Source organism: Paraniabella ginsengisoli, assembly GCF_022513635.1.
In the GTDB taxonomy this organism is placed as follows: Bacteria; Bacteroidota; Bacteroidia; order Chitinophagales; family Chitinophagaceae; genus Niabella; species Niabella ginsengisoli.
This window is the reverse complement of sequence record NZ_JAKWBL010000001.1, coordinates 459,464-574,806: the sequence shown is the minus strand read 5'-3', so window position 1 is coordinate 574,806 and position 115,343 is coordinate 459,464. Positions and strand designations below refer to the sequence as shown.

Sequence of the window (115,343 nt, the reverse complement as noted above, 5' to 3'; positions counted from 1 at the left end):
GAAACTGTTTCGTTTTTCCGTTGTCCCTGAGACAGGTAATCAATACTTAATAAACAGTCTCGTGTTATTTTTACCCAAACGGTTTTAGATTGTCCTGCTTCCATTTTCTCTATTTGTCCGCCGCCACACCCAATAATATTTACATCTGTCAATAATGTTTGAGTCGAATTTGTTAGCTCTATTCTCATTACGTTTAATAAAGTAAGCGTTGCCCCAAAATAAATAGCGACTACCGGAATATTAAGAAGCATTAGTCCGCAAGTACGTAACAATTGGTTTCTATTTATTTTATCGGAATAGGCTTTTAGTAAAATTCGAAAGAAAACAATAATATTTACAAGTGCTGCTAATGCAATGAAACCGTAGCCCACAAAAAGCAAAACAGAAAATGAAGTAATATAATAGAAGATAAATATCAAGGTTCCTACCAAAAAGAAACCATAGCTGTTCGCTTCCCCAATTGTATGTGTTGCTCCGCAGTCATTACTATGATGGTTTTAAATTTCTTGATTTTATCTAAAAACTGCAGTCGCCATATTTGCTGACTCGTAAGCCATCTTCATATTGTAATCCCAGGTCAGTTTTTTGATATTGATCAGATCAACAATAGTTCCGATAAAGCATAGTCCGAATGTGAAAACATATAATATACCAAGCCCAATATCACCTTTAACAAATCTGTGTATCCCTGCAATAAATACAAAGCCAATCAAGGCCAATACCAACATTAGGGTTTTATCTTTTCTTTTTCCTGAATAAACAGAAAGGAAAGTTTGTTGTTGTTGTTCGCTCATGCTCTGGCCTAGCTTTATAAGTGTGGCCATTTCATCATATTCCATATCAGGAAACATTCTTAATAGTTGTTGCTGATCCATAGTTGTTTGTTTTGTTGATTATATAAATTGACTTGCAGCTTTGATAAAATAATATCATCGTTGCCGGAATTCCTAAAATATGCGCCTGTGTTGCTTTTGCAAATTCAAAATGTAAAGTATGATGAATAGCATGCCCCAATCCACAACCCGGACACCAGCTTGCGCCCAGGTTTTTTAAGATACAAAATGAGTTGCTGCTACCCAGATCCATTATTCCCAGTAAGATCAATGCCCCGTTCCAGAGGATCACTTCGCTATACTTTTGTAAAAAACGGATCATTTACTTTGTTTGAATTATAAAGTAAAGTTAATCCAAACCAACGCTGATGAAATAATAGTAATCGGTAAAAGGTATTTTGGAAGCGGTGAAGGAAGCGAGTTTAAGGTTGAGAAGTTTGTAAGGGCGAACATTCCCTTAAACTTAGGGGTGTGAATTAAATAAATTAAGTACACTATGCTGTTCGAAGCGTTTCCCGCTCTAACGCTTATGTTATCAGCTCCAGACGATAAGTTGATCAATTTACATCGACACGACTCTTATCAACCTGTGAACTTGTCAACTAACCACCTATTTTCTCATCGCCCATTTGATCATCTCCTTCCAGGTTGGTTTTTTGCCATACATCAAAATACCTGTGCGATATATTTTCCCTGAAAACCAAACCATAAATAAGAAACTTAGAACTAAAGAAATCATACTTAGCGACAATTGCCAGTAAGGTACGGTGCCGGGTACGCCATAAGCAACCCGCGCCATCATTACAATGGGCGATGTGAATGGGATAATGCTTGTCCATACGGCAACCGGACTGGTAGGATCTTTCATGGCAATGGTGAGCATGAAGATGGCGAAAATGATGATCATAGTAATAGGAAAAGACAGGGATTGTGCTTCGCGAATATCTTCGTTCACGGCACTTCCTACTGCCGCATAAATAGACGAATAAAAGAAAAAACCACCTAAAAAGTAAAATGCAAACAGCGATAAAATCAATGGCATATTTACACTCGTAAACACTTTTTGCACACCACCCACCACTTCACTCATTGATGAGGAGTTCACGTCTACCGCGGCTTTGCTGGCATTGTAAATAATAAATACAAATGCAACCCATAATAGAAACTGAGTTAAAGCTACCAATGCGATGCCAACGATTTTGCCCAGCATTAATTGAAAAGGCTTTACGGAAGAAACCATCACTTCAGCAATGCGATTAGTTTTTTCTTCCATCACACCCATCATTACCTGCGAACCATAAATCAATAAAATAAAATAAACAAGAAACCCTGCCACATAACCAATGATCATTGCAAAACCGCCATCCGCATTTTTATCTTTCAGGTTTTCGGCAGATATCTCTAAATGGCTTTCAGAAAGGGTTTGGCGTTTTTGAACATCAATGTTCAGATCTTCATACTTAATATCATTCCATATTGAATTGAGTTTTGATCTCACTTCAGACACAGCACCCAACGTGCGGTTAGATTTTATAGAAATATTATTACCAGCCTCACTAACCATTGTATTTGCCGGAATCACAACATAAGCGTCATACCCACGTGATTCAAAGTTTTTTGAAAGTGCTTCCGGAGTTTCCTGCACCAGCGTAAGAATGTTCGATTGATCGCTTTCGTTTGCCTGGGCTATTTTTTCTGTAGTAAATTTTTTTGAAGAATCTATCACCGCAATTTTTAACTGGGTAGAAGATTTAGCGCCAATGTAAGAAGTACCAAATATCAGTCCCAGGTATAAAATAGGAAACAGCAATGTGGAAATAATAAAGGTTTTCTTTTTAACGCGTGTTGAATATTCTCGCTGTATAATTAAAAAGTCTTGTTCATTTGTATTTGAATTAATGCTATACTGAAATGATCTGTAAATAAAGGAGTCTGTCATCTACCATCAGTCAACCCCGCCCGTACCGAACGGGTACGTTCGGGCGGGTGTCATCTACTCAATTATCAATTTCCTGAAACCTGCGCGCCAGCGGCGTTCCATGCACTTGGCGGATAAAAATATCGTTAAGGCTCGGTAATATTTCATTGAACGATTCGATAGCGCTTCCGTTGGAAAGCAGGTATTGCAAAATGTCGTTATTGCTTTTCCCTTCTTTTTCTGAATAATAATATTGTCTGCCGATTGGGACTGAATCGTAAATATGTCATTATCCGCAATCACGCCATTATTATCGACAAAGGAGATTTTATACAAATGCTCTTTAAAATCTTGCTTCACCTGGTCAACCGTGCCGTCTAATATTTTTTGTCCTTTGTTCACCAACACAATATGATCACAAATTTCTTCTACCTGCTCCATTCGGTGTGTGCTGAAAATAATGGTGGCTCCGCTTTTAGCAAGATTAAAAATCTCATCCTTGATCAAATTACTGTTAACGGGATCCAACCCGCTGAAAGGCTCATCCAGTATAATGAGCTTGGGATTGTGCAACACTGTTGTTACAAACTGTAATTTCTGTTGCATACCTTTCGAAAGGTCTTCAACTTTTTTGTTCCACCAGCTTTCCATTTCAAAGCGTTCAAACCATTGTTTGATTTTTTCGGTAGCGTCTTTTTTGGCAAGTCCTTTTAAGCGCGCCAGGTAAAGCGTTTGTTCACCGATCTTCATCTTCTTATATAATCCACGCTCTTCAGGCATGTATCCAATTTTGGCAATATCGTTGGCAGGGTCAAACGGTTTTCCATCAAAAATGATAGATCCGCTATCCGGATAAAAAATGCCGGTTATCATTCTGATCAGCGTTGTTTTGCCTGCACCATTTGGTCCAAGCAACCCAAAAATCTGGCCCTGTTCAATACTGAGGCTAATATCATCAACAGCTTTTTGAGTGGCAAAATATTTTTTAGATTGTTTACTTCAAGTAGCGGCATATCTTATTGTTTGGTGATGTTGGTTTTGCGCAAAGATAGTTGGTAAGTTGATAGATTGACCGGGATAAATCAGGCCGGATATTTTTTTGAATCATCAGTCAATATGAATCATCGATTTTGCGACGCTCCCTTCAGCAGAAGGTATATATATGCTCCTGCATAAACGACAATAATAGTTGACAAGTTTACAAGTTAAAAAGTTTACAGGAACAGACAGAAATTTGAAGCCTGCAATTTTTAACATGTTAATTTTTCAACTCCTCAACTTTTCATTGCTTATTCCCCACCCACTTTATAGTTAATTTATCTTTATCATTTAACAGGCCATGAACCATCATCCATAAACTATGAACTTAATTCCCCAACTTTGCATTTTATTTTCCAAAATATATGAACAGAAAAAACGTTTCTCTCTTTACCGTTTTGATATTGGCGATCATTTTATGCTCCAGCTGGGGATTTTTAGTACATCGTACAATAGCACAATTAGCCATTTATGAATTACCAAAGCCCATGCAGGCTTTCTTTTTTACTAACAAAGATTCGTTGGTGTATGGCGCGCCACGGCCAGATTTGAGACGTACAAAAGATGAGTCTGAAGGAAGCAAACATTATATGGATATGGAAGCATTCGGGTCCGATGCATTTGAAGTTGTGCCACATGATTTTAAACCGGCGGTTGAAAAATACACATTAGATACGCTTCAGAAATATGGAACATTGCCCTATGTTGTTATCGAATATTTAGATAAGCTTACAGAAGCTTTTCGTTCTAAAAGTGCGGACAGCATTGTATTTTATGCGGCTGATTTAAGCCATTATGTTGCCGATGCTCATGTGCCACTTCATACATCTATTAATTATGACGGACAGCTTACGGGGCAAAATGGCATTCATGATCTTTGGGAAACTACGGTGCCTGAAGTTGAAATCATGAACTATCATTTAAGCAGCCGTCATAAAGCAAAATATCTTCAGTCCCCGTCTGATGAAATATGGAAGATCATCGAGCACACTTTTTCATTGTTGCCGGAAATGTTTGAAAAGGAAAAAGAAGTATCAAAAAATTTCACTGATGCTACCAAATATCGATGGGAAGTGCGTTGGGGAAAGAACAGACGATTTTATACAAGCGAATTTGCGAAGCAATATTCTAAGGCGTTACAATCATCCATCAACGATCAATTGATCGCCTCATCCGATGCATTAGCCGACTTTTGGTACACAGCCTGGGTAAATGCGGGCAAGCCAGATTTGAATAAATTATTATCCAAAAAATATAATAAGCAGGCTTTTAAAGCCGAGCAAAAAGCGTTTCGCAAAAATCAATTAATTAAAAAGAAGCTGTTGATCTCTACTCAAAAAATGACGAAGGATTAGGATGAAGTCAGTAAGACCGAAAAGTCGGTAAGTCCGGAAGATTTACTCCAATAGTTTTTAATGCATTCCCTGTCTTCCCGTCTTTCCGACTTCCTGTCTTTCCGACTTTCCAACTTTCCGACTATCTCCTCATGACCCGCATCGGCCTCATATCAGACACACATGGTTTTTTAGATGAAAACGTGTTTAAGCATTTTGATAAATGTGATGAGATCTGGCATGCCGGTGATTTTGGTAGTGCAGCCATTATCGATCAGTTAAAAGCTTTCAAACCGCTGCGCGGTGTTTATGGAAATATTGACGGCGCAAATATTCGTAGCGAGTTTGGCGAGGTTTTAACTTTCAATATTGAATCTGTCAAAATAATGATGAAACATATTGGCGGTTATCCACCAAAGTATAATACTGAAACCAAAAAACAGATCATTGCTGCAAAGCCACAGCTTTTTATCAGCGGCCATTCGCACATATTGAAAGTGATATATGATGATGCTTTACAATGCCTGCATATGAATCCTGGCGCAGCCGGAAAGCATGGCTGGCAAAAGGTCAGAACGCTTATCAGGTTTGCGATAGACGGAGCTAACTTTAAAGATTGTGAAGTTGTTGAGTTGGGGAAGAAAAGTTGACGGGTGATAGTTGACCGATGACAGAACTGTTATTTGATTGTATTTTAATTGTTGAATAGAGAACGGAACGCTGAAAGGAGCGTCGCAAGAAAGATCCCATAAGCACTACAGATTGGCTCATAAAAAATAGAACGTAAAAGTCAAGCTGTTTAATGACAGAGGAAAGTACGCACATTGTACTTTCCTCTGTCATCTGTCAACTATAGTCTGTCATCTCAACTTAAAACCAACCTCTGCCTTGCCCCACTTCTCTGAAAGGCCAAGGAATTGAAGCCAGCATTATAATAAACGAGATAACGTAAAATAAAACTGTTTTACGATGCTTGGTTGCATCAGGAATGTTCTTTTTAGAAAAGGATCGGCCAACGTGTACGAGTGCAATCGCTATGATCATACCAAGTATATGTTCCACAGCAAAGAATCTGTAAACAGGCGCTTTCATAATATCGCCCATTGGCATTTGTTGAAAAAGTTTTAAACCGAATGTCCCGGTAAACCATTGTACAAGGCCAATCAGAAAATTAATATCGCAGCAGATCATTAATAATAATCCGGCTGTAGCATGGCCTTTGGTAAAAGGTTTATTGCGCGCACCAAGGCTTTTAAAAATAGCTACTAAAAATAATAATACGATGGCCCAGCGCAAAAAACTGTGTAAATGTAACAATCCGGTTTGCATAGTTTCGAGATTTATGTATGCGAAAATAGGAAATTTAAGTTGGTAAAGTTTTACTTTGCAATACTAAAAACCTAATATTTATGACATTGATTGCTCCTTCTTTATTGGCCGCTGACTTTTTAAAACTACAATCTGAGTGTGAAATGATCAACAGTAGCGCAGCAGATTGGTTGCACCTTGATGTTATGGATGGAGCGTTCGTGCCTAACATCAGCTTTGGCCCAATGGTGATCGAGTTTGTACATAAAATTGTAAACAAGCCATGCGATGTTCATTTAATGATAGAGCAGCCCGGCCGCTATGCGCAGGAATTTAAAAATGCAGGAGCCGATCATTTAACTATACATATTGAAGCCTGCCCGATGCTGCATCAGGATATCAGTCAAATCAAATCGCTAGGTATGAAAGCCGGTGTGGCTGTGAATCCACATACGCCTGTTTCTTTTTTGAGCGATATTTTGCATGAGATTGATATTGTAAATCTGATGAGTGTCAATCCTGGCTTCGGCGGACAAAAATTTATTCCTTATACACTTGAAAAAATAAAGCAGCTGAAGCAAATGATCAGAGAACGTAATTTAAATGTGTTGATAGAAATTGATGGGGGCGTAACCATTGAAAACGCAAAAGAAATCATCGATGCAGGCGCGGATGTATTGATTGCCGGAAGCACGGTATTTAAAGCCGATGATCCGATTAGCGTTATCGAAAAATTAAAAGCTATCTGATTTTAAAGCCGCCAAATGATTTGGCGGCTTTGTAGAAAATATTTTTATTAATTAAAATTGTTGGAGTTGCTCAAATTCAAATTGACTTTTATCTCCATAAGCATCAAACGCATTTGAGTCTCCAAAAGGGCCTAAATACCTGGCATCACCAAAGGCAAGTATAGGAAAAAAATAAACCAAAGAAAGTATAACCCTGCTGTAAAACCTTCAGCCTTACCAAAACTTTTTGAAAGCATGTTTAGCCCCCATATTCCAAAAACTATATTTATATAAGGTATACATAATAGTATTACCCACCACCATGGTTTACCAATAATTTTTGTAAATATATATATGTTGTAAATAGGTATTATGGCCTCCCATCCTTCGTAATCTGCTTTTTGATAAATTTTCCAAAGACTGGCAATAAATAGTATAAAAATTGCCAAAAAAGGGATTAGAAATGCCATTTGAAGGAAAGAGTTGTCCATAAGTTTTGATTTTATTTTTTAAGATTACCAAATTTATGAAAAACAACCATTATTAAATCAACCAGTTATTTTTTTTATCTCCATCTATTCCCAAATGTATCCCAACTGGTAATACCTATTTTAAATTGCAATGGTGACTGGAATTGATTGGCAAATGCACTTGAAGCATAAACGCCGATTTTAACTTTCTGAAAGTTTTGAAAGGGTAATTTAAAAACTCGCTCAACTCCGGCAAAAGCTTCGGCGTATCTCAGATTTCGTTCAGGTGCTATTAAAAAGCCAGCGCCTGCTACTTCTCGCAAACCTATTTTTTTGAATAGAGGAATTTTATTGAGAATCGCCCCGTTAAATTCATGAAAATAATGCCCTTCGTAAAATCTTTTAAAAACAGCGAAAGTAGAATCCATCGATTGAAAAGCCTCATTAGGATTCATAAATAAAATAGGGTCACCGCGTCGTTGCCACTTATAGTCTATCAGCCTTACATCTTTTGTATTTAAAAAACTTCCGGTTTTTATAGTGTATTGTGCATTGCCAACAAGCCCCATTCTTAAATGCTGGCGAATACCAAACTCGTTATAATCAAAATTCACATCGCTGCCCAACAAACGCGGAATACCCTTACGCCATTGTGTATAAAAAGTTGGCCATTTAGGTTCTAAAATAATCTTTTCTAACGGCTCGCGTATATAAGGTTGAAAAGGAGTATAACTGATTTCGACATCCCCATACAAAGCGTTATATGGCTCAAAAGATGGGGCATTTCCCGTCGGTTCCTGTAATACTTCCTGGAATGCTGAGTCTACTATACTGTAAGTTTTATAATCAGCCAGACTTCTTCTCAGTGACATACTAAAATTAGCTTTAATAAATAACCCGTTAATGATCTCCCGGCTCCAGCCGCCGCCTATCGCATTATCCAGGTAATAATTACTTCTTTTTAACTGGTTAATCCAGGCATCACCCGAAAATATGGCGACAAAATCCCTTGTAAAGTTGATGCTGTAAGAGCCTTGGTTAAAAGGATTATACTTTCTTGTTAATCGTATGCTACCGTTGATGTCTCTGTTCAAATAGCCGTAGCTAATATTAGTATTTAGTGAAATCGTTTTTCTAAGGCTATCGGTTTTATAGAACATCAACGGAAGTTGTGTTCTGAATCCGCCGAAACTAAATGCAATAGTGGATGCCATTGAAGGAAGAATATATCGTATTCCTTTTTCATGGTAGCTCAGGGTTTGTCCCTTGTACAAAATATTTTTCCAGTTGGCTTTGTTGGTTACTTTATCAATAGAATCTTTGTAAGCTTTACTGTTTATAACGGCTCGTACACTATCTGTGTATTGTATAAGTTTTACTTCCTTTTCACTTAAAGGCTCTGTTCTTACCGATGACCAAAATGTACTGTCTCTAAGATAGGCTTCGCGTGTAGCAGCACTCACTTCAGGTCCGAAATATTTCTTATCGAATTTTTTGTTCAATTCAAAATCTTTGAATGTAACGCTTGTTGTGCCAAACGCTTTTCGCTTTTTAGTATTTGAATAATAGGTGAATACCTGTTTAGTAAGCATCCATGCTGCATTGTCTACAAAATCGTAGCTCTGTTCTACTTCAAAAAAATCATACTCCGGAAGATGATATTTAGGAAAAGACAATTTTGTTTTAAGTATCACCCACGCGCTATCATCAATAACAATTTCTCCGGTTACTGTTGCGTTGCTAAGACTGCCCGGCTTTATGCCAATTGTATAAATATGATGATTGCCCTTCTTTTCAATTTTCAAAGTTTTGTATTTATACGCGAGCAATCCGCTATAACTTATTGGCGACAGGAATGGGGTTACAGATAAAGCAGGAACTTTTACTAGGTTATCATAAAAGTTGAAACGCCCTTGTGTAGTTGATAAGTAAAAAAGGTTAGACGTATTGCCCCTTTTGGTTACGCCTGTTCGTTCTTCTTTAAATCTTGTTGCTGATTCATAGTCCAGCCGCAAATAAATTTCACTCATTGAAAGTGGCGGTGGAAGCGGCTTTCGGTTAATGCTATCTTTTATAATTTCTTTTTTCTTCCGTTTTTTTGAAGTTATAGAATCTTCTTGCACAGCTTTTATATAAACATTGCAGCTGAATGCACCAGATGCGGATTGTATCGCATCTTTATTTCTTATTACCTGCCTTATATATTCTTCGGCTTTATCTTTTGAACGACTTATTACAGTTACATTTGATAAATTATTATCCATCTCTTCCATAATAATGGAATGTTCTATACTCTGTTTATTAACTACAACCTTAATGCTTCTTGTTCTATAGCCGATCATCGAAACGATCACTTCATAAATACCACTGTTGACTTCAAAACTATAACTACCGTCCTCTTTAGTAAGAATGCCTGTTCGACTGCCTTTTAACTGCATGCTTGCAAATGCTAATGGTTCAAGCCTGGTATTAGTAATCTTGCCATGCAAGCGGTATTGTGCAGCTGCATATTGACAACAAGGCAGCAATAAACTAAACAGCAGAAGTTTCATCCGTATATTTTTTTGGCTTGCAGTTTACCTGCGATTCTCTGTAGATATAATAATTAGCGTATTACAATATATCCTTTTTACGAAAAACTATCACGTTCATTTGTGGATGCAAAAATGATTGGAAGATTCTTTCGCGAATTATAAGTATTTCCTAATTAAAAAACATTTAACACAATTCACATTTGTTAATAAGTTATATGCTGTTCTTTTGTTTTGAAAAAAGTATATTTGGATTAGAAGGGCAGGCATGCTGCGTAAATGTTCAGCGTGACGAGGTATAAGCCGGTTAGCCCTTTGCCGGTAGCCTTAATGATAAACTTTAATTGAATTGACAGAAACAATTATTAACCTGGAAACCGTTAACCCCCTTGATTTTTTTGGCGTTAACAATGCTAAGCTCGACATCCTCAAAAAGAAATTCCCATTACTTAAAATTCTTTCACGTGGCACGCAATTAAAACTGAGCGGCTCGCCCGAACAGATAAAAGCAGCTACTGAAAAAATAAATCTTGCTATTTCTTATCTCGAAAGAAATGGCAGCATGAGTAATAATTATTTCGATCAGATTTTGGGTGGTGACGATGCCGAAGTAATAGACAACTTCATGGAACGTAATCCCAATGAAGTATTAGTGTTTGGACCCAATGGTAAAAGTGTTCGCGCCAGAACGGCCAATCAAAAGCGACTGGTGCAGGAAGCTGAAAAGAATGACGTAGTGTTTGCTATAGGCCCTGCAGGAACTGGTAAAACTTACACGGCAGTAGCGCTAGCTGTGCGTGCTCTAAAGAACAAACAGGTAAAGAAAATTATTTTAACAAGGCCTGCGGTAGAAGCCGGCGAAAGCCTTGGTTTCTTACCTGGCGATTTAAAGGAAAAGATCGATCCTTATTTAAGACCGTTGTATGATGCGCTGGATGACATGATCCCAGCGGATAAGCTAGGCTATTTTATGACAACGCGTACCATTGAAATTGCGCCACTGGCCTACATGCGTGGGCGTACATTAGACAACGCCTTTATTATTTTGGATGAAGCGCAAAACGCTACCGACTTACAGTTGAAAATGTTCCTGACGCGTATTGGAGCCAATGCCAAGGCAATTATTACCGGTGATATGACGCAGGTAGACTTACCTAAAAATCAACGTAGTGGCTTAAAGACAGCAACTCGGATTCTGAGGAATATTTCCGGCATCGGATATATTGAACTGGATGAAGAAGATGTTGTAAGACACAGGCTTGTTAAAGCCATCATTAAGGCCTATAATGCCGAACATGAGCAGCAAAGCACAGAAAGAGAAGCTTCAAGATAAAAGAGGTAAAATCCATTTTACCTTTCAAGGTATCCGTCTAGGCGGATGCCTTTTTCTTTTTGCCTATTCTCGTCCTGTGATCATAGCGACAACAAAGAATTTTATGGAAAGATGGATCAGGCGAAAGCACTTTTGAAAAGCGGTGATATTATTGTGCGCGATGGAAACGATGAAGTAAGCGAAGCCGCCAGGAATTTTAACCGAAAGGATAAATCCTATTCTCATTGCGGCATTATCCAGATAGAACATGATACTGTTTTTGTCTATCATGCATTGGGCGGCAGTTTCAATCCATCTCAAAAATTATTAAGGCAGCCACTGAATATATTTTGCCACCCGAAAGAGGTGAACAAATTTGCTGTATTCAGATACGAGTTAGATATAGATGAAGATATAAGATTAAGCGATTGGATACATCGCAGCTACGTTGAAGGTTTGCCATTTGATCTGTTTTTTAATTTTTATACTGATGATAAAATGTATTGTAGCGAATTTGTATTTAAGGCCATAAACACCGCTACTAACGGCGCTTTGAATAAATATTTGCAGAAAGAAGGTGGAGTCTTGTATGTAACGATTGATGATTTGTATTTGAATGAAGGAGCGAAAGAAGTAGTTGAGGTTGGGTTTTAGAATAAACGCCGATTATTTTTTCAGTGTAAGCAGATCGCTTACTTATATTTTTTATCCAAAAAGTCAGTGTATTCTTTTGTCGCTCTTTTATTGTCAATATCAATAGGAATATTTTTACCGGTTGAAATACTTTTTACAAATGGCGAAATTTCAAACTCATCATTTTGTTCGAGCGTTACTAAATGAAGATAATTTTCAATTAATCTTGATAAACTTAGCTTTTTAGTAGCAGCGTATTTTTTCGCACGTTTAATTACAGTTTCTTTTAGTTTTAATGTAAGCTTTGTAACCATAATGTATTATTTTATGTAAATAGCAGTGTTGTTCGCCATTCTATTCTTTCATTTCTATAATGTAAGAGTCCTTTTTAGTTGTTTTTCCATTGGTCAAAGTTCTTGCATACCTAATTCTTTTTGGCCAACCAATTGAAGAAATAAATTTGTACTCGCTGTAATCTTTAATTTCAAAAGTATTCATGATATTTTTTGCTTCCACAATAGCTTTATCACTATCCATTTTCGTTTTTTTTAAAAATCCTTCAAAGAATTTTTGTGTCCCCACTTTATCTATGTCTTGCTTAATAACTAAAGTAAAATAATTTAGTTGAGGGTTTATCTCTGTTACTTTATATGTTTCCTGAGCAGGTAAAGGTTCTCCACCAAAAGGGTTTGGTAATTGAGTGGTTACGCTTACTGCATTTGTTGTGAATAACTGACCATAAGGACGATAAAACATTTGTATTTCCTTGATTAACGCAGATTCTACCATCTCTTTAGAATTGAAAAGTGCTTTAGATTGTTCTACTGCAACTTTTGCGGCACTATCCATTTTTTGAGGTAAAGAAATTTCCATCATTTTAGCATAAGAGTCTCTCACTTCCTGCCAGTTAATCAATTCGATAAACTCACCGGTTTGCGAGGTTTTAAAAATCATTTTCATCCCTTCATAAACAGGAAGCGAATCCGCTAATCCAGGACGTGCTTTTTTAATTTTATCAGGTAGATGGAAAGTCCATTCAACAGTATAATTATTTTTTGTAGAATCAAGAATGTTTGTATGGGCTTCATAGGAAAAACTAAACTCGGATTTGAGCGCGTTCGATTCATAACTTTCTGTATTATGGATAATATAGAAAATCTTCTTCTCACCCTTGCCCCAATTTGCAACATAGTTAGCTGACGAATCTTCGTGTATGTTTTGACTAAAAACAACAGAAGCGATAAGCAATGTAAAAATGGATAAAAAATATTTCATTTTGGTATGATTAAAATTAAAACTTCGTTCCCGTTGGCGTAGGCTCAAGTATACATTTTTCAATGCCCCCAAATGCACCACAGCACAAGAGCGCGACGCAATATCGTTGCCATATATTCTACAGCTCGTCAACAAATAAAAAGGGCCCTCATTGCTGACGGCCCTTTAAAAATATAATTACAGCTTAAAGAATCAATAAAGCATCTCCATAACTAAAGAAGCGGTATTTATCTTTGATCGCTTTTTTATAAGCCTCTACCGCAAGTTCATAGCCAGCGAAAGACGCCGTCATAATCATCAGGCTGGTTTAGGCAAATGAAAATTGGTAACCAGTGAATCGGCGATATTGAAATTGTAGGGAGGATGGATGAAAGTGTTGGTCCAGCCTTCTGAAGGTTTCAACATTTTTTGCGCTGTAAAAGAAGATTCCATGGCGCGCATGGTAGTGGTACCAATGGCGCAAATACGGTTGCCAGTTTCTTTTGCTTTGTTAACAATTTTACAAGCCGCCTCTTCAATATGGAAGTATTCCGCATCCATTTTATGTTTGCTCAGGTCTTCCACTTCAATAGGCCGGAAGGTACCCAACCCTGTGTGCAAAGTGATCTCAGCGAAACGGATACCTTTAATTTCAAGACGCTTAATCAACTCGCGACTGAAATGCAAACCTGCTGTTGGCGCAGCTACCGCACCTTCGTGCTTTGCATATACGGTTTGATAACGCTCTTTATCGTCTTCATCTGGCTTGCGTTTAATATATTTAGGTAAAGGAGTTTCTCCTAAAATTTCAAGCTGTGCACGGAACCCTTCTTCATCGCCTTCCCACAAAAATTTAATGGTGCGGCGCGGCTTGTAGTGTTGTCGATTACTTCGGCAACCAGCTCTTCGTTTTCACCAAAATATAATTTGTTGCCCACGCGGATTTTTCTGGCAGGGTCAACAATAACATCCCAAAGGCGATTCGGTTTGTTTAATTCACGCAGCAAGAACACTTCTATTTTTGCCCCGGTCTTTTCCTTGCGCCCATACATGCGGGCCGGAAACACTTTGGTGTTATTTACTACAAACGCGTCTTTATCATCAAAGTAATCCAGGATGTCGCGAAAATGCTTGTTTTCTATCTCTCCGGTGTGGCGATGCACCACCATCATACGGGCATCTTCTCTTTTTTTAGCCGGATGTTGTGCGATAAGGTTAAGCGGAAGGTCGAATTGAAATTGTGAAAGCTTCATGTAAGATAATTCTTTTCGTTTTTTAGTGATGCAAAATCAATAAAAACAAGTGCGTTGAAGCTGAGGTTGGTGTTAACGTGCCTGAAATGTCAGACATTTTTATCCCGCCGAGCCCCGGTCTTACGGCACCGGTTTTCGATTTTGTGGCTGCAAAGGTAGTGTTTTATGTACATATTCGCTACCTTTTTTTATGGGCTCTCAGCCATCAATATGTCTCAACTTTCGTACCGGCTGTCCGCTATACCTTCGCTTCGCTGCGGTGCCGCTTCCATCCGGCAGCCTCTCGGCGGTTGAATATGACCGGTCAGGCGCAGACATCCGAGAGTTTGAAAACTCGGAGGTCTGCAAAGTCGACTATTTTAAAAGCTCATACTTATCCGGCAGGTTGCTTTCGTATGCTCTAATATAATCGATGAAGGCTTCTTTACAACCAAACCAATCAATCACTTCATTTCGTAACAATAATGTGGTTTTATCCGATAATATCGCCTCATACGCTGAATATAAATATTCCGCAGAACTATTACAAAGGCCATGCCTTACAGGGTTAGTAATAATATATCCAATGATAGAAGTATAATAGCTTTCGTTAATAATTTCTTTTCGTTTAAAGCCTTTCTGAAACAAGCTTCCTGTTCTGTTATACGCTTTGTTAATTGCTTTTGAATATGCATTGAAGAAGTTTGAAAAGTGCTGTTCCTGGTTCGGTTGTGTTAAGACCTTCGAGGTTTTGAAAACCTCGAAGGTCTGTAGTTCACGCATCCGTATAAAAAAATGAAAGTGATTAGGTAAAAGACAATAGCAAAATGTTTCAGCTACGGGTTCAATATATTTATTCCAGAGTTTTAAGAAGTAAATATAATTTTCCGCTTCTTTAAAAATATTTTCTTTGTTATTGCCCCGGTTATAAACATGGTAGTAACACCCTGTTGCAAGTCGTTGTTTTTTCATATAGTTAGGTTAGAAGTTACTAGATTCCGGCTTTAGACCTCCGAGGTTTTGAAAACCTCGGAGGTCTAAAAAACTACACCGCTTTAGGTATTGCTTCAATCAACCTTTTAGTGTATTCAGTTTTTGGGTGCTCATAAATATCATCTGCCTGCCCCATTTCTTCTATTTGTCCTTTGTTCATCACAATAATACGATCGCTGAAATAACGTACCACGCTTAGGTCGTGGCTGATGAAAACGATCGTGAACCCAAATTCTTTTTTAAGATCATTCAATAGGTTAAGCACCTGTGCCTGCACACTTACATCCAGCGCCGAAACTGATTCATCACAAATGATAAAAGAAGGTTGCAAAGCCAACGCGCGCGCAATGACGATGCGCTGCCTTTGACCACCGCTAAACTCATGTGGATAACGGCTATAATGTTCCGGCAGTAAACCCACTTTTTCTAATAGCTCAATAGTTCGTTGCTTTCGGGCACTTGCAGTTTTAATAATACCATGAACTTTTAACGGCTCTTCTATAGCTGCGCCAATTTTTTTCTTGGGTTTAAAGAAGAATAAGGATCCTGGAAAACAATTTGAAGGTGCTGTCTTAGCTCACGCAATTGCGCGGATGTATACAGCAGTAAATTTTTCCCTTTATAAAATATATCACCTTTGGTTGCCGGGATAAGCTGTAGCAAGCTTCTCCCCAAAGTTGTTTTGCCGCAGCCGCTTTCGCCTACAATACCTAATGTTTCGTTTTCATATACTTCAAAGCTTACATCGTTTACTGCTTTTGTAAAGCTAATTGACTGGCCTAGCCAATTCTTTTTATTAGGAAACCAAACAGAAAGGTGTTCTATTTTTACCAATGATTTATTTATGTCGCCAGAGGCGACAGCATAATGGTTCGAGGCGAGGACGCCTCGAACAGCACCAACGCCGTCGGTATTATTACTTAAAAAATCACTCACAACAGGCAAACGGTCGCCACGCTTGTGGTTCACAGGCCGGCAGGCCATCAGCGCTTTTGTATAAGCTTGCTTGGGGTGATGGAACAAGTTTTCGGTTGCGCCTTCTTCTATTATTCCGCCTTTATACATTACAACAGCGCGATCGGCGATCTCCGCCACCACGCCTAAATCGTGCGTAATGAAAATAACACCCATTCCTGTTTCTTGCTGCAATTCTTTTATTAACTCTAAAACATTTTTTTGTACAGTAACATCAAGCGCGGTAGTGGGTTCATCGCAAATAAGCAGCGATGGTTTACAGCACATTGCCATCGCAATCATTACCCGTTGTTTTTGGCCACCGCTAAGCTGATGCGGATAACGATGAAACATCGCATCCGGATCAGGAAGTTTTACTTTTTCAAACCATTGTATGGCTTGTTTTTTAGCTTCCTGTTTGGAGATATTATTATGAATCAGTAAAACTTCGGCTACTTGCTGACCGCAACTAAAAACAGGGTTTAGTGAAGTCATAGGCTCCTGAAAGATCATGGAAATTTTATTGCCACGAATCTGCTGAAGTTCTTTACTGGTGAGCGTTAAAAGACTAATTGAAGTGTTTCCATCTTCACTAAAAAAATGGCTCCATTATCAATAATGGCCGGCGGTGAAGGCAACAGTTGAAGAATTGAAAGTGAGGTAACAGATTTGCCTGACCCACTTTCACCCACAAGCGCTACAATTTCACCTTGGTACACATCAAAAGAAATATGATTGATCGCTTTGTTTACCTGGCTGTTGGTAACAAAACTGATCGAAAGATCTTGTATAGAAATAAGCGGTTGTGGCATTTATTTTTTGATCACCTCCAATACTTTTATGTTTAATTTTTTTGTTGGCGTTGGATAATAAGCCATACATACCATACACCTGTTGGGACGATCGTTCTCTACTTCAAAATAAAATTCATCTCCAACTTTTAATCCTTCGGGAAGATCGCAGGGGTTTTTAACGCCAAATGCATTTGTATAAGTACTGTCGCTTTGTGGATTGGTCCATGTGGCTTCAACAAGAGAAGTATCTTTATTCCCTTCGATCAAGCTAAAAGTATAATTTGAACAGATGCCTGCAATTTCAAAACGTGCTTTCATTTTACTTGTGCTTGTACCGGAAGGGTTTGTTTTAGTTGCACGATATCGTGAAAAATGATATTGTAATTAGTAGTGTTAAGGCTAAAAAATTTTTCATTAATTATAATTTTGAGAGTTTAATGATTTAACGCATGCCATACGGCTAACGCAACAATGATGATTTATATTTTAGTACAACATCGCGATGCTTCGACCAGCTCAGCATAAACTGCCCCGAATGTGATGCCACATAATCGGGACGATAAACCGAGCGTGGCAAAACTGATGCCATATATACTGCTGTTGGGTTCAAAATTAAAATCGAAGATGTCGTATGGTTTGCCTGTTGTTGATGAGTTGCCGTAACGAACCAATACCTATTTTTAAATGGTTTTCCACATAATCTGATGTTACCTTTTTATCGCTTTCTTCGGTTTTTACGCCTTCGGGAATCATGGGCGAATCGCTAACTAATAACAACGCACCAGTGGGGATTTTGTTATAAAAACCAACGCTGAAAATAGTAGCAGTTTCCATATCAATTGCGTAGGCACGAATCTTTTTCAGGTATTCTTTAAAGGGTTCATCGTGCTCCCAAACCCTTCTGTTGGTGGTGTAAACGGTACCGGTCCAGTAATCTGTTTTAGCTTCGCGAATAGTTGTGCTAACTGCTTTTTGTAGTGCAAACGCAGGTAACGCGGGAACTTCTGGCGGAAAATAATCACCAGAGGTTCCTTCGCCGCGAATGGCAGCAATAGGAAGTATTAGATCACCGACTTTATTGCGTTTTTTGAGTCCGCCACATTTTCCTAAAAACAAAACTGCGTCTGGCTTTATCGCTGTGAGTAAATCCATAACTGTAGCCGCTGTTGGGCTCCCCATTCCAAAATTTATAATTGTAATATCTTCTGCGGTAGCGCATTGCATTGGTTTCCCTTCACCGATAACATCTACTTTATTCCATTCAGCAAACATTTTTACATAGTTACTGAAATTAGTAAGCAGGATATATTTTCCAAAATTTTTAAGATCTTCTCCGGTATAACGTGGAAGCCAGTTTTCTACAATGTCCTGTTTTGTTTTCATATAAATTACTTTAGCTAAATTAAACTTTTATTTTTGGACTAATGATTTCAATAGAATATCCTAAGCCGGATTTTAAAATAGAGCTCAGAAATAACCAGCCCCATATTTTTGATGCGATACGCCGGAAGTGGTTATTGCTTCAGGATGAAGAATGGGTGCGGCAGAATTTTGTGCAATATCTGTTGCAGGTAATGAAATATCCTAAATCTTTAATTGCGCTGGAAAAAGAGATTTACTTAGGCGATCTTAAAAAGCGTTTTGATATACTGGTTTATGATCATGATCATAAACCCTGGATGTTAGTTGAGTGCAAAGGAGACAAGATATCAGTTGGAGAAAGTGTATTGCATCAAATACTTAGATACAACATTTCAATGCCAGCAGAGTATTTAATTCTTACCAATGGTAATCATAATTATGGCTGGCAAAAAAGGATGGACAGTTAATAGAAATTGATTCACTTCCTGAATTTGTTGCTTATCACTAACTCCTTACTGCCTGAAGTATAAGTATAAAATCCCTCACCTGATTTTACACCCAGATTTCCTGCTATAACCATGTTCACCAACAAAGGGCAAGGTGCATATTTGGGATTGCCAAAGCCATTATATAACACCTGCAAAATTGAAAGACAAACATCCAGTCCAATAAAATCCGCCAACTGCAAAGGCCCCATTGGGTGCGCCATTCCCAGTTTCATGATGGCATCAATAGCTTCAACATCGGCCACGCCTTCATGTAAAGTATAAATAGCTTCGTTAATCATTGGCATTAAAATTCTGTTGGCTACAAAGCCTGGGTAATCATTGGCAAGTGCAGGTGTTTTGCCAAGTTGTTTTGCTAGTTCGACAATAGTCCCTGTAACATAATTGTCGGTTGTGTATCCGTTAATGATTTCAACCAGCTTCATTACTGGCACTGGGTTCATAAAATGCATGCCAATAACCTGTTGGGGACGTTTCGTTGCAGCAGCAATTTTCGTGATTGAAATGGAAGAAGTATTACTCGCCAGAATGCAGTCCTGTGGCGCAAATTCGTCAATCTGTTTAAAAATATTCAGCTTGAGTGTTTCGCTTTCAGAAGCTGCTTCTATAACTAATTGTGCGCTTGCAACGCCTTTCTCAATCTGGGTTTCAGTGGTTATGTTATTTAAATAATCTTTTTCTGATTTTCGTTGATCAATTCTTTTGCAATTTGTCTATCCAGGTTTTTTGAAATAGTGCTAATCGCTTTTTCCAGTTGCGCAGCAGAAATATCTATTAGTATAACATTGAAATGATGTTGCGCAAATACATGTGCTATACCATTGCCCATTGTGCCTGCACCAATAACAGATATATTTTTTATCATAACAAGAGTTTATGCATTGGTAAGATAATAAAAAAGTAAGAGGAAAATAGTGTCTCACAGAATGTACGGAAATACACAGAATAATCAGGCACTTGCTTATGTTTTTATTTCTGTGTCAGTCTGCGTTTTCTGTGAGAACCAAAATGTAGCATACAGTTGCTTTTGCTGATCTATTATTTACCTAAGTTTGTATGATGATGATAAATAACAAACGCATTGGTATTATTGTACTGATATTGCTAATTGTTGGTGGTGTTATTTTCTTTAGTAATAAGAATGGTGCCGCTGATAATGCCTTTGCAGCAGATACAGTAACAATGCGTATTGATGAACTTACAAGCGCGAAAGTTGTAGTTCCTTATGTGAAGAAAAACCATAAATTGCCCGATTATTATATAAAGAAAGGCGAAGCAAGGAGGCAGGGCTGGATTGCATCTGAACGCAATTTGTGCGATGTACTTCCTGGAAAGGCAATTGGTGGAGATGTATTTTCTAATCGAGAAGGAAATTTGCCAAAATCGGATGGAAGAAAATGGTTTGAAGCAGATCTGAATTATAACTGTGGCAGGCGCAATGCAGACCGGCTCTTATTTTCCAGCGATGGATTAATTTATGTTACATACGATCATTATAAAACATTTCAGCAAAAATGAATAAGGCAATATTTGATTTTGAGCGCATCGGAACAATGGACGATTTTTATATTGTTGCAAAACGGCAATTAAATTTGCCTGAACATTTTGGTAAAAATCTGGATGCTTTATGGGATTCTCTTACTGGCGATATTGAGCTGCCGCTTGCTGTTCGATTTGAAAATATGTCAATGTCGCAATTAGAGATTTTTGATAAGCTGATACAACTGTTTGAAGAAGCATCTGGTGAACTTGGCGAAGCATTTTCGTTTGAATATTATTTGAGGAAAGCTGTCTGAACCTGGATTTATTGGATTAGCAGATTTATATATCAACCATTCAACAGTTGTTACCATAGCAATCGTGACAAAACACATAGGCATATAGAATGTTATGCTAAAAGGAGACATAAAAACACATAATCGTTTTATCGCGTGGATACTATGTTCCGCCTTCGGCGGATTCTATACATCCTTATAAAGGGATAAAACTACATGCCTATGTGGTTAAGTTTTTTCACCGCCGTTGCATAATCTAAATGCATGATAAATTAAAAATTCATCTCCACCTAATCACAAAAATCAAATAAATCATGGTTCAAATATTCTTCAAAACCCTTGCTGGTCATCATTTATTTCCAACCAATATCCGTCGGGATCCTGTATCCATAGTTGTTTGATGCCGTCTGGTCTTGACGTAATAGCGCCTTTTTTCCTGCCGCATCTTCCCATTCTATTTTTTTCTCTTTTAAGATTTTAATAAATGCATCCAAAGAGGGAACACTAAAACAGATATGATGGTTTTTGTAATATTCTTTTTTAGCTTCAGCACCTTTTATCAAATGCAATGAAGTGTGTGGCCCCGTTTTCAACCAAATATGTTTGCCGATTTTAAAAGGTTCATCAATTTGCTCAAGCCCGATGATGTTCTTATAGAAATCACCGGCTTTTTGTAAATCTACCACATATAAAGCCTGATGATTGAGCACAGCCTTGGGCTTGATATTATCTTGAGCGCTTACTGACAGACATACAGAAAAACAGATAAGTAAAAGAACACTTCTTAACATGTTGAAATTATTTTAAAAGTGGAGTTATTTAGTTTTGAAAAGTTCATCTTTGGATACGACCTTAACCTTATCGCCATCTTTTAAAGTTTGACTTACCACACTATATGGACCTGTTACGATCATATCGCCTGCTTTGATACCGTTGGTTACTTCAATGTAATTAATATCCTGGATACCAGTTTTCACGACCCGTTTTTTCACGATACCGTCTTTCATTACCATAAATACAATTTCTTCCATATCGTCGCCACCCTGATCTTCGGCAGCGTCGGAAGTATTCGCTTTTTCATTTTCCTTTTTAGAGTCGGCCATACTCTTATCGCTACCTTTTACACGCGCATTTACTGAAGCAATAGGAACAGAAATTACATTATCTTTTTGCCTGGTTTTGATGTCGGCCCGCGCATTCATTCCTGGTCTAAACGGCATTTTTCTATTAGTGATCAAATCCTGATAAGAAGATTTGTCAAGTCGTATACGCACTTCGTAATTGGTTACTTCCGTACTCACTGAGGCAGCCGTTCCCAAATCGGATTTTACGCTGCTGGCAATCTTAGTCACAACACCTTTAAATTTTCTTTCATTGTAGGCATCCACTTCAACATCTGCAATATCTCCAATACTTACTTTTACAATGTCATTTTCGCCCACGTCTACGCGAACCTCAATTGTATTCATATCGGCTATCGTCATCATCTCAGTTCCGGCCATTTGTGCGGTCCCAACAACGCGTTCTCCTTTTTCTATTTTTAAAGAAGAAACAACGCCGTTCATTGGTGCTACAATTGTAGCCCTGCTGAGTGTAATATTCGCTGAGGTTAACCCCGTTTGAGAAGATTGAACACCAGCTTGCAAGCTGCGGATATTCTGAAGCGCAGCATCATAGTTAGCTTTTGCTGAAGAAAGGCTGGCTTCAAATTGTTCAAATTCCGCCTTTGATATCACCTTATCATTATAAAGCATTTTATTCCTGTCATACTGTTGTTGTGCCTGATCGAGTGAAGCTTTTAAAGCACCCAAAGCTGCTTTGTTGTTGGCTACTGTTGCCTGCGATTGTCCAACTCTTGCTGCCGCCTCATCTCTTTGCAAAGCGTAAACATCAGCATACACACGGGCCAACACCTGGCCTTTTGTAACGCTATCACCCTCTGCTACTGTTAAGTCCGTTACCTCCCCACTTATATCTGGGCTTATTTTCACTTCATACTCCGGATAGATTTGGCCGCTTGCAGTTACCGTTTCAGTTATAGATCGTGTGGCCGCTTTTTCTGCTGTAACCTGTATGCCCCCTTCCCTTTATTCATGTTCACTACAACAAGGAACACAGCAGCGAGAACCGCGCCTCCGATAATTAATATTTTTTGCCAACGTTTGCTCATCCTTAATTATTTCTGATTTGATATTTTAGTTTAGTCCATTGTTCATAGTCTTCTTGCCACTTACTAATTTCTTACTGCTAATGTACCATTCATTATTCATCATTCATGACTCACAACTTCAACCCCTGCCCTTTGTAGAACTCAAGTAATTTCATTTTAAAAACAAAATCATATTGAGCAGATAACAGGTTTATTTTAGCCCTGAATAAATTATTTTGATTTAAGATAAGGTCGATTGGTTGCAGCAAACCAACATCAAATCTTTTTTGGCAAAGTCGTATGCTTTTTGTGCAGAGGCTACCGCTATTTTAGTTGCGTTATATTTTTGTACTGCCGCTATTGCATTAGTATGTGCCTGGTAAATATCCTGCTTTAATGTGCGCGTATCCTGCTCTTTTAACAATTGTTGGTTCTCCACATCCAGCTTGGCTTTCTGCCAGTTGGTTCGCGCTACACCTCCATTAAAAATTGGGATATTAACGCCTACACCAACGTTTTGACTAAAGTTATTACTTAATTGCCGGAAATAAGTGTTTTTATCGAACCCAAGTGGTTGTGTTATTGGCGAAGTTACAGGATAAGCCACCCCATTAACATCAACTGTTCCAACCGGAACATTAATTGTCTGAAAACTATTAGGTATGGTTCTTTGCGCGTTTGAATAACGTGAATTCAATCCACCAAAAAATGAAAAGGAAGGATACAAACCTGCTTTAGCTACAGCTACATTTTTCTCACTTGCTTTTAAAGTGAGATTATTTATTTTTTGCTGAGGAAGGTTTTCCAATGCTGATTGATACACAATAACAGGATCTAAATCTGCCAGAGCCTCTACAGGTATAGCTTCTACTGGCGGTACTTCTATATCAAAAGGTGCATCTGCTTCCAGGTTGATCAATGCTTTAAGCTGCAAAAGTGATAAAGTATAATTGGTTTGCGCCGTGAGCAAATTAGAACTATCAGTTGCATATTGCGTTTCAGCTTCAGCCTCGTTCAGTTCTGGCAAGGCACCCGCTTCAACTTGCTTTTTTATGTTATCAAATTGTTCGCGGCTCTGTGCTACCTGTACTTTATTTACATTAATCTGCTCTCTGTTTAAAAGTGCCGCCAAATAAGCATTAGCGACGTTAAGGGCCACATCATTTTTTGCCTTCTCAAGCCTGGCAACGCTAGCCTGAGCCAGGTAATCATTTGCTTTGATCGTATTCTTTTTACTAAACCAATTAAACAGATCAAGTCCTACATCCAATCCATGATTGGAAAATAATATTTGGTTTGTAGTAAACTGATTAGAGGTAGGATCAATTGAACGTCCAAACTGAAAACCGGCACTGTGTTGGCTATTAATCCTGGGATATAAGGCTAATATACTTTGATCGTGCGTTAGCTTATCAAAACGCGCCTGCACATCTGCTTGTTTTACAGAAATGTTATTAGCAAGTGCATAATCAACACATCGCTTCAGATCCCATTTTTCCTGAGCAAATGCCGGGTTAAATACAAGAGCCAGTAATAACAAACAAATAAGACACCTCATAAGATACAAGCTAAATAAATGATTGGATAAAAATACGATAGAATGAAGATAAATTGCCTTTTCGTTTTTGACGACAATTTTTAATAAAAAAAATGATGTTTATGTTGAATTACTAACTTTTGTAATTGGAATATTTTTTAAGTGTTGAGTTTATTATTTCAGGTAACGAATTAATAACTATCCTGCAAAGCGTTTGAATGCGGATACAACTAATTCAGCTCACGCATAAATTCTTTTATATTGGCGCTCTTCATGCCCAACAAAAAAACTTTAAATAGATAAAATTTATCTTTTTAAATTAAGCTAACGCTTCTTTACAGCAGGCAGCAGCGAAAACGGTTTCGTAAATAAAATTAGGAGTTTCTCTATCCTACGCATCAAAAATTTATACTTTCGGGTTGTAATACGATTGCACACAAACAAAAACCTTGGAGCCATGGCCATGAATGAAAAAGTATTCACACCAAAAGAAGTAAATCCTTTGAACAGCCTTGATGAATGGGAAGATGCTGTATTAGAGCGTTATCCCGATCCTGATAGTATTGCATCGTCAAAAGCGACAGAAGAATATCGAAACTACGATGATCCAGCCAGAGATACTGTTAAAGAATTTTATCGGCTTAATCATACCTATCAAACCTACGATTTTGTACAGGAAAAGCGTAACAACTATCTGAAATTTGATAAGAGGGAAATGCCAATTTGGAGCGCTTTTGATTTTCTAAATCAATTGGTGGATGATTCTGATCCGGATACAGATCTGGACCAGTTTCAACATCTGTTACAGACCTCGGAAGCCATCCGGCGCGATGGACATCCCGACTGGATGGTTTTAACAGGATTGATGCATGACATGGGAAAGGTGTTATGTCTTTTTGGTGAACCACAGTGGGCAGTAGTGGGTGACACGTTTCCTGTAGGGTGCGCCTATTCAGATAAAATTGTGTATCCAGAATTTTTTAAACATAATCCTGATTACGCCAACCCGGAATATCAAACAAAAACCGGGATATATAAACAAGGGTGCGGCCTGCGAAATGTACACATGTCTTGGGGGCATGACGAATATATATACCAGATGTTGAAAGACTATTTACCTGAAAGTGGCCTGTATATGTTGCGCTATCATTCTTTTTACGCCTGGCATCGCGAAGGGGAATATCAATATTTGCTTGATGATCATGACAGGGAAATGCTGAAATGGGTCAAACTTTTTAATCCTTACGATCTATATTCAAAAAACCCCGAACCACCTGATTGGAATAAATTAAAGCCTTATTACCAGGAACTTGTTGCGAGATATTTACCTGTTACTTTAAAATTTTGATGATGGTATTTTCAGTTTAATAATTTCTTAATGGCGCTCCTTGCGGGCAAACATTTTTGAACATCTACATTTACAACCAAACTATTATGCTATGAACAAAACCTTGTTTTTAAAGGGGAAGGCAAAGCTATACCCCTTATTCATTATTTTCATCACTAGCTTCTTATGTACAAAAGCTATTGCAAAAGAAAGTTTTTCGTTTATTGAAGAACGTTTGATAACCGGAATAGTTTTAGACGCCAGCACCAAGGAGCCTCTCGAAGGAGCTACAATAAGCTTAAAGAAAGGAAGTACAAATACCATTTCTGATAAAGCAGGAAAGTTTTCGATTTCAGTTCTTGCTGAGGATGGCATTTTAGTTATAAGCCATGTTGCTTACGCAACACAGGAAGTAATTATAACTAGTACTACTTCAAATATTGAAGTATTATTGGAACCGGCTTCATCGGAGATGGGTGAAGTTGTTGTAGTAGGTTACGGAACTCAAAAACAGAAAGACGTTACGGGGGCTGTAACAACGCTTAAAAGCAGCGAATTTAATAAAGGCATTATTAATTCACCACAGCAACTGTTACAGGGAAAAGTATCTGGCGTCAACGTTACTTCTGCCACAGGCGAACCAGGAGGTGCGCTCAAGATCACTATCAGGGGACCAGGTAGTGTGCGCAGCGGAAGTAGTCCTTTATTTGTAATAGACGGTTTGCCGCTGGATAATGCAAGTACAGGCGGAGGCGACCCACTTAATGCCATAAATCCTGATGATATAGAGTCGTTTGATGTGTTGAAGGATGCATCAGCTACGGCTATTTATGGTTCCCGCGGTGCCAACGGGGTTGTTATAATAACGACTAAAAAAGGAAAAGCAGGTACGTCAATTTTAACGCTTAATGCAGGCCTTGGGGTATCAAAACTCGCAAACAAAATACCCGTTTTTACAGCCGATGAATTTCGCAGGGAAGTGCCGCGCGCAGGCGGAACTTTAGATGATAAAGGCGGCAACACAGATTGGCAGGATTTGGTAACCAGAACAGCGCTAACTCAGAATTATAATTTAACCCTGAGCGGTGGGTCTAAACAATTGGTTTATTATGCATCTTTTGGAGCGCAACGCCAGGAAGGTATTATACAAAACAATTCATTGGACAGATATACCGGCCGTTTTAATGCTACGCAAAAGTTATTAGACGACCGGTTGGTTGTAGAAGCTAATCTTAGCTTTGCCAATACAAAAAATGTTCGCCCACCTATTACAAGTATTATAGGCGAAGCTCTGGGCAATAATCCTACTTATCCTGCCTATGATGAAAATGGAAATCCTGCAGTGTATCAAAATGTCTTGAATAATCCGTTGATCTATTTTGATCTTGATAAAGAAGTAGGCACCATTAACAGAGTCATTGCCAGTATTTCTCCTTCTTTAACAATCATAAAAGGATTAGTTTATAAACTTAATTTTGGAGTTGACAATTCTAATGGTGTGCGCGACGTGCAGGCGTTGGGGAGCACTTCTCCTCCAAGAGATGGCAGGTATGAAAACTATCAGACTCACAACAGAAATACCCTGATCGAAAATTATCTAACTTATTCGAGAACCATCTCATCTCATACTTTTTCGGCTCTTGCAGGATACTCTTATCAGAAATTTTTTATTCAGGAAAAGAACTTTAGCATCAATAAAATTCCTATTGGTGGCGTGGAGCCAATTTATAACCCGGGAGTAGGAACAGAACTAACACTCGCAAACAACAGGCCTGGTGGAAAGGCCACGATCAATGAGCAGCAGTCCTTATTCGGAAGGGTAACTTATCAGTATGACAGCAGATACCTGGCTACTGTTAATTTCAGGGCTGATGGGTCAACCAAGTTTGGAGAAAACAATAAGTATGGTTATTTCCCATCCTTTTCATTAGGGTGGCGCATTTCGGAAGAAGCGTTTTTGAAAAATTCGTCAATTGTAAATAGCTTAAAATTGCGTGCTGGATGGGGCAGAACCGGCAACCAGGAAATAGAGCCGAAAATCACACAGGCTTTGTTTATATCAACAAGCGGAAGCTATCCACTTTACTCATCAGGCCCCTATCCGGTAAGTTATTCCTACGCAAGGTTTGCTAACCCTGATCTGCAATGGGAAGTATCGGAGCAAACAGATTTGGGGTTAGATTTCGGATTTCTAAACGGCGATCTGTCCGGAACTATAGATTATTTTAATAAAAAGTCTACTAATATTTTATTACAGGTTACGCCGGCTGATCCTGTTCAACCGGCCCTATATGTTTGGACCAACGAGAAAGATATGATTATCTCCAATAAAGGAATCGAATTGGATCTAAATTACCGTAAAAGAATAAATGAACATTTAGGTTTTGGGATTGGAGGTAATATAAGTTTTATTAAAAATGTTGTAAAAAATTCACCGTATACCATTATCCCGTCAGGTTCGGCGCAAGGTTCCGGCCTTACTTCTGCTACCATCAATGGTTATATTAACGGCCAGCCAATTGGCACTTTTTTCCTTCCACAATTTATAGGTATCGGTGCAGATAGCCTGAATAATTATTTGGATGCTGACGGGAACGGATCTTTCTCGAACGATAAAGACAGGGTTGTTTTAGGAACCGGTTTACCCTCACGCCTGTATAGCTTTTATGGAAATTTTAATTTCAAAGGCCTTGATTTGGCAGTAAATTTTAATGGCGTTTCCGGTAACAAAATTTATGACAATACGGCAAACAGTATTTTTTATAAAGCCAAAATTGCAAAAAATACGAATACTACGGCCGAAGCTACAAAATATCCAAACGAATCAAATAGCAATACCGCCCCAGTTAGTTCCCGGTTTTTAAAGAACGGCTCATATCTGCGCCTGAACAACGTTTCATTAGGTTATAATTTAAAAACGCAAAGTATGAGCTTTTTAAAATGGGCATCTTCCGTTCGGGTGTCAGTAACTGGCCAGAATCTCTTTGTGTTCACGGACTATGATGGTTATGATCCTGAGGTAAATATTGACAGGAATATTGAGAGCGCAGTATCTTATGGAATTGATTATTTAAGTTACCCTAAAGCACGCTCTGTAATCTTTGGTCTCAATGTGTCATTCTAAAAAACGATCAACATGAAAACAATTTATATATATATATTATTTACTGGCATTATAATAATATCAGGCTGTACAAAGCTTAATGAAGAGATATTGGACGAATCTTCTGTAACCGGGCTTACCGATAAACAACTTGCGGAAGGAACTCTTGCTCCTGTATATACAGCACTGCCTACCATTTTTCAGCATACCAATTACTTTGCTTTGCAGGAAATTTCTACTGATGAAGCCATCCTCCCTTATCGTGGTGGTACCGATTGGGGAGATAATGGCATTTATTTATCCTTACATAAGCATGAAACTACTAGTGGCGACCCTAACGTAAGAAATACCTGGAACAATATAGTGATAGGCCTGTCACGGTCGATAACAGCCATCACCACTTTAGCAACCAACACAGACCCTAACGCCAAAACATTCCTGGCTGAAGCAAGAGGGATGCGGGCCTATTATTCGATGCTCACGCTTGATCTTTTTGGACTGATATTTATAAAAGAAGATCCTAGAGACATATCAAAAGTAGTAAGGGGGCTGAGGCTGTAGAATATATCAAATCAGAACTGCTTGCTATTGAACCCCAACTCGATAATACCACGGGGCCAGGCCGAATTACTAAAGCTGCCGTTTGGGGATTATTGGCAAGATTACATCTGGGTGCTGCTGTATATAGCAATATTTATAGCACAAGTTTCAATTTTAAAAACGAGGATATGGATAAAGTAATTGAGTATTGCGATAAGATTATCAACTCGGGGCAGTATGCGTTAGCTAGTGAGTATTTCTCCATTTTTGATGACAACAACCATACAAATAAAGAATTGATTTTTGCAGTAGATCAGCGTGCCGATTTAAATGGTCACAACCGCATGGCTTATTTTTCACTTTCGGGAGATCAATTTCCGCTTCCCGCTTATACAGCAGCTAACGGAACTGATGGGCCGGCTATCACTCCTGATTTTTACCAAAGCTGGAAAAATGCATATACACCTGCGGATCCCGCTACAAAAGATCCCAGGTTTTATAAAGAGAATCTTTCCATATACAGCAACCCTGCGGATTCCTGTGTAGATGCTGCTTCCTTTAATATTAACCGGGGCATTTTAAGAGGCCAACAATACGGCCTTACAAAAGATGCATCGGGGGCTTTTAGAAAATGCTCCGACGGTAAGATGAAGGTTAGTCCTTTGTTCAATGCAACACGTAGCAAGCCTAATCTTCCTGTAAATTTCACCGAATTTATCGACTTTTCCGTAGCAGGCAGTGATTATAATACAGGTTATAGGGTGGAAAAATATGAGTTCAGCAGGGGATCGGTAAGCGGAAGAAATTTTGGCGAACATGATATTGTAATTCTTCGCTTAGCCGATGTATATTTAATGAGAGCTGAGGCTAAACTTAGAAAAGGAGGAGGCGAAGCAGCTGCGCTGGCTGATGTAAATGCTATAAGGGCTGCACGCACAGCACGTATAGCCCCACCTGCATTAATGACTATGAATCTTGATCTTTTATTTCGTGAAAGAGGATTTGAATTGTATTGGGAGCATTTGCGCCGTACCGATATGATTCGTTTTGGAAAATATGAAGGTGCATGGACTGAGAAAACAAACAACGATACCAGAAAAAGAGTATTCCCAATTCCACAAACTGCTATTGACGGCGCCTCAAGCCTTGAAGGTTACCTGGTGCAAAATGATGGATATTAGCAAAACCGTGTACTCACAATATAGGCTGTGATATTGACTCACAGCCTATATTATTATAGTGTCTGTATCATTAATATTACAAAATTGTAATAAAATTCTTTTTGTAGCATAAGTTCATATACACGGCGATTTGCGAACCGTGCATGATAATTCGTCAATTTTCAGGTTGCTGTAATCTTTAAAGTATATTATATACCCGTTCGGGTAAACACTTAATAAGAAATAGAAAATTTTACCATATACAAAATCAAATGCGATAATTCTACTTAATCAATTCTTAAGCGTCTATCCTATTCCAATGTAATTAATACTGATTGCAAAGGTCAGCACCCCTCTTTTCTACGCTCATAACATAAAAAAATTTAGGAGTTGCGTTTGGGGCAGAGGGCGGCAGTGTTTTGGCTCTTTTAAGGTTTAATGGTAGTTTTGTACTGGTTATATTAAATAGGTGTGGTCGAGGTTAGCAACGGTCCTGTCAGATGATCAGATTCTGACAATATAAAATTAAAGGGACTTTAACATAATATCAACCCGAAATTCATATAATTGTATCAGTTTTTTATATAATTTTTCTTATATATTTAAATACGAAGCTTATGATAAACCAACGATTAAAGCAACTAAGAAAGGCAAGCGGTATCTCTCAATCTCAAATGGCAGCCCTTTTACACAAGAGTCAAAATGCTTATAGCCTTATGGAATCCGGCAAATCAAAAATAGATGCATCTCTTATTCCGGATATTTGCAAAGCATTTAATGTAACGCCCGACAGTTTATTTTCATTAGAGATTACAGCACCTTCCCCAAATGATGAAACATTGGATTATATAAAGATTATCAAGCTGTTGAAAGATGAACTGGACAAAAAGAATGAGATGTTGAAGCTTTCTTTGCAGGCGTTAGCGGAATTTGATAAAGTAGTAGAAAAAATAAGGATATTATCAGTTTCCTGAATATAGTCAGAGGAAATATAAGTAATGACGCCGGTTACGTATCGGCTAAATAGGTCAAAAAAAATCCGGTCTTCAACCGGATTTTTTTAATTTTTTATTCCTATTAATTTGTAGCGTAGTATGAGTTGTCTCCCATTCTACGGGCGCCTAAATAACGTGCTGCATAGTAATTCTCATCTAAATCACTAACGGTAACCCCTCGGCCTGAAGAAGCATGCACAAATTTATTATTCCCCAGATACATTCCCACATGCGATATGCCCCCTGTAGTATTGAAGAAAAGTAAATCCCCTTGCTTTAAATTGTTAGAAACAGCCATCGCAGCAGCTTTGAACTGTTCACGTGCAGTTCTTGGCAAATCAATTCCAAAAGCCACTTTATATACTGCTTTCACAAATGCACTGCAATCAATTCCTCTTTTAGTAGTGCCACCATAACGATAACGTGTACCATACCATTCGTCAATTGTTTCGAGCAACTTAACATTGGTCAACATGCCGGGCAGCATATTTAATAAAGATGCATATTTAACTTGTACTTCGGTTGGAATTGATAGTTTCAGAGCTGCAAGATCTGCCTCAGTTGCATCAATGTCAGATATCTTGCTTTCGTTGATGACATCCTCCACACGTTTTTCGCGTGTAGCAGATTTTAAACTAAATGATGAGGCAGCTACCTGTTGCGCCTTCATTTGCTCAGGCTGCGTTGGCACAGTCTTTGAATTAAATTGGTTGTTCAGTTTGAGGGGGCAGAACAGCTAGTCATTAAAAGAGAGGCAATTAACCCCAGAAAAAACACACGTAGCATATATATCAAATCCTTTTAATTATAAATCCTGTCTAAAAAACGGAATTTGTTATCAATTTTCGAGTATTAATAACGGCATTTCACAAATAATATTGTGAGGGTTACCGCTTTTTTATTTTATTTTATACAAAACATTGATTTTAAGCCGAATAGGATTGTAATTCATTGAAATCCATCCTATAAAGTTTCTTTTTTCCCATTGCCGGATCGGTAATACTTTCACCTCCTGTTTCAACATGTCCTGCAAATCTTTGAAGTTCATTACTGTTTTTCCTTCTCACCGTGAAATCGTACCAATTGGAAGATTTTTTAAGATTAAGAACAATAGACTTATTGCGTTGATGAGCGTTAATAGTATGGCTAACCATCGGGTTACCATAAGCATTATCAATAATTTCTATATCAATGTCTTTTTGCTCTTTATTTGACAATAACAATTCAATATTGCCGGTTACTCCTTTTTGCTTTTGATAATGGCAACTGATTTCTATATCAGAACCATTGTTGTCGCCCATAAATTCACGATAGAATCCGTTGGGACCGTAAACGCGTAAGTGATAAGCGCCTGTGTCAAAATCCGATAACTTCCAGGTATCAACCAATTGATGCCCGGCAGCAACAGTATAATTCCAGGAACGGTTGACCTCAAATTCATTTTTGTTTTTCAGTGCTTTGTGCTTTCCAATAGCATAAACACGAAACGGAGCCCCGGCAGCCAACTCACCGAATTGCTGCTTAGATGCTTCCAGGTGAATTTCAAAATTACTTTTATCCCTGTTCAACTTGCCGTTAACGTATAACTCATAAGGAATGGCGCAGGATTGCCTTGTACCGGTTTCCTGCTTCGACATCCACTGGCTTAAATCTCCCTTTTGAAGATCTGTTTCCGTTATTTTTTTATACCCTGCAGGCTCAGGAGTAAACTTAGCGTTATAAAGGGTTTCAATAAATCGATCCCGATTTACAAAATTTATTTTACGGTCTTCATCCTTTTTAAAAGTGCTGAAGGCTGATGTAAGATCTCCGCTTATGGCTCTTCTCCACGGATTTATATTGTCGAATTTTATATCTTTTTTGAATTTTTTACTGCAAAATGTTTCCAGAAATTGAAGAGATAGAAGTGTGTTCAAAAAGCTGAGAGCAAACTTTACCACCTCTGCTCCACGGTGAAGCAATAATCATTGGCACTCTGAAACCCAGTCCCACAGCACCTTCCCGCGCCTGGTTGGCTGGAATGCCTTGTTTTACTTCATTATCAAAGCGAACATGCTCTATTTCTGTGTCAATTTCCGGCATACATTTTCCGGTTCCAGGAAGCTTATTGTCCGAAATAGAGAAGGGAGGAACATGATCAAAATAACCGTCATTTTCATCGTAAGTAATAATAAAAATAGTTTTTTGCCACACTTCCGGGTTTTTTGTAAGAATGTCAAGTATTTCCGAAAGATACCAGGCTCCATACCAGGGAGCACTAGGATGATCGGAGAATTTTTGAGGCCCGGCCAGCCAGGAAATGGTTGGCAAGTTTCCTTCGTTCACATCTTTTCTAAACTGATGAAAAATATCGCCTGCAGGTACTTCCAACTCCTGTTCTTTTCCTTTTTCCTTATACTTTAATTGGGTCAGGTTGTGATAGTCAGGATCTCCGATATTGGTAGTGAACGCATTTTGAAATAATTGTTTTTCCTTGTCAGACAATTTTTCAAAATTTTCTTTATTCCATTTGGCAAGTTCTTCACGAGCAGCATCTAATGCTTTTTGCTTATTTCTGATGGCCGCCAGATTTTTTCTTCGTCCATTTCGCCAGGACTTGCTTCTTGAAGATTGTTAATTTCTCCGGGCAAAGTGTCAACCTGGTTTTGAAGGCTTTGAATATATTTTGGTGCGAATTTTACATTGTAGGCTGCGAAAAATTCTAACAGGTTACAACCAAAATTGGCCAACCACGAACGCTCCTCTCCTTTGAAGCCACCGCCAGTTGAAATTTCATTCTGATAAAACTTCCAGCCGATCTCGTTTTTTGAAAGAAGCTCGGGAAAAGTTGCCCACTTTAGTTTCGCTGCAGCATAATCGGTATTGCGAATATTGGCCTTGGTGAGTCCATTTTCTTCATACATTATATTGGCAGTCCAGAAAAAAGAGCGGTTGGGCGTAGTACTCGTCATTACAGAGCAAAAATTCTGATCACAAATAGTAAAAGCATCGGCCATGGCATAATAAAAAGGCAGGTCTTCACGGGTATAATGCCCCAAAGTAAGCGGCATAGAAGCGTATTTTTTATTACCCGATTTCTTTGCCAGCAACCATTGATCATATTTGCCCAAATTGTGCGCGTCTACCTGGCTTGCGCGAGAGTGAGGCAAATCTCCCATCCAGGTAATCTTTGAATTTTTTATATCTAAACGAAATGGCGCGTAAGTATCGCCTTTATCATCTGTTTGAAACCATACTGGATTTTTATTGGGAAGCGAAATAGCACGAGGATCATTAAAACCTCTTACGCCTTGCAGCGTTCCGTAACTATGATCGAAAGACCGGTTTTCCTGCATCAGGATCACAACATGTTCAGCATCAAGGAACGTGCTGCCTGGTTTAGGATCAATTGCCATGGCTGCTTTAATAGAGTCCGGCACAAAAGCCGTTACACCGGCTGCACCAGAAAGCAACATCGCTTTTTTAAGAAAATCTCTTCTGTTATCCATTATTCAGATAGGTTTAGGGCTTTATTCAAGAAAATAAATGTAGAAAAAGTTTTTACTTAGCAGGTTGGCCTGTTTTAAGTTATTGTAAAATGCAGTGCCGGCATAGCAATCTTTAAAAACAAGTCAACCATCACATCGTTTATTCGTTTTATCTAAGCAGGATGTGGATAATTTATAGATCCGCTTCCGCAAAGGATTTAACGTTCACAGCATTAGACTGTGCATAAACAGATTGGTTTAAAAATAATTTTTATTGCACATTGCGTTTGGTAAGTTGATGAATAGGAAGTAGGGAATGGCGAGAGCAAGTAGGTAATATCGAACCATTTGAATTTATCTGCTTCTTATTTATATCAAAGACATTTGTTGACAATAAAGGAGAAGTCCTAAGGACTTCAATTATAATAGCCACCAATCCAATTGGCGGTTCAAATCAATCCGTCAATCCAATTGACCGAAAAAATAAAAGTATATAAATGAAGTTTTCGCATTTACACGTTCACACACAATATTCACTTTTAGATGGGGCAGCGTCCATCGGTAATTTATATAAAAAAGCCATTAAAGATGGTATGCCTGCGTTAGCCATCAGCGATCATGGAAATATGTTTGGTGTTTTTCAATTTGTAGCAGAAGCATATAAGAATCTGGATGAGAACGGTAAGCCCAAAGTGAAACCCGTTGTAGGTTGCGAGTTTTATGTTGTAGAAAATCGTCATGAAAGAACTTTTACAAAAGATAAAAAAGACAAACGCTATCATCAGATTTTATTAGCAAAGAATGAAAAGGGTTATAAAAACCTTACCAAACTCACCTCTTTAGGCTTTATTGAAGGGTTGTACGGTAAATATCCACGTATTGATAAAGAACTGATATTGCAATATCATGAAGGATTAATTGCCACAACCTGTTGCTTGGGCGCTTCAGTACCACAAGCTATTTTAAGAAAAAGCGAAGCCGAAGCTGAGCAGGAGTTTAAATGGTGGCTCGATTTATTTGGAGATGATTTTTATGTAGAACTACAGCGTCATGATATTTCTGATCAGGATAAGGTAAATGAAGTGTTGATAAAGTTTGCCGCCAAATATAAAGTACCCATTATTGCCAGCAACGATTCGCATTATGTAGAGCAGGAAGATTTTAACGCGCATGATATTTTGCTTTGCATCAATACCGGGGAAAAGCAGTCTACTCCTGCGTTTCGGGGCGATTTTTCTGATGATGATGTGAACATGAAAAATATGCGTTTTGCATTTGCAAACGATCAGTTTTATTTTAAAACGACCGAGGAAATGTCGAAGCTGTTCAGCGATATTCCAGAAGCAATTGATAATACCAACGCTATTGTAGACAAAATTGAGTTGCTCGATTTAAAGCGAAGCATCCTATTGCCGAATTTCCCTATTCCCACAGAATATAAAACCCACACGCAAGATGAGAAAACGGATAAAGGATTAGTCACTGCCGATTCATTAAATCAGTGGGAATATTTAAAACATCTTACTTACGAAGGCGCACGCAATCGTTACGACGGAGGCTTTGAAGGAGACGTAAAAGAACGTATCGATTTTGAACTATTTACCATCAAAACGATGGGCTTTGCAGGTTACTTCCTAATTGTAAGTGATTTTATCAAAGCAGGTCGGGATAGCGGCGTATTTATTGGTCCGGGTCGTGGCTCGGCTGCGGGTTCGGTGGTAGCCTATTGTATCGGCATTACCAATATTGATCCTATAAAATATAACTTGCTATTTGAGCGTTTTCTAAATCCTGATCGTAAATCGATGCCGGATATTGATACCGATTTTGATGATGAAGGCCGCCAGAAAGTAATTGATTATGTAGTACAGAAATATGGCAAAAGCCAGGTGGCGCAAATCATTACTTATGGTACGATGGCGGCCAAAATGAGTATCAAGGACGTTGCCCGCGTAATGGATCTACCGCTGTCCGAATCAAACGCATTGGCAAAACTGATTCCGGAGAAGCCGGGAATTTCTTTGAAACGTGTGCTGCATGCGCCTTTACAGCCAAAAGCTGGCGAAAAATCATTGATAGAAAAAGAAGGATTGGTATCGGAGGATTTGGAAAATGTGAGGAAGATCCGTGAAATATATAATGGTCAGGATCTTCAAAGTAAAGTATTGCATGAAGCGGAAATACTGGAAGGTTCCGTACGTAACACTGGTATTCACGCTGCAGGAATCATCATTGCCCCAAAAGACTTGACCGATTTACTGCCTGTAAGTACGGCTAAAGATTCTGACTTGTGGGTTACACAAATTGAGGGAAGTGTGATAGAAGAGGCTGGTGTAATTAAGATGGACTTTTTAGGTTTGAAAACCTTAACCATTATCAAAAACGCACTTGCTTTAATCAAATTAAATCACGGTTTAGATATTGAAATAGATAACATTCCGTTAGATGATGAAAGCACATACCGGCTTTATCAAAAAGGAGAAACAAACGGAACCTTTCAGTTTGAAAGTCCGGGCATGCAAAAGCATTTAAGAGATTTGAAGCCGGATAAGTTCGGAGACCTAATTGCGATGAATGCATTGTATCGACCCGGGCCGTTGCAATATATTCCAAGTTTTATCAAGCGTAAGCATGGATTAGAAGATGTTTCTTACGACTTGCCGGAAATGGAAGAATATTTGGCAGAATCTTACGGGATTACGGTCTATCAGGAGCAGGTAATGCTACTAAGTCAAAAATTGGGTGACTTTAGTAAAGGCGATGCGGATGTATTGCGTAAAGCAATGGGTAAAAAGCAGAAAGCCGTACTTGATAAAATGAAGAAACAGTTTATTGACGGTGCTGTAGCGAAAGGACACCCTGCCGATAAACTTGAAAAAATATGGACGGACTGGGAAGCTTTTGCACAATACGCCTTCAACAAATCGCACTCTACTTGTTATGCGTTTGTGGCCTATCAAACTGCCTATTTAAAAGCGCATTATCCCAGCGAGTACATGGCGGCAGTATTGAATAATGCTGGATCGTTGGATAAAATAACCTTCTTCATGGAAGAATGTAAAAGTATGGGATTGAAAGTGCTGGGTCCTGATATTAATGAATCATTGAAAGGGTTTGCGGTAAACAAAAAAGGCGAAATACGTTTTGGTTTGGGTGGATTAAAAGGTGTGGGTGAGGCAGCAGTCGAAAGCATTATTGAAGAAAGAGAGAACGGTGCTTACACTACTGTCTTTTTGATTTAGTAAAGCGAGTAAACCAGCGTGCCGTTAATAAAAAAACAATGGAAAGTCTGGTGTATGCTGGCGCGTTCGATTGTTTTACAGAACTACATCGTGCGCAATATTTTCATACAGAGCCTAATGATAACATGAATGGATTAGAAAGAATTATTAAATATGGCCAGGTGTATCAAACTCAATCGCAAAACACCTCCAATACGTTGTTTGGTGATCTAAGCGAATCAATGGAAATTCAAACGCCGAAACTTCCTGATTGCGAGCCCTGGCCATTGGTCATTCATTTAGATAATGAAAAAGAAGTAACAGGAATTTTCATCAGCGGTCATCCGCTGGATGATTACCGTTTTGAAATGGAGCATTACGGCATTTCAAAAATTGGGTTTGTGAACGGGTTTAAAGATGATAAGGAGAAAGTAAACTCCAATGCTACATTTAAAATAATGGGATTGGTAAGCGATGCACAGCACCGTGTAGCAAAGAGCGGGAATAAATTTGGCAGTTTTGTTATTGAAGATTACAGTGGAAAGCTTGAGCTGGTGCTGTTCTCAGAGGACTATTTAAAACATTCTGCAATTTTACAATTAGGGGCAACTGTTTATATCACCGGCTTTTTTAAACAACGTTTCAATGGGGATTTCGATTTTAAAATATCATCTATTTGCCTGGCCGAAAGTGTAAAGAAAAATTTTACAAAACGATTAAGCCTGCAACTACCAGCTACTGATATAACAGAGGATATGATCGCTTTTGTACAACAAAATCTTAAAAACAACAAAGGTCCCAGCACTTTGAACTTTATGATCAGAGACGAAGATGAAGATATTGCAGTTGAACTACTCACAAACGGTAAGGGCTTTGAAATGAACAATGAGTTGATTCAGTTCTTATCAGATAAAGAAAACTGGAAAGTGAAGGTGGAATATAATTAGCAAGTGGAAATTTAGCAAGTAGCAAGTGGGACAACCTCGTCTGACCGTCTGCTAATAATGATATGGGGTTTTATACTTTGAATATTAATTCACGTTTTATCGTCGTTCCGACCGAAGTTTTGCCTCAAGCAAAACGAGTGGAGGAATCTCTCGAATGATGTAAGAGATTGCTCGGCTTCACTGCGTTACGCTCGCAACGACGAACACAACTCCTTAAATCGGTCAGACAAGTCCTTCAACTTTTCAAATCTTTTCTTGTTATCCCATACATGAAAACATTAACCTGGAAGGAATATTTGAATTATACACATGAGCTGTTAACAGCAGAACCTCCCGTGCCACCATACGACAATACGGATTATTATCATTACACCAAAATGAATGAAACCCGTATGAAGCGCTGGTTAAAAGCCAATCCGATAACTCAGGAAACCGAGGTCGTAGTAAAAAGTATCAAACAACCGCAACATTGGACCGTAATTACCGAACCCTGGTGTGGTGATGCGGCGCATATTGTACCGATATTGTATTTGTTGAGTGAGCTCAACGATCAAATTAAATTCAATCTTCAATTGCGGGATAGCGACTCTGAAATAGAAAGCTACCTTACTAACGGGTCGAAATCTATTCCCATTTTGATAGTGAGAGACGTCAATGGTAATGATTTATTTCATTGGGGACCCAGACCTAAAGCGGGACAGGAAATGTATCTCAAACTTGCTGAACAGAAGGCAGATTTTGAAGTAATAAAGAATGCTATTCAAACTTATTATAATGCGGATAAGTCACTAAGTACCCAAAACGAGATTGTTGAGTTGTTAAAGCAGCATGCTATTTAAATTTATATTCAGCGATTTTTTACCGAAGGCAAACTTTGCAATCTTTGGTTGCGAAGAATATGAATACTTCTTAGCGAACTTTGCGTGATAATTCATTCAAGTTTCCGAATAACAGATCGTCATCGATTATTATATTAGTTTTGTGCTAATAATACCAATAATGAAAAAACTGCTGAAACTTCTTGGAAAAATGCTTTTATATATTCTTGCATTTCTTGTGCTATACGTCATCGCTGCTCTATTGATTCCACATATTCCGGTTAATAAAAACAAGGATTATAAATCTCCTAATGATGTTACAATTTTTATAAAGACAAATGGCGTACATGCGGACATCGTTGTACCGGTTCGTAACGAATGGATGGATTGGACGAAGTATGTAAAATATGAGGATACGGATTTGAAAGATTCAACGTATTCTTATGTGGGAATGGGTTGGGGCGACAAAGGATTTTATTTACAAACACCTACCTGGGCTGATCTTAAATTTTCAGTAGCATTTAAAGCAATGACAGGGCTAAGCAGCTCTGCGATACACGCGACCTTTTATAAAATGGTAACTCCTGATGCATCAACAGTTGCACTTCATATCAGCCAAGAAGATTATACGGAATTGGTAAAATACATAATCAACAGTTTTGATATCAATAAGGAAGGAAACCCCATTCAGATTCCCAGCGTGGATGACGGGTATGGAAATATGGATGCATTTTATGAAGCAAAGGGATCGTACAATTTATTTCGTACCTGCAATTCTTGGGCGAACAGGGCATTAAAAGCAGGACATCAAAAAGCGGCATTCTGGGCTTTGCGTGATAAAGATATTTTTAGACATTATGAGAAATAGTGATTGATTGTTGATATATGCACAGCAGTACAAGTGAGTGACACAAGGAAGATGATAGAAGCGCTGTCGCTTGTGACAAAATAATTACGCCGTCAATTCCAATATACGGCTGCTTCGTTCTCTAACTGCTGCTAATAACTCCGGATTTTCTTCCAGGTTTTGCCCGTAAGATGGAATCATATTTTTCAGACGATCCATATTCGCTTCCGCCCTATCGGGAAAACATTGATATAACAACTTCAACATGATAGAAACCGCTGTGGACGCGCCTGGAGAAGCGCCAAGCAATGCAGAGATGGAGCCATCAGCCGAGGTTACGATCTCAGTTCCAAACTGAAGTGTTGGCCCGTTATCCGGATCGTTATGAATTACCTGAACGCGCTGCCCGGCTTCCTGTAATTTCCAGTCTGATTTTTTTGCTTCGGGATAAAACTGCTTCAACACTTCTAACCTGTCTTCAAATGACAAACTCAATTGTTTGATAAGGTATTTTTCAAGATCGATATTTTTAATACCCACTTTTATAAGCGGGAAAATATTCCAGTATTTTACCGTTCCGAACAGGTCCCAGTAAGATCCTTCTTTTAAAAACTTAGTAGAGAACGTAGCAAAGGGGCCAAACAAAATTGCTTTTTCTCCATCAATAATGCGGGCATCAAGATGCGGCACACTCATTGGAGGTGCACCCACTTCAGCTTGTCCGTAAACCTTCGCATTATGTTGAGCGCTTATTTGCTGATCTTTACAAACCAGCCATTGTCCGCCAACCGGAAAGCCTCCATATTTTTTGCCTTCAGGAATATCAGCTTTTTGTAAAAGCTCCAAAGAACCGCCGCCAGCACCAATGAAAACAAATTTAGCAAGCACTTCATATTTTTTACCGGAAGAAAGATCTTTCACTTTAATACGCCAGCGCTTATCGCTCAACTGTTTTAGCTTTCTTACTTCGTGGTGCAAATGCAATTGCGCCCCGCCTGTATTTTGTAACGAGTTGATCAATGCGCCTGTAATAGCTCCAAAGTTTACATCGGTTCCCTGCGTTGAATAAGTAGCAGCTATTTTTTCAGATGCCTCTCTTCCTTCAACAATCAAAGGCGTCCATTGCTTTATCACATCGTGGTCTTCCGAATATTGCATTTCCTGAAAGAGATTACTTTCCTGTAGCGCTTTAAATCTTTTATTCAGATAAGTTACATCCTTCTCTCCACGAACAAAACTCATGTGTGGCGTGGAGCGTATAAAATCCTTTGGATTTGCTAACCTTTCCTGTTCTATTAAATAAGACCAGAACTGCTTAGAAACCTCAAATTGTTCCATAATAGCGCGCGCCTTATCTGTATGCACCACACCATTCGCATCTTCGGGCGTATAATTTAATTCGCACAATGCAGCGTGGCCCGTGCCCGCATTATTCCAGGCATCAGAAGCCTCTTCTGCAACGTCCTTCAATCTTTCAAAAATATGGATCGATTTATCCGGCGCCAGTTGATTAATGAGCATGCCTAATGTTGCGCTCATAATTCCTCCGCCAATAAGGACTACATCTGTCTCGATGATTTCTTTCATACCCATTTTATTTAATTCAAAAAATGCGGCGCGAAAATACTACGAATATGTTTTTTAACCTACGGCTGAAAAGAAGGAATTTATTTTTAACACAGGTTTTGACCAGCAAATGACAATAGGTAACGTCTATTTTGCTGGTTTCATTTTATATGATTTTAAATAATTATGTAACAAGCATTCAACATATATCATCCAAATTGCGTCGCACTCTTGTACTGTTGTGCTTATGGCATCCTACACATTCGATAAAGACCTTCGAGGTTTTTAAAACCTCGAAGGTCTTACACTTCCGACTTCCTGACTTCCCGACTTTCAGACTTCTTCTCTCATCCCTCAATCAACTCACTCAACTCCAGCCAGCGCATTTCTTTTTCGTCCAAAAGGCTGGCAATTTCTCCAATACGATTAGAAGATTTTTGTAATTCTTCAAATGGAAGATTGCTATCGTTTAATTGTGCGGTTATAGTTTTTCTTTCTTTTGTAAGGTCTTCAATTTCTTTTTGGAGTAATTCAAATTCTCTTTTTCTTTAAAAGAAACTTTTTTCTTTTCGGGAGTTGGTACGCTTTTTACGATTTCTGTTTTTGCTGTCAAATGCGAGCTGTCATCTGTAATCTTCTTCTTCTCTTCCTGTAATCTGAACTGCGTGTAGTTTCCAGGAAATCTTTAATAACGCCTTCGCCTTCAAAAACCAAAAGATGATCTACAAGCCGATCCATAAAATAACGGTCGTGGCTTACAATTAACAAGCAACCAGGAAATTCCATCAAAAAGTTTTCTAATACGCCAAGTGTTGGCAAATCCAGGTCGTTGGTCGGTTCATCCAGAATTAAGAAGTTAGGATTTCTAAAAAGAATGGAAAGCAGGTGGAGCCTGCGTTTTTCGCCACCGCTCAATTTACTGATGTATGTATATTGCTTGTCAGCATTGAATAAAAACAGTTCTAAAAATTGCGAAGCGCTCATGGTGCCCCCTTTAGCCAACGGAAAATGTTCAGCAATATCTTTTACATATTCAATCACGCGCATATCATTTTTCACTACTAAACCCTGCTGCGAATAATTGCCGAAAATAATCGTATCACCAATATTTACTTTTCCGCTATCCGGTTCCTGCAAACCCTGTAAAATATTGATAAATGTAGATTTGCCTGCTCCGTTCTTCCCAATCACTCCAACACGTTCGCCTTTATTAAAAGTATAGTCAAAGCCTTCAAGGATTTTTTTATCGCCAAAAGATTTATACAATTTTTTCAGTTCAACCACTTTTCCGCCAAGACGGTTCATTTTCATTTGTAGTTCAACCTGCTCATTTACCACTTGTTTTTTGGCGCGCTTTTCTACTTCGTAAAAACTATCTTCCCTGCTTTTTGATTTGGTTGTTCGTGCTTTCGGTTGTTTACGCATCCACTCCAACTCGCGCCGGTAAAGGTTTTTAGCTTTGTCGATACTTGCCAGATCATTTTCTATACGTTGAGCTTTCTTTTCTAAATAGTTTTCATAATCACCTTTATGAATGTAGAGATTGCTACCCTCCATTTCCCATATCTCATTACAGGCTGCGTCTAAAAAATAACGATCGTGGGTAACCAATAATAAGGTTACATTTTCTTTATTTAAAAAATGCTCCAACCATTCCACCATTTCCACATCCAAATGGTTGGTGGGCTCATCCATAATTAGTAAAACATGCTTATGTTCAAATCCAATATCAATAAGGGTTTTAGCAAGTGCTACACGCTTTTTTGCCCGCCACTCAGGTTTTTTACTAATGCGTCGAGGTGATGAATTTTAAGTTTGCCAAAAATCTGCTTCACTTTTGAATCAAAATCCCAGGCATTTAATTCATCCATCTGCGCTAAAGCATCCGTTATTTTGTCAACATCTTCAGTTTCGCTGGCCGACTCATAATCTTTAATGGCTTTTATTACAGGGTTGCTATGAAAAAATACATTATCGGCAATGGTTTTTTCGTCGTCAAGATCTGGCTCCTGTTCAAATAAAACCACATCAACGTCTTTGTTGATCCAGAGTTTTCCTTCATCAGGTGTTTCTTTACCTGCTAAAATTTTTAACAAGGTTGATTTACCGGTACCATTGCGGGCTACCAGGGCTATTTTATCACCTTCTTCTATATGAAATGAAATATCGGAGAACAACGGCTGAATGCCATAACTTTTTCTAAACCCTCTGCGGAAACGTAATGCATTTGTTAATGTGATAATATGATGATATGATAATAGCCTGCGAAGGTAAGAAGAAAGAAAGGGTAATAGGAAAAACGAGAAATAAGATATTATTTTTAAATCGTGCGTATATTTGCATTATACGTGCGCATACTATTAATTGTACGAGTTGATAATTAAAAAATAAAAATGAAGGCGACGCTTAATCTTAGATTTGATAGAGAAACTATTGAGGCTGCGAAAGAATATGCTTTGAAAGAAAAGACAAGTGTGTCGGAAATTGTTGAAACCTATCTGAAAAAATTGACAGCAAAAAGCAGCAAAAAGAAATTTCAATCTGATAACCTTATTGGAATTCTTAAACAGTATAAAAATCTGTCTAATGACGAAATGAGAGACCTATATATGAAGGGTAAGCACAATGCGTAAGCTATATTTGGATACCAATGTGATTTTGGAACATGCTATGCAGCGCGATAATTATTTGGCTGTGGCTGATATATTTCATCTTGCTGAAGCGGGGGCTATTGAATGTTACACATCGGCGGCTACTTTTTTACGATAGCTTTTTTCTTCGAAAGGAGCAAAACAGCAAACAGGTTTTCAAAATCTATTTTTCATTTATCAAAACAGTATCCACGCGAGATGAGGACCTACAAAATGCTATCAACTCTTCGTTTACAGATGTTGAAGATGGATTTCAATATTATTCTGCATTAGGAAAATGCGACGCCTTCATTACTTTTAATAAAAAGATTTTACAAAGCATCAGACAAAAAAATTGCCTTGCCTTACGCCTTCCGAGTTTTTAAATTTAACGTGATCATACCGCATTTTCTAAAATGTAGAGATGGGTCGTAAATCAATGTTCTATATCGACTTCAACAACCCTCCATCCACCGGAATGCTCGCTCCTGTTACATAAGCCGCCTGCTCCGAAGCTAAAAAAGCAACAACATTTGCAAGTTCTTCCGGCATGCCCAATCTTTGTAAAGGAATATCAGTAATTGATTTTTTTGTAATTTCTTCAACAGTTGTATGCAGCATTTTTGCTTGCGTTTCAAATAATTCGGCAAGTCGCTCTGTGTCAAAGTTTCCGGTAAGAATATTATTTACAGTGATATTGTATTTGCCCACATCGCGAGACAAAGTTTTGCCCCAAGCCACAACAGCCGCGCGGATTGTATTGGATAAAGCAAGATTGTCAACCGGCTCTTTTATTGTTCTTGATGTAAGATTAATGATGCGGCCATATTTATTTTCTTTCATTCCCTTCACCACTTTCGCCGTTGTGTATTGAACCGTTTGAAACAAAAGATTGAAGGCAGATAAATAATCTTCAGATGTTTTTTCCAATACCGTTCCGGCTTTAGGACCATTGGTATTATTTACTAAAATATCAACCTGGTTAGATAAAAAATAATGATCAATGATCTTTTTATACTTCTCAAAATCCGAAAAATCTGCAACTAAATAATTGTGTTTTTGATTTTCGGAAACGGGTAACGCTGCAACTACCGTTTTTAATTTTTCTTCATTGCGTGCCATTATTGTAACCGATGCGCCGCTTGCGGCTAATTGTTTTGCAACTGCTAAACCAAGTCCCTGGCTGGCGCCGCCAACCAAGGCCTTTTTATATTTAAGAGAAATGAGCATGGAAAATATTGAATATTAAATTTAGAATTTCAAATGATAAATGCGGTGACGAAATTTTACATTCATCGTTTTATATTTATCATTTAAACTTCTTAAAGGCTTCCTTCTACTTTAAGTTTATTAAAAGCTGAGTCCAGGTTCGTTCCTAATGATTTTTCAAATGCAGCTTTCATATCTTCAGGTTGCGGATGTTTATTGCTCCATTCTTTAAAATATTCTTTAAAAGCAGCGTCAATCTTTTCCTGTCCAGACTGCTGTTCCAATTGATATACCCACATGGCGGTTTTAATGTAGGAGATCAATCCATACTCCTGCGAAGTTTTAAAATTAGCAGCAGGCTGATCAATAACTGAAGTCATCGGGATCTGACGCATAGCATTATAAAGTGTTGCCTGGAATTGAGACACTGGTAAGTTTTTTAGAGCTTCCGGCACCTGATCTTTAAAGATCGAATTGTACCTGTATTTTTCTGCTTCATATCGAAACTGAAAATAAGTATTCAATCCTTCATCCTGCCAGGTATGTTCTCTTTCATTACTGCCTAACATACTCATAAACCAGTTATGGCCAATTTCATGAGCGATTACACCATCCAGATACTCTTTGCTGGCATCGGGCACAGTTATTAATGTAATCATTGGATATTCCATCCCACCGCTCGAATTGTTTTTGGGCCCTTCAAAAACCTGTACCGTTGGATATTGATAATCACCGATCCATTTGCTATAGGCTCTTGTGCCGTCTTTGGCATAATCGATACTGTTGTTCCAGATGGTGCCCGGCTTGTTTTTATAATAGGTAAAAGCATCTACTATTTTATCCGAACTCAATTGTAAGGTGTCATACTGAATCACCACATTTTTTTCCGCAAACCATGCAAAATCAGGAACATTTTCGGCGGTATAAGAAAGTGTTTTACTTCCGGATTTGCCTTTATACAATTCTGGAGTACCTGTGCGGTTGGTTGCATTTTTAGAACCGATAGTTTTGTATTGTTCCAGCTCATCTTTGTTTTGTAATACGCCTGTTGCGCCTACTACATATTCGCCGGGTAATGTAATATTTACTTTATAATCGCCGTATTCGCTGTAATATTCACCCATGCTCAGGTAAGGAAATTCATGCCATCCACTTTTATCATATACTGCTGGTTTAGGATACCATTGTGTTGCCATAAACTGGCCGTCAGCAAATCCTGAGCGGGAAAAATAGGAAGGAAGCTTTACGTTAAAGTCTGTTGAAATGGTGGCTGATGCACCAGGTTTCAGGCTTTTCGGTAAAAGCACTTTAATGATATCGATATAATTTGGATTACTATGCGGCTCCGTTTTCGCAGTCTTTCCGTCTACTTTAAAATTCAGTCCATCAATATAACCGCGCGTAATATTAGACAGATCTTCCTCCGATGTAGAGTCGTTCATTAATTGCTGAAATAAAGCAGTGCTGTCATTTTTATAAGCATTAGGCCAAATGTGAAACCAAATAAAATCGAGCGTTTCAGGAGAATTGTTGGTGTACACCACTTCTTCTTTACCCGAAATGGTATTGACTTTATCATCCAGTTTTACATCCATTTTATAAGATACATGTTGTTGCCAGTATTTATCCTGGGCAAAAACAGTTGTGGTTAGCGCTAACAAAAAGCACACATAAATCGATCTTAACATACAAGTAATTTTTTTGAAGATAAGGAGAAGTTCTAAAGCTTATTTCATGTTTTGATGAACGGTATAACCAACAGCAGATTAGCGTTAAGGGTTTATTAAGATAAAGCAAACTGCTTCATAAAATAAGCACCAAATGGATAAATACTACACTTTTTAGCGGGAAGACATAGGGGTAATGACTTTGCTGATTGTATTAGATATGTTAGTCGATTATTAAATACCAGTTTGGCAAAAGCCGACATAAATATAAAAACATGAAAAATATAATGAAAAAAGTACTGTTGCTCACTGCTTTTTCCCTGTTTCTTACAATATCCCATGCAAGCGATTTTGAATTGGTAAAAACCGACAAAAATATTTCAGTTTATGAAAGATGGGTCAAACATAATGGCAAAACCGTTCGTGAGCTCAAGGTGGATTTTACAGCTCAGGCTTCATCTGCCGAAAAGGTGATTGCCTTGCTTAAAGATCCTTCCAAAGGAACGAAGTGGAATACGAATGCGAAAAGTTTCCGCATCGCCCACACAAGCAATGATGCTGTATGGTTAAGTTATGTGCGTTATGATATTCCCTGGCCTATGAGTGATCAGGACTGTAGTCTTAAATATTATTTTAATAAAAGTGAGCTAAACAATCCTGTATGTAATATTTATTTTGAAGGTATTAAGACAGAAAAATTTCCCGTAGTAAAGGATGTTACAAGGATCACCGGAACGAAGGGGAAGTGGATGGTTGAAAAAACAAAAAGCGGAAATCTGAAAATTACTTATCAGATTGTTACTGATAAAAGCGCCAGCGTTCCCCGGTGGATTTCCGATCCCATCATACACGATAATATCATTACAACAATGTCGGTATTTAGAAAATTATTGGAAAGGGCATAATTCTTCATCTCTTAATACCGGGCTCTTACCAATTGCCGTTTTACAAAAAAATGAACCAATATTAATCCGGCTACAAATCCGCCAACATGCGCTGCATAGGCAATGCCGCTACCCTCGCGACCCATGGCGCCCCAGCCTTCGATCACTTGAAGTGCGATCCATAATCCCAAAGCAATAAAAGCATTAACCCTGATGATAAAGGGGATTAAAAAAACGCGGATTTTATTTTTTGGGAATAATAAAATATATCCACCCAATACACCCGCAATAGCGCCTGATGCACCTAAGCTCGGTGTGTACATTCCTGTATTTGTATAGGAAGACATATATACATGAGCTAATGTTGCCAGAACACCGCATAACAAATAAAAAGCTAAATAGCGCGCATGGCCCATCACATTCTCAAGATTGTCTCCAAAGATCAATAGATACATCATGTTGCCGATGATGTGTGCAAAACCGCCATGCATGAACATGGATGTAATGATCGTTCCATAAACGGGGATGGGTGTTTTGCCAAGCCCGCCGCCGGTAATGTCCCGGTTATTTAGAATTTCTTCAGGCACCGTTGCAAAACTCATTATAAAGTTTTCGTTGCTTCCCATTCCCTGGGCAAATACAAAAACGAGTACATTAATCGCAATAAGAAGATAATTAATATAAGGAGTTAAAGTCCGCCCCGAATTGTCATCACCAATTGGTATCATAAGATTAAAATTATTATGGAAGATAATCTATAAACTACAAAAAATTGAAGGCTACTTATTCAATATTTTAAAGAGGTACCCCATATTAAAATACATAACAAAATCACCAGCAAAATAACAAAGGCTGGCCTTGAGGTTTCCCAAAAAAGTTTACCTGCCAGTTCTTCTTCCGTTTGTTTGATATCAGTTACATAATTGCTATTGATTTGTTGAAGAGAGCTATAAAAAGCCGCACGCTTGTTTGTAGGTAATACTGCCACAAGTTGCAGGAACTCACGCACAATAGCATCATTCACAGAAATCTCATTAAAATCATTTAATAATTTAAGATTTTCATTTGTTAGAAGTAGCTCCAATTCTTCTCTAATCCCTTCCTTATTCATTCTATAAATATCCATCTGATGAATTTTTTGGCTGGCTGACAAGACTTGTCTCAGTACATCTTCAGGTGTATTTATGGGTAGTTCAAAATTTTGGCCATACGCCTTGTGAAGCCATCTTTCCTGCAGATATTTTTCTTTCCTTACGGGATTGGATAGTGTTTCATACGCCTCTTTGATTAGCTCAAAGTATGCGTTAGTAGATTTATTGTCAGCATTTTTATCAGGGTGATATTGATGTGCAAGTTTACGATAAGCCGTTTTAATTTCAGAGAGATCGGCTGAAGGAGAGATTTTCAATATTTGATAGTAATCAATTGCCATGTATAGCAAATATGTTAATTATTTTTTGTTGATATATGTGAAAATTATGAAATTCTATTCTAAAGGATATCACATTGATATTCATGCGCTTTTATATATCGCTCTTTTGAAGAATGTAAACTAAATCTTAAAACATTGTGTGAGAGGCGACTTTGGAATAATTTAAGCAACTTTATTTACATCACCACGTCATTATATCAGAAGTTCAAACTTCAAAATTTTATAACAACAAAGTTTAAATAAATTAAAATGAAACGATTAATCAACTTTTTAGGTGTGGGATTAGTGCTTGCGTTTGCAATGCTATTAACCAAGCCGGTTGATGCACAGCCGAATGTAGGGGTTAATATCAATTTTCAGACTTTCTATGATCAATTGAGCCCTTACGGAGAGTGGATCGACTACCCTGAATATGGATACACATGGAGGCCGCGTGTTGGTTCCGATTTCCGGCCTTATTCTACCAATGGTTCCTGGGCTTATACAAACGACAACGATTGGATGTGGAATTCAGGATACGATTGGGGTTGGGCAGCATTTCACTATGGCCGTTGGTTCCATGATCCCCTTTATGGATGGATGTGGGTTCCTGGTTATGAATGGTCTCCGGCATGGGTAAGCTGGCGTGGTGGTGGCGATTATTATGGTTGGGCTCCTATACGTCCGGGCATTAATATCAGTATCGGATTTGGAGGTTATAACCCTCCTTATGATTACTGGACTTTTGCACCAGGCCGTTATATGACATCAAGATATATCAGCCGCTATTACTATCCTTATCGTAATAATGTTACCATCATTAACAGAACTACTATTATAAATAATTATTACGGGTCACGAGGTAGTAGTTCGAACAGAGGCAGAACAAGTAGAAGCTATTATACGAACGGCCCTCGTCGTACTGATGTAGAAAGATACACTGGCCGTATAAACACAGTAAGTGTAAGAAATTCTACAAGACCAGGCAGGACTTCTGTAAGCAGAAATTCAATTTCAGTGTATCGTCCGGCAGTAAGTAGAACCAGTAATCGTTCTAATTATGCGCCACGTACAGTACAGAAATATGATAGGAACAGTGTGGCTAGCAGAAGTAGCAGCAGCAACAATAGAACAAGCAGAAGCACTGATGTACGTACTAATTCAAATAGCAATAGTTCAAATGCTAATAGTTCAAGATCACGGGCAAATACAGCTACACGTCAGCAGGATGCTACCAGGGATAACAGGAGCACTAATACTAACAATAGCGCTGACAGATCGCAGGGATCAAACCGCCGGTTTGAGTCTGATGCAAACAGGTCGAATGCTACTCAACAAGCTGATCAGTCAAGACAACGTAACGAAATTCAAAATCGTCAGCAACAGATGCAACGTTCACAGGAGGTAAGACAGTCTAAAGAACGTACTGAAGCAACAAGACAGCGCAGTAATGCTGAGGCACAACAGCGTTCAGAGCAAATGAAACAGCGTAACGCTGAAGCACAGCAACGCACGCAACAAATGAGGCAGCAGCGTGAAACTCAGGCTAGAGAGCAAAGCAGGGCAAGAGCTGAGTCGCAGCAAAGATCTGTACAGCGTGAAGCGCAATCGCGTAGCAGAGAAGTACAAGCACAGAGGCAACAATCATCTCCAAGAGTAGAGAGAAGCGCACCAAGCAGAAGTGTTGAGAGCCGCAGCTCCAGCCCTTCGCGTTCATCAGGAGGTGACAGAGGCGGAAGCAGCCGAGGCGGAAGGGGAAGATAAAATTGGGTGAGGTTTAGTTTTTTATATATTTAAAGTTTGCAAAACGGTTCCGGATTTCCGGGACCGTTTTTTAGCGTTTAAGAATGTTGACCCATTTTTACTTTTTTACACTTGTCGTTTATGTGGGCTGATAGTAGTATGGCTGTTGAAGAGTGCGACGCAATTCTGATGAATTATATTTATTGATGATACAATAAATATTTTACTTATGAATGTTTTTTTGCTCTATTTTAGCGTATTATGAGCCACAAAATGATACAAACCATGCGTTGGTATGGTGACAACGATGCTGTTTCGCTTAGCGATATTCGGCAGGCTGGTGCTACGGGTGTAGTAACCGCACTCCACCACATTCCGGTTGGTGAAATATGGACCAGCGAAGAAATTATTAAAAGAAAACAAACCATTGAAGCTGCCGGGTTAACATGGGACGTAGTTGAAAGCCTGCCCGTGCATGAGGATATAAAGAAACGCAACGGAAATTATAAAACCTGGATCGAGAACTACAAAGTAAGCATGGCCAATCTGGCTGCTAATGATATTAAAGTAGTTACTTACAATTTTATGCCGGTGCTTGACTGGGTAAGAACCAATCTTGATTACCCTACGGAAACGGGTGCGCTTTGCCTTCGCTTTGGCTGGAAGGAATTTATTACGTTTGATGTTTATATTTTGAAACGACCGGGAGCAGAAAAAGATTATGCTGAAGCAGATGTAAAGAAAGCAAAAAAGTTTTTCGAAAGCCTTAGTCTTAATGAGATCGAGAAACTGAAGGTTTCTTGCCTGATGGGATTGCCGGGATCAGACGGTTTGTTTACAACTGAACAAGTGTTGTCTTTATTAGATGAATATGGCAACATTTCTGCTGAACAGCTTCAACAAAATCTGTTTGCTTTTTTAAATGAAATTGCACCAACAGCAGAACAACATGGTGTACAATTGGCCATCCATCCAGACGACCCACCTTATGCTATTTTAGGTTTGCCAAGAATTATGAGTACAGATGCGCATATTGATGCATTGTTTAAAAATGTACCCTCAAAAAATGCGGGGCTTTGTTTTTGTACCGGTTCCTACAGTGCACGAAAGGATAATGACTTGCTGGCAATGATCAAAAAATATGGAGAGCGTGTTTACTTTTTACATCTGCGCAGCACAGACAGGGATGAAGAAGGAAATTTCTTCGAAGCAAACCACCTGGAAGGGAACGGCAATATTGTATCCATCGTTCAATATGTGTCGCAGCTACAAAAAGAACAGAACAGAAGTATCCCCATGCGGCCAGATCACGGCCATCAGATGTTGGATGACCTGGAAAAGAATACCTATCCCGGATATTCTGCCATTGGAAGGCTGAAGGGCCTTGCTGAAATAAGAGGGGTTGAAGCTGCTGTTCATCAACTTCAAATAAATTAATCTTCTAAGTAACTGGAAATAAAAACGCCTGAATTAACACACAGGCGTTTTTATTGTTTGATATATTTTTAAGAAAAACCCTGACTTTTTATCCAATTTTGATTGTCAAAAGAAGAGTTCTACTAATCCTTCCTACATTTGCCTCCAAAAGCGGATAGTTTGTATTTTTAATCTATGTTCACCTTATGACTAAAGCTATTTATGCTACTTTATTGGCAGTAATCTTTTTATGTTCCGGCTGTTTTGAAGTTATAGAAAAAATTGATCTGAAAGATAATGGTTCAGGAACTTTTCAGTTTACGTTAAACATGAGTAAAAGCAAAACAAAAATTGCTTCTATTCTTAAAATGAAAACCATCAATGGCCGACCCGTGCCCACCAAAACCGAAATCACACAAAAAGTGAAAGAAATAGAAACCATCCTTAAAGCCAGTCCGGGCATTAGCAATGTAACCAGCCAACTGGATTTGAACAATTTCATTGCCACTATTAAATGTTCTTTTGATAAAGTAGAAAGTCTTAATCGCGCAGCAAGAAAAATAGGCGAAAAGCAAAAAGCAAAACCAGGTGAAATAAAGGATAATTACGCTTATCAGGCTACTTCTAAAATTTTTTCAAGGCTTGCTAACTTCTCGCTGAGTGCCGAATACAACAAGCTTAGCAATGCAGATAAAGAAATATTTAACGGCGCAACATATACAGGTATCATCCGGTTTGAAAAACCAATAACATCTGTCAGTAATAAAAAGCAAATTATCATCTGACAAAAAAGCGGTCATGCTTAATGAAAGTGTCTTAGACATTATAACCAATAAAAAAACAATCGCCAATACTATCATCATAACAAAATAAACGATGACAAAAATCATACTAACAATATTTATAGGTATTACCGCGCTCGTAGGCAATGCTCAATATAGCCGGCCCAAGGCTCCCGATAATGCCTTACTGGTTATTAATTATTCGGGCAGTGCGTTAACAAAAAGTGTTCCTGTAAGCAAAATAAATTCCTATGAATTTGTAAAGAACAAATTACTTGATGAGTTAGGATTTGACAGCGTTTCTTCCATCGAACAAACCGGAATTGATTTCGAAAAAGACATGCTTCAATATGCTGTGATGGAAGATAGTGCAAACAGTTTTGTAACCATTCTTCCATTGAAGAACGAAGCTAATTTTTTAAGGCTTTTACAGAAAGAAAAAGAACCTGCTATCGAAAATGCCGGCACTTATAAAAAGATGACATTAGACGATGACAAATATTTGGGATGGACTACTAATATGGCAGTTTTTGTGTACACCTCTCATAAAAAACCTTCATATAAATATAGCTCCGATATAGGAATTGAAGAAACTGAAACAACAGTCGACACTACCGTTGTTGATGTAATGGGTGAAGAAGAAGTAATAGAGGCTGCCGATGCCACTATTGAAGCCGCCACCGCAACGGTAGATTCTGCTCTTGCTGCTGCAGATTCTTCTGCGATAGTTGAAGAAATAGAAGTTGGAGAGGATGGACTTCTTGAAAATGTACCCCCCCGCAGCTCCTCCAGCCAAAAAATGAATCTTGGGAGACAGAAAAAAATATGAGTCAGCCACAGATAATTGGTATACTTTAAGAAAAAATATGTAGCTCAAAAACAAAAGGAAACTGCTGACAGCCTTATTCTATTAACGTTTAGCGGGCGGCAGCAATCCTCAATAGAAGATAATCCACTTTATTTTAAAACAATAGATGCTGCTGCACCTGTATCGCTCTGGTTCAATTACGACAACCTGGTGTCCGGGCTTTGGTCAGCCATTCCGCGTAGTGTATTTGGTATGTCTAACAAATATCAACAGAAGGATAAAAGCTCAGGTGCAAAAATAACCAGCGGCGTTAACCTTTATTTTGATAAAGATAAAATAAGGATGGAACAAAAAATATTTAGCGGTGATGCTGAAACGTCGAAACTCTTAAAAGATATTTTCGATAATAAACAAACAGCTTCGCTAACCAATTATATAACGGCAGATAATATTGGTTTCATTTCAGGTTCTTTTAATACAGAAGCGGTTGGTAAGTATTATTATAAAACACTGAAAGATTATCTTTCAGGAAGCTACCTCTTTGGCAGATATTCTGAACTGACAGATATTTATATTGATCTTTTAGAAATAGTGATTGACGAAAAAGCAATTGCAGAACTAATGCCTGGTAATTTTGTAATGGTGCTTCACAAGCTAAACACAAAAAAGGTTAGTTATACAACTTATGAATATGATGATAATTTCAAAGAAAAGAAAATAAAGAAAACAAAGCAGGAACTATCGCCAGAATTTACCATAGCTTTTGAAACCAGAAAAAGCGATTTCATGCGAAAACTTGTGAATCTTCCCACCAAATATAGTGAAAAGGGAAAGATCGAATATACTTACAAAAACGGCTATTATGAATTGAAACTCGATCCTGAAAAAGAGGCCGTTGACCATCTTTATTTTGTTGTGAACGATGATAAAGTTGTAGCTACTACATCTATGGAAATGGTGCAGATGTCTTTAAGAAACAGTCGATATAAAATGCCTAAAGAGATGAAAAATTTCGTCTTTAAAAACAACTATGCCGTTAACATCAACATAAATAAACTATTATCTGAAATTAGTTCGGAATTAAATACAGACACCAATAAAAGAATAAGAGATTATCTGCAAAAGAACATGGGCAATATCAAATTTGAAAGCCGTGTAAAAAATGGCGTGATACACAGTTCGGGCACAATGGATGTGAAAGGAGGCCACACCAACAGTTTTGAATTTTTGTTTAATATGTTTGAAGAAATTAACCGAATGCTTGAAGAGGATAAGCTTAAAGAAACTGCCAATAAATTATAAATGCTTTCTTTAGTATTCTAAAATTATAAAGTAAGCATGAAAAGAACGAATGCTGCATCTTAAATCATAATATTGGATATGTCTTGTTTTATTTGCAAAACATAAATGGCGTTAAAATTTATACGAATGAAAAAAAGGAAATGGCTCGGGTTGTTGCTAATAATTATTATAGCAATAACATGGTTTACCTTTTTTATAAAACTTACAGCGAAAAATATGTTGCTCAAAACGCCGATCATATTATTTGCCTGGATACAAAAAAATCGCTAACACCATTATTTGGAGCTACATTACAACTCCTTCTCAGTGGAAAAAAATGTCCCCTTTTAAAAAGAAGAAAAAGGGAACTGATTGGAAGGAGCTGGTAACGTTACCCGACTACATTTTTGCCTTTCATGTAAAAGATCAGCCGATAAATGCATGGTATACTGTCTTGGAAATAAAAAATCCGGAAAGCTTTATAAAAGACATCTCAAAGCTTGATTTTAAAAAGATAAAAGGGACCGAAAGGTATGCATCTTCTGTACATGGTATTGAGTTTATGCAAAATGGCAAACAACTTTTAATAGCAAATGCTTCTGTAAAGAATAAAAATTTGATGGCTGATGTTGCGACAGACTTGCTTGAAAAAGGTAATCACATTGAACGGCAAAAGCTTTCAGAAAATATAAATGCAAAAGCTCATTTATCATGGCGTTTTTTAGGTAACGGATCGGTAAAGAATGCTGACGGAATTGTCCATATCGACAAAAGCCAAATCAATGCGACTTTAAATTTAGCATTTGACAATCAATCTATCATTCAACAAAAAATATTTCAGGTTTCTGATAGCGCTCTGCTAAGTTTAGCAATGATGCGACCTCCGGTGTTTGTTTATAAGTTGATACCGCAGGAAGTCAAACAAAAACTCTCACGTTTAATTAACTTCAATATTGATTCCCTGTTTCAACCGGGCATCAATTATTGGCAGTCGGAAATAGCGGGTTTCACTAAAAAAGTGGATACTGCTATTAGTTATGATTATGATGCTGATTTTAATCCAGTAGAAAAAAAGTTATCAATACCACTACGGAACCAGATTTGTCGATAAAATTTTATGGCAAAGGTGTAGACAAACTCTATCGTTACTGGCGGGATAGTTCCGTTATACAAAATACAGAACAGGGTGAACTTTTTACATCGATACCATTTGTAAAAACTTATGCATTAATAAATGGCGGCAACGAATTGAGCTTACAATCTGGAAATTTTGAGGGTAACCCTACAAACCAAAAAAGCGATGCCTGTATATTATATGCGTCTTTAAATCCGCATCAAATACCCGACTCTTTGCTGAAATACGTGCCCAAAAGATTCGAGTTGCTATCAAAAAAATTGCTGCTGTAAAATTAATAGCTGAAAGCAAATTGCCCGGCAGTATTACCATAAATGCTGTGCTTGAAAAGAAAGACGATAGTATGTGGTTTGATTAAAACGATCTTTTTTCTTTGCGGCTTTTCTTCTTTTCTTTGCACTAAATTATCAGGATAAAAACCTGACATCATCATGCAGAAAATTATTCAACTCAAATTATCTCCACAAGATGCGTCAAACGATGGTTTCATTAAGCAACATATCGCCGCAAGTGAAGGCATTTCGCCCGAAACCATTTCAGGTTTTACCATTTTAAAGAGATCGATTGATGCACGCTCCAGGCAAGCATGGATCAACTTAAAACTAAATGCGTATATCAACGAGCCTTACCAGCAACGCGAGCTGCAGCATTTTCAGTTTAAAGATGTAAGCAAAGCAGATAAAAAAGTAGTCATCATTGGTGCCGGGCCAGCTGGCATGTTCGCTGCCTTGCAATTAATTGAATTGGGCATACAACCTATTTTGTTGGAGCGAGGAAAAGATGTAAAATCCCGCAGGCGTGATTTGGCTGCTATGAATAAGGAAGGTATTGTAAATCCCGACAGCAATTATTGCTTTGGCGAAGGCGGCGCGGGTACTTACAGTGATGGCAAACTATACACTCGCAGCAATAAGCGTGGTAGTATTGACAGAATATTAAACTTGTTTGTGCAATTTGGAGCTGAAGAAAAATATTATACGAAGCCCATCCGCATATTGGAACCAATAAGCTACCGAAGATCATAACAGCTATGCGTGATCAGATCATCAACTGTGGTGGTCAGGTTTTATTCGATCAAAAGGTTGTTGATTTTATCATTCATAATAATACAATAACCGGCGTAAAAACCCAAATGGGAGTCGTGATTGATGCCGATCAGGTTATCCTTGCAACCGGGCATTCGGCAAGAGATATTTTTTATTTACTGCATGAAAAAAACATTTTAATTGAAGCTAAACCTTTTGCGTTAGGAGTTCGCGCTGAACATCCGCAGGAACTTATAGATAAAGCTCAATATAAATGTAACACAAGAGGTGAGTTTCTCCCGCCAGCATCTTACAGCTTAGTGCAACAGGTTAGTAATACAGGAGTGTTTAGCTTTTGTATGTGCCCGGGCGGTATTATAGCACCAGCGGCAACGGCACCCAACGAAATAGTTGTCAATGGCTGGTCGCCTTCGAAAAGAAATAATCCTTATGCCAACTCTGGAATTGTAGTACAGGTGCAACTTGAAGACGTAATCAAAAGAAGTATATCAAAAAATATAGATCCACTTTTATTACACTTTCAGCAAGAAGTGGAACAACGCGCATTTGCAGCTGGCGGTGGCTTGCTTAAAGCACCGGCGCAAAGAATGGTAGATTTTTGCAATAACAAAGTTTCCGCTACATTACCCAAATGTTCTTATTTACCTGGCATTACAAGCTCCGATCTTTCAAGTGTTCTGCCTCCATTCATACATCATGTACTTCAAAAAGCCTTTATTGAATTTGGTAAAAAAATGAAAGGCTATTATACTAACGAAGCAGTATTGGTAGCAACAGAATCACGTACTTCGTCACCCGTAAGAATACCAAGAGATGCAGAAACATTGCAACATCCTCAAATTAAAAACTTATATCCTTGTGGTGAAGGGGCAGGCTATGCGGGCGGTATTGTAAGTGCGGCAATGGATGGAGAAAGGGTAGCGATGATGATAGCAAGTAAAATGGGAGACACGTTGAAAGGTTTATAAGTTGACAAAGATAGCTCTGCGATTAATGATATACCATTTGCTTGACAGAGGTATAAGTTAAAATATGCACCACAATTGAAGAGTGCGACGCAACGAAGATGCCACATGTACCGCAGCTGGTTCAATAATTATTTATCATCATCATCGGTTTCTATTTTCACTTCAGTTGTCCGTTCAGCAATCTCCTGCTCATGGGCAGCAACTACTTTATCATTATGTAAATTTTGAATAGAATCTTCATGCTCCACTTCAACCTGCTCTACCCAAACAGCGTATTGGCTTGGAAATATATTCATGTCGTTGTGTATGGAATATACTCTTGTAAATGCGGCACCGAAATAAAGTATGACAGCAGAATAATAAACCCACAATAAAATAACAATGATAGAACCCGCAGCTCCATATGCTGAAGTCATTTTATTATGACCGAGATAATAGCTGATTAAAAATTTGCCCAGCATAAATAATATAGCTGTAACAAAAGCGCCTGCACGCACGGCCCGCCAGCGAATACGCGCATCGGGCAACACTTTAAAAATTAAACCGAATAAAAAAGAAGTGATTAAAAATGTAATAATAAGATTGGATATGTAAGCAACGGTTACTTCCGTTTCGGGAATTTGCCTGGTGAGCTGATCGATAAAAATATCCATGATACCATTTACCAGCAGGGATACTAACAACAAAAAACCAAGAGAGACCACCATTGAAAATGACAGAAGCCTGTCTACAATAAGCTTTAACCAGCCTCGGCCTTTTTTCGGCTTTGTCTTCAGCCGCCAGATCATATTTATAGAATCTTGGATCTCTGCAAAAATGCTGGTAGCACCAAAAATTAAAGTGGCTAACCCAATAACAGTTGAAAACCCCTTTCCCGAAATATCGTTAGACGCCTCTTTGATAGTTGTTTCAATCTGCACCTTCGCACTTTCACCAACAAGGCTTTCTATCTGGCTGTAAAGGCTTTCTCTTACAGATGAATCATGGCCGGACAAAACATCACCGATCCAAAGCACTACAATCATCAAGCCTGGAATAGAGAAGATTGTATAGTATGCCAAGGCCGCACTCAATTTTAGAATGCGCATTTCAAATAGCTGCTCTACAGAATCTTTTAATATATGCCAGGCTTTTTTCATTAATTGCTACTTCAATTTTTCATTATTCGCATGTCGGTCCGCATCACGCACCGTTTTTTTTTCAAAGTTTTTTTCTAAAGCATTTGTAAGGTTTATACCTGTTTGATTGGCCAGGCATAACACTACCCACAAAACATCTGCCATTTCATCTGCCAGCATATTCTTTTGCTCTTCAGGCGTATAAACTTTACCATTTTTATAGGATTGTTCGCCGTATATACGTGACATATGTTTAGCCAGCTCCCCTACTTCTTCTGTTAAGATAGCCATGTTAGTAAGCTCTCCAAAATATTTCACTCCAACGGTTTTTATCCATTCATCAACCTGTTGCTGCGCTTCATTTATTGTCATGTTCTATTCTTTGTTTTTTGTGTCAATAATAATGGTAACGGGGCCATCATTTACCAATGCTACTTTCATGTCTGCGCCAAAAACACCGGTTTTTATATTTTTATTTAATGCAGACGATAACCGCTCAATCATTTTTTCATACAATGGATTAGCAACGGATGGTTTGCTTGCTTTAATGTAGGAAGGACGGTTGCCTTTTTTGGTAGAAGCATGTAATGTGAACTGGCTTACCAATAAAACATCACCGTCAATTTCTTTAAGTGAAAGATTCATTATGCCTTCTTCATCATTGAAAATTCGCAACAAAATAATCTTTTGGGCTAACCAGTCAATGTCCTCTTTAGTGTCTGCATCTTCAATACCAAGCAATATCATCAGTCCCTGGTTGATGGTCGAATGGACCTTCTCATCAATTGTAACACTGGCTTCTTTTACTCTTTGTATAACTGCTTTCATTTATCTATTATCTATGCAAAATATAAAATTTAACTTAGAGTATTAAAATGACAAAATGAACGTTTCTAAAGAAATTGCTTTCAAAACAATGCGAAGCGGCGGCAAAGGCGGGCAAAACGTAAACAAAGTGGAAACCGCAGTTATAGCATCCTTCCATGTGGATCAATCAGCTTTACTTACTGAAGCACAAAAACAAGCAGTAAAAGACAAGTTATCGTCCAGGATAAACACAGAAGGGTATTTGCTTGTAAAATCTCAAACACATCGAACCCAGCTGGCTAACAAAGAAGAATCTATAAAGAAAATAAATCAGCTGTTAACCCAGGCGCTGCAAAAAAGAAGGCGCGCATAGCAACCAAAGCTTCAAAATCATCCATTGAAAAAAGGATCGAATCTAAAAAAAGAACAAGCTTTATAAAGGCAGGACGTAAAAAGTATAGAGAAGATTAATAACCAACTAACAAAATTGTTTCCTATTTTTATCGGGTTGCAAAATGAAGAGTTGCTGTAGCAAACAGGCTTTGCTTTTAGAGCAAACCTTTCTGCTGTGTGAAGTATATGTTTAAAAGCTATTATATTCATTGCTAAAATCCAACTCACGGATTGTGCAAATATATCTTACAAAATAAAAAGTAAACTTAACGCATGAAAAAATCTGCTTTTCTAAACCTCTCTTTTGTGGCTTTTGTTTTCCTGATGTTAGCCACAACCTCCAATTGTATTGCCCAGGGTAAAAAATCTATTAATTTACTAAGTACTGAAAATGCTTCTAAATGGCGCGGTTATGACGGCAAAACTTTACCGCCAGGTTGGGTATTAAGCGACAATATGATTTGGGTAGACAACGAAAAAATCAATGAAAAGGTAAATGATGTTTCTTATAAAGGCAGCAAGGACATTATTTTTTCAGGTCAGGAATTTGAATACTTTGAATTAACGATAGACTGGAAAATCGGGAAAGGCGGCAACAGTGGTATTTTATATCATGTAAAAGAAGGCTATGGCGGCCCATCTAACATAGCTCCGGAATACCAACTTATTGACGACCAAAACTATGCCCAAATGCATAGTAATTTAAAAGATTATAATTCCCAGTTTGGCGCCAAACATCGGAACAATTACAAGACTGGCAAAAAACTGGTGCTGATTATGCTATGCATACAGCCGATGAAAGCAAGAAAGTGTTACACCCCGCAGGAGAATGGAATACAACAAAAATTGTAGTGGCATCTGGCAAAACCGAACATTGGCTTAATGGTGTAAAGCTCTTGAGTTTTGAACCCGGTTCGGAAGATTGGCTGGCTCGAAAAAAGCAGGCAAATGGGCTAAAAGTGATAATTATGCCAAATTCAAAACAGGTTATATTGCCTTGCAATATCATGGCAGCTCCCTATGGTTCAAAAATATAAAAGTAAAACCTCTTAAATAAAATATCAATAAAAATAAACAGATGAAAAGAATCGACTTTATAAAAACGACAGCCGCCGGTAGTTTAGCGTTTATGCTGCCTTTGCATTCACTGGCATCTAACGGTAAAAAATTGAGAATTGCCCAGGTTGGCCTTGGTATGATGGGCACAGCCGACTTAAAAGATATTGCTTCACACCCTGCTGTAGAAGTAGTAGCACTTTGCGATGTTGACATGAATAAAATAAACGCAGTGAAAGCAACATATGCAAGCGCTAAAATATTTACAGATTACAGAGAAATGCTTAAGAGCATCGGTAAGGATATTGATGCCGTTGTAGTTTCAACGCCCGACCATGCACATGCGCCCGTGGCATTAATGGCCATGGAAATGAACAAAAATGTGTATTGCCAAAAACCACTTACACATTACATTTCTGAATCCCGCAAAATGGAGGCAGTAGCCGCACAAAAAAATTAGTGACACAAATGGGTATCCAGGTGCATTCTTTTTACGATTATAAATTAGCTACCATACTTATTCAAAAAGGAATTATTGGAAAGGTAAAAAAGTAATTGCCTGGTCTCCTAAAACATGGGGATATGATGGGCCCGAACCAGAAGGAAGCGATCCCGTACCTGAAGGGCTTGACTGGAATCTTTGGTTGGGTACTGCAAAAGAAAGACCTTATAAAAAAGGATTTTACCATCCGGGAAACTGGCGCAAATGTCTTGATTATGGCTGCGGAACTTTAGGTGATATGGGCGTTCATATTTTTGATACTCCGTACAACGCACTAAAGCTAAGCGTTCCTTTAACTGTAAAAAATGAATGCCGTGAACCCAATAATTTCGGACATGCAGAAAAAAATCATGTCACTTATGTTTTCCCGGAAACTCCATATACTGCTAAAACGCTTGAGTGGGTTTGGTACGATGGAAAAGGTGCGCCTGAACTTCAAGATGAATTAAAGCTTCCCAATGGCGAAACTTTACCTGATCAAGGCGCGATGTTTATTGGCGAAAATGGCCAACGCCTCTTATTGCCACACTTTATGCAACTTCCTAAACTGATCATTAACGACGCCTACAAACCCATTGATATTAAAAAATATGATACAAAAGGTGAAGCAGGTAAACCAACTGCGAGCTATGATGTTGAAGGAGAAAAGCACTATCACGAGTTTGTAGATGCATGTTTAGGCAAAGCAAAAACCAGCGCTCCATTTTCTTACGCAGCAAAACTAACCGAAGTGATTTTGCTGGGTGTGATTGCTGCACGCTTCCCTAATAAAACACTTAATTGGGACGGCAAAAATGCACGGTTCAAAGAAGAAGAAGCTAATAAATATTTGAGCGGAGAGTATAGAACCTTTTAATACTAATTTTTAAGTTAACAAAAAGACCAGCGCTGCTGGTCTTTTTAATGCTATCCATTTTACACTTTAAGGAAACTTCTTAAAAATTGTAAATTTCAATACCACTTCTAACAACAACCAAAATAATGCAGCAAGCACCAATGGAATAAACATTTCCTGTACTTCCTTATATTTTATTATTTCAACTTTAGATTTTTCCAACCTATCTATCTGCGAATAAATTGCCTGTAACGAAGCCTTGTCCGTCGCACGATAATATCGCCCGCCAGTACTGTTGGCAATCCGGGTTAATAATGCTTCGTCTATATAATTTCTAACTACATTGCCTGCCACATCCTTTACCATTTGTTCGGCAGTGCTCGTTGCAGAACCCAGGCCAATACAATACACTTTCACATTGTTAGCTTTTGCTATTTCCATAGCCATTTCCGGATCAATAATTCGTGTTGGCGGCGCATCTTCCTTCCCATCTGTCAGTAAAATAATTACCCTGCTTTTATTAGTTCCCTTACTAATTCTATTCACCGACATTGCGAGTCCTTCACCTATAAGCGTTCCGGTTTCCAGGTAACCACCATCCATAATCTTCAAGCTTTGCAATTGATTCAGCACGGCATTTTTATCAGGTGTAATCGGACATTTGGTAAAACTCTCACCCGCAAAAATTACCAGGCCAATGCGGTCAACCGGACGGTTCTTTACAAACTCAATCGCCACTTCTTTAGCCACTACAAAACGATAAGGCTTTACGTCTTCCGTGCCCATGCTTCCACTTACATCAAGGCATAAAACAATATCAATCCCCTCTCCTTCCGATCGGCTTTTCTGTGTTTGATGTTGTGGCCGTGCCAAAGCCATGATCAGGCAGGTTACAGCAAGCATTCTTAATATAAAAGGAAGATGCCGAAACTTCGTTTTAAAAGTTGCCGGCGTATCAATGTTAATAGAAGAAGCCATAACAGCCCCTTTATCCCTACTTTCGTTTCTGACATATCGCCATATCAAAAAGGAATGATGCCCAAAAGAATAAAATTCTCAGGCCATATAAACGTTATATTTCTTAACCAATCGTAAATCATGCTATATAAAGCAATATTTTATTTGTTGTATCAACAGATGAACACTGCTCAACAGTCTTGCCACGCTCGCTTGTACTGTGGAACAAATATCAGCCCACATATTCTTCGCCATGCCTGAACAATGATTTATAGGATTATTTAGATTAACAGGATTTTGCCAATCTCCCTCTAATCCTTAAAATCAAAAAAATACAGGTTCAGACATTATCACATCATCACATTGACTAATTTTCATTCAACCCGTCAACCGTCAACTTTCATCTGTCAACTTCTTTACTCATGTCCGGTTCGCGTCTCACCGTTTCCTCAATATAATGAATCGAATCTTCAATCACTTCAAACGCCGATGTGGCTTCACTATCTTCCGGATCATATTTAGCAAATTTTACAAAGTCGCATAAATACAGCACTTGCGAAAGGCTATCATACTTCACTTCGTCTTTCATTAATGGTTTTATTTTTTCTACCAGGTTATTAGATGTTTGCTGAAGTGAAGTTATCCCGGTTCTTTCCAGCACATAAGTCCGGAATATTTCTACTAACTGCGCATAAAAACTTTTTTCCTCTGGCTTACTTTGCTTTAATTCTGTCAAATGTCTGATCGCTTTTTTATACGGCGTATCTCCCGAAACCATTGTCCGTTGGGGCTTTGATCTCTTCTCTGCAGTAAGTAAATAAATTATCAGCGTTAATATAATCAAAAGCCCGGCGATAATATACCACCATTTTTCAAGGTTAGCATCCAATTTAAAAGGCACGCCTTTTATTTCCTGTACATCATAGTAAGGTTGTTTGGGATCAAAATTTTCGGTAAACACCACATCAACCAACACACTATTTGTTTTTACAAACTTCCTCAACGCAAACGACGGTATTACCCAGCGTCCAGAATCAAAACTGGTTAATTGATAATGCTGATGATATATAGTTGTATCTCCTTTTTGCGTTACCTTGAAACTGTCTCTTACAACAAATTCAAAGTGAGGAATACTATCTACCTTAAATGCCGGCGGTTTCGCACCATTAAGTGATTTTATTTCAAGCGTTAGCCAAAATGGCTCACCCAACAAAACCTTGTTTTTGTCGGTGAACGCACGAACCGAAACTGGCTGGGCAAAGCAATACAAACCCGGAAACAGCAAAAGAAGAAAAATACATTTTCTCATTAGCTGTTTCAAATTATTGTATCGAATAATATTAAACAAATCAATTTTCAAATTTTTCAAAATCAAATCCGGAAATCAGAGTCCGGAAGCTATGCATCCGGCAATTGTAATCAGACTCTTTCGGAGTCGTTTCCTTGTACCTGTCAACTTATCAACCTGTCAACTAAACTTTCAGCTCCCTTTTATCCTACTTCTAAAAAATCGCTGCAATACATTTACGTGGTCATCTCCTGTTTTCACATGCAACAGGTCACTACCCGATTTCTTAAACACATTCACACAATATGCTGTTGCTTTAAAAAACTGCTCTTCATATTTTTTCTAACATATGCATTGCTGGTATCCACCCATTGCGTGTTTCCTGTTTCAGCATCCACCAATTGCATTAAACCAGCATTCGGCAATTCCTGATCCATCTGGTCGTAAATCTTGATGCCAATCAAATCATGTTTCTTGCCCGCTACGCGAAGCGCATCTTCATAATTTGCATCTATGAAATCACTTAAAACGAAGGCAATGCTCGACTGCTTAATGGCATTTGTAAAATACTTAAGCGCTGTATTCAGCCGTGTACCTTTGCCTTTAGCTTCGAGGCTCAATATTTCCCGAACAATATATAGCGCGTGCTGCCTTCCTTTTTTGGGTGCTATATACATTTCAACTTTATCGCTATAAAAAATAGCACCTACTTTATCACCATTGCTGACAGCCGAAAACGCAAGCACAGCAGCAATCTCTGTAGCTACATCTCTTTTCAATCCATAGTGTGTGCCAAATAAAGAACTATTACTTATATCAACCAGCAGCATCACAGAAAGTTCCCTTTCTTCTTCAAATATTTTGCTGTAAGGATGGCCAAACCTGGCAGAAACGTTCCAGTCAATAAACCTTACATCGTCTCCGGCCGCATATTCGCGCACTTCTTTAAAAGACATTCCTTTTCCTTTAAAAGCGCTATGATACTCGCCCGAAAATAAATCTCTGGCGAGCTTCTTACTTTTAATTTCAAGTTCACGAACTTTTTTAATATTTCGGAAGTGGATCGCATTTAGGAGTTGACGGTTGAAAGTTGCCAGATGACAGTATTATTTAAGTGCTGACGTTTCAAAATATTTAATAAGTCCATTCAGAATTTTAATACATTCATCAATCATCATTGCTAATGGTTCAAAATCAGATTCAGTGATAATTTCAACCATCACCGCAATATTCAACAAAGTTTCCAATTCATAAATCGAACCTCTTGATACATGAAGAAACTGAATAGTATCCTTTTTATAATTTCTAACAATGCCCTCAGCTATATTGCAGGGAATAGAAACGACAGCACGATTTGTCTGACTTGTCAAGGCATATAACTCTTCTTTAGGGAACTGCTTAGTAAGAAAATAAACAGCCTTAACAAGTTCCATTGATTTTTTCCATGCTTCTAAGTTTTTATAATTTGTCATGATTGATGTTTTTATAGTTTTTCTATCAACTGTCAACTTCCATCTGTCAACTCTCCACCCCTCACGGTACATTCACCTTACTTAATATTTCATCGATAATTTTTTCTACATCTACATTTTCTGCTTCTGCCTCATAAGTAAGCCCAATACGATGTCTCAACACGTCATGCGCTATACTTCTAACATCTTCAGGCATAACAAACCCTCTTTTTTCAAAAAAGCCTGAGCCTTTCCTGCCAGCGCTAAATTAATGCTACCACGCGGTGAAGCACCGTATGCAATCAATGGTTCTAACTTTTGCATTTCGTAACGGCCAGGATATCTTGTAGCGAAAACGATATCCAATATATACTGCTCAACCTTTTCATCTAAATAAATATTCCGAACCAAATCTCTCGCATGTAGAACATCTTCAATATTTACGACAGGGTTGATTTCCGGCATCTTTACGGACTGTACATTAGATCTTAATATCAACTGTTCTTCCTGCATTTCAGGATAACGAACGATCACTTTCATAATGAATCGGTCAACCTGCGCTTCAGGTAGCGGATATGTTCCTTCCTGTTCCAATGGGTTTTGCGTGGCCAATACTAAAAATGGCTCTTCAAGATTATAAGTTGTATTGCCAATGGTAACCTGCCGCTCCTGCATAGCTTCCAACAATGCAGACTGCACTTTGGCTGGGGCACGGTTTATCTCATCTGCCAAAATAAAATTGGCGAAAATGGGCCCTTTGCGTACCACAAAATCATTTTGCTGCTGATTGTACATCAGTGTCCCTATCACATCGGCAGGTAGCAGGTCTGGCGTAAATTGTATCCTGCTGAAATTAGCCTGAATAGCTGTTGCAAGCGATTTTATCGTCAGCGTTTTAGCTAAGCCAGGAACACCTTCCAAAAGAACGTGGCCATTACTTAGCAATCCGATCAACAGGCGATCAAGCATGTGCGCCTGCCCAACGATAATGTGACCAACTTCATCTTTAAGCCGGTCTACAAAAGTGCTTGCATTAGCGATCTTTTCGTTTAATATCTTAATATCTTCTGCTGTCTTTGTTAAGTTCATTGTTAATAGTTAATAGTGATGACAAAGTGGGAAATAGCGAGTAGCGAGGGGGAAATGCAGACTCCATTTATCATTTTTCATTTTTCCTACTCGCTACTTACCACTTCCTATTCCCCTGCCTCCTCATCAACTCAAATATTTTGCCACAATAGGAATTCTTCTTCCCACACCAAACGCTTTGTAGCTAACCCGGATGATTGGACAAAACTGGTTACGCTTATATTCATTCAAATTAACCATTCTTAAAATCCGGTTGACCAGCTTCTCATCGAACCCTTGTGCAATCAATTCTTTCGGGCCCTGCCGCTCTTCAATATATTTGAAAAGTATGGTATCCAGCTCGTCATATTCAGGCAGACTGTCGCTATCCTTTTGATCGGGCCTTAATTCAGCCGAAGGCGCTTTTGTTAAAATATGTTCAGGAATTATCTCTCTATCTCTGTTGATAAACTTCGCTAAGGCATAAACCTGTGTTTTATAAACGTCTCCTAAAACACCTAACCCACCCGCCATATCTCCATACAATGTACCATATCCTGTAGCCAGTTCACTTTTATTAGATGTGTTCAAAAGAATATATCCAAATTTATTGGCAATTGCCATCAATAAATTTCCGCGCGTACGGCTTTGAATATTTTCTTCTGCTACGCTGAAAGGCAGATCCTTAAATATCGGATTGAGTTCAGTAAGAAATGTTTCATAAATATTTTTGATCGCTATAATGTCATAAGGGTTTTCAAGATTCTTACTTAGTTGTTCTGCATCGCTTACAGAATGTGAAGTTGAATATTGAGACGGCATCAAAACTGCCCTAACGTTGTCTTTTCCTAATGCTTCAACTGCAAGCGCAATAGTTACAGAACTGTCTATTCCTCCGCTTGACCCTATAATAGCTTTAGTAAAGCCCATCTTCGAAAAATAGTCTTTTATTCCAAGTATCAGAGCGGCATGTATTTCTTCAATACTTTTTTCATCTGCCAGGTATTCCAGCACATTTTTGTCAGCGCCAACATCAGACGCTGCATAGTAAACCTTCACATCCTGCAAACCTACAGCCTGTTTATTTACCAGCTCATTTAAATCAAACACCTTAAAATCTTCTTCAAAATATTTCAACTCTCCTACTTTATTACCAGCATTATTGTAAACAAGACTTCCGCCATCAAACACAATTTCAGTTTGAGAACCTACCGTATTACAATACAACATTGGTAGATTATATTTTAGTGTATGCGCTTTTACAATGCTGTTGCGTACAATATCCTGCGCATAATTATACGGAGATGCAGAAAGGTTGATCATCACATCTGGAGCAAACTTTATCAACTCTTCCATGGGCGTTGTCCTATACAATGGATTACTACCCATGTTCCAAATATCTTCACAAATAGTAACTGCTAATTTCTTTCCTTTAAACTCAAGCACATTCCAGCTATAAGCAGGTTCAAAATACCGGCCTTCATCAAACACATCATAAGTTGGAAGCAGCGTTTTATGAACTTCCCCTTTTATTTCTTTCTCGTAAAGTAAAAAGACTGCATTGAAAAGGTCTTTACCCTGCGAATCTGCATTTCTTGCAGGCGCACCAACCAGCACGCCAATATCGTCAGCATGCCCTCTTATCGTATCAATCGCTTTGTAACATTGATTAATAAAATCGCTGAACTCTAAAAAATCTCGCGGTGGATAACCGCAAATACATAGTTCGGAAAAAACAACCAGGTCTGCGCCTTCATTCCGCGCCTGCGTTATCGCGTCGATCATCTTTTTTACATTCGAATCAAAATTCCCGATGTGATAGTTTTGTTGCGCCAATGCTATTTTCATCCATTTTTATTTTATATATATAATATGAATTTATCTGACAATAGAAATTCAAAAGAGCCAAATGGCCTGACATTTCATTCTACAAAAAATGTGAGGTTACAAATGTAAACTTCTGGATTATAATTATTACCCTGTTTAAATGTTTTAACATTCATACAATGCGACTTAAAAAACCGAATAAAATATACATATCAATTTTGTTTTCAGCAAAAGAATAAATAGCATCTTCCTTTCCGCCAGCTGGCGGATCGCTTGTACAGAACAACATACATGAGCACATATATTCTATCGTTACAAATCTTCATCTTTGCTGGCCAGCAACTCAGATATTTTCGCATTCTTGTTGATTACTGTGAAATATTTTTTTACATGCTGCCACCCTTTCGCCTACTTTTGCATCTCAAATAATATAACGAAAATATTTTCGGCTTGTTTTTTGTGTTTTTACGTATCAAAAAATTGATTTAATGAAAAAATATTTGTAACTGCTTTATTTATACCTATTTGCATGAATTTGCTTGCGCAAAACAGCCTTTCTTCTGAGCGTCAGCGCGCAAGAACTTTTATGCAATCAGGCGATTTGGATAACGCAGTTTTAGTGCTTACCAAAGCTAATGAAACGGATAAAAATGACATGGGTATTCAAAAAGACCTGGCATTGGCCTATTATTATCAAAAAAGTTATACAAAGGCTTTAGAAAGCATTAAACCAGTAATTGCAAGCCCGGATTGTGACCCGGCTGCATACCAGTTAGCAGGTAATATTTACAAAGCACAGGAAAATTATAGTGCGGCAGAGAAAAATTACAAAGATGGTTTGAAAGATTTTCCAAAAAGCGGGCCTTTATATAACGACTATGGAGAACTGTTGGAGATTATGAAAAACCCAACCGGAGCCATACAACATTGGGAAAAAGGTATCCAGGTAGCACCATCTTACGGGGGCAATTATTATAATGCAGCGGTATATTATTACAAACAGCAAGATGATAAAGTTTGGGCTATAATATATGGCGAAATATACGCAAATATGGAAAGCCTGAATCCTAAAGCAAACAGTATTAAGAAAATGGTTTTAGATGCATACAAGCAAAAGCTTTTTATTTCTAACAATCTCAAAGCTGATGCGGCGAATCAAAAGAATGCGTTTGCAAAAGCTGTTCTTGAAACTTTTGCTAAACAATCCGGCATTTCGGCTCAGGGTATTACACCTGAAAGCCTGGCTATGATTCGTACTCGTTTTATTCTTGACTGGAACACATCTTATGCAAAAGAATTCCCTTTTAAATTGTTCGATTATCATCAACAATTAATGAAAGATGGTTTGTTCGATTCTTACAACCAATGGATGTTTGGACCGGTAGACAATCAGGCTAATTTTGAAAAATGGGTTCAGGCGCATAAAGAAGAATATGATAAGTTTACAGCGTTCCATACCTCAAGAGTATTTAAAATGCCCGTCAATCAAGCCTATTCTTTAAAATAAATTTGTTATAGCATAAAGTCCCAAACCACCTGCTTGTTCGGGTGGTTTTTTTATGCAAAAACAGAACTGAACGAGCATCCTTTTATTTAACTATTTTTCTTAACTTGTCTGTTATTAAACGATTACTATGGGTTATCCAGAATACCGATTGTTTGATGCCGTTGCGCACCAGCTAACCGCATTTCCGAAAACTAATATGCTTAATGCCAAAGAAAATGGGCAATGGAGATCACATGCAACAAAAGACGTTGCCGATATTGTAAACCGCCTATCTGCCGGCTTATTAGCAAAAGGAGTAAGTGGCAAAAATTTCACACCGGAAGGCAGCGATAAAATTGCTATCATTAGCAATAACAGGCCAGAATGGGTTTTTGCGGACCTGGCCGTTCAACAAATCGGGGCGATCCTTGTACCGATGTACCCAACAACCAGTCCTGCAGAGATGGAATATATTCTCAAAGAATCCGAAGCTAAATATATATTTGTTAGTAATGAAGAATTACTTGAAAAAGTTCGATCATTAAATAGTGATTCTTTAAAAGGCATTTATACTTTTGATGAAGTAAAAGGAGCAGCCCATTATACAGAACTTTTAGCTTTAGCTTCGCCTGATCTTTTGGAGCAAGTAGAATCAGCAAAAAAGCAAATCCCCAATTCTCATGTAGCTACTATTATTTATACCAGCGGCACAACAGGAACACCAAAGGGTGTAATGTTAAGCCATAGCAATATTGTAAGCAACATCTTTTTTCGAAGGCTAGTTTTCCGTTTCCCGACCAACCACAAACAAAAACACTTAGCTTTTTACCGCTCAATCATATTTTTGAAAAGATGATCACCTACTTATATCTTTTTAGCGGTATTAGTATCTTTTATGCAGAAAGTTTGGAGACGATTGGAGAAAATCTGAAAGAAGTAAAGCCTGATGGATTTACTACTGTGCCAAGATTATTAGAGAAAGTGTACGAAAAGATCATGGCTAAGGGAAATGAACTAACCGGTATAAAAAGGGCACTTTTTTTCTGGAGCGTTGGCCTTGGTATGAAATACGACAATAGAAAACCTCCGGGAGGTTTGTATAAAATCAAACTAAACATTGCGCGAAAGTTGGTTTTTAGCAAATGGCGCGAAGCTTTAGGCGGTAATATTAGTTTTATCATTACCGGCGGAGCCGCCGCATCTGAGAAGTTGTTGCGTATTTTTAATGCGGCCGGAATACCTATTTATGAAGGTTATGGACCAACAGAAAACAGCCCGGTTATTTGCGTGAACCGAAAACAGAATAACGAAACTTATTTTGGAACCGTTGGGCCACCCATTGAAGGCATTGAAGTAAAACTTGCTGAAGACAGTGAAATTTTAGTGAAAGGAGCAAGTGTCATGTTAGGTTATTATAAACATCCCGAATTAACTGCAGAAGTTATAAAAGACGGATGGTTACACACAGGCGATATCGGCACTATTATCGAAAACCGTTTTTATAAAATAACGGATCGTAAAAAAGAATTATTTAAAACCAGTGGTGGTAAGTATGTAGCTCCTCAGCCTATTGAAAACAAGATGAAAGAAAGCAAATTTATAGAGCAGATAATTGTGCTGGGTAGTGAAAGGAAATTTGTTAGCGCCCTTGTTGTTCCATCTTTTAATGCGATCCGTGACTGGATGAAAGAGAATAATATTGCAGATCTAACAGATGAAGAAATAATAAACAGCCAGGAAATTCATGATCTTTTTCGCTCAGTAATAGATCATCACAATGTTAATTTCAATCATGTTGAACAAATAAAAAAATTCATATTACTCCAACATGAGTGGAGCGTTGATGGCGGTGAGATGACACCTAAAATGAGCCTTAAAAGAAAAGTAATAATGGAAAAGTACAAAGATGTTATTGAGGGAATTTATGCATAGAGCAAAAGCTCTATGCAGTCCCTGGTAATCTTAATTACATTTTTTCATCATGCTTTTTCGAAGCATCTTTCTTATCTTCTTTGCTTTCCATCACTTTGCTTCCTTTTTGCATTAATGAAGATACCGGACCTTCCATATCTTCCTGTGGATCAGTTTTTCCAAGCGTTTCAGGATCTGGCTTGATAGGCGCATCTTCGTGTTCCTTTTGATTTTTTTTTAAATTTTCATTATCCATAACCAATAGTTTTTAAAATTAAAAATCGTTTATTATTACCTAATAGGTGCAATTATCATACCTAACAAATTTATCTTTCTATCGTTATAAAGACATCACCCACTTGTGTCCCCGATGCCATATTGCTCTTATTAATAATGATTGTATAATTACCTTTTTGTTTTACATCAAATGACATTTGCTGACCAAAAGGGCCATCGGTACTTCCATCCGGCAAAACTATCTGGCTAATCCTGATATTTGCATCAGGGAGGCTATGACTAATACTTACTCTGAGCAAACCTACATCCAAATCATTCAGTAAAACATGAACAGATTGCATGTCTGAAGTAATGGTCCTTTGCAATTTTGTTATAGGTAATGTTTCGGCTGCAATAGGAACCTGAATAATACTTTCCCTGGGCATCACTGCCGAAGCAGTATCCATTTCTGTAATACTATCCATCAGCACGCTGCTGTCTTTCACCGCAACTGTCGAATCAGTTTCTTCTGACTTGTTAACTTTTGATGAATTGTTGCAACTAATAATTACTAAACAGCCGATCAAGAGGGGTATAATAACTTTCATTAGTAAAATATTTACACGTCTGCCAGATAATTGCGGCGATTGACTGGTTAAAATCTATTTATTTGAGATATCGTATTATGTTCACGATTTATGCAATGCAAAAAAGTTGCCAACAAATAGTCGACAACTTTTATAAACCAACAAAACTAAGCTTTTATTGACCGGGATTGCCTCCGGAATTTTGGGCACGCTTACCTTCGCTTTCTAAACCTGTTTTACGCTGGCGGGCCGCTTTAACCTGGTTGCTTCCAAAACGATAATTGAAATTGATCTTAAACATACGACTTTCCCAGGCTGCATCAATTCGACTATAGGCACCGGCATAGTCGTTAATACCTCTGAAACGCATTGTTTTAAAGATATCATCAACACTAGCCTTTATTGTACCTTTTCCTTTAAGTACATTTTTTTGAAGACCAGCACTTACAAATCCCATTGCTTTACCACGAAATGTGCCTTCCCAAATAAATGGTGTAATATATAAGCCTGTAAGTTCTGCAGTCAAATCTTTATGTAACTTAAATGTATTTTGAATATAGATTTGTCCATTAACAACATCCTGATTGATTTTCCTGTTACCCCCGAAGTCAGCTTTGTAATACGTGTAATTTCCAGTCAGACTGGTAAAAAAACTATACCATTTATAGCTGAAAGGATAAGTTACATTCATGCTAACAACATCCTGCGTAGCAAGGTTACGAGGGGTTTGATATTGAACCGACCCTTCTGGCTCGAGGATGCGAGCGAACATATCGCTTACATGGCTGTAAGTAAGGCTGGTATTGAGTTTATATTTATAAGTGTGTGTAACTCCAAAGCTGTTTGTGTATTGCGGTCGCAAATTGGTATTACCTTTTGAATAAGTATAATCGTTCAGCTTAAACTCAAAGGGGTTCATATTTTGATAGTCTGGCCTGTCTATACGACGACTATAAGTAATATTGAACACACTCATGGGGTTCTTATTAAAAGTGATGGCAGCACTTGGAAAGAAATCAAGATAGCTTCTTTTTATAGCTGAATCATAAGGTGCATACTCATATTTATAAACTGCTCTCCTGTTGACAACCCTTCGGAATTAGTTTGCTCTGCCCTTACGCCCAATTGGATAGCAATGCCTTTAAACTGCTTATTATAGTTAACATATAATGCGTTTACACTTTCTGTATACTCAAAACGATTGCTTCTGTTACGGTCAAAACTTTCATTATTGTTAGCATCAACATTATACTGCCCAAAATCATTGTCGGTTTTTACATATCCAATCTTACCACCATATCCCAGTTTTCCCTTCATCAATGGCTGTTCATAATCGGCCTTGAAAGAGTAGATATCAATATCCGTTGGCGCTATCATTCTGTAAACATTTCTGAATAATTCTGTAGTGCCAGATCCATCATAATAAATATTAGGGATCAATTGATTATTCCTGATATTATAGTAGCCATAATCTGCATCTACATTTAATTCATGGCCGCTTGTATCGGCATACCGATAATTCAGATTATAATTAAAATTCTTATTGCTTTGATTAATATCCGAATTAGCTTTTAAGATGCGGTCAACAACCCCGGTAGATTGCGGAGCTATGGTCATTTCCCCATCATTGTTTTCAACAAAATCAGAAATGCTTCCGTTAACCAACACACCCAACGTATTTTTATCATTGATAAAGTAATCAAGGCCTGCTTTAAAGTTATGCGACTTCAAATCGTTTACCTGATTAGCAAACTGGTCAAACACGCTATCAGCCTGCTCTCTATAAAGGCCCAGGTTGTTATATCGCAATCCCTGATTATGATTATAATTACCGAAAAGATTTACTTTTTCAACGCGATAATTCAGATTAATGCCGCCATCATATTTAGCATACTTAGCCACACTGTAACCTGCATTAACAGATCCGTTTAAACCATAAGATTTGTTTTTCTTAAGCCTTATATTTATAATACCGGCATTGCCTTCAGCTTCATATTTAGCAGATGGATTTGTAATCAGCTCAATTGCTTCGACACTTGAGGATTGAGTTGATTTCAGATAGTTAGCAAGATCAGTACCGCGAAGTGGTGATGGTTTTCCGTCAATATAAACCCTAACGCCATTTTTACCCGCCATACTTAGGTTATCGTCTTTATCAACCAATACGCCAGGAGATTTCCGTAGAAGCTCTAAAGCATCATTACCGGTAGCATTGATCGTGCCTTCTACATTTACAATCATTTTGTCGGACTTAACCTCAATCAAAGGTTTCTTTGCTGTAACAACAACTGCTGACATTTCAGTAGCTGACGCAGCCATTTGAATATCTGCTAGCTTTTTATCATCACCAGCATAATCAAACGTGCCGGAATAAGCTTTATCAAAACCCACAGCGCTCGCCATCAGCATATAATAACCTGGAGCGATGTGCTCAAAAATGTAAACACCATCTTTATCAGTAGCATTCAATTTTACGATAGACGAATCCTTCCCATTTAATAACGATACGGTGGCGGCAGTCAAACCTTTCCCATCCACATCTTTAACAGAGCCTTCAATTTTCTGTGCGGATAAATTCTGAAATACAAACAGACCTAATGCCAATACTAAGAATCTCATAACAAACTTTGATTTATAAATTGATGTGCAAACCTATTTGTAAATCATGATTTGGAAAAGCTTTTGCCGATGAATGGTTAAAAAACTACGGCGAATGGTACTTTTTGATTAATCAATTTACTAATGTGATGAGGCGAAATAGTCCATTAGCTATTCACTAATTCCCCCACTGCCTACACGGCTTTGCTCGTCGTCGGCGCTGCCGGTGCGGCGACGGGCGGGTTTTATATCGTTACTGCCAAATTTATAGACGAGGGAAACATTAAACTGAGGATTATCCATTCGGCGGTTATTATCAACCGTAATATCTACATCAGCATATCGCGAATATCCGCTGAAGTTGCTTGTACGCAGAATATCTCTGGCTCCAATCTTAAGAGTTCCTTTTTCTTAAAAACTTGTTTTGCCAACGCAACATTTAAAGCCCCCATTGGATTGCCAATTATTAGTCCATCTGAAGGACTTGAACTAAACCAGCCACTTATTTCACCTGTCCATATTTTAGCAAACGAAAAACTATTGGTCACATTTGCATCAAGCACATTAATTTCAACTTCTATCGGTGTATTTATTTTACCATCATTGTATAACCCTTTGTATTGATTATTAAATACGCCGGTATAAAGGCTCAGGTTCCACCATTTTACCAATTGTTTGTTTATCGATACTGACGCTCCCCATTGTCTTCTTTTTGCAAAGTTTTCTGTGGTTTGAAAAGTAGTTTTCTTTTCGGTGTTCTGCTTTAATAGCTGTGTTATAATATCATCAGTTCGCGTATGGCTTATAGTTAATGTCAGGAAACTCCTGTATGTATGACTTAGTTCAAACCTATTGGAAAATTCGGGTTGCAGGTAGGGATTTCCCTGTCCGTAAGTAAGCGAATCTATAAAATAAACAAACGGATTCAGATCATCATAATCGGGTCTGCGCACCCGACGGCTGTAGGCAAAACTCAGTTTATTTTTATCGTTGATGCTATAAACGGCACCAACATTCGGAAACAGGTTAGTGTATTTCCGCGTAAAGCTACTATCTATTTCTACCTGCTCACCTTTGGCGTTTGTATTCTCTACCCGAAGACCGGCACTTAATTCCCATTTTTTGAGGCTAGCTGTAAATATGCCATATAAAGCATTAATGTTTTCTTTAAAAATAAAATGGTTACTTCTTTCTATATCATCAAACCATCCGGTACTTGTATCGCGCATATACCGAACATTGTTATCAGTATTTACATAGCTGCTCTTAATACCTGCTTCTAATTTTAGTGCTTTGGAAAATGGGTGTATATAGTCTACTTTACCACTATATATATTTACAATTGATGGTTGTGTGCCACGTAAAGAGATGGTGTTGCCCACTTGTGTATTATCAACATCTAAAGCTCTTGTAATAAGTAAATTTTTTCCCTGGTCGTCATAATATCCATAATCTAAATCGGTAGTCATTTCTTTTCCTAACGAATCGAATGTATGCTTGTAATTTCCATTAATATTGATATTTTTCGAACGCCCCGAATTGTTTCCTTGTGATGCCAGAATGGAACGGAGCGCTTTATCCGTGCCGTACAAGTTTGATATACTTTGATTATTTCCTCCCATTCGCTAATACCGCCTCTTATAACTATGCCAGCCACATCATTATCGGTAAAATAATAATCCATACCAACCCTGGTATTATGCCACTCATTATCGTTCTTCCGATTGGTTATTTGAGCAGAAGAGTCCGAGTACGCTCCATCCTTATAAAAATTTCGGTTTATGGCCATTGTTCCTAAGCTTTCCCACACACCGCCATTGTAACTTCCAAAAATATTCAGTTTATTATTGCGATAGTTAAGATTGGCCCCGCCATTATATTTAGGATATAGGCCCTGTATATAATTTAAGTCCAAATTACCATTAAACCCTTTGATAGTGCCTTTCTTAGTTTTAATATTGATGACACCCGATCCACCTTCTGCGTCGTACTTAGCTGGTGGCGATGTCATTATTTCTATCTGATTAAGGCCGCTTGCCTGTATACTTTTTAAGTAGGCGGCTAGTTGAGTACCGCTCAAATAAGTAGGTTTATCATCAATCAATATCATTACACCGCCTTTTCCCTGAAGGCTTACATTTCCATCTGCATCAACCGATACGCCAGGCGATTTCTCCAGTATTTCCAACACATTCAGTCCGGCATTAGTAGGCTGACCATCTACATTTACTACCGTCTTTCCCGCCTTCATTTCGATGGGCGGGCGTTTTGCAGTTACAACAACACCAGTCATCTGTACGGTACTTTTGTCAATAATTAAATGTTGTGTAATGCTACTTATACTATCATATTCAAATACTGCGGAATATGTTTTGGCATAGCCAATGCTTGTAGCCATCAATATATATTTACCTGCGGCGATATGCTCGAATAGGAAATTACCTTCTTTATCGGCGGCATTAATTTTCTTAAGAGATGAATCTTTTGCATTTAAAAGGGATACAGATGCGTTAGGCATTGGCACCTGGCTGTTGTCTGTTATTTTACCATTTACAGTTTGGGCTGTTGCTACTTTGGCAATTGTGAAAAGGGCTATCAATAAAAAAAGAACGCATAAAAGTGGTTTAATAAAGCAAATCTATCTTTGGATCATGCTCATAAAAAGCATTTTACGGTAAATGGTGTAAAACGACCGATAAAAGTGATGAAATGCCACATAAGCGGTTTGGCATAAATGACCTGTCCTTAACTAGTCGATAAAATCAGGTAAATGTTACAGTTGTACCGAAAATAAATATCAAATTCAATACAGTTTTTAAATGCGCAGAAAAAATGAGTTTTGTTTCAGAAAAATTGGATGCTTTTGCCCATATTTGTATTTCAAATAAAATATTTATATAACTATGAGTTATCCTGATACACTTCGTTATACCAAAGATCATGAATGGATCAAACTAGAAGGTAATATTGCTACAATAGGTATTACAGATTTCGCTCAGCGCGAATTAGGTGATATTGTATTTGTAGAAGTGGAGACAATAGGAAAAGCACTTAAAGCTAATGAAGTCTTCGGAACCGTAGAAGCGGTGAAAACTGTATCTGATTTATACCTTCCGGTGGATGGCACTATAAATGAACTTAACCCGGCACTTTCTAATGCGCCGGAACTGGTGAATACAGATCCCTATGGCGAAGGATGGATGATCAAAATGACTGTTGATAATCCGGCTGATGTTGATGCATTGTTAGATGCTGCAGGATACGAAGCCGTAACAGGATAAGTGCGTCAAATTAATAAAATTCAAATTTTGAAAAAATTATCGAATAGTTACTGGCCGGCCATTTTTTGGTCGGCCATTATTGTTATACTTCTGGTTATACCGGGTTCGGATCTGCCGGAAGAAGCCTCTTTTCTTAATATCCCATATTTTGACAAATGGATCCATTTTGGACTTTTTGCACTATTTGTCGTTTTATGGTGTGCAATAGTACGTTACAAGAGTTCGACTAATACAATCAAAAGAAATTTCATTCTGGTTACACTAACTGGTATTCTGTTCGGATATATAATGGAATTGGTTCAGAAATATTTAGTAGCCAATCGTGATTATGATATGTGGGATGTAGTTGCAGACAGTGCTGGCGCTATAGTCGGCCTTATTTTTAGCCTTATAGTATATGCAAAAAAATAGACCCCTGTGGAAACAGGGGTCGCAACCAAAACTAACTGCTTATGAGAAAATTGACTATCTTAATTCTTATACATTATTAAACGTACAAGAGAATTATTTATTTTATCGTAGTTGTTAAAGTAATTTAAAAGCATTTTAAAACTCAACTTTTGATACTTTATATTTTGTAAGAACTACATTTAAATAAATAACAGAAATTATGCCAAAACTGCAAAATCGGTTTTCTATTTAAAAAAATTTTGGATTAAATCCGATAATCCACTTTCCTGTTGTTGCTTTTGTTGCGCTTGTGACGAAACAGTTTTGTTAGCTTCGTCAAGATCAACCTTCCCTTCTCCGGTAAACTGACTTATTAGTCCCTGAAAGTCAAAACCATTTGATTTATTCTTCCCACCTGTAAACGCGCCTATCAAATCGTTTAAATTAAAAGCATCATTTTCCGGTGCGTTGCTTCGTGTATTATTTCTCAACTTATCCAGCACACCTGGAATAATATCTCCTGCCACGTTATTAGCCACAGCTGGACTCAGGTTCAATTTTTTAATAAGATTGCCGGCAAGTTGACTGATAAGTGTTGCTACCATCGGATTAGTTAAAAGTCCTGCTTTACCTTCATTGCTGTTATCTCCAAACATGCCAATTATATTTTGAAGTCCTCCACTACTTAACATGTTTTGAAAGCCGCCAGTAATAGTACTCGCCGCCTCTTTCATTACTTCAGCATTTTTTTCATTTGGAATGTCGGCGTTTTGAACGACGGATTGCTGACCCTGTTGTTTTACAAGATCCAAAATTTGTTCAAGCATGATGATTGTATTTTTGGTGATTTTAAATAAGTCCGAACATGCGTACACCTGGTCTGTATGCAATTGAAAGTAGAATTTTCGCAACCAGTTTATTATACTTACTTATTAGCGTTTTTCTCACTTTTCCACCAGCGAAAGCCTATAATACCAATTACAAGTAATGGTATAAAAGCCAGGTATATAATGCCTCCGTTCAAACCATGTGCCGGACCATCGCCTAATTGCTGAGCTGTTTTAGTACAGATGGAACATTGCGCCGACGCTGAAATAGCGGAAATGAAGGAAATAATAATCGTTGCAATTCTTTTTTGCATGCCGCAAAATTACAAATTATACAATGAAGCTTTGGTAGTTATTTTGATGTACAATGTTAAAACTCGCGTAGGGATATGCTTTTTCGAAGGCTACCGGTGTTTTCACCTGCTGCTCTTTCCACTTCATTTCGAATGCGTTTAGCAGATTGGCATTTTCTTCTATCAAATCTATTTCCTGTTGGTCGTAAGTGCGCCAAAAGTAGCTGTATACTGTATTGTGGTTATACTCATGGTACTTTATTCTTTCACTCAATATATAATTTTCCCAAAGCATTCCCACATCCTGCCGCAACGCCATAAAACTAAAATTGCCAATCAGCGCATTCCGAACTCCGTTATCGGAAAAATACCAACGACTGCTTTTGACAATCTCTTTTCTGAGATTTTTGCTATATCCACTACGTTTATAAATTACGAATACCTTGCTCAATAAATCAAGATATCGTTCTACTGTGTTTTTACTCAAGCCCAAGCTGCGGCCTAACTCTTCGTTCGAAACTTCTTTGCCAATTTGATGCGCCAGCAATATCAATAAGTCTTTTATCTTCTGCGGATTGCGGATATTTTCAAAAGCAAGAATATCTTTTAAAAGATATGTATTGACAAGTTCCTGCAAGTATTGCTGCTTTTCTTTTAATGATTCAATATTCAGCACTTCAGGATAACTACCAAAAATTAATCGTTCTTCTAGTTTTTGCTTAGTTTTCAAAGGGTTTTCTACCGCGGCCAATTCCATCTGCGCTATCGGATATAATTTATTGGTGATGCTGCGGCCAACAAGCGGCTCACCTGCGTTTTGCTGTAAATCAAAACTGCTGGAGCCTGTAATAATAATGTGTAACGGTTTAATTTCATCAATCATTAACTTCACTTTTCTGCCAATATCTGTAATATATTGAGCTTCGTCGATAATAAGCAATTTTTTACCTTCCAACAATCTCTTGTAATTAGCAACCGTTCTGGTTGATAATAATTGTTCAATATCTGCATCTTCGCCATTCAGCCAAAGGCAGTCTTTTCCAAAATGTTCTTTTATCTTCAATAATAATTCGGTTTTACCCACACGTCTGGCACCAACAAGCAGACTTACTTTTTGCTTCTTGCAATCATCAATTATTTTTTGAAAGATGGCTCTTTGTAGCATAAGTGGCTAAATTAAACTGACGCAATTTACATTAATTCCGTCAATAAACTGACGTAATTTACATTAATTCAGTCAACAAGCTGACGCAATTTACATTTCTTGAATACAAAAAAATCCCGATATTGCTATCAGGATTTTACAATTATTTACAAATCAGGAAATTACGCTTCAGTAGCCATTTTTTTGCCTGACGATTTCTTTCTGTTTCATCCAATATAACTTTACGCATACGGATAAAATTAGGAGTTACTTCAATACACTCATCTTGCTGAATATATTCCATACACTCTTCCAGCGTCAATAATGTCTTTGGAGCAATGCGCGTAGCATCATCGCTTCCGCTAGCGCGGTGGTTGGTTAATTTCTTTTCCTCGATAGCATTAACTATTAAATCTCCAGGCTTGATGTTTTCGGCAAGAATTTGTCCTGCATAAACTTCTTCTCCCGGATCAACAAAGAAAGTACCACGATCCTGTAATTTATCAATAGAATATCCTGTTGTTTTGCCTTGACTTTTTGAAATCAATACGCCATTGTTTCTTCCGGGGATTACGCCTTTCCAAGGCTGGTAATCGTTAAAACGGTGCGCCATTACTGCTTCTCCGGTAGTTGCGGTAAGCATTTGGGTACGTAAACCAATCAATCCGCGTGAAGGAATATCAAACTCCAAATGTTGCATTTCACCTTTGGTTTCCATAATCAGCATTTCGCCTTTACGACGGGTAACCAAATCAATTACTTTGCTGGCAAACTCTTCCGGAACGTCTACTACTAAAGTTTCATAAGGTTCGTATTTTTTGCCATCAATTGTTTTTACTAAAACCTGCGGCTGGCCTACAGTTAATTCATACCCTTCGCGACGCATAGTTTCGATCAGCACTCCTAAATGCAGGATACCACGGCCATATACTAAGAAACTTTCTCCGCCTTCGCTTTCTTCAACACGCAAAGCCAGGTTTTTTCGGTTTCTTTCATTAAGCGATCGCGCAAATGGCGACTGGTAACAAATTTCCCGTCTTTTCCATAAAATGGGGAATTGTTGATACCAAAAAGCATGTTCATGGTTGGTTCATCCACGCTTATCACGGGTAATGCTTCGGGATTTTCAACATCGGCAATGGTATCTCCAATATTAAAATCTTCGATACCTACAACAGCGCAAAGATCGCCAGCATGAACTTCAGCTACTTTCTTCTTACCCATGCCTTCAAACACATACAATTCTTTTACACGAATTTTTTTAACAGCGCCATCGGCCTGAACCAAGGCAACCTGCTGGCTTTCTTTAATAGACCCGCGAGCCACTTTACCAATAGCAATACGCCCAAGGAAAGAAGAATAATCTAAAGAAGTAATCTGCATTTGCAGCGTTCCGTGGTGAATATGTGGCGGTGGTACATATTTGATGATACCGTCCAGCAAAGGATTAATATTGTCGATTTCGGTTAAAGAATCGTTGAACCAGCCATTTTTTCCTGAACCATAATATGTTGGGAAATCCAATTGTTCTTCTGTTGCATCTAGATGGAAAAACAGGTCAAACACCGCATCATGTACTTCATCCGGACGGCAATTGGGTTTATCTACTTTATTGATAACAACAATTGGCTTTAAACCTAAAGCCAAAGCCTTTTGCAATACGAATCGTGTTTGCGGCATAGGACCTTCAAAAGCATCCACCAAAAGAATAACACCATCGGCCATTTTCAATACGCGTTCTACCTCACCACCAAAATCGGCGTGACCTGGAGTATCAATTACATTGATCTTCATGTCTTTATAAGTAACCGCTGCGTTTTTACTAAAAATAGTAATACCGCGCTCACGCTCTAAATCGTTACTATCCATGATCAGATCACCTGTATCCTGGTTGTCGCGAAACACTTTAGTGGCGTGTAAAATTTTGTCAACCAGGGTTGTTTTACCGTGGTCAACGTGTGCTATGATGGCGATGTTGCGTAAATTCATGTTGAATGAAGTTGATAAGTTTACAAGTTGATAGGTTTACAAGGGTTTTATTTTGAAGGCTTTAAACATAATTTTTAGCATTAAAACCCCGAAACCTGTTAACCAGAACTCTTTAAAAAGAGCGCAAAGGTACGGCTTTTATTCAGCTTATCCTATATTGGAGAAATTATGATTATATTATTTCAGTATATTGGTGAGTGAAGACACTCAATAACGCTGGACGAAACCAAAGCGGCGCGTTTGTTTTTTGTATTGTTCGTCGTTTAAATAGGTTGATTTATATTCTATAGCAGAAGAGCGCGACGCAACGAAGATGCCATATATTCTTCAGCCGGGACAATAAAAATCCCCGGTAAAATTAATTACAGAGGATAATAATATATGACAGTATATTTTATCTGCGGCTCATTAAAATTCTTAAAATATACCAAAACAACAACATTACCGAAGCAAACAACTGCAATGCCGCGCCTACATATTGGCCGGTGTGGTATTTATCTTTTATCTGACTTGTTTGATATAAAATACTTGCTGATGCCAACGCCACCATGGCTACTGAAAACCATAAACCGAGATTGAAACCGAATATGGCACCGGCTACAATTAATCCTAATGCCACAAAACCACCCACTACAATAGCTGTTCTTAAAAAGGAAAAGTCTTTTTTAGTTAGAAACACTACTGCTGTAAGTCCGCCAAACATAAACAAAGTAATGATTGCAGCTTGCTGAACAACAGCTGCGCCATCGCTCATTACCAAAGCAATATAAAGAACGGGCAGGAAAATAATGGCTTCAATAAGCACATAAATACCAAGCCCAACATACTGCATATTTTTGCTTAAAGAGAAAGCAAACTTATTGGCTACTATACTTCCCAGCCAAAATAAACCGATAATGAACAGCCAGATGAATTTGCCACCCATCATTTGCTGTATAAGTTCTACAGGAACGGCTCTTAGCAAAAACCCTTCTACAACCATAAAAGATAAAATGGCAATGGCTACGTGGATATAGGTTTTTTTATAGAACACGGCACGCTCCACATCGTTAGCTTCGGAAACAACAATTACATTTTCGTTCATAAATTGCACTTTAGGAGGTGAAATTATGTAATATTTAGAATACATACAACAGTAACAGGTTAAGATTTTAAAATAACATTGCAGTAACACAATTTTTGTAATTGTATCTTTAGAATGTTCTTCAATAAAATAAAAAAGCAGTGCAGCTGCAGCTAAAAAATATACACATGAAAAAGATAACTTTTGGGGGCCTTTTATTTTTCGCAGGTATAGGAGTTTGCTTTACAGCTATGAGCCTGTTCGGATTTAAAGAACAACCAGCTGTAGAAAAAATAGCAGTTCCTGGTTTGTATAAAGCGCCGGCGCTACCCGACTCCATGAGTTTTGCCGGTGAAACAGTTCCGTTAGAACGACGGGAAATAAATGAGCAATTGGACCGGGAGCTAACATACAATTATTTTCAGCCGCAAAATGTAGTATATATCATCAAACTCGCTGAACGCTTTTTCCCACAAATTGAAGCTGTTTTACAGGCCAATAATGTGCCTGATGATTTTAAATATTTATGCGTTGCGGAAAGCAATCTTCAAAATCTTATATCTAAAGTGGGAGCAACAGGTTTCTGGCAATTTATGGCAGGCACTGCCCCAGGCTATAACCTGGAAGTTTCGGGTTCAGTTGACGAACGCTATCATGTAATAAAATCAACAGAAGCGGCTTGCAAATATTTAAAACAGGCTTATAACCGCTTTGGTAGCTGGACAGCGGCAGCCGCATCTTATAATTGTGGAATGGGTGGTTACAATCAACGCGTAACGCAACAAGGTAGTAAGAATTATTACGACCTGGTTTTGCCGGAAGAAACCAATAGATACATTTTTAGAATTCTCACTTTTAAACATTTGCTTGCCAATGCAGAATCGCTGGGCTATGATGTAGCAGATAGTTATCGTTATACATCTCTCAAAACAAAAAACATAACTGTTACACAGACCATACCTAACCTGGTATCATTTGCAAAAAGTAATGGCACCAGTTTCAAAGTGCTTAAAACATTAAACCCCTGGTTGAGAAGTAATACATTACAGGTAAGAGCGGGAAAAACGTATGACCTTTTATTACCTGAATGATAGCGATCAATTACTGTTTACTTTCTTTAATAAAAAATGTAGAATAACGAAAATTGCAACGGCCATTACAATATAGCCGTATCCCATCTGTTGCTGATTTTGTGGTTGTAATAAACCTACCACGCTATAACTTGTAAAAGAAGTAACAATATATACCCCACCTCCGGTAAGGCCGCTGGCCAAACCTGCCATCGCTGGGAAATGCCCCAGACAGTAGGCAAAATAATTGTTGAACATGAAGCCTACGCAAATATGGATGAGAAAAGCAAATAATAATAAGGTGTAAATATTATACATAAAAGCGGCCATTCCAATCATTGCGATTGTAAATATCAGTTGCAATGCATTGCTCCATCTTAATTTTAATAAGAACGGCTTACCGATCATTGCCTTTCCAATAAAACCGCCTGCCATCCATGCCAAACCCATTAAAAGCGAAGCATAGCCTGCAACTACAGCTGAAAAACCAAGTTGGTGTTCTATAATGAATGCACCTGCCAGGCTAAATATCATTGTTGAACCATACGCCAGGCCGCAGATTATAATTCCCCAGGCAAAGCCTTTATCACGCAGCATCGATCTGTAATCTTTTAATACCTGCTTCGATTTAAACTGGCGCCATGATTGCACGGTTTCTCCGGAAAATATCCATTCCAGAATAAGCATAACGAAAGCATAAATAGCTAATAAATAGAAATTGGCCTGCCAGCTAAAAAATTTTTCCAGATAACCGCCTATAAATGGTGCAATAACCGGTGCAGAAGACCAAACTATTGACATGATGCTCAAATAATGTTTGCGCTTTTCGCCTTCATAAACATCTACAAAAAAGCGCGCTTCGATACCACAATAAAGCCTGTTGTGATACCTTGAACTATACGCATGGCGTAAATCATTTCTATTTGCCTTGTAGAAACAATAACAAAGTTGCTGGCTATAAAAACTGCTAAAGAAAATAAGGTGAGGCGGAAACGTCCAAAACTATCGATAAGGCTTCCTGTAATAAATTGCGATGCCCCATAACTTATTAAAAATAAAGTAAGGGTGAGTTGTATGTTGTGCTCCGGCTGATGCAGATCCTGAGCCATGTGTGGCATTGACGGAATGTAAATATCCGTGATCAGCCCGGAAAGCGGGATCAACAAGAACGCCAGCCAGGTAGCGATTTTTTTATTTTCTTCGGGTAATTGTTTTACGTTTTTAAACGAGCGGATCTTCGGTTCAGATAAAGTTAAAGCCATAATCAAATTGCGTATGCCAAATTACAACAGCCAACTATAAGAATTGTTGAGTACTTTTTTGCGATTGATCGCTCTCACAGATCGCACAGAAACACACCCAAAGTGAGGCTTCTGTGTTTGTCCGTGTTTTCTGTGAGAAACGATTCTTATGTTAAAAAAATGGATGGTTTGATCATAAAAGAATGACACAAATAAATCTCTGACGCATATTTGTGCATTCGTGGCAGAGATTTTATTAGTTTATAATTTGTCGCGATTAAAAAATTGAAACCGATTACAATTTGATAAAATACATTACATTTGACATCAATAAATTTTTCCCTCACAAAAAAGGGTGCTTTTTATTTACTATTTGCTTAAGTATTTTTAAACGATTGATACATGTCAGAACAAACCTATGATGCCATTGTAATCGGCTCTGGTATCAGCGGCGGATGGGCCGCAAAAGAACTCTGCGAAAAAGGATTAAAAACATTAATGCTGGAACGCGGCAAAAATGTAGAACACATCAAAGACTATACGAGTGCCGCAAAAGGGCCGTGGGAATTTGAACACCACGGAAGCCTTAGTTTAGTACAAAAAGAATTACAAGTTAACCGCATCAGAGGATTTGGCCCTAATGAAAAAATTTAGATTGGTGGGCCAACGATGTAGAAGCGCCGTATGCCGAAGTAAAGCAGTTCAACTGGTTTCGCGGCTACGTTGTAGGCGGACGCTCTTTGTTATGGGGAAGGCAAACTTACCGATGGAGCGATCTTGACTTTGAAGCCAATGCAAAAGATGGAAGTGGTATTGACTGGCCACTTCGATACAAAGAAATTGCATCGTGGTACGATTATGTTGAAAAGTTTATAGGTGTTAGCGGTAGTATCGAAAACCTTCCCCAGCTTCCCGATGGCCAGTTTCAACCTCCTATGGAAATGAATATTGTAGAGAAAGATGTGGCGGCTCGTATTAAAAAAGAATATAACGACACACGCCGTATGATTATAGGGAGATGTGCGCATATTACAGAATCTTTACCGGGGCGAACCAAATGTCAGTATCGGGCTAAGTGCGAATTAGGTTGTCCTTACGGTGGTTATTTTAGTACGCAATCCTCTACACTACCTGCAGCCGTAAAAACCGGTAATTTAACGCTGCGCCCATGAGTATTGTTACAAAAATTTTATACGACAAAAATAAAAAACGAGCTACAGGCGTAGAAGTGTTAGATGCAGAGACCAATAAAACATATCAATACAAAGCCAAAATTGTTTTTCTTAACGCTTCTACCTTAAACAGTACATGGGTACTGCTTAACTCGGCTACAGATATTTGGCCCGATGGCCTGGGCAGCAGCAGCGGCGCTTTGGGACATTATTTAATGGATCATCATTTAGGATCGGGTGCTGGTGGGCGTTCGGAAGGATATGATGATATGTACACTTATGGTCGGCGGCCAACCGGCATTTATGTTCCTCGTTTTAGAAACCTGGGCAACGAAAAAGAGATTACCTACGCGGATATGGCTATCAGGGAGGAGCAGGCAGAGGAAGAGGCACAGCCGCTGCTGAAGAAATAGCAGTTGGCGTACAGCTGAAAGAATCCCTTACCGAAGCCGGAACCTGGAACTGGTGGTTGGGCGGCTTTGGCGAAGTATTGCCCTATTATGAAAACATAGTTGGTCTTGACAAAAACAAAAAAGACAAATGGGGCTTGAATATTTTGTCGATAGATGCCGAGTTAAAAGACAATGAACTAAAGATGCGCAAAGAAATTATAGAAGACGGAAAAGAAATGCTGGAAAAAGCCGGTGTAAAAGAGGTGTACGGCTTCGACCGCGATGGCGTTATGGGACAAGGCATACATGAAATGGGTACAGCACGCATGGGACACGATCCTAAAACCTCGGTATTAAATAAACACAATCAGGTATGGGATGCGCCAAATGTATTTGTAACAGACGGCTCATTTATGACTTCGGCCGGATGCGTAAATCCATCTTTAACTTACATGGCTTTCACCGCACGTGCGGTTGATCACGCAGTAAACGAATTAAAAAAAGGTAATTTATAAATTTAGTTGAGAGATGACAGTTGACAGTATTTTTATGAACCCAGCTGAGTGCTACTATCATCGATTTTGCCACGCTCGGTTCATCGTCCCGATTATAATTAAACTCCATTTCCGCTCCCCTTCTCCTTCAGAAGAAGGTGTCCGCCAACCGGCGGACGGATGAGGCACAGAATCGTGGCAGTTTATCCTGAGCTTGTCGAAGGGTCGCACTCTTCAACTACAGTACATAAGTCAACAAAAACTAAGCGTAGCAATATTTTTTCAGTTTTGATATTATTAAGTCTGCCATCCGTCAACTATCATATGTCATCTCAAAATAAAAAATCATGAACAGAAGAGAAGCCTTAACCAGAGTTTCGGTTTTATTAGGAGGAACGATCATTGGTGCAGAAGTATTTTTATCGGGTTGTAAAAATGCAGCGGCCGATAAAAGCTTATTTGCAGCAAAAGATGTTGCCTTGCTGGATGAAGTTGCAGAAACCATTATTCCACCCACGCCCGACTCTGGCGGCGGAAAAGTTGCGCTGGTGGGCGAGTTTATGAACACAATGGTTACCGATTGTTATAATAAAGAAGAGCAGAAAGTGTTTTTAGATGGCATTAAACAACTCAACGCATCTTGTAACGAAAAATATAAAAAGATTTTGTTGATTTATCAAACACCGAAAAAGCTGATTTCTTAACGGCTTTGCATAATGAAGCAAACACGTATGTAGCAACTGCTTCTTATAAAAAAGAAAAAGAGGCATTTGACAAACAACAGGAAGAATGGGTTAGAGCAGAAGCTGCTAAAAAGAATTTTGGTGCCGCTTATCTGAAAAAGAAATATCCGCCGCATTATTTCACAATGATGCGCCAGCTTACACTTTGGGGCTATTTCTCATCCAAGGAAGGAATGACTAAAGCATTGCGATATGTTGAAACACCTGGCCGCTACGACGGTGCTTATCCATATAAAAAAGGAGATAAGGCCTGGGCATAGTAAATGTAAAAAAGTTGTTGAAAAAGTAACAAGTTGATGATTGCAAAAGCATCATTAATGTCTCCTTACATCTAATTGAAATAATTTCATTTCGAGCTGCTCAAATTGCCGGTATTTATTATCTTGCTAAGATTAACACTTGTTAGCATGAATTTTACGATTATTGCCGGAATAGGAAAATATGTTCCAGAAAATATAGTAACCAATGAAGACCTTACGAAAGTAATGGACACCAGTGATGCATGGATACAAGAACGTACGGGAATCCGCGAGCGACGCTATGCAACGCGCTTTGAAGAAACTACAGCAACTATTGGTGCAAATGCCGCGAAAGTGGCAATGGCGCGTGCAAATGTTACAGCTTCTGACATTGACTTTGTGATTTTTGCTACACTAAGTCCCGATTATTATTTTCCCGGTTGCGGAGTATTGATACAACGCATGCTTGGACTGAAAGAAGTTGGTGCGCTCGATGTTCGCAATCAATGCAGTGGCTTTGTATATGCATTAAGTATCGGTGATCAATTTATCAAAACAGGTATGTATAAGAATGTACTGGTAATTGGAGCCGAAGTGCATTCTTATGCCCTTGATTTTAGTACGCGGGGGCGCAACGTATCGGTAATTTTTGGCGATGGTGCCGGCGCAGTTGTTTTACAGCCATCGCCTACAAAGGATCGTGGTATATTAAGCACGCATCTACACAGCGACGGAGCAGATGCCGAAATATTAAGTATGCCGAATCCTGGATTTCACGCTGGGGTCCATAACCCAAAATGGAAGCCACCGCAACCCGATGCACCATACGGAAACATGTTTATTACTCAGGAACTGTTGGATAAAGAAGACCTGTTCCCGTATATGGACGGACAGGCAGTATTTAAAAGAGCTGTTATTAAAATGCCTGAAGTAATTTATGAAGCACTGAATCAAAATGGCTACAAACCTGAAGATCTGAAATTGCTGGTACCACATCAGGCAAACCTTCGCATAGCCCAATTTGTACAACAAAAATTAAATCTAAGAGACAACCAGGTATTTAATAATATTCAAAAGTATGGAAACACTACTGCGGCATCAGTTCCATTAGCATTATGTGAAGCCTGGGAAGCTGGAAAAGTTAAGGAAGGCGACCTTGTTTGTCTTTCCGCTTTTGGTAGCGGTTTTACATGGGCAAGCGCATTGATGAAATGGTAGGAATATAGCGAGTGGGAAATAATTTTGCAACGAGTTTATCAGCCCTTATGACTTTCAATTTTTATACCTTACAAAAATAATTAGACTTCCTCATGTTATAATTATGTAATAACTTTGTGCTATGATTGTCAAATTAAGAAAAATAGGAAACTCCAACGGCATACTTCTTTCAAAGAACTTGCTGGAGCAGTGCTCGATAACAGAAGAAGTAAACATAGAAGTAGTAAACAGTACTATTATTCTTAAACCTGTCGAAAAACTGCCAAGAGAGGGATGGGAACAACAACTTATTAATGCAGGTGCATCAAAAGAGAATGAATTATTATTAGGCGACTTTGATAATGACTTTGAAAAAAATGAATGGACGTGGTGATTAAAAGGTTTCAAGTGTATTTTATTGAACTCGACCCAACAAGGGGTAGTGAAATAAACAAGACACGGCCATGTGTTATTATATCGCCAGATGACATGAACAGGGTTTTAAATACCGTGATTGTAGCACCTCTTACATCTACTATTAAAAATTATCCAATGCGGGTAAATTGTATAGTAGCTAAAAGAAAAGGACAAGTAGCGTTAGACCAAATCAGGACAATAGATAAAAACAGGTTAAAAACTAAAATAGCCTTACTTAGGCACAGCACGCAAAACGAAATAGTTGAAATTCTACTGGAGATGTTTAAACAATAGGAAGACTAAGTGTACAAACCCCCATTTACAGAAAGCACCTGGCCTGTGATATAAGCCGCCTCTTTTGTTACAAAAAAACCAACGGCATGCGCCACTTCTTCAGGAGTACCAAAACGGTTTGCAGGAATTAGTTGTTTCATTTGTCCCTCATCTATTTCGGCAGTCATATCTGTTTTGATAAAGCCTGGCGCAACCGCATTAACAGTAACGTTTCTCTTACCGGCTTCCTGCGCCAATGCTTTTGTTGCTGCAATAACACCGCCTTTAGCTGCAGAATAATTGGTTTGTCCGGCAAGGCCTTTTAACCCACTTAATGATACAACATTTACGATTCGGCCATAACGCTGGCGTAACATGCTGTTTACAATAATACGCGTTACGTTAAAAAATCCACCAAGGCTTGTGTCAAGCACATTGTCCCATTGTTCATCTTTCATCCACATCAACAGCACATCATCTTTTATGCCGGCGTTGTTAACTAATACTTCAATTGTTTTGTCTGCATTAGCTTCCATCCATCCATTTAGCACAGATTGCACTTCTTCCCTATTCACCACATCAAACTGTAATAATTCACCATCACTTCCGGCGGCTTTTACTTCGGCTAAAGTTTCTTCGGCTTTTTGTTGATTGCCCTTGTAGTTTATTAAAACATAATAGCCCATGGAAGCCAATTTGATACAAATTGCTTTGCCTATTCCGCGTGAGCCGCCTGTTACTAAAGCACAGTTCATAATTTTATAAATTTCAAGTTGCTGGTTTCAGGTTTCAGGTCACGAACCTGCAACTAGTAACCGGTAACCGGTTTATCCGAACACTGTATCTGGCGCATTAGCTTCGAGCCAGGTTCTCACTTTTGCCAAACTTTTATACAACGGCCCATCTTCTACAAATTTTGGGAAGATAATTCGCAATGCATCGTAAACGGCTCTTGTTTTGGGCGACATTTTTTCCTGGCATTCCAGATAATCAACCGCCTGCAACAAAGTCATAGCCTGTATGGCAACCACCTCATAAGTATTGTCGATTACCTTTTTGGTTAATTGCGCCGCATTGAAACCCATGCTCACAATATCCTGATTGTCGTTGTTGTTGGGAATGCTGTGCACATACATCGGAAAGGAAAGCGTTTGGTTTTCGGCAGTTGTAGAAGTGGCCGTAAACTGAATACCTTGCATCCCAAAATTTAATCCCAACACGCCCAAATTTACAAAGGGTGGAAACTTTTGATTGAGCCTGCTGTTTAAAAAATAATTTAACTGGCGCTCGCTCAACATACTTAATTTGGTAATGGCGATTTTTATCTTGTCCATTTCGAATGAAACATAATCGCCATGAAAATTACCGCCATGAAATATATTTTGATTGGCGACATCCACAACCGGGTTGTCATTTACCGAATTCAGTTCATTGACAACTGTTTCTTCAGCCTGAATCAATGTATCGTAAACAGGGCCAAGCACCTGCGTTACACAACGAAGCGAATAATATTCCTGCACCTTATCTTCAAACACATCGTGCTGAATATTTTCAGGATTATATAAATGTTCAGATCGACTGCGAATCATTTTACTGTCCTGCAAAATATTTCGGAACGATTCTGCAATGTGATTTTGCCCTTTATGATGCTTTACACTATTGAGTTCGTGAGAAAAATGGTCATCGTACACTTCCATTAATTCGTTAGTGATAGCAGAAAGCATAACAGACCAATCGAGTAGTTTATGCGCACGAATAATGTTGAGTAGCCCTACGCCAGTCATTGCTGACGTACCATTTATTAGTGACAGCCCTTCGCGAATATGTACCTGCAAAGGCTTCAATCCTGCAAGCTCAAAACCTTGAGCAGCAGGCATTAATTGCCCCTGATACCATACTTCTCCTTCGCCAATAACGCCAAGCGCCAGATGCGCCAACTGTACGAGATCGCCACTTGCACCCACTCCACCATGCTCATAAATACAAGGAACCAGATCGGCATTGATCATGTCAGTAAGCAGTTCAACTAATTCTAAATGTACACCTGAATAACCTTGCAAATGATTATTTAATCGGGCAATCATCACAGCCCTTCCCAACAAGGGATTTAAGACTGCGCCGCCACCACTGCTGTGACTGCGGATTAGGTTATATTGAAGCTGAAGGATATTTTCATCGCTGATTTTGTATTGAGCCATTGGCCCAAAACCGGTGTTAATTCCATAAATAAGTTTATGGTTAGAGAACTGTTTTAAAAAATCAAAGGAGTCCTGTACCTTTTCAACAGCAGCATGATTAATGGCAATCGGCTTTTTATAAAGTAGAATTTCCTCGAACTCTTTCAAAGACAGTTTTGTACCGCCTACCTGTATCATTGTATGTAAAATTGTTTAAACAAGGTAGCAAAAGAACAAAATATATAGGTGGTAGCCAAAAATAACTACTAACGAGCTTTTCAAGAAGCAAACTCCATATTATACAATCCAAAATATGAGCTTTAGAGAGAATAAATTATCGAAAAACTTTTATTGCAAATGCTTTTCAAGCGCAGACAAACGCAGTTTAATCTCGGCGAGTTCAACATTCATGCTTCCGGATATATCCTCCAAAGACTGATAAAAGCCCAAGATAGTTTGAACTTTATGAATATTCTTTTCAGAAATTTTTTGATCCTTCATAACTACGACACCCTTTTCAATTTTCTTTAAAGTTGCTATAAATACCCCTTCTTCACAATCAACAATCTGTGGTATATTGGATCGGATCTGATCTGGTCTTGCTAATACAATTTGATTATTATTCAAAGAAGTGTCAATAATAATAGCATTCGAAATGCTAATCCAAATTGCATCGGGAGGGAACATTGGATTTGCTGATTCTATTTTTTGTGTGCCGATCGCCAATTCAGGGCCTTTAAAATTGACTAACTCATTTATAGTTAATTTTTTATTTATTAGATCGTCTATGCTTACACCGAATATCTGCGCAGACCTTACTAAAGTTTCAATTTTAGGCTCTGCCCTACCCTCTTCATAAGAGCTAACCGCAGCCCTGGTTAATCCCAGAACATCGCCTACGTCTTGCTGCGTATAGTTTTTAAGATTTCTTATCTTTTTAATATTAACACCAAAATTCGACATAACTCCGTAATTTGTTACAAATATAAGCAACCAAAATGCAAATAAAAATGACAATTTTAAAAAATAATGCTAATATTATTTGCATTATTTAAAATTGCTTTGTATATTTGTTTTGAGTTTATAGAAACCATTTCAAAACCACATTAAATGAAACACTACAATGGAAAATTTTTTCAGTAAAGTGAAAAACTACGTTGCAGCGCTTGACTACGACATTTTATATGAAAACATGGCTGATGGCATTATCGTAATAGATAAGCAAGAAAACGGAATAAGAAATATGGTGCTGGGCGTTGCAAACCCAATACTAATTGTAGAACAATACCTGTTCGATTGTACAGACGATCTGGTTTACAAAGAACTGCTGATTAAAAACAGAGATATTGTGCATGGCGCTTTTGTTTTAGATGAAACCGGGAAAAAGTCATTTTTAGAAATACACTTCAGGTAGAATCGCTCGACAAGCGCGAACTGGAAACCACCATTAATTCATTATCACTATTACTGTCAGAATACTCTAACGAAATTTTGAGATTTAGTAAATAAATAATTTCTTTTTACACCTTAATTTAAACATCATGAATATCTTTAAAAGACTTTTTAGAATTGGCCAGGCCGAAACACATTCTGCCATTGACAAATTGGAAGACCCCATTAAAATGATTGAGCAGGGCTTGAGAGATTTACATACAGAATTAGACCAGGCTAACCGTGCATTAGCGGAAGTAAAGGCAATGCATATACGCCGCGGCAATGAACTTAAGCAATACAAAGAAGATGAAGGCGCCGTTCATAATAAATCTATATTGTTGCTGAAGAAAGCACAGGAAGGCGCTATGGAAAGCAATGAAGCCGACACATTGGTAAAAGAAAATCTGAGGAAAAAGGCAGCAATTAGTAAAAAGATTTCAATAACCGAACAAGAGGCAAATGCGCTTCAGACGCAGGTTACAGGGCTTGAAGGCAATGTTACCAAAATAAAATCAAGCATTGGCCAGTGGGAAAGCGAATTGAAAACTTTGCGCGCCAGAGTAAAAGTAAGCAATGCCACACAGAAAATTAATCAGCAACTAATGAAAATGGACTCGAACAGTGTGGCCCACATGTTGGAGCGCATGAAAGATAAAGTGCTGGACGAAGAAGCATTGGCAACGGCTTACGGAGAAATGAATAAGCAGGAAGAAAGCCATGAAGAGAAAGTGAATAAATTGATTGACGATTTTTCGGCAGAAGATGAACTGGCCAAACTTAAAAACCAGCTTGGGATTGAAAACAAATCCGAACCGAATGTCGAAAACGATAACACCAATCCATCTTAATTATTAATATATGCAGGATTTTTTTGAGCTGGCCTTTTCCAAAGTAAATTTTGTACCAACGCTGCTTGCCATTTTGTTTGCAATCTATTGGGTTATTACCATTTTCACAGGATTAGATATTGAAGTAGCTGATGCAGATGTTGACGTTGATGCAGATGCAGACACACATCATCCTGATTCGCAACATAGTGGAGACGGCGTATGGGACAGCATTTTGAAATTCTTTTATATCGGCGAACTGCCTATTCTTTTTATTCTATCGCTGGTAAGCATTTTCATGTGGCTCTTTCTGATTAATGTTACATCATGGCTTAGCTGGGAAGATAGCTGGATTGGCTTTGTATTGTATCTACCGGGCTTTATTATCGGGCTCTTAATTACCAAAGTTGTAGCCCTTCCTTTTTTGAAATTATACAGAATGTTTAATCACAAAGGCGAGGAGAGTATTGATTTCATTGGAAAAGTGGGCGCAGTGGTAGCAACTGTTAAAACTGATAAGATCGGTCAAATTGAAATCAAGCATCAAGGCGATGTAATAAGGGTTTATGCAAAATCTATGACCGAAGAAGAATACAAAGCCGGCGAGCAGGTAATCATCCTTGAAGCCTCGCCCGATCAAAAATTTTACTTAGTACAATCCTATAACTTATAAAAATCAAAACTTAAACTATGGCGAACTATTCGTTTTATATTACTGCAGGCTTTTTAGTGTTGGTTGTAATTGGGCTTATTTTCTGGCTTATTTCCATGTACAAAAAAGTAAGTCAGGGCAAAGTGCTTATCCGAACCGGGCAAGGAGGCGTGAAGGTTTTTTTCAATGCCGGCTTAGTAATTCCCATTCTGCATAAGCAGGAAATAATGGATATTTCTGTTAAGAAATTAGACATTGAACGGCTGGGCAGAGAAGGCCTAATTTGTAAAGACAATATGCGTGCAGATATTAAAGTGGCCTTTTTTGTGCGCGTTAATAAATCGGTTGATGATATTATTAATGTGGCTCAAACCATTGGCACCGACCGCTCATCATCGCACGAAACATTAACCGATCTTTTCGAATCTAAGTTTTCGGAAGCATTAAAAACCGTTGGTAAAAAATTTGATTTTATTGAATTGTATGAAGCCCGTCGCGAGTTTAGAGAAGAGATCATTAATATTATTGGTACCGACTTAAACGGTTATGTGCTGGATGATTGTGCTATCGATTATCTGGAACAAACCCGCGTAGAATTATTGGATAAAGAAAATATTTTGGATGCAGAAGGTATTAAAAAGATTACCGAGCTTACCGCCATTCAAAACATCAAGTCTAATCTTATAAGAAGAGATGAAGAACGCACCATTAAAAAACAGGATGTTGAAACCCGGGAAGCGATTCTTGAATTAGAACGCCAGTTGAAAGAAAAAGAAGAAACCCAGCGCAGGGAAGTAGAAAATATTAAATCGCGCGAGCAGGCAGAGATTGATTTGGTAAGAGAACAAGAACGCTTACGTTCTGAAAAAGTACGCATTCAAACCGAAGAACAATTACAAATTCAGGAAGAAAATAAATTACGCCAGGTTATTATTGCTGCTAAAAATAAAGAGCGTGCCGAAGCGGTGGAAACAGAACGTGTGTTGAAAGATAAATATCTTGAACTCACAGAACGCGAGCGTGTAGTGGCTTTGGCAGGAATTGAAAAAGATAAAGCACTTGAAATTGAAAAGAAAAATATTCAGGATGCCATTCGCGAACGTGTGGCGCTGGAAAAAACAGTAGTTGAAGAACAGGAAAAAATAAAAGATGTTCAGGTGTTGAAAGAAGCCAATCGCTTGAAAGAAGCAGCGATCATTAAAGCCAGTCAGGATGCAGAAGCAAAATTAATTGAAGAAGTGAAGAAGGCCGAATCGCAGGAAAAAGCCGCAACACACGAAGCTCAGAAAGTATTGATAGAAGCCAATGCCCGTAAAGAAGCGGCAGGTAAAGAAGCGGAAGCAAGAAAAACAATTGCTGACGCCAAGGCGAAAGAAGAAGCCACCATCGGTTTATCGGAAGCACAGGTAATGCATGCAAAAGCCGAAGCAATGGAAAGACAAGGTTTTGTTGATGCGGAAGTGATTGCAAAAACAGCGATTGCCGAAGCAACGGGCATTGAAGCCAAAGCAGAAGCAAGACGTAAGGAAGGTCTTGCCGAAGCAGAAGTAATCCGTGAAAAAATAGTGGGCGAAGCAAAAGGTATTGAAGAAAAATCTAAGGCAATTAAAATGCTGAATGACGCTGGTAAAGACCACGAAGAATTCCGTCTTACTTTACAAAAAGAAAAAGAAGTAGAACTGGCAAGCATTCATATTCAGAAAGATATTGCCGAAGCGCAGGCTGGCGTATTAAGCGAAGCTTTTAGAAATGCAAAAATTGATATTGTAGGTGGCGATAATACTTTTTTGATAATGTAGTTCGACAGATTTCAAACGGTAAAGGTTTAGATAAATTGATCGACAACTCGCATCATCTTTCTCAACTTTCAGAAAACCTTTTGGGCAATGGCGACGAATCGGAAGAAGATGTGATAAGCAAAATCCGCAACATGGCTGATAAATATGATATCCGCAGCGAAGACATCAAAAACCTTTCTATTGCTGCATTGATTGCTCGCATGCAATTGGCTGCAACAGGCGCTGACAAAGGATTTCTGAGCAATTTGCTCAACTTCGCCAAAGGCTTGGGAATTGAGGGAAAGAAGTTGAGTTAAGATCCCTAAAGGGAATATAGTTAACAGGTTGAAACGTTGACAGGTGGCGATGATTGTTGAGTGTTGCTTAATAATCGTTGAATACTTGTCAACATTTCAGCCAAATCATATCGTCATTGGCAGCATAGGTATTCGTCATCCCGAGCGAAGTGAAACGAAGTCGAGGGAGCTCTACGTTATATGAGAGATTCCTCCACTCGCGGCTATCAGTCCGCCAACTGGCGGATCGGAACGACGACGAAGCGTAATTATTGGTTAACAAAAACAATAAAATTCACGAATGAAAAAAATATTTTTCTTTTTGATTACCTTCTTTGCAGTAAATCTATTATTTGCTCAAACTGAAAATTATAAAATTGCTATAAACAAATTTCAGGAAGGTTATAACAAAGAAAATTATGATGAAATATTTAACAGTTTCTCAAAGGAAATGCAAGAAGCATTGCCACTTGTAAAAACAAGAGAATATTTTACAGACTTAAAAAATAAAGCGGGTAAGATAGAAAGCAAAATGTTCACTAAATACCGACAAGTCACTTTTGCTGCTTATAAAGCAAAATTTGAGAAGGATATCTATGAAGTAGCCATTTCACTTGACGCTCAAAACAAAATAAACGGATTTTATGTTAGACCGGAACAGCCGAATGAAAATGAGACAGAGGCAGTAAATACTTTAACTAATTATCCAAAGAAAATTTCTCAAATCATCTTTTCACAATCAAAAAATCTTCCAAATACAGCACAACTTTCTATAGCCATTATTGAAAATGGAGCAACCAATTATTATAGCATAATAAAAGAAAACGACTCGATAAAATCCATCAATAATCAAACTAAAGTTTTTGAAATTGGCTCGATAACCAAAGTGTTTACATCAACAATTTTGGCGTCTTTGGTAGAAGAGAAAAAATAAAACTGACAGATTATATCAATTCCTATTATCCTTTCACTTTCAAAAATAATGTCCAAATTAGTTTTGAGAGTTTAGCAAATCATAGTTCAGGATTACCTCGTCTTCCAGATAATTTGAAGCCGAAAAATCCAATGAATCCTTATAAAGATTATGGTAAAAAAGAGATTAAATTATATCTTACTAATTCTTTAAAAATTGAAAGCAAACCTCAAACAACATACGCTTATTCAAACTTAGGAGCGGGATTGTTAGGCTACACGCTTGGCTTATCACAAGAAATGAATTTTCAGGATTTATTACAAAAGAAAGTTTTCGATAAATACAAAATGAAAAATTCATTCACAAGTTCTCAAAATCTAAAAGATAATCTTATTAAAGGATTGAATAAAAATGGCGAAGTCGTATCCAATTGGGATTTTGATGTATTGTTCGGAGCAGGCGGCGTGTTATCAACAACAGAAGATTTGGCAACATTTGCAAAAGCACAATTTAACGCTAAAAACAGTGCACTTGCGTTAACAAGAAAGCCAACGTTTACAGTAAATGATAAAATGAAAATGGGATTGGGTTGGCATATTTTAAAATCTGATAATGACAAAGAAATCTTTCGTCATAATGGAGGAACGGGCGGCTATTCGTCTTCAATGGCAATAAGTGTTGATGAAAAAACAGCGGTCATTATTTTATCGAACGTATCAGGAATTAACGACAAAGTTGATGCGCTTTGTTTTGAGTTACTCAAACAAACAATTAAAGAATAACTCATCAAATATTTCTTAACATCTCAAGCATTACAAAACTCAATTAAACAATATTCAACCATATTTTACCTTTTCAACCTTTCAACTTCCCTACCATAAAACATGGCAGAAAATACTACCGACATACAAATGGATTCCGGCGCTTATGAAGTCATACTTCAACGGTTGCAAACACAGAAAAATAAGTTGCTGGAAAATGTAGAAAAATTAAACAGCGAACGAAAAGAAGTATTTGGCGCAACAGCGTTTGAGCTTTTGGCTAATCTGCGCATCAATACCGAAAATAATTGCATCGCAAAAGACATCGTTGCATTAGGCGACGCCTGTATTTTCGGCTACAATGTTCAGTTTGGTTTAAAGCAAGGCGTTGAAATTAGCGATGTATTCAGCATTTATCATTTTGATGGAAAAGATTTTTCGGCAAAAAATCTCAACCTTTTACAGGATGAAAATTTTATTACTGAATTTAAAAATCTGTACAAATATTTCAGGCATGCCTCTTTTTCCCGATTTCATGTAAAAGGGAATTTGCTGTATATGATATTTCAGCAAACTGAAAATGTTCAGGACATAAAAGCCTTTAAATGGCTGATTGAAAATGATACGCTACAATTTATAGATGCGCGTAGTGCCAATGAAATAAAGTATCCGCCACAACATGATTTTGAATGGACCAAGGCTACGCGGGATATGCAACGCAGCGGTAAAAACCCACACCTGTCGATATTAGACCGTGTTTTTGTTGAAACGATCAATGGTGATTTGACCATAAAAATTGAAGACAATACCGAATCGGGCAAAGGCATTTATCAAGAAGAAGTGGAGCAAACAGATCAAACGCTTGATGATAGTGAAGTTTATTTTTCCGACCTGGGCAATATTATTCTGTTACGCATCAAACCTTATATGGAAGCCGACAGGTATTTCATATATAATGACAAACTTAAAACAGTAATACGCATAGACACTTTGGCTGACGCGGGTTTGCTGCTGCCCGAAGAGCAAGGAATCTTATTGTCAAATGGTTATTATCTTCAAAATGGCGAGCATAAAATATTTGACAGAAAAATTGACAATGTCAAATTAACAACCCGTGTGGATGCGCCAAACGGAGAAGATTTCTTATATATTTTTTATGAAGAATATAGTAGCAGCTATGTATTGCTGTCTTACAACGTAATTGAACAAAAAATACAAACGCCCATACTTTGCAATGGTTATACCATTTTTGATAACGGCACGCTTGTATATTTTATTGCAGAAAAAGACCCCACACGTCATCATTTAATACAGGTTTGGCAAACCCCTTTCTCGAAAGAGATGCAGTTGAATGAAACATTGAGCCAGCATCATTTATATAAAATAGGCAATAAAGCGATTGTGCAGGCAATGGCAGAAGTAAGAGAATTGCTGGTGCTATTAAATCAGCATGATAATTACGAAGGGCTGTATGATGACATTCTTAAAAAAGCCAGGAAATTTATGACTCTTTTTTTGGATACAGGACCATACACATTACAGTTTTGCAGAAGCTTTAAAAGACATCAAACATATCGCCGGCAACGCTATTGATGAATTTCAGAAAGTAGTGCAAATGCGCGAGCAGGCGGCGGTTTATATGCAGCAGGCAGAGGAAAAAGTAAACAAACTGTTGTTTGATGTACGCACTTCCAAAAAAGAAACCTTACCCGATTATGTAATGCTGCTCAACCAGCTTCGTATGTTGCGAGGCGAAATTGTTGGACTTAAAAAAACGGCTTATACCGATGTTGCGAGTTTAGAAAAACACGAAAAAACTTTAGCTGAAAAAACAGATGAGCTTTCCAAAGCCTGTGTTCAGTTTTTATTAAAAGATGATGCGCTGGATATTTATAAGGCACAAATCATTCAACTACAAAATGCGTTACCACAAGCTGCCAAAGTAATTGAAGTAAAAGATTTGGAAAAGCAAAGTGCAGAAATTGCAGGGGCGTTGGAGATGTTGATAGAAATTGTTAATCAACTTAAAATTGAAGACACCTCGCATACCACACAGATCATCGAAAACATCTCGCAACTGTTTTCTCAACTTAATCAATTACGTACACAGTTGCAAAACCGGCGCAGCGAGCTAAATAAAAAAGAATCGGAAGCAGAGTTTCAGGCGCAGATGACTTTGTTAGATCAATCAGTCATCAACTTTTTAGACATGGCGGATACGCCGGAAAAAGCCAATGATTACTTATCAAAATTGACCATACAGCTTGAAGAAATAGAAATGCGCTTTGCTGAATGGGATGCTGTTCAGGAAAAAACTGCAGAAAAAAGACAGGCTATTTATGACAGCTTTGAAGCACGTAAAGTGCAATTGACGGAACAAAAAAACAGAAAATCCGGACAGCTTCTACAAGCCGCCGAGCGTATTATAACCGGTGCAAAGAACAAGGTAAAAAATCTGAAAAGCGATACTGAAATTAATGCATTTTTTTCATCCGACATTATGATTGATCGTGCCCGGCAAATTGCACAGGAGCTGATGAATATGGAAGATGCAGCCAAATCGGAAGAAATTCAACAGCAATTGCTGGTAATACAACAAGAAGCCATTCGTAATTTAAAAGACAGAAAAGAACTCTATGTTGACGGTGATCAGGTGCTGTCAATGGGCAAGTATCGCTTTGCCATTCAATCTCAAAACCTGGCGCTGTCGCTTACTTATAAAGATGATGGCTATTGCTATCACATCACCGGCACTTCCTATTTTGAGCCTGTATCTAATGCTGGTTTAACTGCTTTGCAGGATGTTTTTGAACAGGAATATGTTTCAGAGAACGATGATATTCCACGAGCTGTATATTTTGCCTGGCGCATTTTACAACAGCAGAAATTCGGCAAACTGCCTACAGATGAGGTTTTGGAAAAAAGCGTACGTGAATATCTTGTAACGCATCCGTTGGAAGGTTATGTAAAAGGTGTGCATGATAACGACGCTTTTACTTTAGCCAAACAATGGCTGCAACTACAAAAGGATTTAGGCGTTTTAAAATACCAGCCTACAGAAAGAGCATATACACATATTTTTTGGCATTATTTATCAGCCAAAGAAAAAGATGATTTTACCAAACAAATCAGTGCTGTAAAGTTTTTAAAAGATCATTATCATCAGCAAAAAGAAATAGAGCTGTTTATTAAAGATGCGGCAAATCATCTTGATAATTTTTTGCAAAATAATTTTCCAGAAGTAATTATTGATGCCAAAGAAGCCGCTTCTTATTTATATAATAAAACAACCGGTGTTATTAACATCACCAAACACAATCATAAAATCTATACCGGTTTTAAAGAGCATTTAAAAGCAGATTTTATAGATAAAAAGTATGATGAATACATGCGCGAGCTTCAGGCAGAACCCGCTATGCTGTGGGCTTTGGTTGAAAGCTGGTTATTACGTTTTGCTAAAACTAAAGAACATGAATTATCTGCCGGAGTGATTACAGAACTAACCGCATTGCTGATTGTAGAAGCCAAAAAGAAAATTGAAGTTGAAAATGTAGCTGATGAGATTGAAATAAAAGCATTACAATCTATCAACACAACCGACAATCCATTTGTATTGAATCATTACAAATGGGCAACACTACTTAAACATTTCGATGCAGTGTTGGTGCCGCAGTTTAATCAGTTGCAACAACTCAAACGCAATTTGTTGCAGGAGAAAAACAAAGAACTAAGACTTGATAATTTCAAAACAGAAGTGTTAACGTCTTTTGTACGCAACCAATTAATCAATCAGGTGTATTTCCCCATCATCGGTTCTAATTTTTCCAAGCAAATTGGCGAAGCCGGTGATGCCAAACGCAGCGACCGCAGCGGTTTGCTGTTATTGGTTTCGCCGCCGGGTTATGGCAAAACTACGTTGATGGAATATGTTGCAGACAGATTGGGGTTAGTTTTTATAAAAATAAATGCGCCATCGTTGGGGCATAGCATCACTTCGGTTGATCCTAATGAAGCTAAAGATGCCGCAGCTAAAAGTGAATTACGCAAGCTAAACCTAGCGTTTGAAATGGGCGATAATGTAATGCTGTATATTGATGACATACAGCATTGCCATCCTGAATTTTTGCAAAAATTTATTTCCTTAGCCGATGGACAACGCCGCATGGATGGAGTGTTTAACGGTGCATCAAAAACCTACGATCTGCGTGGCAAACGCTTTGCCTTGGTAATGGCCGGCAACCCTTATACCGAATCGGGCGAAGTATTTAAGATACCAGACATGCTGGCCAACCGTGCCGACATTTACAACCTCGGCGACATGACGGCCAATAACAAAGCCTCTTTTGAAATGAGCATGTTGGAAAATGCGCTGACCTCAAACCCTTACCTGCGCAAGCTTACACAAAGTGGCACCGAAAATTTATACAAACTGGTAGCTTATGCGCAGGACCCCGAAAGCAACCTGCCTAACTTAGAAGGCAACTTCTCGGCATCCGAAATACAGGATTTTATTAAGGTAGTAAAACATGCTTTGCAAGCACGCGCCGTGGTTTTAAGAGTAAACGAAAACTATATAAAATCTGCCGGCATTGTAGATGCTTTTCGTGAAGAGCCGCCGTTTAAATTACAAGGCTCTTACCGAAATATGAATAAGATATTGGCTAACGTTCAACCCATCATGAATGCTGATGAAATAACTGAATTGTTAATCAACCATTATAATAACGAATCGCAAACGCTTACGCAGGATGCCGAAGCCAATCTTTTAAAACTGCGGGAAATAATGGGATTGCTGACTCCCGAGCAGGAAAAAAGATGGGCAGATATTAAAGTGCAGTTTAAAAAATACCGCATGCTAAAAGGCTTACCAGATCAGGATAAGTTTGCACAAATATTGCACAAATGAATCAGTTTGTTGATGGACTGGAAGGGATAAAGGAAGTGTTGAGGGAGCGGAAGGGTTAAATTTTCTCCAAACTCTCCCCCACTGCTTTTATCGTTTTATCCAAATCTTCATAGCTCAACGCATTATTTAAGAACCAGCTTTCGTAAGCTGATGGCGGCAGATAAACGCCTCGCTTTAACATAGCGTGAAAAAACTTTTTAAATTTTTCAATATCAGAAGCTGCGGCGCTGGCAAAATCAGTAACCGGTTTGTTGCTAAAATGTACGCTAATCATACTTCCTAAATGGTTGATGATATAAGGTTGCCCCCAAGCCTTCAACACTTTTTCTAACCCAATTTTTAAATACTGTGTTTTATCATCCAACTCTTTTAACAGCGATGGATTTTCTTTCATCTCTTTTAGCAAAGTGTAACCAGCAATCATCGCAATTGGATTGCCGCTTAAAGTGCCGCCCTGATATACATTTCCGAGCGGTGCAATGTGCTGCCATAATTTCTTTTTTCCGCCAAAAGCACCAACGGGCATACCAGCTCCAATCACTTTTCCGTAAGTAACCAAATCGGCATTAACGCCTAATTTTTCCTGAGCGCCGCCCAATGCCAAGCGAAATCCGGTCATCACTTCATCAAAAATCAATACTATATTTTCTTCATCGCAAATAGTTCGCAAGCCTTCTAAAAAGCCCTCCTGTGGCAGGATACAGCCCATATTACCCGGAACAGGTTCCACAATAATGGCGGCAATTTCATTTGTATTTTCAGACACTAATTTTTTAACCGCATCTAAATTATTGTAAGCACAAGTAAGCGTATCTTTAGCAGTAGTGGCCGTTACACCCGGCACGGTTTGAATATTAAAGGTTGCTACGCCGCTTCCGGCTTTTACCAAAAACGGATCGGCATGGCCGTGATAACAACCTTCAAATTTGATGAATTTATTTTTGCCTGTATAGCCACGTGCCAGTCGTAGCGCGCTCATACAAGCTTCGGTGCCGCTATTTACCATTCTAATCAAATCAATATTGGGTGCCATCGATTTAATGAGTTCCGCCATTTCAATCTCCAATTCTGTTGGCGCACCAAAAGATGTAGAAAACTGCGCGCGATCGCAAATGGCTTTAACAACAGGCTCATACGCATGACCCAATATCATGGGGCCCCAGGATGCGATATAATCTATATACTGATTATCATCTGCATCATACAAATAAGCACCTTTTGCTTTCTTTATAAACACAGGCGTGCCGCCTACACTTTTAAACGCGCGCACCGGCGAGTTTACACCGCCAGGAATGGATTGTTGCGCTCTTTCAAATAACACTTTGCTCGATTCGTAACTATACATAATTATTTTAATCTTTATTATTGAACCACCGACAATACTACTATCATCGATCTTTCCGCCAGCTGGCGGATCGCTTGTACTATAGAATATAGATCAGCGAAACACTAACTCCGCTTTTCAAATTCATGTTTAATAGTTGTAAGCAATTCATTAAAATCCACTTTTAGCCTGCTTGCTGCAATGTTTATCGGCGTTTTAAGAGATGCGTAATTTAGTTCCATCATTTTTCTTTTTACAGAATTAGGTTCGGCTGCAATGAATGCTTCAGGGTGCTTTATAAAAATCGTGATAAAATTATCGCCGGATATTTGAATTGTTTTTATTTCGGAAACGTCTTTCCACAAAACTTTTGAAAAAGAAACATTCATTGAGTTGTCTGCAATTCCTTCCTCATCTATTGTAAGCCCCGCTTTTTTGGTAAATACTTTTTGCGATACAAAAGCTGCACAAAATATAAATATAAACGTGCCGATGTATCCCATTATTTTTATAAATCCGAAACTATTGCCTCTTACAAATAAGTCCGGCCTAATAGCCATAAATGTAAACAGGACGAATAGTAAAACGAATATGACAAACCTTTTTGTAGCTTTTGATTTATCAAGCGGAACACGAACACGAGGCATAACAATTTCTGATTTGAGATTTTTGATTTCTGATTTGAAGTCCTTGTAAACATTTCAACTTATCAACATGTCAACTGCTTGCTTGGCAAAATAGGTTGCAATCAAATCGGCACCTGCACGTTTAATAGAAGTAAGGCTTTCAATAATCGCTTTGTCTTCATCTAACCAACCTTTTTCAGCGGCAGCTTTTATCATTGCATATTCACCACTAACATGATACGCTGAAACAGGCACGGTTACTGCATTTTTCACTTCACGAATAATATCCAGATAAGCCATTGCAGGTTTCACCATCACTATATCAGCACCCTGTTCTACATCCTGCAAGGTTTCGTTAATCGCTTCTATTCGATTGGCATAATTCATCTGATACGTTTTCTTATCACCAAAGCCTGGCGCACTATCTAACGCATCTCTGAAAGGGCCATAAAAGCAACTGGCATATTTGGCGCTGTAACTCATAATGCCTGTGTCGGTATATCCATTTTCTTCCAAAGCCTTTCTAAATGCGCCAATGCGCCCGTCCATCATATCGCTTGGAGCAATAAAATCTACTCCGGCTTCGGCATGTGAAAGACTCATTAGCGTCAATGCTTCAACGGTTTCGTCGTTCAGTATCGTTCCTTTTTCAACATCCACAATACCATCATGTCCATAAATAGAATAAGGATCTAAAGCCACATCGGTCATTACCAGCATTTCGGGAACAGCATTTTTAATTTCTTTCACCGCGCGTTGCATTAAACCATCAGGATTCCAGGATTCTTTGCCAGTGTTGTCTTTTACATTGTCAGCCGCTTTTACGAAAAGCAAAATACTTTTCAAACCCATACTCCAAAGCTCCTTTACCTCCATCACCGTAATATCCAAACTATTTCTAAAATAGCCGGGCATAGAAGCGATTTCAGTTTTATTATTTTTTCCTTCATCAATAAATAAAGGAACGATAAAATCATTGGGCGTTAATATCGTTTCAGCGACTAAAGCTCTTGCTGCTGCTGATTTTCGGGTAATTCTGTTTCTTCTTTGTAAATACATGATTTTTACACTTTAAATGCAAAACGATGGTTTTAAAAAATATTCAACATCTGTTAACTCGCACAGCCCAATCTTCCTCTGATATACTATTCTCATTGATCCAGTCGCGCGGGTGCAAACAAACCTGCAACAATTTATCTTCTTCACTTGCGGGAATGGGGCTGTAGTTGTAATCAAATCTTACTGTTGGCGGCAGGCTCATCAAAATACTTTCGGTTCTGCCGTTTGTTTTCAATCCAAAAATAGTTCCTCTATCATGTACCAAATTAAATTCTACATAACGGCCTCTTCTTATCTCCTGCCAATATTTATGTTCGGGGGTAAACACTTCACTTTTCCTTTTGCTAACAATAGGAAGATATGCAGGCAAGAATGCATTACCGCACGCTTTTCCAAAATTCATCCAAAAGGCATCTCCCCTGCCCTCTCCAAAGGAGAGGGAGCTTTAGACCCTGAAAGTACAGGGAACCCCGACGGTCTTTTATGATCATAAAAAATACCGCCAATGCCACGTCTCTCATTATTACGATGTGTATTTACAAAGTAATCATCACAAACTTTTTTGAACTTCTGATAAAAAGACGGATCGAATCCGTCACAAACATTTTTATAGGTCTGATGAAACTGAATAGCATCTTCTTCAAATAAATAATAGGGCGTTAAATCTGTTCCACCGCCAAACCAGCGGTCTATTGTATTTCCTTCAGCATCATACAACTCAAACATCCTATAATTGCAATGAACCGTTGGTACAAACGGATTGTATGGATGTATCACCAAACTCAATCCAGCTGCGAACCATCGATCGCCAGCCTCCCCCTTACCCCCCTCCGGAAGAGGGGGAATTAAGATTAAGCACTTTACGCATGGTATCAGTCACCTCTCCATGTACCACAGAAGTGCTTACACCGCCCTTTTCAAAAACATTTCCATTAGCGATAACGCGGGTTTTGCCACCGCCTCCGCCTTCGCGCTCCCATTTATCTTCAATAAATTTTGCTTTGCCATCTTCCTGTTCCAAACCAGCACAAATATCATCTTGCAGTTGGTGAATAAATAACACCCAGTTATCACGAATGGAAGAAGTTTGTTGCATATTGATCTATTAATTATGAGACACTAATTACCCTTTACCGCTTCTACAAAAGCCTTGGCATGATCCACCGAAACATTAGGAAGAATGCCATGTCCTAAGTTGGCTATATGTTTGCCCGGCCCAAAGGCAGCTAACATTTCTTTTACTTCTTTTTGAATAACAGGAATAGGAGATAACAATTTCGCCGGATCAAAGTTTCCCTGCAACGTAATATTGTCGCCTGCAAACCGTCTTGCCATTTGTGGTTCAATAGCCCAATCAATTCCTAAACCATGCGCACCCGTTGCGGCCATTTCATTTAAAGAACTCCACGCCCCTTTTGCAAAAACAATTGTTGGCGCTTCATCTTTAATTGCCGCTACAATTTGACGAATGTATTTTAAAGAAAATGTTTCAAAATCTTTCTTACTTAATAACCCGCCCCAACTATCAAAAACCTGCACCATATCTGCACCTGCAGCTATTTGCCCTTTTAAATAAGCAATGGTTGTATCTGTAATCATTTGTAATAAAACATGCGCCAGCTCCGGGTTTTGATAACAAAAACCTTTTGCTTCGTCAAAGGTTTTGCTGCCTTTGCCTTGCACCATGTAACAAAGCAATGTCCATGGCGCACCTGCAAATCCTATTAATGGTACACGGCCGTTCAACTCTTGTTTTATTAATTTAATTGCATCAAATACATAGTGCAAATTATCCTGCACATCGGGTACATTAATACGAGTTAAATCTTCTTTTGTTTTGATGGGCTCTGGCAATAATGGCCCCAGCTTTTCAATTAACTGAACTTCCATTCCCATTGCCTGCGGCACCACCAAAATATCAGAAAAAAGAATAGCAGCATCTACGCCCACAATGTCAACCGGCTGTAGTGTTATTTCGCAGGCCAGTTCAGGCTTTTGACATCTTTCAAAAAAGAATATTTTTCGCGCAGCTTTATGTATTCTGGCAAATATCTACCCGCCTGGCGCATCATCCATACAGGTGTACGTTCAGTTGGCTCGCCCAATAAGGTGCGGATAATTAAATCGTTTTTTATTGTAGTATCTCTGTTCATTTTGTTGACCTCACCCCCAACCCTCTCCTAAAAGAGAGGGGAGTAGAGTCGTTTATATTTTAAGTATTAATCCCATTTCTTACTTCAGCCCGTTTCCATCACTTTACTTAACATCGCATCTCCGCTGGCTGCATCAGCCACAATAATATTATTCGTATAAGGCTTTAACGATTTTGCAGTTGTGTTTCCTACCGCAAAACATTTTGTTGCTTCATCAATTGTATTCAAACTAAAAAAACTTTCTACGGCACTTGGACTAAAAAATAATATACCATCATATTGCGGCGTTATTTTATGCGGCGTTGCCTCAGTTGTGTACACCGTATACTGATGCAACAGAATCTGCGTGTCAGCCAGCTTTTCAGGAATTGTATCCATTCTTTTATCGCCACAAAAAAATGAATTTCTCTTAATCCGTCTTTTATAATTTGTTCCGCTAATGCCGCACTGTCTTTTGCATTTGCATGAATAATAGCTTCGGGAAAATATTTTTGTACGTTTTGTTTGGTAGCACCAAACAAGCAGTAAATAGTCCACCGTGGTTGTTGCGGCAATACAGAAGCCACCGCCGCTACTGATTTGGAGCTGGTAAAAATTGCGTTGATTTGCTTTTCCGCGAGCATATTTATTGTTGCCGCTAACTCCTCTTTATTAATTTGTCGGGATTCAATAAATGGTAAACAGGAAATATTAATAGAATGTTCGGCCGCTTTTTTCACAATCGCATCATCCAATATTTTTGTACTTAACACATTCACAATTTTCTTCCTCTATTTTTTATAAAATGGATTTTTGACAGGATTTATACGCGTACTATAAATATTTAGTATTTCAATAGTATTGTCACTTATCCGATAATACAAACGATTGTGTTTAGTTATTAAAACCGACCTGCAATTTTTTATACCTGAGTTGGCTCCCGTGTAAGGCTGTTGGGCAAGCTGTTCGATTCTTTTGTTTAAACGAACGATAAGCGCTTCAGCAACGTTTTTGCCCCATTCACTTTCCAAATAAATTAACAGTTTTACCACTTTATTTGTAAAACGTTTCTTAACAATTATCTGGTGCGCCATTTATCAATTGCTGCTTTAAAACTATCGTAAGATTCAGTATCTTTTCCAAAAGGCTCGTTCAACATATCCATCAATTCCTGATTATCATTTTCTGATAATTCAAAAAAGCTACTTACCGTTGTTGCCTTTTTTAAATAGTCAAAATCTTCGTTGAGTGTTTTCAACAGATCCTCATCTTCCGTTTCGGAAATCTTATTTAGTAATTCTTGTTTTACAGTTGAAAGCATTATTCTTTTTCTTTAAAATTACTAAGTTTATTTAATATCTTATCCGCTCCCAAGCCAATCAGCTCTTTAGCCACTATGCCTCCCGCATCGTCAACTTCATTTAAAGTAAAGCTTCTTTTAATTTCTAACTTTTCTTTTCCATCTGGGGAAACAACATTTCCTTCAAACAAAATTTCATCGCCATTTACCTGCGCCAATGCGCTAATTGGTGTAGAACAACCGCCCATTAAAGCGCTCAAAAATCTCTTTCCACTTTAACCGAAATTGCGGTGTCAACATCGTTAAGCGGCGCACATGCTTTCATCACTTCAACATCAGTTTCCCGACCCACTACCATAATAGCTCCTTGCGCTGGAGCCGGCAACATCCAGTCCAGATCAAAACTATTTTCAGGACGCACACCAATACGCTCCAAACCTGCGGCTGCAAAGATGGCCCCATGCCAATTACTTTCAGCTACTTTTTGTAAGCGGGTATTTACATTCCCTCTTAAATTTTCTATTACAGTATTTGGATAACGATTCAACCATTGCGCCTTGCGGCGGATGCTGCTGGTGCCAATAGTGAATGGTGAATGATGAATAGTGAATGGGTTCGATAATTGAGGTTCGATTGACTTTTCACCATTCATCACTAAAATATCTTTATAGCTTGCCCGCTGTAAGACGGCGGCCTGTGCAATGCCTTGGGGCAATTGAACAGGAACATCCTTCATGCTATGAACAGCAATATCAATTTTATTGTTTAACAATGCCGCGTCAAGGCTTCGGGTGAAAACGCCTTGCACACCCATTGCGTAGAGCGGTGTTACAAGGTCAATATCGCCTTCGCTTTTTATAAAAACCAGTTCAGCCTTTTGGCCTTTTTCTTCCAATAACTTTTTAACAAGATCAGCCTGCCATACCGCAAGCTGGCTTTCTCTTGTACCTATTCGGATGGGATTATTTTGCATCAGGACATTCGCAGGTAATCATTAATCAAATTGATGAACTGGCAACCTTTATCGTTTTTTGTTTTTAGATTTACAGCAAGTTGTTTTACTGCTTTTTGTGCCTTCACCGTTTGCTGCTTCAGATCAGCATCTTTTGCAAACTCGCATGTGTGCAATTGCAACTTATCAATTTCATGCAATTTACTTTTCCAGGTTTTTAAGTGAAGTGCATAACGATAATCTTTAAGC

123 protein-coding genes and 8 pseudogenes (2 of these 131 running past the window's edge) are annotated in these 115,343 nt (G+C 38.3%); 55 read left to right on the top strand and 76 right to left on the bottom strand.

Annotated elements, in window-relative coordinates:
* The 5 genes from MKP09_RS03205 to MKP09_RS28575 all read right to left on the bottom strand — a co-directional run.
* On the bottom strand, positions 1 to 431 hold the 5' portion of the coding sequence (locus tag MKP09_RS03205; RefSeq protein ID WP_240826407.1) for a hypothetical protein. It extends 76 nt beyond the left edge of the window; the window shows 431 of its 507 coding nt (coding positions 1-431); its start codon is at positions 429 to 431; its stop codon lies off the left edge, out of view.
* Between the two features lie 81 nt (positions 432 to 512).
* Complete coding sequence (locus tag MKP09_RS03200) at positions 513 to 875, bottom strand: TM2 domain-containing protein (protein ID WP_240826406.1); 363 nt, start codon at positions 873 to 875, stop codon at positions 513 to 515.
* Complete coding sequence (locus MKP09_RS03195) at positions 841 to 1,155, bottom strand: DUF2752 domain-containing protein (RefSeq protein ID WP_240826405.1); 315 nt, start codon at positions 1,153 to 1,155, stop codon at positions 841 to 843. Before MKP09_RS03195 ends, MKP09_RS03200 begins: the two co-directional genes overlap by 35 nt.
* Positions 1,156 to 1,443: 288 nt before the next feature.
* A complete protein-coding gene (locus tag MKP09_RS03190; protein ID WP_240826404.1) occupies positions 1,444 to 2,772 on the bottom strand; it encodes an ABC transporter permease in 1,329 nt (442 codons plus the stop codon).
* A gap of 54 nt (positions 2,773 to 2,826) precedes the next feature.
* Positions 2,827 to 3,666 (bottom strand): ABC transporter ATP-binding protein, encoded by an 840-nt coding sequence (locus tag MKP09_RS28575; RefSeq protein WP_449586456.1) that lies wholly within the window; start codon positions 3,664 to 3,666, stop codon positions 2,827 to 2,829.
* A gap of 488 nt (positions 3,667 to 4,154) precedes the next feature.
* Here MKP09_RS28575 and MKP09_RS03175 point away from each other — a divergent pair, with 488 nt between their 5' ends.
* Both MKP09_RS03175 and MKP09_RS03170 read left to right on the top strand, forming a co-directional pair.
* Positions 4,155 to 5,144 (top strand): zinc dependent phospholipase C family protein, encoded by a 990-nt coding sequence (locus tag MKP09_RS03175; RefSeq protein WP_240826403.1) that lies wholly within the window; start codon positions 4,155 to 4,157, stop codon positions 5,142 to 5,144.
* 131 nt (positions 5,145 to 5,275) lie between these two features.
* Positions 5,276 to 5,773, top strand: a complete 498-nt coding sequence (locus MKP09_RS03170) for a metallophosphoesterase family protein (protein WP_240826402.1) — start codon at positions 5,276 to 5,278, stop codon at positions 5,771 to 5,773.
* A 220-nt stretch (positions 5,774 to 5,993) separates the two neighbouring features.
* Here the strand turns inward: MKP09_RS03170 and MKP09_RS03165 are convergent, their stop codons facing one another.
* Complete coding sequence (locus MKP09_RS03165) at positions 5,994 to 6,452, bottom strand: hypothetical protein (RefSeq protein WP_240826401.1); 459 nt, start codon at positions 6,450 to 6,452, stop codon at positions 5,994 to 5,996.
* An 80-nt stretch (positions 6,453 to 6,532) separates the two neighbouring features.
* On the opposite strand from MKP09_RS03165, the gene rpe reads away from it, so the two are divergent.
* Positions 6,533 to 7,180, top strand: coding sequence for a ribulose-phosphate 3-epimerase (gene rpe, locus MKP09_RS03160; protein WP_240826400.1), 648 nt, complete (start codon positions 6,533 to 6,535; stop codon positions 7,178 to 7,180).
* Positions 7,181 to 7,311: 131 nt separating this feature from the next.
* On the opposite strand, the gene MKP09_RS03155 is transcribed toward rpe, so the two are convergent.
* Both MKP09_RS03155 and MKP09_RS03150 read right to left on the bottom strand, forming a co-directional pair.
* The gene (locus MKP09_RS03155; RefSeq protein ID WP_240826399.1) at positions 7,312 to 7,650 is read right to left on the bottom strand and encodes a DUF5684 domain-containing protein; all 339 of its coding nucleotides are present in this window, start codon (positions 7,648 to 7,650) and stop codon (positions 7,312 to 7,314) included.
* A 74-nt stretch (positions 7,651 to 7,724) separates the two neighbouring features.
* Positions 7,725 to 10,181, bottom strand: coding sequence for a DUF5686 and carboxypeptidase regulatory-like domain-containing protein (locus MKP09_RS03150; protein ID WP_240826398.1), 2,457 nt, complete (start codon positions 10,179 to 10,181; stop codon positions 7,725 to 7,727).
* A gap of 328 nt (positions 10,182 to 10,509) precedes the next feature.
* Here MKP09_RS03150 and MKP09_RS03145 point away from each other — a divergent pair, with 328 nt between their 5' ends.
* The gene (locus MKP09_RS03145; RefSeq protein ID WP_240826397.1) at positions 10,510 to 11,493 is read left to right on the top strand and encodes a PhoH family protein; all 984 of its coding nucleotides are present in this window, start codon (positions 10,510 to 10,512) and stop codon (positions 11,491 to 11,493) included.
* 111 nt (positions 11,494 to 11,604) lie between these two features.
* The gene (locus tag MKP09_RS03140) at positions 11,605 to 12,126 is read left to right on the top strand and encodes a YiiX/YebB-like N1pC/P60 family cysteine hydrolase (RefSeq protein ID WP_240826396.1); all 522 of its coding nucleotides are present in this window, start codon (positions 11,605 to 11,607) and stop codon (positions 12,124 to 12,126) included.
* 38 nt (positions 12,127 to 12,164) lie between these two features.
* On the opposite strand, the gene MKP09_RS03135 is transcribed toward MKP09_RS03140, so the two are convergent.
* From MKP09_RS03135 to MKP09_RS03105, 11 genes and pseudogenes are all read right to left on the bottom strand, one after another.
* The gene (locus MKP09_RS03135) at positions 12,165 to 12,419 is read right to left on the bottom strand and encodes a DUF6364 family protein (RefSeq protein ID WP_240826395.1); all 255 of its coding nucleotides are present in this window, start codon (positions 12,417 to 12,419) and stop codon (positions 12,165 to 12,167) included.
* 40 nt (positions 12,420 to 12,459) lie between these two features.
* Complete coding sequence (locus MKP09_RS03130) at positions 12,460 to 13,380, bottom strand: hypothetical protein (RefSeq protein WP_240826394.1); 921 nt, start codon at positions 13,378 to 13,380, stop codon at positions 12,460 to 12,462.
* Between the two features lie 184 nt (positions 13,381 to 13,564).
* Positions 13,565 to 13,672 carry an S-adenosylmethionine:tRNA ribosyltransferase-isomerase gene (locus MKP09_RS25305; protein ID WP_262915091.1) on the bottom strand — a complete coding sequence of 36 codons (108 nt, stop codon included), beginning with the start codon at positions 13,670 to 13,672 and terminating at the stop codon, positions 13,565 to 13,567.
* A gap of 5 nt (positions 13,673 to 13,677) precedes the next feature.
* A pseudogene (queA, locus tag MKP09_RS03125) lies at positions 13,678 to 14,612 on the bottom strand (tRNA preQ1(34) S-adenosylmethionine ribosyltransferase-isomerase QueA).
* A gap of 354 nt (positions 14,613 to 14,966) precedes the next feature.
* Complete coding sequence (locus tag MKP09_RS03120) at positions 14,967 to 15,563, bottom strand: hypothetical protein (RefSeq protein ID WP_240826393.1); 597 nt, start codon at positions 15,561 to 15,563, stop codon at positions 14,967 to 14,969.
* A gap of 73 nt (positions 15,564 to 15,636) precedes the next feature.
* A complete protein-coding gene (locus MKP09_RS25300) occupies positions 15,637 to 16,005 on the bottom strand; it encodes an ATP-binding cassette domain-containing protein (RefSeq protein ID WP_394801002.1) in 369 nt (122 codons plus the stop codon).
* A 77-nt stretch (positions 16,006 to 16,082) separates the two neighbouring features.
* Entirely contained in the window at positions 16,083 to 17,051 is a 969-nt protein-coding gene (locus MKP09_RS25295; RefSeq protein WP_262915090.1) for an ATP-binding cassette domain-containing protein, read from the bottom strand.
* A gap of 47 nt (positions 17,052 to 17,098) precedes the next feature.
* Complete coding sequence (locus tag MKP09_RS25290) at positions 17,099 to 17,350, bottom strand: ATP-binding cassette domain-containing protein (protein ID WP_262915089.1); 252 nt, start codon at positions 17,348 to 17,350, stop codon at positions 17,099 to 17,101.
* Positions 17,351 to 17,650, bottom strand: a complete 300-nt coding sequence (locus tag MKP09_RS03110; RefSeq protein WP_240826392.1) for a hypothetical protein — start codon at positions 17,648 to 17,650, stop codon at positions 17,351 to 17,353.
* 142 nt (positions 17,651 to 17,792) lie between these two features.
* Entirely contained in the window at positions 17,793 to 17,921 is a 129-nt protein-coding gene (locus MKP09_RS25285) for a hypothetical protein (protein ID WP_262915088.1), read from the bottom strand.
* A 23-nt stretch (positions 17,922 to 17,944) separates the two neighbouring features.
* Entirely contained in the window at positions 17,945 to 18,715 is a 771-nt protein-coding gene (locus tag MKP09_RS03105) for an AMP nucleosidase (RefSeq protein ID WP_240826391.1), read from the bottom strand.
* A 41-nt stretch (positions 18,716 to 18,756) separates the two neighbouring features.
* Here MKP09_RS03105 and MKP09_RS03100 point away from each other — a divergent pair, with 41 nt between their 5' ends.
* On the top strand, positions 18,757 to 19,161 hold the full coding sequence (locus tag MKP09_RS03100; RefSeq protein WP_240826390.1) for a type I restriction enzyme HsdR N-terminal domain-containing protein: 405 nt from the start codon (positions 18,757 to 18,759) through the stop codon (positions 19,159 to 19,161).
* 11 nt (positions 19,162 to 19,172) lie between these two features.
* On the opposite strand, the pseudogene MKP09_RS27830 reads toward MKP09_RS03100, so the two are convergent.
* Positions 19,173 to 20,006 (bottom strand): annotated as a pseudogene (locus MKP09_RS27830) (3-hydroxyacyl-CoA dehydrogenase family protein); the annotation flags it as partial.
* Positions 20,007 to 20,256: 250 nt separating this feature from the next.
* Here MKP09_RS27830 and MKP09_RS03085 point away from each other — a divergent pair.
* Positions 20,257 to 20,718 carry a ribonuclease domain-containing protein gene (locus MKP09_RS03085; protein ID WP_240826389.1) on the top strand — a complete coding sequence of 154 codons (462 nt, stop codon included), beginning with the start codon at positions 20,257 to 20,259 and terminating at the stop codon, positions 20,716 to 20,718.
* Positions 20,715 to 20,996, top strand: coding sequence for a barstar family protein (locus MKP09_RS03080; RefSeq protein WP_240826388.1), 282 nt, complete (start codon positions 20,715 to 20,717; stop codon positions 20,994 to 20,996). Before MKP09_RS03085 ends, MKP09_RS03080 begins: the two co-directional genes overlap by 4 nt.
* 332 nt (positions 20,997 to 21,328) lie before the next feature.
* Here MKP09_RS03080 and MKP09_RS03075 read toward each other — a convergent pair whose 3' ends face one another.
* The 3 genes from MKP09_RS03075 to MKP09_RS03065 form a co-directional block, all read right to left on the bottom strand.
* Positions 21,329 to 21,766, bottom strand: a complete 438-nt coding sequence (locus MKP09_RS03075; protein ID WP_240826387.1) for a VOC family protein — start codon at positions 21,764 to 21,766, stop codon at positions 21,329 to 21,331.
* Between the two features lie 24 nt (positions 21,767 to 21,790).
* Entirely contained in the window at positions 21,791 to 22,984 is a 1,194-nt protein-coding gene (locus MKP09_RS03070; RefSeq protein WP_240829169.1) for an efflux RND transporter periplasmic adaptor subunit, read from the bottom strand.
* A 381-nt stretch (positions 22,985 to 23,365) separates the two neighbouring features.
* Positions 23,366 to 24,682: a TolC family protein gene (locus MKP09_RS03065; protein WP_240826386.1), complete on the bottom strand. Its 1,317-nt coding sequence runs from the start codon at positions 24,680 to 24,682 to the stop codon at positions 23,366 to 23,368.
* A gap of 442 nt (positions 24,683 to 25,124) precedes the next feature.
* Between MKP09_RS03065 and MKP09_RS03060 the strand changes: the two genes are divergently transcribed.
* From MKP09_RS03060 to MKP09_RS03040, 5 genes are all read left to right on the top strand, one after another.
* Positions 25,125 to 26,009, top strand: coding sequence for an inositol oxygenase (locus tag MKP09_RS03060; RefSeq protein WP_240826385.1), 885 nt, complete (start codon positions 25,125 to 25,127; stop codon positions 26,007 to 26,009).
* A gap of 91 nt (positions 26,010 to 26,100) precedes the next feature.
* Positions 26,101 to 29,112: a SusC/RagA family TonB-linked outer membrane protein gene (locus MKP09_RS03055; protein ID WP_240826384.1), complete on the top strand. Its 3,012-nt coding sequence runs from the start codon at positions 26,101 to 26,103 to the stop codon at positions 29,110 to 29,112.
* A gap of 12 nt (positions 29,113 to 29,124) precedes the next feature.
* Positions 29,125 to 29,652, top strand: a complete 528-nt coding sequence (locus MKP09_RS03050) for a hypothetical protein (protein ID WP_240826383.1) — start codon at positions 29,125 to 29,127, stop codon at positions 29,650 to 29,652.
* A 92-nt stretch (positions 29,653 to 29,744) separates the two neighbouring features.
* Positions 29,745 to 30,812, top strand: a complete 1,068-nt coding sequence (locus MKP09_RS03045) for a RagB/SusD family nutrient uptake outer membrane protein (protein ID WP_240826382.1) — start codon at positions 29,745 to 29,747, stop codon at positions 30,810 to 30,812.
* A gap of 596 nt (positions 30,813 to 31,408) precedes the next feature.
* The gene (locus tag MKP09_RS03040; RefSeq protein ID WP_240826380.1) at positions 31,409 to 31,765 is read left to right on the top strand and encodes a helix-turn-helix domain-containing protein; all 357 of its coding nucleotides are present in this window, start codon (positions 31,409 to 31,411) and stop codon (positions 31,763 to 31,765) included.
* A 103-nt stretch (positions 31,766 to 31,868) separates the two neighbouring features.
* Here the strand turns inward: MKP09_RS03040 and MKP09_RS27235 are convergent, their stop codons facing one another.
* The 4 genes from MKP09_RS27235 to MKP09_RS03020 all read right to left on the bottom strand — a co-directional run bounded on the left by MKP09_RS27235 (position 31,869) and on the right by MKP09_RS03020 (position 35,274).
* A complete protein-coding gene (locus MKP09_RS27235; RefSeq protein WP_240826378.1) occupies positions 31,869 to 32,477 on the bottom strand; it encodes a C40 family peptidase in 609 nt (202 codons plus the stop codon).
* Positions 32,478 to 32,712: 235 nt separating this feature from the next.
* Positions 32,713 to 33,702, bottom strand: a complete 990-nt coding sequence (locus MKP09_RS03030) for a phospholipase domain-containing protein (protein WP_240826377.1) — start codon at positions 33,700 to 33,702, stop codon at positions 32,713 to 32,715.
* Entirely contained in the window at positions 33,656 to 34,270 is a 615-nt protein-coding gene (locus MKP09_RS03025; protein WP_240826374.1) for an alkaline phosphatase family protein, read from the bottom strand. Before MKP09_RS03025 ends, MKP09_RS03030 begins: the two co-directional genes overlap by 47 nt.
* Before the next feature lie 50 nt (positions 34,271 to 34,320).
* On the bottom strand, positions 34,321 to 35,274 hold the full coding sequence (locus MKP09_RS03020; protein ID WP_240826373.1) for an alkaline phosphatase family protein: 954 nt from the start codon (positions 35,272 to 35,274) through the stop codon (positions 34,321 to 34,323).
* 476 nt (positions 35,275 to 35,750) lie between these two features.
* Here MKP09_RS03020 and dnaE point away from each other — a divergent pair, with 476 nt between their 5' ends.
* The 4 genes from dnaE (at position 35,751) to MKP09_RS02995 (ending at position 41,107) form a co-directional block, all read left to right on the top strand.
* A complete protein-coding gene (gene dnaE, locus MKP09_RS03015; protein WP_240826371.1) occupies positions 35,751 to 38,495 on the top strand; it encodes a DNA polymerase III subunit alpha in 2,745 nt (914 codons plus the stop codon).
* Between the two features lie 38 nt (positions 38,496 to 38,533).
* Positions 38,534 to 39,421 carry an OB-fold nucleic acid binding domain-containing protein gene (locus MKP09_RS27230; RefSeq protein ID WP_394801001.1) on the top strand — a complete coding sequence of 296 codons (888 nt, stop codon included), beginning with the start codon at positions 38,534 to 38,536 and terminating at the stop codon, positions 39,419 to 39,421.
* Positions 39,422 to 39,690: 269 nt separating this feature from the next.
* Positions 39,691 to 40,260 carry a thioredoxin family protein gene (locus tag MKP09_RS03000; protein WP_240826370.1) on the top strand — a complete coding sequence of 190 codons (570 nt, stop codon included), beginning with the start codon at positions 39,691 to 39,693 and terminating at the stop codon, positions 40,258 to 40,260.
* Between the two features lie 160 nt (positions 40,261 to 40,420).
* Positions 40,421 to 41,107 (top strand): TIGR02117 family protein, encoded by a 687-nt coding sequence (locus MKP09_RS02995; RefSeq protein WP_240826369.1) that lies wholly within the window; start codon positions 40,421 to 40,423, stop codon positions 41,105 to 41,107.
* 84 nt (positions 41,108 to 41,191) lie between these two features.
* Here the strand turns inward: MKP09_RS02995 and mqo are convergent, their stop codons facing one another.
* The 4 genes from mqo to MKP09_RS28570 form a co-directional block, all read right to left on the bottom strand.
* Positions 41,192 to 42,673, bottom strand: coding sequence for a malate dehydrogenase (quinone) (mqo, locus tag MKP09_RS02990; protein WP_240826368.1), 1,482 nt, complete (start codon positions 42,671 to 42,673; stop codon positions 41,192 to 41,194).
* A gap of 326 nt (positions 42,674 to 42,999) precedes the next feature.
* Positions 43,000 to 43,137: a hypothetical protein gene (locus MKP09_RS02985; protein WP_240829163.1), complete on the bottom strand. Its 138-nt coding sequence runs from the start codon at positions 43,135 to 43,137 to the stop codon at positions 43,000 to 43,002.
* Between the two features lie 124 nt (positions 43,138 to 43,261).
* Positions 43,262 to 44,347, bottom strand: a complete 1,086-nt coding sequence (locus tag MKP09_RS02980; protein ID WP_240826366.1) for an ABC-F family ATP-binding cassette domain-containing protein — start codon at positions 44,345 to 44,347, stop codon at positions 43,262 to 43,264.
* Between the two features lie 56 nt (positions 44,348 to 44,403).
* Positions 44,404 to 44,829: an ATP-binding cassette domain-containing protein gene (locus MKP09_RS28570; RefSeq protein ID WP_240826365.1), complete on the bottom strand. Its 426-nt coding sequence runs from the start codon at positions 44,827 to 44,829 to the stop codon at positions 44,404 to 44,406.
* Positions 44,830 to 45,045: 216 nt separating this feature from the next.
* On the opposite strand from MKP09_RS28570, the gene MKP09_RS02970 reads away from it, so the two are divergent.
* Both MKP09_RS02970 and MKP09_RS02965 read left to right on the top strand, forming a co-directional pair.
* Positions 45,046 to 45,285, top strand: coding sequence for a DUF6364 family protein (locus MKP09_RS02970; protein WP_240826364.1), 240 nt, complete (start codon positions 45,046 to 45,048; stop codon positions 45,283 to 45,285).
* Entirely contained in the window at positions 45,278 to 45,421 is a 144-nt protein-coding gene (locus tag MKP09_RS02965; protein WP_240826363.1) for a PIN domain-containing protein, read from the top strand. Before MKP09_RS02970 ends, MKP09_RS02965 begins: the two co-directional genes overlap by 8 nt.
* Positions 45,422 to 45,726: 305 nt before the next feature.
* Here MKP09_RS02965 and MKP09_RS02960 read toward each other — a convergent pair whose 3' ends face one another.
* Both MKP09_RS02960 and MKP09_RS02955 read right to left on the bottom strand, forming a co-directional pair.
* Entirely contained in the window at positions 45,727 to 46,512 is a 786-nt protein-coding gene (locus tag MKP09_RS02960) for an SDR family oxidoreductase (RefSeq protein WP_240826362.1), read from the bottom strand.
* A gap of 92 nt (positions 46,513 to 46,604) precedes the next feature.
* On the bottom strand, positions 46,605 to 48,179 hold the full coding sequence (locus MKP09_RS02955) for a M1 family metallopeptidase (RefSeq protein WP_240826360.1): 1,575 nt from the start codon (positions 48,177 to 48,179) through the stop codon (positions 46,605 to 46,607).
* A 266-nt stretch (positions 48,180 to 48,445) separates the two neighbouring features.
* Between MKP09_RS02955 and MKP09_RS02950 the strand changes: the two genes are divergently transcribed.
* A complete protein-coding gene (locus MKP09_RS02950) occupies positions 48,446 to 49,063 on the top strand; it encodes an SRPBCC family protein (protein ID WP_240826358.1) in 618 nt (205 codons plus the stop codon).
* 11 nt (positions 49,064 to 49,074) lie between these two features.
* Here the strand turns inward: MKP09_RS02950 and MKP09_RS02945 are convergent, their stop codons facing one another.
* Both MKP09_RS02945 and MKP09_RS02940 read right to left on the bottom strand, forming a co-directional pair.
* Complete coding sequence (locus MKP09_RS02945; protein ID WP_240826357.1) at positions 49,075 to 49,770, bottom strand: rhomboid family intramembrane serine protease; 696 nt, start codon at positions 49,768 to 49,770, stop codon at positions 49,075 to 49,077.
* A 59-nt stretch (positions 49,771 to 49,829) separates the two neighbouring features.
* Positions 49,830 to 50,474: a J domain-containing protein gene (locus MKP09_RS02940; RefSeq protein WP_240826356.1), complete on the bottom strand. Its 645-nt coding sequence runs from the start codon at positions 50,472 to 50,474 to the stop codon at positions 49,830 to 49,832.
* A 249-nt stretch (positions 50,475 to 50,723) separates the two neighbouring features.
* Between MKP09_RS02940 and MKP09_RS02935 the strand changes: the two genes are divergently transcribed.
* The 9 genes from MKP09_RS02935 to MKP09_RS02895 all read left to right on the top strand — a co-directional run bounded on the left by MKP09_RS02935 (position 50,724) and on the right by MKP09_RS02895 (position 59,632).
* On the top strand, positions 50,724 to 52,217 hold the full coding sequence (locus MKP09_RS02935) for an MAP7 domain-containing protein (protein ID WP_240826355.1): 1,494 nt from the start codon (positions 50,724 to 50,726) through the stop codon (positions 52,215 to 52,217).
* A 264-nt stretch (positions 52,218 to 52,481) separates the two neighbouring features.
* The gene (uxuA, locus tag MKP09_RS02930) at positions 52,482 to 53,633 is read left to right on the top strand and encodes a mannonate dehydratase (protein ID WP_240826354.1); all 1,152 of its coding nucleotides are present in this window, start codon (positions 52,482 to 52,484) and stop codon (positions 53,631 to 53,633) included.
* A 185-nt stretch (positions 53,634 to 53,818) separates the two neighbouring features.
* Complete coding sequence (locus MKP09_RS02925; protein WP_240826352.1) at positions 53,819 to 54,397, top strand: hypothetical protein; 579 nt, start codon at positions 53,819 to 53,821, stop codon at positions 54,395 to 54,397.
* 91 nt (positions 54,398 to 54,488) lie between these two features.
* Positions 54,489 to 55,223, top strand: coding sequence for a hypothetical protein (locus tag MKP09_RS02920; RefSeq protein WP_240826351.1), 735 nt, complete (start codon positions 54,489 to 54,491; stop codon positions 55,221 to 55,223).
* 15 nt (positions 55,224 to 55,238) lie between these two features.
* A complete protein-coding gene (locus MKP09_RS02915) occupies positions 55,239 to 56,504 on the top strand; it encodes a DUF4836 family protein (protein WP_240826350.1) in 1,266 nt (421 codons plus the stop codon).
* A 244-nt stretch (positions 56,505 to 56,748) separates the two neighbouring features.
* A complete protein-coding gene (locus MKP09_RS02910; protein WP_240826349.1) occupies positions 56,749 to 57,594 on the top strand; it encodes a hypothetical protein in 846 nt (281 codons plus the stop codon).
* Positions 57,585 to 57,890 carry a hypothetical protein gene (locus MKP09_RS02905; RefSeq protein ID WP_240826348.1) on the top strand — a complete coding sequence of 102 codons (306 nt, stop codon included), beginning with the start codon at positions 57,585 to 57,587 and terminating at the stop codon, positions 57,888 to 57,890. The genes MKP09_RS02910 and MKP09_RS02905 overlap by 10 nt, the downstream gene beginning before the upstream one ends.
* A 159-nt stretch (positions 57,891 to 58,049) precedes the next feature.
* Positions 58,050 to 58,643: an FAD-dependent monooxygenase gene (locus tag MKP09_RS02900; protein WP_240826347.1), complete on the top strand. Its 594-nt coding sequence runs from the start codon at positions 58,050 to 58,052 to the stop codon at positions 58,641 to 58,643.
* Positions 58,644 to 58,648: 5 nt separating this feature from the next.
* Positions 58,649 to 59,632: an NAD(P)/FAD-dependent oxidoreductase gene (locus MKP09_RS02895; RefSeq protein WP_240826346.1), complete on the top strand. Its 984-nt coding sequence runs from the start codon at positions 58,649 to 58,651 to the stop codon at positions 59,630 to 59,632.
* A gap of 128 nt (positions 59,633 to 59,760) precedes the next feature.
* On the opposite strand, the gene MKP09_RS02890 is transcribed toward MKP09_RS02895, so the two are convergent.
* The 3 genes from MKP09_RS02890 to dtd are packed head-to-tail and all read right to left on the bottom strand — an operon-like array spanning position 59,761 to position 61,578.
* On the bottom strand, positions 59,761 to 60,771 hold the full coding sequence (locus MKP09_RS02890; RefSeq protein WP_240826345.1) for a YihY/virulence factor BrkB family protein: 1,011 nt from the start codon (positions 60,769 to 60,771) through the stop codon (positions 59,761 to 59,763).
* A gap of 6 nt (positions 60,772 to 60,777) precedes the next feature.
* Complete coding sequence (locus tag MKP09_RS02885; RefSeq protein ID WP_240826344.1) at positions 60,778 to 61,122, bottom strand: nucleotide pyrophosphohydrolase; 345 nt, start codon at positions 61,120 to 61,122, stop codon at positions 60,778 to 60,780.
* Positions 61,123 to 61,125: 3 nt separating this feature from the next.
* Complete coding sequence (gene dtd, locus MKP09_RS02880) at positions 61,126 to 61,578, bottom strand: D-aminoacyl-tRNA deacylase (RefSeq protein ID WP_240826343.1); 453 nt, start codon at positions 61,576 to 61,578, stop codon at positions 61,126 to 61,128.
* A gap of 55 nt (positions 61,579 to 61,633) precedes the next feature.
* Here dtd and MKP09_RS02875 point away from each other — a divergent pair, with 55 nt between their 5' ends.
* The 6 genes and pseudogenes from MKP09_RS02875 (at position 61,634) to MKP09_RS02850 (ending at position 64,364) form a co-directional block, all read left to right on the top strand.
* Entirely contained in the window at positions 61,634 to 61,930 is a 297-nt protein-coding gene (locus MKP09_RS02875) for a peptide chain release factor-like protein (protein ID WP_240826342.1), read from the top strand.
* Positions 61,931 to 62,223: 293 nt separating this feature from the next.
* Positions 62,224 to 62,598, top strand: a pseudogene (locus MKP09_RS02870) (3-keto-alpha-glucoside-1,2-lyase-like domain-containing protein); the annotation flags it as partial.
* Positions 62,599 to 62,732: 134 nt separating this feature from the next.
* Positions 62,733 to 62,831: pseudogene (locus MKP09_RS02865) on the top strand (DUF1080 domain-containing protein); the annotation flags it as partial.
* 41 nt (positions 62,832 to 62,872) lie between these two features.
* A complete protein-coding gene (locus MKP09_RS02860) occupies positions 62,873 to 63,007 on the top strand; it encodes a 3-keto-alpha-glucoside-1,2-lyase-like domain-containing protein (RefSeq protein WP_240826341.1) in 135 nt (44 codons plus the stop codon).
* Positions 63,008 to 63,028: 21 nt separating this feature from the next.
* Entirely contained in the window at positions 63,029 to 63,466 is a 438-nt protein-coding gene (locus MKP09_RS02855; protein WP_240826340.1) for a Gfo/Idh/MocA family protein, read from the top strand.
* 184 nt (positions 63,467 to 63,650) lie between these two features.
* On the top strand, positions 63,651 to 64,364 hold the full coding sequence (locus MKP09_RS02850) for a hypothetical protein (protein WP_240826339.1): 714 nt from the start codon (positions 63,651 to 63,653) through the stop codon (positions 64,362 to 64,364).
* A 66-nt stretch (positions 64,365 to 64,430) separates the two neighbouring features.
* On the opposite strand, the gene MKP09_RS02845 is transcribed toward MKP09_RS02850, so the two are convergent.
* The 7 genes from MKP09_RS02845 to MKP09_RS02815 all read right to left on the bottom strand — a co-directional run bounded on the left by MKP09_RS02845 (position 64,431) and on the right by MKP09_RS02815 (position 70,955).
* Positions 64,431 to 65,321, bottom strand: a complete 891-nt coding sequence (locus MKP09_RS02845) for a vWA domain-containing protein (protein WP_240826338.1) — start codon at positions 65,319 to 65,321, stop codon at positions 64,431 to 64,433.
* Positions 65,322 to 65,700: 379 nt separating this feature from the next.
* Positions 65,701 to 66,609: a BatD family protein gene (locus MKP09_RS02840; RefSeq protein ID WP_240826337.1), complete on the bottom strand. Its 909-nt coding sequence runs from the start codon at positions 66,607 to 66,609 to the stop codon at positions 65,701 to 65,703.
* Positions 66,610 to 66,884: 275 nt separating this feature from the next.
* The gene (locus tag MKP09_RS02835) at positions 66,885 to 67,544 is read right to left on the bottom strand and encodes a DUF58 domain-containing protein (protein WP_240826336.1); all 660 of its coding nucleotides are present in this window, start codon (positions 67,542 to 67,544) and stop codon (positions 66,885 to 66,887) included.
* 150 nt (positions 67,545 to 67,694) lie between these two features.
* Positions 67,695 to 68,060 (bottom strand): four helix bundle protein, encoded by a 366-nt coding sequence (locus MKP09_RS02830; RefSeq protein ID WP_240826335.1) that lies wholly within the window; start codon positions 68,058 to 68,060, stop codon positions 67,695 to 67,697.
* Between the two features lie 61 nt (positions 68,061 to 68,121).
* The gene (locus tag MKP09_RS28565; RefSeq protein WP_240826334.1) at positions 68,122 to 68,256 is read right to left on the bottom strand and encodes a hypothetical protein; all 135 of its coding nucleotides are present in this window, start codon (positions 68,254 to 68,256) and stop codon (positions 68,122 to 68,124) included.
* Positions 68,232 to 69,128 carry an AAA family ATPase gene (locus MKP09_RS02820; protein WP_240826333.1) on the bottom strand — a complete coding sequence of 299 codons (897 nt, stop codon included), beginning with the start codon at positions 69,126 to 69,128 and terminating at the stop codon, positions 68,232 to 68,234. Before MKP09_RS02820 ends, MKP09_RS28565 begins: the two co-directional genes overlap by 25 nt.
* A gap of 126 nt (positions 69,129 to 69,254) precedes the next feature.
* Positions 69,255 to 70,955: an NAD+ synthase gene (locus tag MKP09_RS02815; protein ID WP_240826332.1), complete on the bottom strand. Its 1,701-nt coding sequence runs from the start codon at positions 70,953 to 70,955 to the stop codon at positions 69,255 to 69,257.
* A gap of 508 nt (positions 70,956 to 71,463) precedes the next feature.
* On the opposite strand from MKP09_RS02815, the gene MKP09_RS02810 reads away from it, so the two are divergent.
* The 3 genes from MKP09_RS02810 to MKP09_RS25270 all read left to right on the top strand — a co-directional run bounded on the left by MKP09_RS02810 (position 71,464) and on the right by MKP09_RS25270 (position 74,352).
* Positions 71,464 to 72,441 (top strand): tetratricopeptide repeat protein, encoded by a 978-nt coding sequence (locus MKP09_RS02810; protein WP_240826331.1) that lies wholly within the window; start codon positions 71,464 to 71,466, stop codon positions 72,439 to 72,441.
* Between the two features lie 127 nt (positions 72,442 to 72,568).
* Positions 72,569 to 73,276 carry an AMP-binding protein gene (locus MKP09_RS25275; RefSeq protein WP_262915087.1) on the top strand — a complete coding sequence of 236 codons (708 nt, stop codon included), beginning with the start codon at positions 72,569 to 72,571 and terminating at the stop codon, positions 73,274 to 73,276.
* Positions 73,273 to 74,352, top strand: coding sequence for an AMP-dependent synthetase/ligase (locus tag MKP09_RS25270; protein ID WP_262915086.1), 1,080 nt, complete (start codon positions 73,273 to 73,275; stop codon positions 74,350 to 74,352). The genes MKP09_RS25275 and MKP09_RS25270 overlap by 4 nt, the downstream gene beginning before the upstream one ends.
* A gap of 34 nt (positions 74,353 to 74,386) precedes the next feature.
* Here MKP09_RS25270 and MKP09_RS02800 read toward each other — a convergent pair whose 3' ends face one another.
* The 6 genes from MKP09_RS02800 to MKP09_RS02780 form a co-directional block, all read right to left on the bottom strand.
* A complete protein-coding gene (locus tag MKP09_RS02800; protein WP_240826330.1) occupies positions 74,387 to 74,587 on the bottom strand; it encodes a hypothetical protein in 201 nt (66 codons plus the stop codon).
* A 70-nt stretch (positions 74,588 to 74,657) separates the two neighbouring features.
* The gene (locus MKP09_RS02795) at positions 74,658 to 75,155 is read right to left on the bottom strand and encodes a hypothetical protein (protein WP_240826329.1); all 498 of its coding nucleotides are present in this window, start codon (positions 75,153 to 75,155) and stop codon (positions 74,658 to 74,660) included.
* Between the two features lie 154 nt (positions 75,156 to 75,309).
* Entirely contained in the window at positions 75,310 to 76,131 is an 822-nt protein-coding gene (locus MKP09_RS25265; protein ID WP_490355041.1) for an outer membrane beta-barrel family protein, read from the bottom strand.
* 35 nt (positions 76,132 to 76,166) lie between these two features.
* A complete protein-coding gene (locus MKP09_RS25260) occupies positions 76,167 to 77,753 on the bottom strand; it encodes an outer membrane beta-barrel protein (protein ID WP_262915085.1) in 1,587 nt (528 codons plus the stop codon).
* A gap of 308 nt (positions 77,754 to 78,061) precedes the next feature.
* Positions 78,062 to 79,324, bottom strand: coding sequence for an outer membrane beta-barrel family protein (locus MKP09_RS02785; RefSeq protein WP_240829140.1), 1,263 nt, complete (start codon positions 79,322 to 79,324; stop codon positions 78,062 to 78,064).
* Complete coding sequence (locus MKP09_RS02780) at positions 79,210 to 80,331, bottom strand: TonB-dependent receptor (RefSeq protein ID WP_240826328.1); 1,122 nt, start codon at positions 80,329 to 80,331, stop codon at positions 79,210 to 79,212. The genes MKP09_RS02785 and MKP09_RS02780 overlap by 115 nt, the downstream gene beginning before the upstream one ends.
* A 304-nt stretch (positions 80,332 to 80,635) precedes the next feature.
* Here MKP09_RS02780 and gcvH point away from each other — a divergent pair, with 304 nt between their 5' ends.
* Together gcvH and MKP09_RS02770 are read left to right on the top strand one after the other, a co-directional pair.
* A complete protein-coding gene (gene gcvH / locus MKP09_RS02775) occupies positions 80,636 to 81,013 on the top strand; it encodes a glycine cleavage system protein GcvH (protein ID WP_240826327.1) in 378 nt (125 codons plus the stop codon).
* A 27-nt stretch (positions 81,014 to 81,040) separates the two neighbouring features.
* Positions 81,041 to 81,424: a VanZ family protein gene (locus tag MKP09_RS02770; protein WP_240826326.1), complete on the top strand. Its 384-nt coding sequence runs from the start codon at positions 81,041 to 81,043 to the stop codon at positions 81,422 to 81,424.
* A gap of 224 nt (positions 81,425 to 81,648) precedes the next feature.
* Here the strand turns inward: MKP09_RS02770 and MKP09_RS02765 are convergent, their stop codons facing one another.
* From MKP09_RS02765 to MKP09_RS02745, 6 genes are all read right to left on the bottom strand, one after another.
* A complete protein-coding gene (locus MKP09_RS02765; protein ID WP_240826325.1) occupies positions 81,649 to 82,230 on the bottom strand; it encodes a hypothetical protein in 582 nt (193 codons plus the stop codon).
* Positions 82,231 to 82,328: 98 nt separating this feature from the next.
* Positions 82,329 to 82,544, bottom strand: coding sequence for a hypothetical protein (locus MKP09_RS02760; RefSeq protein WP_240826324.1), 216 nt, complete (start codon positions 82,542 to 82,544; stop codon positions 82,329 to 82,331).
* 16 nt (positions 82,545 to 82,560) lie between these two features.
* Entirely contained in the window at positions 82,561 to 83,688 is a 1,128-nt protein-coding gene (locus tag MKP09_RS02755; protein WP_240826323.1) for an ATP-binding protein, read from the bottom strand.
* Positions 83,689 to 83,830: 142 nt separating this feature from the next.
* On the bottom strand, positions 83,831 to 84,637 hold the full coding sequence (locus MKP09_RS28560; protein WP_317235173.1) for a large ribosomal subunit assembly factor BipA: 807 nt from the start codon (positions 84,635 to 84,637) through the stop codon (positions 83,831 to 83,833).
* Complete coding sequence (locus MKP09_RS28555; protein ID WP_317235172.1) at positions 84,598 to 85,656, bottom strand: GTP-binding protein; 1,059 nt, start codon at positions 85,654 to 85,656, stop codon at positions 84,598 to 84,600. The genes MKP09_RS28560 and MKP09_RS28555 overlap by 40 nt, the downstream gene beginning before the upstream one ends.
* A 394-nt stretch (positions 85,657 to 86,050) precedes the next feature.
* A complete protein-coding gene (locus MKP09_RS02745) occupies positions 86,051 to 86,740 on the bottom strand; it encodes a Bax inhibitor-1/YccA family protein (RefSeq protein ID WP_240826322.1) in 690 nt (229 codons plus the stop codon).
* A 167-nt stretch (positions 86,741 to 86,907) separates the two neighbouring features.
* Here MKP09_RS02745 and MKP09_RS02740 point away from each other — a divergent pair, with 167 nt between their 5' ends.
* A complete protein-coding gene (locus MKP09_RS02740) occupies positions 86,908 to 87,810 on the top strand; it encodes a lytic transglycosylase domain-containing protein (RefSeq protein ID WP_240826321.1) in 903 nt (300 codons plus the stop codon).
* Between the two features lie 6 nt (positions 87,811 to 87,816).
* Here the strand turns inward: MKP09_RS02740 and MKP09_RS02735 are convergent, their stop codons facing one another.
* On the bottom strand, positions 87,817 to 88,590 hold the full coding sequence (locus MKP09_RS02735) for an MFS transporter (RefSeq protein WP_262915084.1): 774 nt from the start codon (positions 88,588 to 88,590) through the stop codon (positions 87,817 to 87,819).
* 41 nt (positions 88,591 to 88,631) lie between these two features.
* Positions 88,632 to 89,051 (bottom strand): MFS transporter, encoded by a 420-nt coding sequence (locus tag MKP09_RS25255; protein WP_262915083.1) that lies wholly within the window; start codon positions 89,049 to 89,051, stop codon positions 88,632 to 88,634.
* 381 nt (positions 89,052 to 89,432) lie between these two features.
* Here MKP09_RS25255 and MKP09_RS02730 point away from each other — a divergent pair.
* The 5 genes and pseudogenes from MKP09_RS02730 (at position 89,433) to MKP09_RS02710 (ending at position 93,978) form a co-directional block, all read left to right on the top strand.
* Positions 89,433 to 91,109, top strand: a pseudogene (locus MKP09_RS02730) (GMC oxidoreductase).
* A 326-nt stretch (positions 91,110 to 91,435) separates the two neighbouring features.
* A pseudogene (locus tag MKP09_RS27820) lies at positions 91,436 to 92,091 on the top strand (gluconate 2-dehydrogenase subunit 3 family protein).
* Positions 92,092 to 92,238: 147 nt separating this feature from the next.
* A complete protein-coding gene (locus MKP09_RS02720; RefSeq protein ID WP_240826320.1) occupies positions 92,239 to 93,288 on the top strand; it encodes a 3-oxoacyl-ACP synthase III family protein in 1,050 nt (349 codons plus the stop codon).
* Between the two features lie 121 nt (positions 93,289 to 93,409).
* Positions 93,410 to 93,661 (top strand): AbrB/MazE/SpoVT family DNA-binding domain-containing protein, encoded by a 252-nt coding sequence (locus MKP09_RS02715; RefSeq protein ID WP_240826319.1) that lies wholly within the window; start codon positions 93,410 to 93,412, stop codon positions 93,659 to 93,661.
* 14 nt (positions 93,662 to 93,675) lie between these two features.
* Positions 93,676 to 93,978 carry a type II toxin-antitoxin system PemK/MazF family toxin gene (locus MKP09_RS02710; protein WP_240826318.1) on the top strand — a complete coding sequence of 101 codons (303 nt, stop codon included), beginning with the start codon at positions 93,676 to 93,678 and terminating at the stop codon, positions 93,976 to 93,978.
* Between the two features lie 5 nt (positions 93,979 to 93,983).
* Here the strand turns inward: MKP09_RS02710 and flxB are convergent, their stop codons facing one another.
* From flxB to MKP09_RS02695, 3 genes are all read right to left on the bottom strand, one after another.
* Positions 93,984 to 94,712 carry a flexirubin biosynthesis SDR family reductase FlxB gene (gene flxB, locus MKP09_RS02705; RefSeq protein ID WP_240826317.1) on the bottom strand — a complete coding sequence of 243 codons (729 nt, stop codon included), beginning with the start codon at positions 94,710 to 94,712 and terminating at the stop codon, positions 93,984 to 93,986.
* A 72-nt stretch (positions 94,713 to 94,784) separates the two neighbouring features.
* Positions 94,785 to 96,332: a flexirubin biosynthesis tyrosine ammonia-lyase FlxA gene (flxA, locus tag MKP09_RS02700; RefSeq protein WP_240826316.1), complete on the bottom strand. Its 1,548-nt coding sequence runs from the start codon at positions 96,330 to 96,332 to the stop codon at positions 94,785 to 94,787.
* A 150-nt stretch (positions 96,333 to 96,482) separates the two neighbouring features.
* Entirely contained in the window at positions 96,483 to 97,151 is a 669-nt protein-coding gene (locus MKP09_RS02695) for a helix-turn-helix domain-containing protein (protein WP_240826315.1), read from the bottom strand.
* A gap of 106 nt (positions 97,152 to 97,257) precedes the next feature.
* On the opposite strand from MKP09_RS02695, the pseudogene MKP09_RS02690 reads away from it, so the two are divergent.
* The 9 genes and pseudogenes from MKP09_RS02690 (at position 97,258) to MKP09_RS02650 (ending at position 107,701) form a co-directional block, all read left to right on the top strand.
* Positions 97,258 to 97,643: pseudogene (locus MKP09_RS02690) on the top strand (hypothetical protein).
* Positions 97,644 to 97,675: 32 nt separating this feature from the next.
* Positions 97,676 to 98,416: a PspA/IM30 family protein gene (locus MKP09_RS02685; protein WP_240826313.1), complete on the top strand. Its 741-nt coding sequence runs from the start codon at positions 97,676 to 97,678 to the stop codon at positions 98,414 to 98,416.
* 10 nt (positions 98,417 to 98,426) lie between these two features.
* Positions 98,427 to 99,068 carry an OB-fold-containig protein gene (locus tag MKP09_RS02680; RefSeq protein WP_240826312.1) on the top strand — a complete coding sequence of 214 codons (642 nt, stop codon included), beginning with the start codon at positions 98,427 to 98,429 and terminating at the stop codon, positions 99,066 to 99,068.
* Positions 99,069 to 99,085: 17 nt separating this feature from the next.
* A complete protein-coding gene (locus MKP09_RS02675) occupies positions 99,086 to 100,846 on the top strand; it encodes a flotillin family protein (protein ID WP_240826311.1) in 1,761 nt (586 codons plus the stop codon).
* A 35-nt stretch (positions 100,847 to 100,881) separates the two neighbouring features.
* Complete coding sequence (locus tag MKP09_RS02670; RefSeq protein ID WP_240826310.1) at positions 100,882 to 101,142, top strand: hypothetical protein; 261 nt, start codon at positions 100,882 to 100,884, stop codon at positions 101,140 to 101,142.
* A 280-nt stretch (positions 101,143 to 101,422) separates the two neighbouring features.
* The gene (locus MKP09_RS02665) at positions 101,423 to 102,055 is read left to right on the top strand and encodes a class A beta-lactamase-related serine hydrolase (RefSeq protein ID WP_240826309.1); all 633 of its coding nucleotides are present in this window, start codon (positions 101,423 to 101,425) and stop codon (positions 102,053 to 102,055) included.
* The gene (locus MKP09_RS02660; protein ID WP_317235233.1) at positions 102,016 to 102,816 is read left to right on the top strand and encodes a serine hydrolase domain-containing protein; all 801 of its coding nucleotides are present in this window, start codon (positions 102,016 to 102,018) and stop codon (positions 102,814 to 102,816) included. Before MKP09_RS02665 ends, MKP09_RS02660 begins: the two co-directional genes overlap by 40 nt.
* 102 nt (positions 102,817 to 102,918) lie before the next feature.
* Positions 102,919 to 104,388, top strand: a complete 1,470-nt coding sequence (locus MKP09_RS02655) for a DNA repair ATPase (RefSeq protein ID WP_240826308.1) — start codon at positions 102,919 to 102,921, stop codon at positions 104,386 to 104,388.
* Positions 104,389 to 104,410: 22 nt separating this feature from the next.
* Positions 104,411 to 107,701, top strand: coding sequence for an ATP-binding protein (locus MKP09_RS02650; protein ID WP_240826307.1), 3,291 nt, complete (start codon positions 104,411 to 104,413; stop codon positions 107,699 to 107,701).
* Positions 107,702 to 107,756: 55 nt separating this feature from the next.
* Here the strand turns inward: MKP09_RS02650 and hemL are convergent, their stop codons facing one another.
* The 14 genes and pseudogenes from hemL to MKP09_RS02590 all read right to left on the bottom strand — a co-directional run.
* The gene (hemL, locus tag MKP09_RS02645; RefSeq protein ID WP_240826306.1) at positions 107,757 to 109,046 is read right to left on the bottom strand and encodes a glutamate-1-semialdehyde 2,1-aminomutase; all 1,290 of its coding nucleotides are present in this window, start codon (positions 109,044 to 109,046) and stop codon (positions 107,757 to 107,759) included.
* A gap of 104 nt (positions 109,047 to 109,150) precedes the next feature.
* The gene (locus tag MKP09_RS02640; protein ID WP_317235169.1) at positions 109,151 to 109,672 is read right to left on the bottom strand and encodes an STM3941 family protein; all 522 of its coding nucleotides are present in this window, start codon (positions 109,670 to 109,672) and stop codon (positions 109,151 to 109,153) included.
* 54 nt (positions 109,673 to 109,726) lie between these two features.
* Positions 109,727 to 110,710, bottom strand: coding sequence for a porphobilinogen synthase (gene hemB, locus MKP09_RS02635; RefSeq protein WP_240826304.1), 984 nt, complete (start codon positions 110,708 to 110,710; stop codon positions 109,727 to 109,729).
* 43 nt (positions 110,711 to 110,753) lie between these two features.
* Positions 110,754 to 111,113: a coproporphyrinogen III oxidase gene (locus MKP09_RS25250; protein WP_262915081.1), complete on the bottom strand. Its 360-nt coding sequence runs from the start codon at positions 111,111 to 111,113 to the stop codon at positions 110,754 to 110,756.
* Entirely contained in the window at positions 111,110 to 111,487 is a 378-nt protein-coding gene (locus tag MKP09_RS25245; protein ID WP_317235232.1) for a coproporphyrinogen III oxidase, read from the bottom strand. The genes MKP09_RS25250 and MKP09_RS25245 overlap by 4 nt, the downstream gene beginning before the upstream one ends.
* 43 nt (positions 111,488 to 111,530) lie before the next feature.
* Entirely contained in the window at positions 111,531 to 111,806 is a 276-nt protein-coding gene (locus MKP09_RS25240; protein ID WP_262915079.1) for a coproporphyrinogen III oxidase, read from the bottom strand.
* A gap of 23 nt (positions 111,807 to 111,829) precedes the next feature.
* Positions 111,830 to 112,782, bottom strand: a pseudogene (gene hemE, locus MKP09_RS02625) (uroporphyrinogen decarboxylase).
* Between the two features lie 165 nt (positions 112,783 to 112,947).
* Entirely contained in the window at positions 112,948 to 113,241 is a 294-nt protein-coding gene (locus tag MKP09_RS02620; protein ID WP_240826303.1) for a uroporphyrinogen-III synthase, read from the bottom strand.
* Positions 113,151 to 113,621 carry a uroporphyrinogen-III synthase gene (locus MKP09_RS02615; RefSeq protein WP_240829467.1) on the bottom strand — a complete coding sequence of 157 codons (471 nt, stop codon included), beginning with the start codon at positions 113,619 to 113,621 and terminating at the stop codon, positions 113,151 to 113,153. The genes MKP09_RS02620 and MKP09_RS02615 overlap by 91 nt, the downstream gene beginning before the upstream one ends.
* 12 nt (positions 113,622 to 113,633) lie before the next feature.
* Positions 113,634 to 113,894, bottom strand: a complete 261-nt coding sequence (locus tag MKP09_RS02610; RefSeq protein ID WP_240826302.1) for a type II toxin-antitoxin system RelE/ParE family toxin — start codon at positions 113,892 to 113,894, stop codon at positions 113,634 to 113,636.
* 26 nt (positions 113,895 to 113,920) lie between these two features.
* Positions 113,921 to 114,163: a hypothetical protein gene (locus tag MKP09_RS02605; RefSeq protein ID WP_240826301.1), complete on the bottom strand. Its 243-nt coding sequence runs from the start codon at positions 114,161 to 114,163 to the stop codon at positions 113,921 to 113,923.
* Complete coding sequence (locus MKP09_RS02600; protein ID WP_240826300.1) at positions 114,163 to 114,402, bottom strand: hypothetical protein; 240 nt, start codon at positions 114,400 to 114,402, stop codon at positions 114,163 to 114,165. The genes MKP09_RS02605 and MKP09_RS02600 overlap by 1 nt, the downstream gene beginning before the upstream one ends.
* Positions 114,399 to 115,115, bottom strand: a complete 717-nt coding sequence (hemC, locus tag MKP09_RS02595; protein WP_240826299.1) for a hydroxymethylbilane synthase — start codon at positions 115,113 to 115,115, stop codon at positions 114,399 to 114,401. The genes MKP09_RS02600 and hemC overlap by 4 nt, the downstream gene beginning before the upstream one ends.
* On the bottom strand, positions 115,115 to 115,343 hold the 3' portion of the coding sequence (locus tag MKP09_RS02590) for an NAD(P)-binding domain-containing protein (RefSeq protein ID WP_240829127.1). It continues 578 nt past the right edge of the window; 229 of the gene's 807 nt are visible here — the last part of the coding sequence; its start codon lies beyond the right edge, outside the window; the stop codon is at positions 115,115 to 115,117. The genes hemC and MKP09_RS02590 overlap by 1 nt, the downstream gene beginning before the upstream one ends.

Coding starts and splice junctions, on each gene's coding strand:
- MKP09_RS03200 (WP_240826406.1), bottom strand. CDS start 875: ATGGATCAGCAACAACTATTAAGAATGTTTCCTGATATGGAATATGAT.
- MKP09_RS03195 (WP_240826405.1), bottom strand. CDS start 1,155: ATGATCCGTTTTTTACAAAAGTATAGCGAAGTGATCCTCTGGAACGGG.
- MKP09_RS03190 (WP_240826404.1), bottom strand. CDS start 2,772: ATGACAGACTCCTTTATTTACAGATCATTTCAGTATAGCATTAATTCA.
- MKP09_RS03175 (WP_240826403.1), top strand. CDS start 4,155: ATGAACAGAAAAAACGTTTCTCTCTTTACCGTTTTGATATTGGCGATC.
- MKP09_RS03170 (WP_240826402.1), top strand. CDS start 5,276: ATGACCCGCATCGGCCTCATATCAGACACACATGGTTTTTTAGATGAA.
- MKP09_RS03165 (WP_240826401.1), bottom strand. CDS start 6,452: ATGCAAACCGGATTGTTACATTTACACAGTTTTTTGCGCTGGGCCATC.
- rpe (WP_240826400.1), top strand. CDS start 6,533: ATGACATTGATTGCTCCTTCTTTATTGGCCGCTGACTTTTTAAAACTA.
- MKP09_RS03155 (WP_240826399.1), bottom strand. CDS start 7,650: ATGGACAACTCTTTCCTTCAAATGGCATTTCTAATCCCTTTTTTGGCA.
- MKP09_RS03150 (WP_240826398.1), bottom strand. CDS start 10,181: ATGAAACTTCTGCTGTTTAGTTTATTGCTGCCTTGTTGTCAATATGCA.
- MKP09_RS03140 (WP_240826396.1), top strand. CDS start 11,605: ATGGATCAGGCGAAAGCACTTTTGAAAAGCGGTGATATTATTGTGCGC.
- MKP09_RS03135 (WP_240826395.1), bottom strand. CDS start 12,419: ATGGTTACAAAGCTTACATTAAAACTAAAAGAAACTGTAATTAAACGT.
- MKP09_RS03130 (WP_240826394.1), bottom strand. CDS start 13,380: ATGAAATATTTTTTATCCATTTTTACATTGCTTATCGCTTCTGTTGTT.
- MKP09_RS25305 (WP_262915091.1), bottom strand. CDS start 13,672: ATGACGGCGTCTTTCGCTGGCTATGAACTTGCGGTAGAGGCTTATAAA.
- MKP09_RS03120 (WP_240826393.1), bottom strand. CDS start 15,563: ATGAAAAAACAACGACTTGCAACAGGGTGTTACTACCATGTTTATAAC.
- MKP09_RS25295 (WP_262915090.1), bottom strand. CDS start 17,051: ATGATCTTTCAGGAGCCTATGACTTCACTAAACCCTGTTTTTAGTTGC.
- MKP09_RS25290 (WP_262915089.1), bottom strand. CDS start 17,350: ATGCCACAACCGCTTATTTCTATACAAGATCTTTCGATCAGTTTTGTT.
- MKP09_RS03110 (WP_240826392.1), bottom strand. CDS start 17,650: ATGAAAGCACGTTTTGAAATTGCAGGCATCTGTTCAAATTATACTTTT.
- MKP09_RS25285 (WP_262915088.1), bottom strand. CDS start 17,921: ATGGCATCAGTTTTGCCACGCTCGGTTTATCGTCCCGATTATGTGGCA.
- MKP09_RS03105 (WP_240826391.1), bottom strand. CDS start 18,715: ATGAAAACAAAACAGGACATTGTAGAAAACTGGCTTCCACGTTATACC.
- MKP09_RS03100 (WP_240826390.1), top strand. CDS start 18,757: ATGATTTCAATAGAATATCCTAAGCCGGATTTTAAAATAGAGCTCAGA.
- MKP09_RS03085 (WP_240826389.1), top strand. CDS start 20,257: ATGATGATGATAAATAACAAACGCATTGGTATTATTGTACTGATATTG.
- MKP09_RS03080 (WP_240826388.1), top strand. CDS start 20,715: ATGAATAAGGCAATATTTGATTTTGAGCGCATCGGAACAATGGACGAT.
- MKP09_RS03075 (WP_240826387.1), bottom strand. CDS start 21,766: ATGTTAAGAAGTGTTCTTTTACTTATCTGTTTTTCTGTATGTCTGTCA.
- MKP09_RS03065 (WP_240826386.1), bottom strand. CDS start 24,682: ATGAGGTGTCTTATTTGTTTGTTATTACTGGCTCTTGTATTTAACCCG.
- MKP09_RS03060 (WP_240826385.1), top strand. CDS start 25,125: ATGAATGAAAAAGTATTCACACCAAAAGAAGTAAATCCTTTGAACAGC.
- MKP09_RS03055 (WP_240826384.1), top strand. CDS start 26,101: ATGAACAAAACCTTGTTTTTAAAGGGGAAGGCAAAGCTATACCCCTTA.
- MKP09_RS03050 (WP_240826383.1), top strand. CDS start 29,125: ATGAAAACAATTTATATATATATATTATTTACTGGCATTATAATAATA.
- MKP09_RS03040 (WP_240826380.1), top strand. CDS start 31,409: ATGATAAACCAACGATTAAAGCAACTAAGAAAGGCAAGCGGTATCTCT.
- MKP09_RS03020 (WP_240826373.1), bottom strand. CDS start 35,274: ATGGATAACAGAAGAGATTTTCTTAAAAAAGCGATGTTGCTTTCTGGT.
- dnaE (WP_240826371.1), top strand. CDS start 35,751: ATGAAGTTTTCGCATTTACACGTTCACACACAATATTCACTTTTAGAT.
- MKP09_RS27230 (WP_394801001.1), top strand. CDS start 38,534: ATGGAAAGTCTGGTGTATGCTGGCGCGTTCGATTGTTTTACAGAACTA.
- MKP09_RS03000 (WP_240826370.1), top strand. CDS start 39,691: ATGAAAACATTAACCTGGAAGGAATATTTGAATTATACACATGAGCTG.
- MKP09_RS02995 (WP_240826369.1), top strand. CDS start 40,421: ATGAAAAAACTGCTGAAACTTCTTGGAAAAATGCTTTTATATATTCTT.
- mqo (WP_240826368.1), bottom strand. CDS start 42,673: ATGAAAGAAATCATCGAGACAGATGTAGTCCTTATTGGCGGAGGAATT.
- MKP09_RS02980 (WP_240826366.1), bottom strand. CDS start 44,347: ATGGATGAGCCCACCAACCATTTGGATGTGGAAATGGTGGAATGGTTG.
- MKP09_RS02970 (WP_240826364.1), top strand. CDS start 45,046: ATGAAGGCGACGCTTAATCTTAGATTTGATAGAGAAACTATTGAGGCT.
- MKP09_RS02965 (WP_240826363.1), top strand. CDS start 45,278: ATGCGTAAGCTATATTTGGATACCAATGTGATTTTGGAACATGCTATG.
- MKP09_RS02960 (WP_240826362.1), bottom strand. CDS start 46,512: ATGCTCATTTCTCTTAAATATAAAAAGGCCTTGGTTGGCGGCGCCAGC.
- MKP09_RS02955 (WP_240826360.1), bottom strand. CDS start 48,179: ATGTTAAGATCGATTTATGTGTGCTTTTTGTTAGCGCTAACCACAACT.
- MKP09_RS02950 (WP_240826358.1), top strand. CDS start 48,446: ATGAAAAAAGTACTGTTGCTCACTGCTTTTTCCCTGTTTCTTACAATA.
- MKP09_RS02945 (WP_240826357.1), bottom strand. CDS start 49,770: ATGATACCAATTGGTGATGACAATTCGGGGCGGACTTTAACTCCTTAT.
- MKP09_RS02940 (WP_240826356.1), bottom strand. CDS start 50,474: ATGGCAATTGATTACTATCAAATATTGAAAATCTCTCCTTCAGCCGAT.
- MKP09_RS02935 (WP_240826355.1), top strand. CDS start 50,724: ATGAAACGATTAATCAACTTTTTAGGTGTGGGATTAGTGCTTGCGTTT.
- uxuA (WP_240826354.1), top strand. CDS start 52,482: ATGCGTTGGTATGGTGACAACGATGCTGTTTCGCTTAGCGATATTCGG.
- MKP09_RS02925 (WP_240826352.1), top strand. CDS start 53,819: ATGACTAAAGCTATTTATGCTACTTTATTGGCAGTAATCTTTTTATGT.
- MKP09_RS02920 (WP_240826351.1), top strand. CDS start 54,489: ATGACAAAAATCATACTAACAATATTTATAGGTATTACCGCGCTCGTA.
- MKP09_RS02900 (WP_240826347.1), top strand. CDS start 58,050: ATGCAGAAAATTATTCAACTCAAATTATCTCCACAAGATGCGTCAAAC.
- MKP09_RS02895 (WP_240826346.1), top strand. CDS start 58,649: ATGCGTGATCAGATCATCAACTGTGGTGGTCAGGTTTTATTCGATCAA.
- MKP09_RS02890 (WP_240826345.1), bottom strand. CDS start 60,771: ATGAAAAAAGCCTGGCATATATTAAAAGATTCTGTAGAGCAGCTATTT.
- MKP09_RS02885 (WP_240826344.1), bottom strand. CDS start 61,122: ATGACAATAAATGAAGCGCAGCAACAGGTTGATGAATGGATAAAAACC.
- dtd (WP_240826343.1), bottom strand. CDS start 61,578: ATGAAAGCAGTTATACAAAGAGTAAAAGAAGCCAGTGTTACAATTGAT.
- MKP09_RS02875 (WP_240826342.1), top strand. CDS start 61,634: ATGAACGTTTCTAAAGAAATTGCTTTCAAAACAATGCGAAGCGGCGGC.
- MKP09_RS02855 (WP_240826340.1), top strand. CDS start 63,029: ATGAAAAGAATCGACTTTATAAAAACGACAGCCGCCGGTAGTTTAGCG.
- MKP09_RS02845 (WP_240826338.1), bottom strand. CDS start 65,321: ATGGCTTCTTCTATTAACATTGATACGCCGGCAACTTTTAAAACGAAG.
- MKP09_RS02840 (WP_240826337.1), bottom strand. CDS start 66,609: ATGAGAAAATGTATTTTTCTTCTTTTGCTGTTTCCGGGTTTGTATTGC.
- MKP09_RS02835 (WP_240826336.1), bottom strand. CDS start 67,544: ATGTCTTTTAAAGAAGTGCGCGAATATGCGGCCGGAGACGATGTAAGG.
- MKP09_RS02830 (WP_240826335.1), bottom strand. CDS start 68,060: ATGACAAATTATAAAAACTTAGAAGCATGGAAAAAATCAATGGAACTT.
- MKP09_RS28565 (WP_240826334.1), bottom strand. CDS start 68,256: ATGCCTGAAGATGTTAGAAGTATAGCGCATGACGTGTTGAGACATCGT.
- MKP09_RS02820 (WP_240826333.1), bottom strand. CDS start 69,128: ATGAACTTAACAAAGACAGCAGAAGATATTAAGATATTAAACGAAAAG.
- MKP09_RS02815 (WP_240826332.1), bottom strand. CDS start 70,955: ATGAAAATAGCATTGGCGCAACAAAACTATCACATCGGGAATTTTGAT.
- MKP09_RS02810 (WP_240826331.1), top strand. CDS start 71,464: ATGAATTTGCTTGCGCAAAACAGCCTTTCTTCTGAGCGTCAGCGCGCA.
- MKP09_RS25275 (WP_262915087.1), top strand. CDS start 72,569: ATGGGTTATCCAGAATACCGATTGTTTGATGCCGTTGCGCACCAGCTA.
- MKP09_RS25270 (WP_262915086.1), top strand. CDS start 73,273: ATGATCACCTACTTATATCTTTTTAGCGGTATTAGTATCTTTTATGCA.
- MKP09_RS02800 (WP_240826330.1), bottom strand. CDS start 74,587: ATGGATAATGAAAATTTAAAAAAAAATCAAAAGGAACACGAAGATGCG.
- MKP09_RS02795 (WP_240826329.1), bottom strand. CDS start 75,155: ATGAAAGTTATTATACCCCTCTTGATCGGCTGTTTAGTAATTATTAGT.
- MKP09_RS25260 (WP_262915085.1), bottom strand. CDS start 77,753: ATGAGATTCTTAGTATTGGCATTAGGTCTGTTTGTATTTCAGAATTTA.
- gcvH (WP_240826327.1), top strand. CDS start 80,636: ATGAGTTATCCTGATACACTTCGTTATACCAAAGATCATGAATGGATC.
- MKP09_RS02765 (WP_240826325.1), bottom strand. CDS start 82,230: ATGCTTGAACAAATTTTGGATCTTGTAAAACAACAGGGTCAGCAATCC.
- MKP09_RS02760 (WP_240826324.1), bottom strand. CDS start 82,544: ATGCAAAAAAGAATTGCAACGATTATTATTTCCTTCATTTCCGCTATT.
- MKP09_RS02755 (WP_240826323.1), bottom strand. CDS start 83,688: ATGCTACAAAGAGCCATCTTTCAAAAAATAATTGATGATTGCAAGAAG.
- MKP09_RS28555 (WP_317235172.1), bottom strand. CDS start 85,656: ATGAATTTACGCAACATCGCCATCATAGCACACGTTGACCACGGTAAA.
- MKP09_RS02745 (WP_240826322.1), bottom strand. CDS start 86,740: ATGAACGAAAATGTAATTGTTGTTTCCGAAGCTAACGATGTGGAGCGT.
- MKP09_RS02740 (WP_240826321.1), top strand. CDS start 86,908: ATGAAAAAGATAACTTTTGGGGGCCTTTTATTTTTCGCAGGTATAGGA.
- MKP09_RS02735 (WP_262915084.1), bottom strand. CDS start 88,590: ATGTCAATAGTTTGGTCTTCTGCACCGGTTATTGCACCATTTATAGGC.
- MKP09_RS25255 (WP_262915083.1), bottom strand. CDS start 89,051: ATGGCTTTAACTTTATCTGAACCGAAGATCCGCTCGTTTAAAAACGTA.
- MKP09_RS02720 (WP_240826320.1), top strand. CDS start 92,239: ATGAATTTTACGATTATTGCCGGAATAGGAAAATATGTTCCAGAAAAT.
- MKP09_RS02715 (WP_240826319.1), top strand. CDS start 93,410: ATGATTGTCAAATTAAGAAAAATAGGAAACTCCAACGGCATACTTCTT.
- flxB (WP_240826317.1), bottom strand. CDS start 94,712: ATGAACTGTGCTTTAGTAACAGGCGGCTCACGCGGAATAGGCAAAGCA.
- flxA (WP_240826316.1), bottom strand. CDS start 96,332: ATGATACAGGTAGGCGGTACAAAACTGTCTTTGAAAGAGTTCGAGGAA.
- MKP09_RS02685 (WP_240826313.1), top strand. CDS start 97,676: ATGAATATCTTTAAAAGACTTTTTAGAATTGGCCAGGCCGAAACACAT.
- MKP09_RS02680 (WP_240826312.1), top strand. CDS start 98,427: ATGCAGGATTTTTTTGAGCTGGCCTTTTCCAAAGTAAATTTTGTACCA.
- MKP09_RS02675 (WP_240826311.1), top strand. CDS start 99,086: ATGGCGAACTATTCGTTTTATATTACTGCAGGCTTTTTAGTGTTGGTT.
- MKP09_RS02665 (WP_240826309.1), top strand. CDS start 101,423: ATGAAAAAAATATTTTTCTTTTTGATTACCTTCTTTGCAGTAAATCTA.
- MKP09_RS02655 (WP_240826308.1), top strand. CDS start 102,919: ATGGCAGAAAATACTACCGACATACAAATGGATTCCGGCGCTTATGAA.
- MKP09_RS02650 (WP_240826307.1), top strand. CDS start 104,411: ATGCGCGAGCAGGCGGCGGTTTATATGCAGCAGGCAGAGGAAAAAGTA.
- hemL (WP_240826306.1), bottom strand. CDS start 109,046: ATGTATAGTTACGAATCGAGCAAAGTGTTATTTGAAAGAGCGCAACAA.
- MKP09_RS02640 (WP_317235169.1), bottom strand. CDS start 109,672: ATGCCTCGTGTTCGTGTTCCGCTTGATAAATCAAAAGCTACAAAAAGG.
- hemB (WP_240826304.1), bottom strand. CDS start 110,710: ATGTATTTACAAAGAAGAAACAGAATTACCCGAAAATCAGCAGCAGCA.
- MKP09_RS25250 (WP_262915081.1), bottom strand. CDS start 111,113: ATGAATTTTGGAAAAGCGTGCGGTAATGCATTCTTGCCTGCATATCTT.
- MKP09_RS25240 (WP_262915079.1), bottom strand. CDS start 111,806: ATGCAACAAACTTCTTCCATTCGTGATAACTGGGTGTTATTTATTCAC.
- MKP09_RS02620 (WP_240826303.1), bottom strand. CDS start 113,241: ATGGATACAATTCCTGAAAAGCTGGCTGACACGCAGATTCTGTTGCAT.
- MKP09_RS02605 (WP_240826301.1), bottom strand. CDS start 114,163: ATGCTTTCAACTGTAAAACAAGAATTACTAAATAAGATTTCCGAAACG.
- hemC (WP_240826299.1), bottom strand. CDS start 115,115: ATGCAAAATAATCCCATCCGAATAGGTACAAGAGAAAGCCAGCTTGCG.